The organism is Winogradskyella psychrotolerans (assembly GCF_018860565.1).
In the GTDB taxonomy this organism is placed as follows: Bacteria; Bacteroidota; Bacteroidia; order Flavobacteriales; family Flavobacteriaceae; genus Winogradskyella; species Winogradskyella damuponensis.
This window is the reverse complement of record NZ_JAHKPS010000029.1, coordinates 1-111,017: the sequence shown is the minus strand read 5'-3', so window position 1 is coordinate 111,017 and position 111,017 is coordinate 1. Positions and strand designations below refer to the sequence as shown.

99 protein-coding genes and 2 tRNA genes are annotated in these 111,017 nt (G+C 32.8%); 37 read left to right on the top strand and 64 right to left on the bottom strand.

Annotated features, from left to right (window positions below):
• Window positions 1-17: 17 nt before the first annotated feature.
• The 4 genes from KO504_RS15890 to KO504_RS15875 all read right to left on the bottom strand — a co-directional run bounded on the left by KO504_RS15890 (window position 18) and on the right by KO504_RS15875 (window position 3,670).
• The gene (locus KO504_RS15890; protein ID WP_215928479.1) at window positions 18-1,106 is read right to left on the bottom strand and encodes a hypothetical protein; all 1,089 of its coding nucleotides are present in this window, start codon (window positions 1,104-1,106) and stop codon (window positions 18-20) included.
• A gap of 124 nt (window positions 1,107-1,230) precedes the next feature.
• The gene (locus KO504_RS15885; RefSeq protein WP_215928478.1) at window positions 1,231-2,007 is read right to left on the bottom strand and encodes a hypothetical protein; all 777 of its coding nucleotides are present in this window, start codon (window positions 2,005-2,007) and stop codon (window positions 1,231-1,233) included.
• Window positions 1,994-2,557: an RNA polymerase sigma factor gene (locus KO504_RS15880; RefSeq protein WP_215928477.1), complete on the bottom strand. Its 564-nt coding sequence runs from the start codon at window positions 2,555-2,557 to the stop codon at window positions 1,994-1,996. Before KO504_RS15880 ends, KO504_RS15885 begins: the two co-directional genes overlap by 14 nt.
• Window positions 2,558-2,692: 135 nt before the next feature.
• The gene (locus KO504_RS15875; RefSeq protein ID WP_215928476.1) at window positions 2,693-3,670 is read right to left on the bottom strand and encodes a polyprenyl synthetase family protein; all 978 of its coding nucleotides are present in this window, start codon (window positions 3,668-3,670) and stop codon (window positions 2,693-2,695) included.
• 132 nt (window positions 3,671-3,802) lie between these two features.
• Here KO504_RS15875 and KO504_RS15870 point away from each other — a divergent pair, with 132 nt between their 5' ends.
• Window positions 3,803-4,942 carry a T9SS type A sorting domain-containing protein gene (locus KO504_RS15870; RefSeq protein ID WP_215928474.1) on the top strand — a complete coding sequence of 380 codons (1,140 nt, stop codon included), beginning with the start codon at window positions 3,803-3,805 and terminating at the stop codon, window positions 4,940-4,942.
• An 86-nt stretch (window positions 4,943-5,028) separates the two neighbouring features.
• On the opposite strand, the gene rlmN is transcribed toward KO504_RS15870, so the two are convergent.
• The 7 genes from rlmN to rsgA form a co-directional block, all read right to left on the bottom strand.
• On the bottom strand, window positions 5,029-6,069 hold the full coding sequence (gene rlmN / locus KO504_RS15865; protein ID WP_215928472.1) for a 23S rRNA (adenine(2503)-C(2))-methyltransferase RlmN: 1,041 nt from the start codon (window positions 6,067-6,069) through the stop codon (window positions 5,029-5,031).
• A gap of 92 nt (window positions 6,070-6,161) precedes the next feature.
• Entirely contained in the window at window positions 6,162-7,211 is a 1,050-nt protein-coding gene (gene queA, locus KO504_RS15860) for a tRNA preQ1(34) S-adenosylmethionine ribosyltransferase-isomerase QueA (protein ID WP_215928470.1), read from the bottom strand.
• A gap of 184 nt (window positions 7,212-7,395) precedes the next feature.
• Entirely contained in the window at window positions 7,396-8,622 is a 1,227-nt protein-coding gene (locus KO504_RS15855) for a 3-phosphoshikimate 1-carboxyvinyltransferase (RefSeq protein ID WP_215928468.1), read from the bottom strand.
• A gap of 33 nt (window positions 8,623-8,655) precedes the next feature.
• Window positions 8,656-8,982, bottom strand: a complete 327-nt coding sequence (locus KO504_RS15850; protein WP_215928467.1) for a nucleotide pyrophosphohydrolase — start codon at window positions 8,980-8,982, stop codon at window positions 8,656-8,658.
• Between the two features lie 171 nt (window positions 8,983-9,153).
• Window positions 9,154-9,291, bottom strand: a complete 138-nt coding sequence (locus tag KO504_RS15845; RefSeq protein WP_215928466.1) for a hypothetical protein — start codon at window positions 9,289-9,291, stop codon at window positions 9,154-9,156.
• A 4-nt stretch (window positions 9,292-9,295) separates the two neighbouring features.
• Window positions 9,296-9,748, bottom strand: a complete 453-nt coding sequence (gene dtd / locus KO504_RS15840; protein ID WP_215928465.1) for a D-aminoacyl-tRNA deacylase — start codon at window positions 9,746-9,748, stop codon at window positions 9,296-9,298.
• Between the two features lie 101 nt (window positions 9,749-9,849).
• Window positions 9,850-10,803 (bottom strand): ribosome small subunit-dependent GTPase A, encoded by a 954-nt coding sequence (rsgA, locus tag KO504_RS15835; RefSeq protein ID WP_215928464.1) that lies wholly within the window; start codon window positions 10,801-10,803, stop codon window positions 9,850-9,852.
• A gap of 84 nt (window positions 10,804-10,887) precedes the next feature.
• Here rsgA and KO504_RS15830 point away from each other — a divergent pair, with 84 nt between their 5' ends.
• Window positions 10,888-11,367: a hypothetical protein gene (locus tag KO504_RS15830; RefSeq protein WP_215928463.1), complete on the top strand. Its 480-nt coding sequence runs from the start codon at window positions 10,888-10,890 to the stop codon at window positions 11,365-11,367.
• 49 nt (window positions 11,368-11,416) lie between these two features.
• Here the strand turns inward: KO504_RS15830 and KO504_RS15825 are convergent, their stop codons facing one another.
• From KO504_RS15825 to KO504_RS15810, 4 genes are read right to left on the bottom strand one after another with little or no spacing between them, the layout of a single operon-like run.
• Complete coding sequence (locus KO504_RS15825; protein WP_215928462.1) at window positions 11,417-12,499, bottom strand: bifunctional 3-deoxy-7-phosphoheptulonate synthase/chorismate mutase type II; 1,083 nt, start codon at window positions 12,497-12,499, stop codon at window positions 11,417-11,419.
• 22 nt (window positions 12,500-12,521) lie between these two features.
• The gene (locus KO504_RS15820; RefSeq protein ID WP_215928461.1) at window positions 12,522-13,373 is read right to left on the bottom strand and encodes a prephenate dehydrogenase; all 852 of its coding nucleotides are present in this window, start codon (window positions 13,371-13,373) and stop codon (window positions 12,522-12,524) included.
• A 5-nt stretch (window positions 13,374-13,378) separates the two neighbouring features.
• On the bottom strand, window positions 13,379-14,521 hold the full coding sequence (locus tag KO504_RS15815; protein WP_215928964.1) for a pyridoxal phosphate-dependent aminotransferase: 1,143 nt from the start codon (window positions 14,519-14,521) through the stop codon (window positions 13,379-13,381).
• Complete coding sequence (locus KO504_RS15810) at window positions 14,521-15,345, bottom strand: prephenate dehydratase (protein ID WP_215928459.1); 825 nt, start codon at window positions 15,343-15,345, stop codon at window positions 14,521-14,523. Before KO504_RS15810 ends, KO504_RS15815 begins: the two co-directional genes overlap by 1 nt.
• A 358-nt stretch (window positions 15,346-15,703) precedes the next feature.
• Between KO504_RS15810 and gldA the strand changes: the two genes are divergently transcribed.
• Window positions 15,704-16,597, top strand: coding sequence for a gliding motility-associated ABC transporter ATP-binding subunit GldA (gene gldA / locus KO504_RS15805; RefSeq protein ID WP_215928457.1), 894 nt, complete (start codon window positions 15,704-15,706; stop codon window positions 16,595-16,597).
• 185 nt (window positions 16,598-16,782) lie between these two features.
• On the opposite strand, the gene KO504_RS15800 is transcribed toward gldA, so the two are convergent.
• Together KO504_RS15800 and KO504_RS15795 are read right to left on the bottom strand one after the other, a co-directional pair.
• The gene (locus KO504_RS15800; protein ID WP_215928456.1) at window positions 16,783-17,532 is read right to left on the bottom strand and encodes a head GIN domain-containing protein; all 750 of its coding nucleotides are present in this window, start codon (window positions 17,530-17,532) and stop codon (window positions 16,783-16,785) included.
• A 43-nt stretch (window positions 17,533-17,575) separates the two neighbouring features.
• Window positions 17,576-18,667, bottom strand: coding sequence for an acyloxyacyl hydrolase (locus KO504_RS15795; RefSeq protein ID WP_215928454.1), 1,092 nt, complete (start codon window positions 18,665-18,667; stop codon window positions 17,576-17,578).
• Between the two features lie 558 nt (window positions 18,668-19,225).
• Here KO504_RS15795 and metK point away from each other — a divergent pair.
• Window positions 19,226-20,479 carry a methionine adenosyltransferase gene (gene metK, locus KO504_RS15790; RefSeq protein WP_215928453.1) on the top strand — a complete coding sequence of 418 codons (1,254 nt, stop codon included), beginning with the start codon at window positions 19,226-19,228 and terminating at the stop codon, window positions 20,477-20,479.
• A gap of 86 nt (window positions 20,480-20,565) precedes the next feature.
• Here metK and KO504_RS15785 read toward each other — a convergent pair whose 3' ends face one another.
• Entirely contained in the window at window positions 20,566-21,498 is a 933-nt protein-coding gene (locus tag KO504_RS15785) for a dihydrofolate reductase (protein WP_215928451.1), read from the bottom strand.
• A 286-nt stretch (window positions 21,499-21,784) separates the two neighbouring features.
• On the opposite strand from KO504_RS15785, the gene KO504_RS15780 reads away from it, so the two are divergent.
• Window positions 21,785-22,084, top strand: coding sequence for an isoamylase early set domain-containing protein (locus tag KO504_RS15780; RefSeq protein ID WP_215928449.1), 300 nt, complete (start codon window positions 21,785-21,787; stop codon window positions 22,082-22,084).
• Window positions 22,085-22,143: 59 nt separating this feature from the next.
• Here the strand turns inward: KO504_RS15780 and KO504_RS15775 are convergent, their stop codons facing one another.
• The 6 genes from KO504_RS15775 to KO504_RS15750 all read right to left on the bottom strand — a co-directional run bounded on the left by KO504_RS15775 (window position 22,144) and on the right by KO504_RS15750 (window position 27,966).
• The gene (locus tag KO504_RS15775) at window positions 22,144-22,557 is read right to left on the bottom strand and encodes an energy transducer TonB (RefSeq protein WP_215928447.1); all 414 of its coding nucleotides are present in this window, start codon (window positions 22,555-22,557) and stop codon (window positions 22,144-22,146) included.
• Between the two features lie 9 nt (window positions 22,558-22,566).
• Window positions 22,567-23,391: a thymidylate synthase gene (locus tag KO504_RS15770; RefSeq protein WP_215928445.1), complete on the bottom strand. Its 825-nt coding sequence runs from the start codon at window positions 23,389-23,391 to the stop codon at window positions 22,567-22,569.
• A 194-nt stretch (window positions 23,392-23,585) separates the two neighbouring features.
• Entirely contained in the window at window positions 23,586-25,307 is a 1,722-nt protein-coding gene (locus KO504_RS15765; protein ID WP_215928443.1) for a NupC/NupG family nucleoside CNT transporter, read from the bottom strand.
• A 16-nt stretch (window positions 25,308-25,323) separates the two neighbouring features.
• On the bottom strand, window positions 25,324-25,941 hold the full coding sequence (locus tag KO504_RS15760; protein WP_215928441.1) for a bifunctional nuclease family protein: 618 nt from the start codon (window positions 25,939-25,941) through the stop codon (window positions 25,324-25,326).
• Between the two features lie 186 nt (window positions 25,942-26,127).
• Window positions 26,128-27,090, bottom strand: coding sequence for an electron transfer flavoprotein subunit alpha/FixB family protein (locus KO504_RS15755; RefSeq protein WP_215928439.1), 963 nt, complete (start codon window positions 27,088-27,090; stop codon window positions 26,128-26,130).
• A gap of 129 nt (window positions 27,091-27,219) precedes the next feature.
• Window positions 27,220-27,966, bottom strand: coding sequence for an electron transfer flavoprotein subunit beta/FixA family protein (locus KO504_RS15750; RefSeq protein WP_215928437.1), 747 nt, complete (start codon window positions 27,964-27,966; stop codon window positions 27,220-27,222).
• 316 nt (window positions 27,967-28,282) lie between these two features.
• On the opposite strand from KO504_RS15750, the gene KO504_RS15745 reads away from it, so the two are divergent.
• The gene (locus KO504_RS15745; RefSeq protein ID WP_215928435.1) at window positions 28,283-29,260 is read left to right on the top strand and encodes a pyruvate dehydrogenase complex E1 component subunit beta; all 978 of its coding nucleotides are present in this window, start codon (window positions 28,283-28,285) and stop codon (window positions 29,258-29,260) included.
• Between the two features lie 85 nt (window positions 29,261-29,345).
• A complete protein-coding gene (locus KO504_RS15740; RefSeq protein ID WP_215928433.1) occupies window positions 29,346-31,859 on the top strand; it encodes a DUF5686 and carboxypeptidase-like regulatory domain-containing protein in 2,514 nt (837 codons plus the stop codon).
• A 49-nt stretch (window positions 31,860-31,908) separates the two neighbouring features.
• Here KO504_RS15740 and cysM read toward each other — a convergent pair whose 3' ends face one another.
• Together cysM and epsC are read right to left on the bottom strand one after the other, a co-directional pair.
• The gene (gene cysM, locus KO504_RS15735; protein ID WP_215928432.1) at window positions 31,909-32,787 is read right to left on the bottom strand and encodes a cysteine synthase CysM; all 879 of its coding nucleotides are present in this window, start codon (window positions 32,785-32,787) and stop codon (window positions 31,909-31,911) included.
• Window positions 32,788-32,789: 2 nt separating this feature from the next.
• On the bottom strand, window positions 32,790-33,578 hold the full coding sequence (gene epsC, locus KO504_RS15730) for a serine O-acetyltransferase EpsC (protein ID WP_215928430.1): 789 nt from the start codon (window positions 33,576-33,578) through the stop codon (window positions 32,790-32,792).
• A gap of 380 nt (window positions 33,579-33,958) precedes the next feature.
• Here epsC and KO504_RS15725 point away from each other — a divergent pair, with 380 nt between their 5' ends.
• The 3 genes from KO504_RS15725 (at window position 33,959) to KO504_RS15715 (ending at window position 39,017) form a co-directional block, all read left to right on the top strand.
• Window positions 33,959-34,486 (top strand): inorganic diphosphatase, encoded by a 528-nt coding sequence (locus KO504_RS15725; protein WP_215928429.1) that lies wholly within the window; start codon window positions 33,959-33,961, stop codon window positions 34,484-34,486.
• A gap of 145 nt (window positions 34,487-34,631) precedes the next feature.
• Window positions 34,632-37,055 carry a sodium-translocating pyrophosphatase gene (locus KO504_RS15720; RefSeq protein ID WP_215928428.1) on the top strand — a complete coding sequence of 808 codons (2,424 nt, stop codon included), beginning with the start codon at window positions 34,632-34,634 and terminating at the stop codon, window positions 37,053-37,055.
• Between the two features lie 147 nt (window positions 37,056-37,202).
• A complete protein-coding gene (locus tag KO504_RS15715; RefSeq protein WP_215928426.1) occupies window positions 37,203-39,017 on the top strand; it encodes a hypothetical protein in 1,815 nt (604 codons plus the stop codon).
• Window positions 39,018-39,096: 79 nt separating this feature from the next.
• On the opposite strand, the gene KO504_RS15710 is transcribed toward KO504_RS15715, so the two are convergent.
• From KO504_RS15710 to KO504_RS15695, 4 genes are all read right to left on the bottom strand, one after another.
• Window positions 39,097-41,856 (bottom strand): TonB-dependent receptor, encoded by a 2,760-nt coding sequence (locus KO504_RS15710; RefSeq protein ID WP_215928425.1) that lies wholly within the window; start codon window positions 41,854-41,856, stop codon window positions 39,097-39,099.
• Window positions 41,857-41,894: 38 nt separating this feature from the next.
• The gene (locus tag KO504_RS15705) at window positions 41,895-42,767 is read right to left on the bottom strand and encodes a GLPGLI family protein (protein ID WP_215928423.1); all 873 of its coding nucleotides are present in this window, start codon (window positions 42,765-42,767) and stop codon (window positions 41,895-41,897) included.
• 112 nt (window positions 42,768-42,879) lie between these two features.
• Window positions 42,880-43,731 (bottom strand): GLPGLI family protein, encoded by an 852-nt coding sequence (locus KO504_RS15700; RefSeq protein ID WP_215928421.1) that lies wholly within the window; start codon window positions 43,729-43,731, stop codon window positions 42,880-42,882.
• The gene (locus KO504_RS15695) at window positions 43,731-44,123 is read right to left on the bottom strand and encodes a hypothetical protein (RefSeq protein WP_215928419.1); all 393 of its coding nucleotides are present in this window, start codon (window positions 44,121-44,123) and stop codon (window positions 43,731-43,733) included. The genes KO504_RS15700 and KO504_RS15695 overlap by 1 nt, the downstream gene beginning before the upstream one ends.
• Window positions 44,124-44,247: 124 nt before the next feature.
• Between KO504_RS15695 and KO504_RS15690 the strand changes: the two genes are divergently transcribed.
• From KO504_RS15690 to KO504_RS17445, 5 genes are all read left to right on the top strand, one after another.
• Window positions 44,248-45,786, top strand: a complete 1,539-nt coding sequence (locus KO504_RS15690; protein ID WP_215928418.1) for a sensor histidine kinase — start codon at window positions 44,248-44,250, stop codon at window positions 45,784-45,786.
• On the top strand, window positions 45,779-46,462 hold the full coding sequence (locus tag KO504_RS15685) for a response regulator transcription factor (protein ID WP_215928417.1): 684 nt from the start codon (window positions 45,779-45,781) through the stop codon (window positions 46,460-46,462). Before KO504_RS15690 ends, KO504_RS15685 begins: the two co-directional genes overlap by 8 nt.
• Window positions 46,463-46,571: 109 nt before the next feature.
• Window positions 46,572-47,366, top strand: coding sequence for a hypothetical protein (locus KO504_RS15680; RefSeq protein WP_215928416.1), 795 nt, complete (start codon window positions 46,572-46,574; stop codon window positions 47,364-47,366).
• Window positions 47,367-47,369: 3 nt separating this feature from the next.
• Complete coding sequence (locus tag KO504_RS15675) at window positions 47,370-47,984, top strand: deoxynucleoside kinase (RefSeq protein ID WP_215928415.1); 615 nt, start codon at window positions 47,370-47,372, stop codon at window positions 47,982-47,984.
• On the top strand, window positions 47,985-48,443 hold the full coding sequence (locus tag KO504_RS17445; protein WP_354667406.1) for a hypothetical protein: 459 nt from the start codon (window positions 47,985-47,987) through the stop codon (window positions 48,441-48,443).
• Here the strand turns inward: KO504_RS17445 and KO504_RS15670 are convergent.
• A complete protein-coding gene (locus KO504_RS15670; RefSeq protein WP_215928414.1) occupies window positions 48,433-49,437 on the bottom strand; it encodes an App1 family protein in 1,005 nt (334 codons plus the stop codon). The genes KO504_RS17445 and KO504_RS15670 overlap by 11 nt on opposite strands.
• Window positions 49,438-49,601: 164 nt before the next feature.
• On the opposite strand from KO504_RS15670, the gene KO504_RS15665 reads away from it, so the two are divergent.
• The 4 genes from KO504_RS15665 to lspA all read left to right on the top strand — a co-directional run bounded on the left by KO504_RS15665 (window position 49,602) and on the right by lspA (window position 55,374).
• Window positions 49,602-52,151, top strand: coding sequence for a S9 family peptidase (locus KO504_RS15665; protein ID WP_215928413.1), 2,550 nt, complete (start codon window positions 49,602-49,604; stop codon window positions 52,149-52,151).
• Between the two features lie 136 nt (window positions 52,152-52,287).
• Window positions 52,288-53,841: an NAD(P)/FAD-dependent oxidoreductase gene (locus KO504_RS15660; protein ID WP_215928411.1), complete on the top strand. Its 1,554-nt coding sequence runs from the start codon at window positions 52,288-52,290 to the stop codon at window positions 53,839-53,841.
• Window positions 53,842-53,968: 127 nt separating this feature from the next.
• The gene (gene fabD / locus KO504_RS15655) at window positions 53,969-54,862 is read left to right on the top strand and encodes an ACP S-malonyltransferase (protein ID WP_215928409.1); all 894 of its coding nucleotides are present in this window, start codon (window positions 53,969-53,971) and stop codon (window positions 54,860-54,862) included.
• Between the two features lie 11 nt (window positions 54,863-54,873).
• Window positions 54,874-55,374, top strand: coding sequence for a signal peptidase II (gene lspA / locus KO504_RS15650; RefSeq protein ID WP_252723721.1), 501 nt, complete (start codon window positions 54,874-54,876; stop codon window positions 55,372-55,374).
• Here the strand turns inward: lspA and KO504_RS15645 are convergent.
• From KO504_RS15645 to KO504_RS15630, 4 genes are all read right to left on the bottom strand, one after another.
• The gene (locus KO504_RS15645; RefSeq protein WP_215928408.1) at window positions 55,371-55,562 is read right to left on the bottom strand and encodes a hypothetical protein; all 192 of its coding nucleotides are present in this window, start codon (window positions 55,560-55,562) and stop codon (window positions 55,371-55,373) included. The two genes, lspA and KO504_RS15645, sit on opposite strands and share 4 nt — an antisense overlap.
• 189 nt (window positions 55,563-55,751) lie before the next feature.
• On the bottom strand, window positions 55,752-57,029 hold the full coding sequence (locus KO504_RS15640; RefSeq protein WP_215928406.1) for a metal-dependent hydrolase family protein: 1,278 nt from the start codon (window positions 57,027-57,029) through the stop codon (window positions 55,752-55,754).
• 2 nt (window positions 57,030-57,031) lie between these two features.
• A complete protein-coding gene (gene galE, locus KO504_RS15635) occupies window positions 57,032-58,051 on the bottom strand; it encodes a UDP-glucose 4-epimerase GalE (RefSeq protein ID WP_215928405.1) in 1,020 nt (339 codons plus the stop codon).
• Between the two features lies 1 nt (window position 58,052).
• Entirely contained in the window at window positions 58,053-59,201 is a 1,149-nt protein-coding gene (locus tag KO504_RS15630; RefSeq protein WP_252723720.1) for a DegT/DnrJ/EryC1/StrS family aminotransferase, read from the bottom strand.
• 123 nt (window positions 59,202-59,324) lie between these two features.
• On the opposite strand from KO504_RS15630, the gene KO504_RS15625 reads away from it, so the two are divergent.
• Window positions 59,325-60,563: a 3-deoxy-D-manno-octulosonic acid transferase gene (locus KO504_RS15625; protein ID WP_215928403.1), complete on the top strand. Its 1,239-nt coding sequence runs from the start codon at window positions 59,325-59,327 to the stop codon at window positions 60,561-60,563.
• On the opposite strand, the gene KO504_RS15620 is transcribed toward KO504_RS15625, so the two are convergent.
• From KO504_RS15620 to KO504_RS15575, 10 genes are all read right to left on the bottom strand, one after another.
• Window positions 60,564-61,166: an alpha-ketoglutarate-dependent dioxygenase AlkB family protein gene (locus KO504_RS15620; RefSeq protein WP_215928401.1), complete on the bottom strand. Its 603-nt coding sequence runs from the start codon at window positions 61,164-61,166 to the stop codon at window positions 60,564-60,566.
• A gap of 24 nt (window positions 61,167-61,190) precedes the next feature.
• Complete coding sequence (locus tag KO504_RS15615; RefSeq protein ID WP_215928392.1) at window positions 61,191-62,480, bottom strand: T9SS type A sorting domain-containing protein; 1,290 nt, start codon at window positions 62,478-62,480, stop codon at window positions 61,191-61,193.
• A gap of 70 nt (window positions 62,481-62,550) precedes the next feature.
• Window positions 62,551-63,867 (bottom strand): M20/M25/M40 family metallo-hydrolase, encoded by a 1,317-nt coding sequence (locus KO504_RS15610; protein ID WP_215928390.1) that lies wholly within the window; start codon window positions 63,865-63,867, stop codon window positions 62,551-62,553.
• Between the two features lie 221 nt (window positions 63,868-64,088).
• Window positions 64,089-64,934, bottom strand: coding sequence for a cyanophycinase (locus KO504_RS15605; RefSeq protein ID WP_215928388.1), 846 nt, complete (start codon window positions 64,932-64,934; stop codon window positions 64,089-64,091).
• Window position 64,935: 1 nt separating this feature from the next.
• Window positions 64,936-66,072, bottom strand: coding sequence for a PKD domain-containing protein (locus tag KO504_RS15600; RefSeq protein ID WP_252723719.1), 1,137 nt, complete (start codon window positions 66,070-66,072; stop codon window positions 64,936-64,938).
• A 9-nt stretch (window positions 66,073-66,081) separates the two neighbouring features.
• A complete protein-coding gene (locus KO504_RS15595; RefSeq protein ID WP_215928381.1) occupies window positions 66,082-67,428 on the bottom strand; it encodes a PKD domain-containing protein in 1,347 nt (448 codons plus the stop codon).
• A gap of 30 nt (window positions 67,429-67,458) precedes the next feature.
• Window positions 67,459-68,787 (bottom strand): RagB/SusD family nutrient uptake outer membrane protein, encoded by a 1,329-nt coding sequence (locus tag KO504_RS15590; protein ID WP_215928379.1) that lies wholly within the window; start codon window positions 68,785-68,787, stop codon window positions 67,459-67,461.
• Between the two features lie 3 nt (window positions 68,788-68,790).
• Entirely contained in the window at window positions 68,791-72,090 is a 3,300-nt protein-coding gene (locus KO504_RS15585; RefSeq protein WP_252723718.1) for a TonB-dependent receptor, read from the bottom strand.
• Between the two features lie 120 nt (window positions 72,091-72,210).
• Entirely contained in the window at window positions 72,211-73,269 is a 1,059-nt protein-coding gene (locus tag KO504_RS15580) for a FecR family protein (protein ID WP_215928377.1), read from the bottom strand.
• Window positions 73,270-73,387: 118 nt separating this feature from the next.
• Entirely contained in the window at window positions 73,388-73,975 is a 588-nt protein-coding gene (locus tag KO504_RS15575) for an RNA polymerase sigma factor (RefSeq protein ID WP_215928376.1), read from the bottom strand.
• Window positions 73,976-74,326: 351 nt separating this feature from the next.
• On the opposite strand from KO504_RS15575, the gene KO504_RS15570 reads away from it, so the two are divergent.
• The gene (locus KO504_RS15570; protein ID WP_215928374.1) at window positions 74,327-74,740 is read left to right on the top strand and encodes a hypothetical protein; all 414 of its coding nucleotides are present in this window, start codon (window positions 74,327-74,329) and stop codon (window positions 74,738-74,740) included.
• Window positions 74,741-74,806: 66 nt separating this feature from the next.
• Here KO504_RS15570 and KO504_RS15565 read toward each other — a convergent pair whose 3' ends face one another.
• From KO504_RS15565 to mutS, 4 genes are all read right to left on the bottom strand, one after another.
• Window positions 74,807-75,811 (bottom strand): LacI family DNA-binding transcriptional regulator, encoded by a 1,005-nt coding sequence (locus KO504_RS15565; protein ID WP_215928372.1) that lies wholly within the window; start codon window positions 75,809-75,811, stop codon window positions 74,807-74,809.
• A gap of 142 nt (window positions 75,812-75,953) precedes the next feature.
• Window positions 75,954-76,037, bottom strand: a tRNA-Leu gene (locus KO504_RS15560).
• Window positions 76,038-76,083: 46 nt separating this feature from the next.
• A tRNA-Gly gene (locus tag KO504_RS15555) sits at window positions 76,084-76,155 on the bottom strand.
• A 95-nt stretch (window positions 76,156-76,250) separates the two neighbouring features.
• Entirely contained in the window at window positions 76,251-78,863 is a 2,613-nt protein-coding gene (mutS, locus tag KO504_RS15550) for a DNA mismatch repair protein MutS (RefSeq protein ID WP_215928370.1), read from the bottom strand.
• A gap of 308 nt (window positions 78,864-79,171) precedes the next feature.
• Here mutS and KO504_RS15545 point away from each other — a divergent pair, with 308 nt between their 5' ends.
• Together KO504_RS15545 and KO504_RS15540 are read left to right on the top strand one after the other, a co-directional pair.
• The gene (locus tag KO504_RS15545) at window positions 79,172-79,705 is read left to right on the top strand and encodes an RNA methyltransferase (protein WP_215928368.1); all 534 of its coding nucleotides are present in this window, start codon (window positions 79,172-79,174) and stop codon (window positions 79,703-79,705) included.
• 88 nt (window positions 79,706-79,793) lie between these two features.
• A complete protein-coding gene (locus KO504_RS15540; RefSeq protein ID WP_215928367.1) occupies window positions 79,794-80,450 on the top strand; it encodes a class I SAM-dependent methyltransferase in 657 nt (218 codons plus the stop codon).
• Window positions 80,451-80,497: 47 nt separating this feature from the next.
• On the opposite strand, the gene folK is transcribed toward KO504_RS15540, so the two are convergent.
• The gene (gene folK, locus KO504_RS15535; protein WP_215928366.1) at window positions 80,498-81,643 is read right to left on the bottom strand and encodes a 2-amino-4-hydroxy-6-hydroxymethyldihydropteridine diphosphokinase; all 1,146 of its coding nucleotides are present in this window, start codon (window positions 81,641-81,643) and stop codon (window positions 80,498-80,500) included.
• A gap of 71 nt (window positions 81,644-81,714) precedes the next feature.
• Between folK and KO504_RS15530 the strand changes: the two genes are divergently transcribed.
• The 5 genes from KO504_RS15530 (at window position 81,715) to KO504_RS15510 (ending at window position 87,110) form a co-directional block, all read left to right on the top strand.
• Complete coding sequence (locus tag KO504_RS15530; protein ID WP_215928365.1) at window positions 81,715-82,419, top strand: queuosine precursor transporter; 705 nt, start codon at window positions 81,715-81,717, stop codon at window positions 82,417-82,419.
• A gap of 110 nt (window positions 82,420-82,529) precedes the next feature.
• Window positions 82,530-85,190, top strand: a complete 2,661-nt coding sequence (locus tag KO504_RS15525; protein WP_215928364.1) for an AsmA-like C-terminal region-containing protein — start codon at window positions 82,530-82,532, stop codon at window positions 85,188-85,190.
• Window positions 85,191-85,305: 115 nt separating this feature from the next.
• A complete protein-coding gene (locus KO504_RS15520; RefSeq protein WP_215928363.1) occupies window positions 85,306-86,169 on the top strand; it encodes a sigma-70 family RNA polymerase sigma factor in 864 nt (287 codons plus the stop codon).
• Window positions 86,170-86,270: 101 nt separating this feature from the next.
• Window positions 86,271-86,465, top strand: a complete 195-nt coding sequence (gene rpsU / locus KO504_RS15515) for a 30S ribosomal protein S21 (RefSeq protein ID WP_195871527.1) — start codon at window positions 86,271-86,273, stop codon at window positions 86,463-86,465.
• Between the two features lie 129 nt (window positions 86,466-86,594).
• Entirely contained in the window at window positions 86,595-87,110 is a 516-nt protein-coding gene (locus tag KO504_RS15510) for a gamma carbonic anhydrase family protein (protein ID WP_215928362.1), read from the top strand.
• A 36-nt stretch (window positions 87,111-87,146) separates the two neighbouring features.
• Here KO504_RS15510 and KO504_RS15505 read toward each other — a convergent pair whose 3' ends face one another.
• The 9 genes from KO504_RS15505 to KO504_RS15465 form a co-directional block, all read right to left on the bottom strand.
• Window positions 87,147-87,494, bottom strand: a complete 348-nt coding sequence (locus tag KO504_RS15505; protein ID WP_215928361.1) for a GTPase — start codon at window positions 87,492-87,494, stop codon at window positions 87,147-87,149.
• Window positions 87,495-87,527: 33 nt separating this feature from the next.
• Window positions 87,528-88,307, bottom strand: coding sequence for a glutamate racemase (gene murI / locus KO504_RS15500; RefSeq protein WP_215928359.1), 780 nt, complete (start codon window positions 88,305-88,307; stop codon window positions 87,528-87,530).
• 64 nt (window positions 88,308-88,371) lie between these two features.
• Window positions 88,372-88,872, bottom strand: a complete 501-nt coding sequence (locus tag KO504_RS15495; RefSeq protein WP_215928358.1) for an OmpH family outer membrane protein — start codon at window positions 88,870-88,872, stop codon at window positions 88,372-88,374.
• Between the two features lie 46 nt (window positions 88,873-88,918).
• Window positions 88,919-90,034, bottom strand: coding sequence for an OmpH family outer membrane protein (locus KO504_RS15490; protein ID WP_252723717.1), 1,116 nt, complete (start codon window positions 90,032-90,034; stop codon window positions 88,919-88,921).
• A 153-nt stretch (window positions 90,035-90,187) separates the two neighbouring features.
• Window positions 90,188-92,773 (bottom strand): outer membrane protein assembly factor BamA, encoded by a 2,586-nt coding sequence (gene bamA / locus KO504_RS15485; protein ID WP_252723716.1) that lies wholly within the window; start codon window positions 92,771-92,773, stop codon window positions 90,188-90,190.
• 10 nt (window positions 92,774-92,783) lie between these two features.
• On the bottom strand, window positions 92,784-93,524 hold the full coding sequence (locus KO504_RS15480) for an isoprenyl transferase (RefSeq protein WP_215928354.1): 741 nt from the start codon (window positions 93,522-93,524) through the stop codon (window positions 92,784-92,786).
• Window positions 93,525-94,214, bottom strand: a complete 690-nt coding sequence (locus KO504_RS15475) for a DUF6089 family protein (protein WP_215928353.1) — start codon at window positions 94,212-94,214, stop codon at window positions 93,525-93,527. It lies immediately after the preceding gene.
• Window positions 94,215-94,324: 110 nt separating this feature from the next.
• A complete protein-coding gene (locus KO504_RS15470) occupies window positions 94,325-95,203 on the bottom strand; it encodes an NAD kinase (protein WP_215928351.1) in 879 nt (292 codons plus the stop codon).
• Window positions 95,204-95,205: 2 nt separating this feature from the next.
• Window positions 95,206-95,862: a CBS domain-containing protein gene (locus tag KO504_RS15465; RefSeq protein ID WP_215928349.1), complete on the bottom strand. Its 657-nt coding sequence runs from the start codon at window positions 95,860-95,862 to the stop codon at window positions 95,206-95,208.
• Between the two features lie 249 nt (window positions 95,863-96,111).
• On the opposite strand from KO504_RS15465, the gene KO504_RS15460 reads away from it, so the two are divergent.
• From KO504_RS15460 to clpX, 6 genes are all read left to right on the top strand, one after another.
• A complete protein-coding gene (locus KO504_RS15460; protein WP_215928348.1) occupies window positions 96,112-96,825 on the top strand; it encodes a pyridoxine 5'-phosphate synthase in 714 nt (237 codons plus the stop codon).
• 47 nt (window positions 96,826-96,872) lie between these two features.
• A complete protein-coding gene (locus KO504_RS15455) occupies window positions 96,873-97,637 on the top strand; it encodes an alpha/beta fold hydrolase (protein ID WP_215928346.1) in 765 nt (254 codons plus the stop codon).
• Between the two features lie 25 nt (window positions 97,638-97,662).
• The gene (locus KO504_RS15450; RefSeq protein WP_215928344.1) at window positions 97,663-98,010 is read left to right on the top strand and encodes a phage holin family protein; all 348 of its coding nucleotides are present in this window, start codon (window positions 97,663-97,665) and stop codon (window positions 98,008-98,010) included.
• 79 nt (window positions 98,011-98,089) lie between these two features.
• Complete coding sequence (gene tig / locus KO504_RS15445; protein ID WP_215928342.1) at window positions 98,090-99,412, top strand: trigger factor; 1,323 nt, start codon at window positions 98,090-98,092, stop codon at window positions 99,410-99,412.
• 209 nt (window positions 99,413-99,621) lie between these two features.
• Window positions 99,622-100,296 (top strand): ClpP family protease, encoded by a 675-nt coding sequence (locus KO504_RS15440; RefSeq protein ID WP_215928340.1) that lies wholly within the window; start codon window positions 99,622-99,624, stop codon window positions 100,294-100,296.
• Window positions 100,297-100,372: 76 nt separating this feature from the next.
• Window positions 100,373-101,602 carry an ATP-dependent Clp protease ATP-binding subunit ClpX gene (clpX, locus tag KO504_RS15435; RefSeq protein ID WP_215928333.1) on the top strand — a complete coding sequence of 410 codons (1,230 nt, stop codon included), beginning with the start codon at window positions 100,373-100,375 and terminating at the stop codon, window positions 101,600-101,602.
• A gap of 282 nt (window positions 101,603-101,884) precedes the next feature.
• On the opposite strand, the gene KO504_RS15430 is transcribed toward clpX, so the two are convergent.
• Window positions 101,885-103,402, bottom strand: coding sequence for a GH3 auxin-responsive promoter family protein (locus KO504_RS15430; RefSeq protein ID WP_215928331.1), 1,518 nt, complete (start codon window positions 103,400-103,402; stop codon window positions 101,885-101,887).
• A 53-nt stretch (window positions 103,403-103,455) separates the two neighbouring features.
• Between KO504_RS15430 and KO504_RS15425 the strand changes: the two genes are divergently transcribed.
• Complete coding sequence (locus tag KO504_RS15425) at window positions 103,456-104,247, top strand: DUF2797 domain-containing protein (protein ID WP_215928329.1); 792 nt, start codon at window positions 103,456-103,458, stop codon at window positions 104,245-104,247.
• Window positions 104,248-104,333: 86 nt separating this feature from the next.
• Here KO504_RS15425 and KO504_RS15420 read toward each other — a convergent pair whose 3' ends face one another.
• Both KO504_RS15420 and KO504_RS15415 read right to left on the bottom strand, forming a co-directional pair.
• On the bottom strand, window positions 104,334-105,068 hold the full coding sequence (locus KO504_RS15420) for a LytR/AlgR family response regulator transcription factor (RefSeq protein ID WP_215928328.1): 735 nt from the start codon (window positions 105,066-105,068) through the stop codon (window positions 104,334-104,336).
• 80 nt (window positions 105,069-105,148) lie between these two features.
• Window positions 105,149-107,317 carry a tetratricopeptide repeat-containing sensor histidine kinase gene (locus KO504_RS15415; protein WP_215928326.1) on the bottom strand — a complete coding sequence of 723 codons (2,169 nt, stop codon included), beginning with the start codon at window positions 107,315-107,317 and terminating at the stop codon, window positions 105,149-105,151.
• 214 nt (window positions 107,318-107,531) lie between these two features.
• On the opposite strand from KO504_RS15415, the gene KO504_RS15410 reads away from it, so the two are divergent.
• Entirely contained in the window at window positions 107,532-108,563 is a 1,032-nt protein-coding gene (locus KO504_RS15410) for an SIMPL domain-containing protein (RefSeq protein WP_215928325.1), read from the top strand.
• Window positions 108,564-108,568: 5 nt separating this feature from the next.
• Entirely contained in the window at window positions 108,569-109,735 is a 1,167-nt protein-coding gene (locus tag KO504_RS15405) for a vWA domain-containing protein (protein WP_215928323.1), read from the top strand.
• A 62-nt stretch (window positions 109,736-109,797) separates the two neighbouring features.
• Here the strand turns inward: KO504_RS15405 and KO504_RS15400 are convergent, their stop codons facing one another.
• The gene (locus KO504_RS15400) at window positions 109,798-110,814 is read right to left on the bottom strand and encodes a PorP/SprF family type IX secretion system membrane protein (protein ID WP_215928322.1); all 1,017 of its coding nucleotides are present in this window, start codon (window positions 110,812-110,814) and stop codon (window positions 109,798-109,800) included.
• Window positions 110,815-110,820: 6 nt separating this feature from the next.
• Window positions 110,821-111,017, bottom strand: a 197-nt coding sequence (locus tag KO504_RS15395) for a T9SS type B sorting domain-containing protein (protein ID WP_215928320.1), incomplete at its 5' end; no start/stop codon positions are given.

The window sequence follows — 111,017 nt, the reverse complement described above, 5'->3', positions numbered from 1 at the left end:
TTGATTGATTGATTGATTTAATCCATATCGAATCGTAATCCGACAGATATGTTATTTTGGTCTACCACTTGATTTTTAAACAATGGATTCAAATCGTATTTAACATATAAAGCGACATCACCTAAAGCTACATATCCGCTTAGTCCGTAGATAAATTCGCTTACTTCAAATTGATCACGTTGTTTCTCTTTTTCGCGTTCACCATCTTCTTTATACTTTATCTTTTGCATATTCCCCAAGTTTAAACCGGCATACCCCCCTAACCCTATTTTTAGTTTTTTGTGTGTTGAATATCTAAAATAATCTTCTTTTTCAATCTTTTTAGAAGGGCCAAATTCTATATGCATCGGGAACACCAAGTTTGTTGTTCTAAATTTGATTTTATCGGCATCTATGGGATATTCTTGTAAAGAAATGTCGCCATCGGTATTAACTAAGTAGTTATTATCTTTAATCTTTAACTTATTCCATTGTAAAGAAAAACCATATTTCAATCTCCAGAAGTTGGTATTATCAAAAATTCGCGTTTTCCATGCGTAACCCAATTCTATAAACCCAGAACCACCTAATTTGTATGGCGAATCTTCCAAATCTTGACCGTCAATTAAAGCATTATTAAATCCAAAGGCAAAGACAATATCTGTAGATGTACGTCTATCGTATTTTCTAGGTTTATCTTTTGATGGATTTCCAAAATAAATAAAACTATCACTAGAGTTATCATCGGCACCGATTCTAAATGTAAAACCATCACCACTAGCATCTTCCATCTTATCATTTCGTTCTAATAAAGCAATTTTATTATCAATAATCGCTAATCTATTTTCAATATTTAAAGCTCTTTTTTTTGCAGCTTCTTTCTTTAAATCTTCCGCCTCTGCTGCTGTTATTTTTCCATCGTCTAAACGTTTATTAATTGATGTTATTTCTATTTTCAGAAATTCGCGTTCCTCACTTTCTATTTTTGATTTGAGGCTTGTAAGTGTTTTAATTTTTAATTCGTTTGCCGACTTTTGTATGCTGTCCTTTTTTATTTCCTGCCCTTGAACTGTAGCAAATGTTAGTGATAGCACTAAGTACACTACCAATCTTGTAATTGTTTTCATAACTGTTCGTTTTTTGATTTATTGATGATTTATTGATTTGATTCTTCTGATGAGAGTCCTTATTTCCTCATCTATTTCTTATTTTATATTTGTGAATATGTGAATCTTTTATTTTAAATAGCTACTAGTTATTACGATCTGCAACTGCAGTTTTTACAGATTCGTAACTATCTTTTAAAGCTTCAAAAACTTTAGTTCTAAAAGATTGCCCCATTTCGTCTTCAACACTTTCTAATAGCTGAGTAGCATCAACTGTTTTTGATGTTTCTCTTTGTAGTTTTTCTCTAAACAATTCTTTACTTGCGAGTTTTAATAACGAATCGATTTCTTGTTCTGTAACCGAATTGTTTTCAGACTTTAAGGTTTCCATGGCTTCTGCTATGGCATTTTTGATAATAGTCTCATCAATTTCTGTTTGCAATTCCTGATTCACCTTTTTATTTGTAGTAATTGCAGTTGGATTTTCTAACACTTCACGATTCTCCGCCAATTGAGTTTTAGTTTCTGAATTTAGTTTATCTGCTTTTTTATAATCTATTAATTTAGATGTTTTAGCTTCTTGACTCTTATCTTCTACTTCATGTGCTTCATTTGCTAATTCAATAGATTCTTTTTGCTCTGGTTGTATCGTTTCTTTTTGGATATGCTTTTTAATTGCTTCTTCTTCGACCATTCGAGGCTGAATCACTTCTGACTCATTGTTGTTAAAAAACGGTATTGATATAGCCATCAAAATCAATAATCCCGCTGCAATACTCAACCACCAATACATTGGTTTTTTAGACTTCTTTTCGTCTTCATCTAACCGATCTGATAATTTAGACCAACTCTCTGACGTTGGAGATAAGGTTCGTTTTTCGAGCTTATCTTTTATATTTTCTTCAAATTTAATTGGAGCCATAACTGTTGTTATTTAATTCTTTAATTTTTTTCTGAAGCATTTGTCTTGCTTTAAATAATTGCGACTTTGATGTGCCTTCAGAAATTTTTAATAGTTCGGCAATTTCCTGATGCTTATACCCTTCTATAGCATACATTACAAAAACCATTCGGTAACCTTCAGGCAAACTATCTATAAGTAATTGTATTTCTGCTACTTCAATATTTGAATTGATATTGTTTGAGGAATCGTGCTCTAAATAATCATCCTCTACAGCAAATTCAATATGCTTTTGTTGTCTTATATAAGAAATAGCCTCTCGCACCATTATTCGTCTTACCCAACCTTCAAAACTACCTTTATTTTTAAATGATTTTAAGTACTTAAATACTTTAAAGAAACCATTTAACATAACTTCTTCTGCCTGATGTACATCCTTTACATAGTACCTGCAAACACTAAGCATTTTTGGAGCATGTAACTCGTACAATACATGTTGCGCTTCTCGATTTTGCTTCGCAGCACGCTCTATGAGTTTTGTTTCGTTTTTATGAAGTTGAATAACTTTCATGTTTAATTTTAAGTTCTAAATACGCTTCAGGTTGCTTTCTATTTATAAAGACGCAATTTTGTAGCCAAGGGTTGCCTGGAGAGTGAAAATAATTCAAATAAAAACACAATAAGCTCACAAACAGCTAATTGTGACTTATTTTTTTCTATCAATAACATAATCCACCATAAGCTTTAGAGATGCTTTGTATGGTGATTCTGGATAAGTTGCTAAAATATTTAGAGCTTCTTCTTGAAATGCTTTCATTTTAGACACAGCGTAATCTAAACCACCATTATCCTTTACAAAAGCAATAACATCTTTAACACGTTGTTTATCTTTGTTATGATTTTTAACCGAATTAATAAGCCAAGATTTTTCTTTTTTGGTACAGTTATTTAAAACATATATTAAAGGTAAGGTCATTTTTTGCTCCTTAATATCTATACCTGTTGGTTTACCTATGGCTTCTTGTCCATAATCAAATAAATCATCTTTAATTTGAAATGCCATACCAATCAACTCACCAAACTTTCGCATGGTTTCAACTTCTGGAGAATTGGGTTTTACTGAAGCGGCTCCAAGACTACAACATGCAGCAATTAAAGTCGCTGTTTTTTGCCTTATGATTTCATAATAAATAGCTTCAGTAATATCGAGTTGTCTTGCCTTTTCGATTTGAAGTAGCTCACCTTCACTCATTTCTCGAACAGCAACTGAAATAATTTTAAGCAAATCAAAATCATTATTATCTATTGAGAGCAAGAGGCCTTTAGATAATAAAAAATCGCCAATAAGAACAGCTATTTTATTTTTCCATAGCGCATTAATTGAAAAGAAACCTCGTCTTCTATTACTGTCATCAACAACATCATCATGAACTAAAGTTGCAGTATGAATTAGTTCAATAACCGAAGCACCTCTATAAGTGCGTTCACTCACCTCTCCATTGTTCATCATTTTAGCAACCAAGAACACAAACATAGGTCGCATTTGTTTCCCTTTTCGGTTTACAATATAATGTGTAATACGATTAAGAAGCGCTACTTTACTTGCCATTGAGAGTTGGAACTTTTGTTCAAAAAGGTCCATCTCATAAGTAATAGGTTGTTTTATTTGTTCGGTTATTTTCATTAAAGACTTTAACTATGTAAAATTACAAATTCTATTAGCTTTTCATTCAAAAAAAATGAATTATAGTATTTTAACTTTTTCTGTTCACAAATATTTGTAACTTTATGCAATTAATCATAAAAACACAAACACATGAAAAAAATTACTTTATTATTGGCATTATTTTTTGCTTCAAACCTTATGTTTGCTCAAGAGGTATTGTCTGAAGATTTTGAAGCTGGACTTACAGTACCGACAGGTTGGACAATTGAAGATTTAACAACATCTGGTGAAGTATGGACAATTGAAACTGGCGGTGAAGCTGGAGGATTTACGGCTCCTAACACTTTACTTTATGAGAGTGGTTTAGAAGGTAACTATGCTACTATGGATAGTGATGGTTATGGTTCTGAAGGAGGTGCAGAGAACACCTCCCTAACAAGCCCTGTCTTTGACGCTTCTTCTTTAACTACAGCGACACTTACTTTTGACACTGTTTACAACGGAAATTTCGGAGGACTTGGTGAGATAGAAGTGTACAATGGTAGTGCATGGGTAAACGTTCAAACTTATGCTACTGCAATTGGAAGTACACCTAATACCACTATAACTGGTTCTCAATTATTTGATATATCAGAAATAGCAGGTGTAACTAATGCACAAATAAGATTTGTATGGACAGGTAATTGGTCTATATCTTGGTCTATTGACAATATATCTGTTTTTCAGTGTACAGAAACAGCAGCTCCTGCTGTAGCAACAACTCCTCTGCCTGCTGATGCTGCAACAGCTATTGGTATTACTGCTGATGGCGGCTTAAATTTTAGCTGGAACGATGCAGGTAACGCTGGTGATAACTACACATTAAATATTGGTACTACCAATCCACCGTCACAAGCAATTGAAGGTATTGAAAATGGAGTATTAATTACAGGTTTAGGTCTTAGTACAACTTATTTTTGGAGTATTGACATTACCAATTGCTTTGGAACCACAACAAGTTCTGTTTGGAGTTTCACAACTGATGATCAATTCTTAAGTATTGGAGAAGAAGTTTCATTAGAAACTCTTAATGTATATCCTAATCCTACTTCTGATGTTTTAAATATTAAATCATCACAAGATGTTGATAATGTAACTGTATTTAACTTACTTGGTCAAAATGTAGCAAATTTCACTAAAAATGAAATAAACAATTCATCTATTGACTTATCAGAATTATCTAAAGGTCTTTACTTAGTTAAGATTTCTTCTGGAACTAAAACGAAAACTCTTAGAGTTACTAAAGAGTAATTAATTATATCTCTTTAATATTACAAGAAAAAGCGGCAATTGCCGCTTTTTTTTATTTCTAAAACTAAAAAAATTCACATTATGTTTTAGCTTTTATTTGCCAATTGTCCGCAAGCGGCATCAATATCTTTACCTCTACTTCTTCTTACTGTCACAGTAATATTATTAGCTTCTAGCACGGATACGTACATATCTATAGCTTTTGAGTTGGCTTGTTGAAATTCGCCATCGTCAATTGGATTATATTCTATAAGGTTGACTTTACTCGGAGCAAATTTGCAGAACTCTACCAATGCTTCAGCATCTTTTCGTTTATCATTAATACCATCCCAAACGACATACTCATAAGTAATTCTATTTTTAGTTGCGGCATACCAATATTGCAACGCTTCTCTTAGATCGGCTAAAGGAAATGTAGCATTAAAAGGCATTATAGATGTACGTATGTCATCTATTGCAGAATGTAATGATACCGCTAACTTAAACTTTACATTTTCATCAGCCATTTTTTTAATCATTTTTGGTACTCCAGAAGTTGAAACCACAATACGCTTTGGAGACATTCCCAAACCTTCTGATGAAGTAATTTTGTCAATGGCTTTAAGAACATTATTGTAGTTCATTAAAGGTTCTCCCATTCCCATAAATACAATATTACTTAAAGGTCTATTATGATATAATCTACTTTCATTATCTATAGCAACAACTTGATCATAAATTTCATCTGGATTTAGATTTCGCATGCGTTTTAATCGCGCTGTTGCACAAAACCTACAATCGAGACTACAACCTACTTGAGAAGAGACACAAGCTGTGGTTCTAGTTGCTGTTGGGATAAGTACTGATTCTACAATTAAATCATCATGTAATCGTACTGCATTTTTTATAGTACCATCAGAGCTCCGTTGCATCTGATCTACTTTGATATGATTAATAACAAAATTATCCTCAAGCATTTGTCTAGTTTCTATAGATATATTGGTCATATCTTCAAAACTATAGGCTGATTTTTGCCACAACCATTCGTACACTTGATTTCCTCTAAAAGGTTTATCTCCTTGTTTTACGAAGAATGCTCTAAGTTGCTCTTTAGTTAAGGCGCGTATGTCTTTCTTTTTTACTTCCATTTGATGCAAAAGTACTTAAATGAATTTGGTTTTCTTACACAAATAAAAAAGCCTCAACTAAGAGGCTTTTAAATATAGGGTATATTCTTATTTTAGATGATAAGCATCGCATCACCATAAGAATAGAATTTATACTTTTCTTTTACTGCTTCTTCATAAGCCTTTTTAATAAAATCATGACCTGCAAATGCAGATGTCATCATTAATAAGGTTGATTTTGGTGTATGAAAATTAGTAATCATACAATTTGCAATACTAAAATCGTAAGGTGGGAAAATAAATTTATTGGTCCAGCCTTCAAATTCATTAAGTCTTCCGTTTGAAGACACAGAACTTTCAACGGTACGCATTGATGTTGTACCAACAGCACATACACGTTTTTTATTTTCTATTCCTCTATTTACTATATCTGCAGCTTGTTTTGTAATAATAATCTCTTCGCTATCCATTTTGTGCTTAGATAAATCCTCTACCTCAACAGGGTTAAAAGTTCCTAAACCAACATGTAATGTCACTTCTGCTGTCTCTACACCTTTAATTTCTAAACGTTTTAATAAATGTTTAGAGAAATGTAAACCTGCTGTTGGTGCTGCTACTGCTCCTTCGTTTTTTGCATATATGGTTTGATAACGCTCTTCATCCTCTGGCTCTACAGCTCTATTAATGTATTTTGGTAAAGGTGTTTCACCAAGCTGCGTTAATTTTGTTCTAAAGTCCATATAAGACCCGTCGTAAAGGAAACGTAAAGTCCTACCTCTTGAAGTTGTATTATCTATAACCTCAGCAACAAGAGTTTCGTCTTCGCCAAAATATAATTTATTACCAATTCTAATTTTACGAGCAGGATCTACTAATACATCCCAAAGACGTTGGTCTTGGTTTAATTCGCGTAATAAAAACACTTCGATACGTGCTCCTGTTTTTTCTTTATTACCGTATAAACGTGCTGGAAAAACTTTAGTATCATTCATTATCATCACATCACCTTCATCAAAATAATCGATAATGTCTTTGAAAAGTTTGTGTTCTATAGTTTGTTTTTCTCTATTCAATACCATTAACCTAGATTCATCTCTGTGTTCAGCAGGATGCTCGGCTAGTAATTCGTCTGGAAGGTCAAAACTAAAGTGTGATAATTTCATGTATTTTATTATTTTTTTAGAATTAGCAAATATACAATCTCAACATAGGCCTTGTCAAGTAAATAGGTGTTTATTTTACCTTGAGTGGCTTAAAAAAATGTTAGATCTGTTAATTGAACTCATAAAGCAGAAATTTACAGATGGTTAGTGGTTTTAATTCTGAGATTAGATTTTTAATGAATCGTTATGTTATACTAAATCCTATGGTTTTAAAATCTTCCCAAAATTGCGGATAAGATTTACTTACCACCTCTGCATTTTTTATTGCTAATGTTGTTTTTAATCCTAATGGTGCAAAGGCCATAGCCATTCTATGATCGTTATAAGTTGCGATTGAAACGTTGGTTGTTATTTTATTTGAAGCTTTTAAATGCAATGCGTTTTCTGTAATTTCTACCTGAGCTCCTAATTTTTCTAATTCTGTTTTAAGTGCGACTAAACGATCTGTCTCTTTAATTTTTAGCGTATGTAAACCTATCATATGACATTCTAACCCTAAACCAAATGCGGTAACAGCTATAGTTTGTGCTATATCTGGTGCATTACTTAAATCTAATTCGATAATAGTTTTTGTTTCAACACTTGACGATTTACGAAGGGTTATGGCATCGTTTAAAAAAGTGGTTGTAACTCCAAACTTTTTATAAATGGCTGCCAAAACAGAATCTCCTTGTAAGCTTTTTTCTTTATAAGATGCTATTGTTAGTTCTTTACCAACATCACTTAATGCAATAACACTATAAAAATAAGAAGCAGAAGACCAATCTGACTCTACTGTTAAAGTGCATGGTTTAATCTCTGATGTTTGAGGTTTTACAGAAATGATATTATCAATAAAACTCGTTTTAACATCTATTTCATTTAATAAACTCAATGTCATATTGATATATGGCACAGAAGTTATTTTACCTTTTAAAGTAAGCTCTAAACCATTTTCTAATTTAGACGCAATAAGCAATAGTGCAGAAATATATTGACTACTGACATTAGCATCTAAAGCGACTTCTTTTTTATTTAATGTGTTCCCAACTATTTTTAATGGAGGGAAACCATCATTTTCTAAATATGTAATATCTGCACCAAGGGTTTTTAGAGCATCGACCAATATTTTAATTGGGCGTTCTTTCATTCGTTTAGACCCTGTTATTGTTACTTCTCTGCCCTTTTGAATAGAGAAATAAGCTGTAAGAAATCGCATAGCTGTACCTGCGTGATGGATATCTATAAGCTGATCTGTTGAAGTTAAAGCCTTTTGCATTAACACCGAGTCATCTGAATTAGAGATGTTCTTAATACTAATCTGAGGATATAAAGCTTGTAATAACAATAATCGGTTAGATTCGCTTTTAGATCCTGTGATTTGAATCGTTTGTTGATTTTGAAGTTTTGATTTTTGGATATTAATGTCCATAAGGCATCTCTAAAATAGGTTGATACGACAAAACTACTTTAATTTCTCGTTATTATGATGCCTGTTATGATCGCGTTTTGTTTTCTTATGCATTTTTTTATCGAAAGCTTCTTGTAAATCAATACCTGTTTGATTGGCTAAGCAAAGTACAACAAACACAACATCAGATAGTTCTTCGCCTAAATCTTTATCTTTATCACTTTCTTTTTCACTTTGCTCACCATAACGTCTAGCAATAATTCGTGCAACCTCTCCAACCTCTTCTGTTAATTGAGCCATATTAGTAAGCTCGTTAAAATAACGTACGCCATGTGCATTAATCCAATCGTCAACTTCTTTTTGTGCGTTTTTAATGTTCATATTTAGTTTTTAGTTCGTATAATTTGTCCTGCTTGGTTCTCTACAATTTTAGTAAAAAAAGCCTTAAAACCTTTATAATCTTCTGGTAAAATAAGTATATTAACGCTATCTAATTGAACTTTTAATTGTAAATAATTTCCATTTTGTTGTGCAAGATAAGTAAACTTAACGTCAGAGTCTTTGAATTGTATATAAGTCTGGTAATACTGTAGAACTGATTGCCAGTATTAAAAGTAATCTACTCCATTTAGAATCTACAAGTTTAGAGGTTGTATAAGCGACCAATTCATGACCAAATAGTGACGCCATGATATCACTCTTTATTTTTAGAATCCATGATAATAGTTACTGGGCCATCATTAACTAAGTACACTTTCATATCTGCGCCAAAGTCTCCGGTTTGTATCCTTTTTCCCAAAGTCTTTTGAAGCGTTTCTATAAAACTTTCATACAACGGAATAGCAACATCTGGTTTTGCTGCTTTTATATAACTTGGTCTATTTCCTTTTTTTGTACTAGCATGAAGTGTAAATTGACTTACCAAAATTACATCTCCTTCTGCATCTTTTAATGATTTGTTCATCACTCCGTCTTCATCAGGAAAAATACGAAGATTAGTTATTTTATTACAGAGCCAATTAATATCTTCTTGGCTGTCTTCGTTTACAACACCTAACAGAATCAAAAGACCATTATCTATTTCTGCAACTTTATTGCTTTTAATGGTAACACTTGCTTCAGAAACCCTTTGTATTACTATTTTCATATCATTGCCCAAAAACATGGGAATTTTTTAAAATTAGACCTACTGTTATTTTGAAGAGATATTCCTTTTAATACATATACCTCACTATAAAAGAAAATTGCTTACTGCGCATCATCCCAATTATCAGTTCTGTAATGCTCATCCTCCCCTTCTAAAATCTGAACATAACTTTTATATCTTGAATAAGAAACTTCATTTGCCTCTAGTGCATCTTTAACAGCACATTTAGGTTCGTTTAAGTGAATACAATTATTAAACTTACAATTTTGCTTTAATGCAAAAAACTCAGGGAAATAATCGCCTACTTCTTCTTTTTCCATATCAACCACGCCAAAACCTTTTATACCTGGTGTATCAATTATTTTGGCATCAAAGCTTAAATCGAACATCTCTGCAAATGTTGTGGTGTGTTGCCCTTGGCTATGTTGTGTAGAAATGGCTTTTGTTTTTAAGTCTAAAGAGGGCTCAATAGCATTTACCAAGGTAGACTTACCAACTCCTGAATGACCAGCAAACATGCTTACATTGCCTTTCATTAAAGTTTTTACTTTGTCTATGTTTTTTCCTGTGGTTGCAGAAATACCTATACACTCATAACCAATTGCGCGGTATATACTTGCTAGATACTTTACTTCTAACAACGTTTCTTCGTTATAAGTATCTATTTTATTAAAAAGTAAAACTGTTTTAATAGCATAGGCTTCTGCAGTCACCAAAAAACGATCAATAAAAGTTGTAAACGTTGGAGGGTTATCTATGGTTACTAATAAAAATACCAGATCAATATTTGACGCAATTATATGCGTTTGCTTAGATAAGTTTACCGATTTTCTAACAATATAGTTTTTGCGTTCTTCAATTCGGTTTATAACTCCTGTTTCCGTATTATTTTTTGTTTCTAGCTCAAATTCTACTTTATCGCCAACAGCAATTGGGTTAGTACTTTTAATACCATCCAACCTAAAACGGCCTTTAATTCTACATTCATAGAATTTACCGTTAAGAGTTTTTACAGTGTACCAACTGCCTGTAGATTTATATACTGTTCCTGTCATTAAGAAAATTTAAACAATAACAAAGGAAAACATTTTATATCAAAAATCATTATTTTGCGACCTTAATCAAACAATTTACTTATTATGAAAAAAAATTTATTATTTATCGGATTACTAGTTGGTGGCTTAATTTCGTTTTCATTTGTTAATGAAAACAAACCTACTGCTCAGGTTGAATATAAGGTTGTAACTGTTATAGAATCTATAGTACCTAATGGACTTGGACGTTCTAGAATGATTTCTGCTAATGAAACAAAAGACTATAAAGACTTTACAACAACAAGATCTGACGATAAAGATAAGGATAAAAAAAACAAGTCAAAAAGAGATGAAATAAGAGTAAAAGACTATGAAGAGACTAAACTTTTAAACTTTTATAATTTAGGAGGTATCCGTTTTCAAAATATTGCTGCTAACGATGCGGTAATGACTTCTAAAGTTAATGCTATGATTGCAGAAGGCTGGGAGTTAGCTTTTATCAATACAGGTGTTGAAAGTGAAGGAGGAAAAGGTGATGGCAAAGGTATTTTTATTACCCGTTATACATTTAAGAGATCTCTTTAATCAGGGATACTCAAATAAAAAAGGCTCGCTAATGGCGAGCCTTTAAGTTTTAGTTATTTATAATCTTTTCTTGATGGTTAATTGATTCTTGGTGAATCGCTTTAAACATGCGTAAAATAAATTCTTCGCTTAGTCCTTTTTCATCACCTTCTAACACCATTTTACCTAAAATTTCGTTCCATCGCTTGTTTTGTAACACGGCAACATTCTTTTGTTTTTTAAGTAAACCAATACCATCTGCCACTTTCATACGTTTGCCTAACAAATCAATAATCTGATTATCTACAACATCTATCTGAGCTCTTAAGTTATTAAGTTCTGAATTGTATTCTGCTTCAGGATCTGATTCTTTTCTAATCTTTAAATCTTTCATTATCTGAACAAGACTACTTGGCGTTACCTGCTGTGCAGCATCACTCCATGCATTTTCAGGATCAAAATGTGTTTCTACCATTAAGCCGTCAAAATTAAGATCTAAGGCTGTTTGAGAAACCTCTAAAATCATATCTCTATTCCCTGTAATATGAGAAGGGTCATTAATTAAAGGCAAATCTGGAAATCTATTTTGAAACTCAATAGCCAATTGCCATTCTGGTATATTTCTATATTTAGATTTTTCATATGTAGAAAACCCTCTATGTATAGCACCTAAATTTTTAATTCCCGCAGAATATAAGCGTTCAATTCCACCTAACCATAATGATAAATCTGGATTTACTGGATTTTTAACCAATACAATTTTATCGGTTCCTTGTAAGGCATCGGCAATTTCTTGCATTATAAAAGGGCTTACAGTAGAACGAGCACCAATCCATAATAAATCGATATCATACTCTAAAGCTAATTTTACATGTGCTGCATTTGCAACTTCTGTACAGGTTTTCATTCCTGTTTCTGCCTTTACTTTTTGCAACCATTTTAAGCCTAATGCCCCTACTCCTTCAAAATTACCCGGACGCGTTCTTGGTTTCCAAATACCTGCTCTATAGTAATTAACGTCTGTATCTTTTAGCTCGTGTGCTATTTTTAATACTTGTTCTTCAGTTTCTGCACTACATGGTCCTGCTATCACTAAAGGATGATCTAGATTCATAGCATCCAACCAGGTTCTCATTTCTTTCTTATTTTCCATTTTTGCTTTTTATTCTTAATTACTATTGTATTCCGTTTAATATGTCTTTTATATGATTTGTTTTTTCCATTTCGTTATAAACGGCTTCAAAATCATCGTGTTCCATCAGTTGTTTAAAATGTTTTAGATTATTAATATACTCGTCTAAAGTTTCTATAACATTTGTTTTATTTTGTTTAAAAATTGGTGTCCACATCGCTGGTGAACTCTTTGCTAAACGCACTGTACTTGCAAAACCACTACCTGCCATATCAAAGATATCGCGTTCATTTCTTTCTTTATCAATCACTGTTTTCCCCAACATAAACGCACTGATATGCGATAAATGTGAGACATAAGCAATATGTTTATCGTGTGCTTTAGGATTCATATAACGAATTCTCATCCCTAAATCTGAAAACAACTTTAATGCTTTTTCTTGAAGTTTAAAGGCTGTTTCTTCTACTTCACAAATAATATTCGTCTTGTTTTTATACAAATTACGAATTGCTGCTTTTGGACCAGAATGTTCTGTACCTGCAATAGGATGTGCTGCTAAATAATTTCTGCGCTTAGGGTGATTTCTCACTATATCACAAATATCTTCTTTAGTAGAACCCACATCAAAAACAATGGCATCCTCAGAAATATGATCTAACACTTTAGGCAAAACCTCTAAAGTTGCATCTACAGGAATCGCTATAATTACGACATCTGCTTTATTTAAATCTTCAAAATTTGCTTTTTCATCAATAACTCCTAATTGCAAAGCCTCTTCAAGATGTGCTTCAGTTGAATCAATACCAAAAACCTTACATTTTGGATGTAAAGCTTTTACATCAAACGCAAAACTGCCGCCAATTAATCCAACTCCTATTATAAAAATATTGTTCATACTTACTAAACTCTTGCTATTGCTTCTTCTATAACTTCTTCAGAAGCACATAACGAAAAACGTACATATCCTTCTCCATTACTTCCAAAAACGGTTCCTGGTGTTATAAAAATTGAATGTTCTTTTAAAACCAAATCTGTAAATTCTTCAGATTTTATATGAGGTGGTAATTTTGCCCAAACAAATAAGCCTGTGGCATCTTTATCATAAATACAATTAAGGTTTTCTGCTAATTTCCAGATTAATTCTCTCCGTTTTTTATACACACTATTCAAGCTTTTAAACCACATGTCTGAACATTTTAAAGCCTCAATTGCTCCTTTTTGAATGCCATAAAACATTCCTGAATCCATATTGCTTTTTACGCGTAATACTGCGTTTACAAAATCGTAATTACCAACTAACATTCCAACGCGCCAACCAGCCATATTAAACGTTTTACTTAACGAATTCAACTCTAAACACACGTTTTTTGCATTTTTATATCTTAAAATACTTATTGGCTTTTCATTTAATATAAAACTGTATGGATTATCATTTACTATTAAAATATCATGCCGTTTTCCAAAGGCAATTACGCGATCATAAAACTTATTTGTAGCATTCACACCTGTTGGCATGTGCGGATAATTGATCCACATAATTTTTACACGCTTTAAATCTAAACGCTCTAATGCTCTAAAATCTGGCAACCAATTATCTTTTTCATTTAAGTCGTAATAAATAGGTTTTGCTTCTAATAATTTAGTTACAGACGCATAAGTTGGGTAACCAGGATTTGGAACTAAAACCTTATCTCCTTTGTTTAAAAAAGCCATAGAAATATGCATAATCCCTTCCTTACTCCCCATTAATGGCAATACTTCTGTTTGAGCACTTAAATTGACATTATAATGGTTTTTATAAAAATTAGAAATTCCTTCTCTCAATTCTGGCAAGCCTTGATAGCTTTGATATTGGTGTGCTTTCTCATCTATTAAACTATCTTGAAGCAACATCGTTGCTTTAAAAGGTGGCTCTAAATCCGGACTACCAATACCTAAGTTTATGATTGGCTTTCCTTGCGCTTTTAAAAGCGCAACCTCTCTCAACTTTTTAGAAAAGTAGTATTCTTGAACACTCTGTAAACGTTTAGCAACTTCTATCATCATCTTGTATTTTTATATTCTCCCAACACTTTAAAATTTTCTGCCATTAAATTTATAATGGATTTAGCTTTTTCAAAGTCCTTATATGTTTCAAATCTTACATCAACAAAAAAAGCATATTTCCAAGGGGTTTCAATTTTTGGTAACGATTGTATTTTAGTAAGGTTGAGTTTACAATCGCTCAGCACATTTAAAATTGCAGCCAAACTTCCTCGCTTGTGATCTAATTCAAATTTTAGTGATGCTTTATTAACTTCAGCTGGCACTATTTCATCATTATCGCGCTTTACAATAACAAAACGCGTTTCGTTGTGTTTTATCGTTTGAATACTTTCTGCCAAAACCTTTAAACCATATAACTTTCCTGCATTTTTGCTTGCAATAGCTGCAATTCCTTTTATATTTTGCTCTGATATCTGTTTTGCAACATCTGCTGTATCCTTAGCTTCTACCAGTTTTATCTGCGGGTATTTTTTAAAAAAAACTTTACATTGCAATAATGCCATTGGGTGCGAGTGTACCTCTGTAATATCTGCTATAGACTGATTGCTTAACGCTAATAAATTATGCTGAATATCTAAATAATGCTCACCGACTATTCTTAAATTATGAGTATCAATAAGTGCATAATTAGGAATTATTGAACCTGCTATAGAATTCTCTAATGCCATTACAATAAAATCTGTATCTGCATTTAACAGACGCTCTACAGTACTGTCAAAAGACATACACTCTACAACTTCTGTAGTGTCACTAAAATATTGCTGAGCCACTTCGTGATGAAATGATCCTTTTATTCCTTGTATGGCTATTGGTTTTTTCAAATTTTTTATCTTTTAAATTCTGAATCTTATCCAGAATTATTTCAACTTCAAAAACACTGAAACAAAAAAAGTCTCGATTAAATCGAGACTTTTAAAACTATATTTTAAATAAAACATACTCAGTCTCGTTCCTTTAACTAAAAAAGAAATAAAACCAGTTATAATATGCTCTAGATATGTTCATATTCATTTTCCACATCTGTGGAAATCTATAATTATAATGCTAATGTAATTATTATTTTTACAAATCAAAATTGTTGAAATGCTTTTTTGAGAAATATTCTAAAGTTTTAAAGAATTATCAATATTTGTGATACACTATTCTGAATTACTTATTTTTGACTAAATTTCTTTCTATATGTCTATTGAAGTTCAAAACATTACAAAACTATACAAAAACCAAAAAGCGCTTAACAATGTTTCTTTTAAAGTAAACGATGCTGAAATTGTTGGTTTTTTAGGTCCTAATGGTGCAGGAAAATCGACCATGATGAAAATCTTAACCACGTACATTGAAGCTTCTGAAGGTTCTGCTAGTGTAAATGGTTTTGATATAACTTCCGATAAAAAGAATGTGCAAAGTAGTGTTGGTTATTTACCCGAACACAATCCGTTGTACACAGAGTTATACGTTAAAGAATATTTAAATTTTAACGCAAATGTGTATGGCACTCCTAAGTCCAGAATTAATGAAGTTATTGAACTAACTGGGTTAACTCCTGAAGCACACAAAAAAATTGGCCAACTTTCTAAAGGTTATAGACAACGTGTTGGCTTAGCAAATGCATTATTACACAATCCGGACGTTTTAATTTTAGATGAGCCAACAACAGGTTTAGATCCTAATCAATTAGTAGATATCAGAAACTTAATTAGAACTATTGGTAAAGAAAAAACCATTTTTCTTTCTACACATATCATGCAAGAAGTTGAAGCTATGTGCGACCGTGTTATTATTATAAATAAAGGAGAAGTTGTTGCTGATAAATATTTGAAGGATTTAAGAGATGGCCAACAGCAGGTTGTGATTGTTGAATTTGATTATAGAGTTGAAGATGCGTTTCTCTTAAAACTTCCAAAAGTAGATGCTGTAAAAAACACGCACGATTTTATTTACGAAATCACCTTTTCTACCAAAGAAGACATGCGCTCTCATGTATTTGATTTTGCACATGATAATGATTTAAAAATTCTACAACTAAACCAGAAAAACGCGAGTTTAGAAAGCTTGTTTCAAGAACTAACAAAATAGGCCTGCAGTAATAAAGCTTGTTATAGCAGTTTTTAATCTTTACCTAAATGTACAAGCACCTCTTATATATTGATATTTTATTCTTAAAACCTAAAAGTTTAAAACCGTTTTTAATGACGCTTGGCATAAACACATAAGTATTCTAAATTATTTATAAGATTTGTAGTATTAAAACCATTCACGGTTTATTCAAACAACAACTGTCCTGTATAAAACCGCTCAACTTCTACAATGGGAGGTTCATTTACAGAAATTAAATTACCTGTACTTTTAAGATTTCCTGTAAGCTTTTGTTGTGGGTTTACAACCATATCATTACTACTACGATGAAAAACATGAACGTTTTGAGCCAATAAGTGTTCTCCTTCAAAACGACCAGAACCGGAATAAAAGCCCACAAACAAATCTTCTACAACACCATTTATATAATAAAAGGAAAGATTATTGGACTCAATATTTAGTCTTTCTGAATTAATTTGAAGTCTAAAATCACCAACTGCAAACTCACTTATTCCATTAAAATCTTCTGAATACAAGTTTAGGGTATTGTAATTTAAAACTCCATCTGAAGAAATAGAGTATTGGGTTGATGTTCTTATTTCTTTAAGGTTTGGTGCTTCAACATAAATTTTAGTGATACCATAATCTCTTACATAATTACAAGAATTATGATCTGTTAATACCAGTTGGTTTCCAATAACTTCAACCTTAACATCGTTAATTAAATGTTCCCCTGTTTCAATAATCACTTTATATTCTGGAGCTTCTTTAATTATTAATTCAATATCTCTATTAACAATAATACGCTCAAAGTCTAACACAACAACCTCTTGCTGTATAATATTACCTGAAGCTTGAAAACAATCATTAACATCTTCGCTATTACATGCACAAAATAAAAAAAGCGTAAGTATGTATAAAATTATCTTATTCATGTATCTATAAAATTTTAAAAAGTGCCTTTACTAAATATTAAACTTACAGCCTTACTCCTACACCAAACTCAACAGCTTCAGCTTTTGCACCATGCGATTTTAGCGTAACGGCTCCAAATAAGGTTTTGCCAAAATAGCGCTTTAAACCAATCCTAAAATAGGTTCTCCCTTCAAAATCAAACGGATAATACACATAATAGCCTACTTGAGTTTCAACAGATATTTTATTGACAAATAATTCGTGCCCTACAAATAATCCGACGCGTTTATAGTCATCAGCTCTGTTTACATTTAATTCTGGATATGCAACCGACTGGTAATAAATTAGTTCTTTCAAAAAATTAGAAAAGAACACATCTGTACCCAACTGAATAGCGCTATAATGGCTTAATCGTTTATCTGCATAAGCCGAAAGCACATAAAAGGAATATTGGCCACTACCTATGATGTCACTTTCGTTAATACCAGACCTAAAAGCTAAATTATATTTTATCTTTTCAGTGAATTTATCATCAACACTATCAGTAATAAAATCTTTATCTTCTGATGCTAAATTGTAAGTTAAACCAAGATTAAACGAAATGGTATTAACACTTGTGTTTGGTGCCTTTACATTAGCATTAGAATAATGCACTAAGGTAACGCCGGTTTGTAAACCAAATCCATTAAAAAGGCGGTCTTTTTTATAATTAAACATTAGATAGGTTGAACTCAAAATATCAGATCCAAACGCAATATTTTTTGGATTTTCATATTTATCGTAAGGATTAGTACTATACACTAAACCTTGAGCAATACGCAACATTAAATGGCGCTTAAAGAAATAAAAATTGTAATGTCCGTAGAGTCCAATATTATTCCCTAATACATCATTTTTTAAATCTTGATACATAAAAGATACACCGTATTCTGGATAATTATAGCGTTGCTCCCAAACTTTGCTTCCGTAAGTTTTTTTATTAAAACTAAAAACAAAACCTTCTGGGTGACCTTTAATTAAATGAAGAATATCATTGTTGTGAAGCGCTATGTTTCCACCAAAATAATTGAAATCGAAATACGTATTTTTTTTATCGTCTTGTGCGTAGAGCACAACTGAGGTGAGTAATAAAATTATACTTAATAAATTCCGCATTGACTATTATTGAGCAGCAAAAATAATCAATAAATACAATTAATAATTGTATTCTAAAATCTAAACTATGACACAAAAAGTGACGCTAGCAAAGAAACAACTGTTAGCAACACAATTTGCACTGCAAATTTAAAATCTGACTTATGCTTTTTAATTAATTTCATCTTTTCTGAGGCTTAATAATACAGTACAAATATCTCATTAAAAGTCTTTTTGTTTGTTAATTAAAGCCTAAGAAATAGTTATCTATTTCTGTGCTTAATTAATATTATACACAGAATTAATTCTCTAATTTACAAACAAGAAATCTAACTTAATTACGTTATTAAATCTTCATTCCATTTAATTTTTCTACTTTTGCCTTATTAAAATTTAAGAGGAAAAATTTGTCTGATTGCAACCTCTAGTACTGAAACCATTTTCAGTACCTGTTCTTTAAAGAGCAGATTCTGAAATTATTTCAGAATAAAAAATGCTAAAGCAGTAAGTTATGTACTTCTCTAGCGACTTGTAATCTAAGTTTTTCAGCAAATAACCATAACCTAAACATAGGAATTTATGCCATATTTATTTACCTCAGAAAGTGTTTCTGAAGGCCATCCAGACAAAGTAGCAGATCAAATTAGTGATGCTTTAATTGATAATTTTTTAGCCTTTGACCCAGAATCTAAAGTCGCTTGCGAAACCTTAGTAACCACAGGACAAGTAGTGCTTGCAGGTGAAGTAAAATCGAATACGTATTTAGATGTTCAGAAAATTGCAAGAGATACCATAAACAAAATAGGTTATACTAAAAGTGCCTATATGTTTGATGGCAATTCTTGTGGAGTATTTTCAGCAATACACGAACAATCAGAAGACATAAATCGCGGTGTTGATAGAGCAACCAAAGAAGAACAAGGCGCTGGCGACCAAGGAATGATGTTTGGCTACGCAACAAACGAAACCGATAACTATATGCCTTTGGCCTTAGATTTATCGCATAGAATTTTAAAAGCATTGGCAGAATTACGTCGCGAAAATAAAGATATCACCTATTTACGCCCAGATTCTAAAAGTCAAGTAACAATTGAATATAGCGATGACAATACACCTCAACGTATAGATTCTATTGTAGTCTCTACACAGCATGATGATTTTGATGCAGAAGATAAAATGTTAGCTAAAATTAGAAAAGATATTGTTGAAATATTGATTCCAAGAGTAGTTGCGAACTTACCAGAACACATCCAATTATTATTTAATGATGATATAACTTACCACATTAATCCAACTGGTAAATTTGTTATTGGCGGACCGCATGGAGATACAGGCTTAACAGGTCGTAAGATTATTGTTGATACTTATGGAGGAAAAGGTGCCCATGGTGGAGGTGCATTCTCTGGAAAAGACCCAAGTAAAGTAGACAGAAGTGCAGCGTATGCGACCAGGCATATTGCAAAAAATTTAGTTGCAGCTGGATTATGTGAAGAAATATTAGTGCAAGTATCTTATGCTATTGGTGTTGTAGAACCAATGGGAATTTTTATAGATACATACGGCACTTGCCCTTTTAACTTAACAGATGGTGAGATTGCTAAAAAAGTAGAACAGCTTTTTGATATGCGACCAGCAGCAATAGAAGAACGACTAAAACTACGTCAACCAATGTATAGCGAAACCGCTGCTTATGGACATATGGGAAGAACAAACGAAGTTGTAAGTAAAACCTTTGAACAACCAAATGGAGAACCTATAACTTTAGATGTAGAATTGTTTACTTGGGAAAAGTTAGATTACGTAGATAAAGTAAAAGCTGCTTTTGATATTTAAAACTAAATAGACTTTATAAAATTTCACAAAAACACCCTAACTAATTATTTTAGTTAGGGTGTTTTAGGTTGTATAAACATACATTTCTATACTTTTAAATAGGTAATAAAAGAAAACGCAAAGGCATGCTTCTCGTCAACCTCATGAGTCGTTCTGTTCACTTCTTGCCATTTAGATTTGTCTATCTCAGGAAAAAAAGTGTCAGCATCTTTAAATTCAGAGTGAACACGTGTAATTTCAATTTTATCAACTAAAGGCATAGCTTGTTTATAGATTTCCCCACCTCCAATAATAAAAGGTTGTTTGTCTAGTCTTGCAGCATCAAGAGCATCTTCTAATGAATTGACTATAATTACTCCACTTGGCGCTTTATAATCTTCCTGTCGTGTAATAACAATATGCGTTCTGTTAGGTAGTGGTTTTGGAAAACTTTCAAACGTTTTGCGTCCCATAATAATATGATGACCGTTGGTTAAGGATTTAAATCGCTTAAGATCGTCACTTAAATGCCAAATTAAATCATTGTCTTTTCCGATAGCATTATTTTCTCCTGCAGCAACAATAATAGTTAATTCGCTAGATTTTTTTTTCCCTGGAGCTTTAGGCAAATTTTTAGCTTCGTTGTAAGCTTGGGTCTGCGCTATTTTAGTCTCTTCCTTTAGAAAGTTCTGCTTCAATTGATCAATACGTACCTGTTGTGCGCTAACTAACTTTTCTAGTTGTTGCTTCTCCCAGTCCTTACCCATAAATTTATTGGTTATAAAAACACTCACAAAGTGGTAAATAAATAAAAAGAACCATGCAATTATAGCATACACAAACCAATCAATACCTGCAATCTTAAAATCTTTTTTAATACCTAAAACAGTATTGGCCACAATTAAAAAGACAGCACCAATTAAGAATACAACAAAATGAATATACAAACGCTTTTTTTGTTTTATGCGTTTTTGAGCGTTTTCTATAAGCTCTAACTGATCTTTATCTATAGTTGAAACCTGTTTTTTCTTACCAAACATAATCGTAATTTAATAAGATAAAGATACTTGTTTTTTTAGTAAATCAATATTGTGAATTAAAGACTTTGAAGAAAAGCTTCTAACGAAAACGATATCATTGATAATCAGCCACCAAGCAATTCCGCTTAACACTAACAATCCAATAAATTAAGTGTTCATATTTTACATTCTAAATAAAAATTAATGGCAATTTTATGAAATCGATAATTCTTTAGCTTTTAAGCACTTAATCAATATTATATGCGCTATTCTTTTATATTTTTGTATTGTAATTAAATCTATTATTATGGCAATTAAAAAGCAGTATTTAAAAAGTAAGCCCGTTTGTAAGGTAACATTTTCTGTCCCTGCAGAAGCGGCTAAAAATGTAGCAGTTGTAGGAAGCTTTAACCAGTGGGATACTACAAAAGCGACTAAATTAAAGAAATTAAAAAACGGAACCTTTAAAGGCACTGTTAATTTAGCACGTGATAATTCTTACGAATTCAGATACCTTATTGATGGAGCTTATATTAATGACGACGAGGCTGATTCTTATGCTTATAATGAATTTGCAGGGGAAGAAAATTGCGTAATCAATCTATAAGACTTTTCTATAAAAAACATAAAAAAAGCGTCTCAATTTAGTTTGAGACGCTTTTTCTTTTATCCTAACAATCTAACCGTCATCAAACAAGCAAAGCGTGTATCTACAGGCTTTCCTTTAACGGTTCCTGGCGCCTTAAATCTAGGCATACGTTTTATCAGCTGAATCACATCTATAGCAATAGCTTTATGATGTGCTTTTACATTAATTTGTTCTGTTTTACCTTTTTTATTAATGGTAAATTCTACAAAGAATTCGGTGGTTAAATCCGTTGGAAAGACTTTATCTGCTAATTCGTAGTTAAAGCTCAATTTGATATAATCCATGATTTTATCAGATGTACACTTTTTAGTCTCCTCGAAACTTAATTCTTGTTTGCAACTTCTAAAAACAGGATACGTACCATCCTCTGGTTCTTGCGCACTTAAAGATAAGCTGCAAAGAAAGGCCATAACAAATACAAATAATTTCATAGAGAAAATTTAAACGGCAACTTTACCTTTAATATGTGGATGCGGATTGTAATCGACCAATGTAAAATCTTCAAATTTAAAGTCGAAAATATCTTTTATTTCAGGGTTTAAAATCATTTTAGGCAATGGTCTAATATCTCTAGACAATTGTAATTCTAGCTGTTCCTTATGGTTATTGTAAATATGTGCATCACCAAAAGTGTGAATAAAATCTCCTGCTTCATAGCCACAAACCTGAGCCATCATCATTGTAAACAAAGCGTAAGATCCAATATTGAAAGGCACACCTAAAAAGATATCTGCACTACGTTGGTAAAGCTGACAAGACAATTTCCCATCTGCTACGTAAAACTGAAAAAAGGCATGACATGGTGGTAAAGCCGCCTTACCATTAGCCACATTCTCTGAAAATGATTTAGACGTATCTGGTAAAACTGAAGGGTTCCAAGCTGAAACCAACATTCTTCTGCTGTTTGGATTATTTTTTAAAGTTGTTATAACTTCTTTAATCTGGTCTATTTCTTCACTTGCCCAATTTCTCCATTGATGTCCGTAAACAGGTCCTAAATCTCCATTTTTATCAGCCCATTCATTCCAAATTCTTACTCCATTATCGTTGAGATATTTAATATTGGTATCCCCTTTTAAGAACCAAAGCAATTCGTATATAATAGACTTTAAATGCAGTTTTTTGGTTGTAACCATTGGAAAACCTTCGCTTAAATCGAAACGCATTTGATACCCAAAAACACTTGTTGTACCTGTTCCTGTTCTATCGCCTTTTTCGTTGCCTTCTGTTAAAACGTGCTTTACTAAATCGTGATATTGCTTCATACGTAAGTCCTGCTAACGCAGGAATCTCATTAAATTAAACTATGTTTTTGATGCTAATTTACACTTTCACCGTGCTCAGTGTGATGATTTACGAAAATAAAAAAAAGCTTCAAATCATGTAACTTGAAGCTTCTTATTATATAAAAAGTTATTAACTATAAATTATAAGATTCCTTTTTTTCAAAGGAATAAATTTACCCTATTATCATCCCAGCAATTGTCGCTGAAATCAAAGAAGCAATCGTTCCGCCTATTAAAGCTTTCATTCCAAATTTAGATAATTGCTTACGCTGTCCTGGTGCTAAAGACCCAATACCACCTATTTGAATTCCTATAGAAGCAAAATTAGCAAATCCACAAAGCATATAAGTTGCCATAATAATAGACTTCTCGTACGTTAGATGCGTTGCATTTGCCGCATTTTTTAAATCTGCTAATTGTATGTAACCAATAAACTCACTTGCGGCTAATTTAATCCCAAGCAACTGCCCCATAAGTGCCATATCTTCTGATGCCACACCAATTAACCACATTAACGGAGCAAATAAGTAACCCAAAAGAAACTCTAAGGATAAACTTTTATATGGCGTATTAGCTTCTATAATTTCATTTAAAGATCTAAAATGCCAATCTATATTTAGGAATTCAACTGTAAATCCATCAAAACCGGCAATACCACCAAGAATTCCATTTATCATGGCAATAAAGGCAACGAATACTAATAGCATCGCACCTACATTAACCGCCAATCTTAGTCCTTCAGTTGTTCCGTTGGCAATAGCCTCTAAAATATTAGAACCAATTTTTTCTTGAGAGACAGCAACATCTGTATTAACTTCTTCCGTTTGCGGAAATAATATTTTTGAAATCACAATAGCTCCTGGTGCAGCCATAACCGATGCAGCTAATAAATGCTTGGCATAAAACAATTGTAAAGCTTCATCTTCACCGCCTAAAAAGCCAATGTAAGCCGCTAATACAGCACCTGCAACTGTTGCCATTCCACCAATCATAACTAGGAGAATTTCAGACTTATTCATTTTTTCTAAATACGCCTTAATAAGTAATGGAGCTTCCGTCTGACCTAAGAAAATATTACCTGCAACACTTAAGCTTTCTGGACCAGAAATCCCTAAAACTTTAGACAACAACCATCCCATACCTTTTACGACTTTCTGAATCAACCCTAAATAGAACAATACCGATGTTAAAGCTGAGAAGAATATAATGGTTGGTAAAACTTGAAAAGCAAAAATAAAACCGAAGGAATTAATATCTAACATCCCTCCAAATAGAAATTCACTACCTGCTTGCGTAAACCCAAGGATAGCAATAAACCCTTGTCCTATAAATTCAAACGCGGTTTTTACAAAATCTATTTTTAAAACACCAATAGCAATAATTAATTGAAACAATAATCCAATACCTACAGTTTTCCAATTGATAGCTCTACGATTACTACTAAATAAAAACGCAATAAAAATTAGAGTCATCATCCCTAGAATTCCTCTCCACAAACTGTTAAAAGAAAAGCCTTGATTTGGTATAATCTCATTTGTAATTACACTAGGCGTTACAACAATCTCTACTTCTTTTTCTTTAGCAGACACAAAATTGAACTGCATCTCTTTCCCTGAGAAGACTAAAGTGGAATCTGTAAGTTCTCTAATTTTATACCTTTCTATGGTATTTAACGAATCGTTTTTATACAGTACCAGCAAACTATTTTGGTACATATAATCTCCTTGTAAGTCATCAACCATATTAGAAGAAAAATTGAATTCTCCTTTGTTGAACTCCAAAGTCGTATACATACTTTCAGAATCTGTAGACTCCCATGTTTTTTCAAGTTCTTGTGCTGTTATTGACGAAAGCCCTAGAAAAATAGCTAGAAAAGCCTTGAAAAACTGATTCATATGTAATAAGTGTTAGTTAGCGTTTAGAAATTTCGTCTCTTATTTTGGCAGCCATTTCATAATCTTCATTATTAACCGCCTCTTCTAAGAGATTATTAAGTTCTTCGAGAGATTTATTTTTATAACCTTCTTGTTCTGCAGATGCAGCTTCAATTTCTTCAACAATAAGGTCGTCAACAAGAATACTATCTTGCTCTTCATCGTCTTCCTTTTTAGGATTGACTTTAAGATAGATTCCTGCTTTATCTAAAATATTTTTGTAAGTAAAAATTGGTGCCTGAAAACGTAAGGCTAATGCAATAGCATCGCTCGTTCTGGCATCTATAATTTCTTCAATTTTATCGCGTTCGCAAATTAAACTTGAATAAAACACACCATCAACCAACTTATGAATAATGACTTGCTTAACAACAATATCAAATCGGTCGGCAAAGTTTTTAAATAAATCATGTGTAAGTGGACGCGGAGGTCTAATCTCTTTTTCTAAAGCAATAGCAATAGACTGCGCCTCAAAAGCACCAATTACAATTGGTAGTTTCCGATCACCATCTACTTCATTAAGTATTAAAGCGTAAGCACCATTCTGGGTTTGACTATAGGAGATGCCTTTGATATTTAAACGAACTAAACTCATAATTTATAAAACACAAAGAACTGTTTAAATTTGGACTTTACCAACTGCATTGTGCAGATTTGGTTAATTTCCTCTATACTTTCGATAAAACGCAAGCGAATAAGAAGAATCTAAATTTAAACAGTCCTCATTAATACCGCATCTAATTTTTTGTGAATTGGCATTTAATATTACAAGGTAATAAAATTATGCGTTTGCAGCTTTAAAAGCTTTTAATTTTTCAATTAATTTAGGTACCACTTCAAATGCATCACCTACAACTCCGTAATCTGCAGCCTTAAAGAAAGGTGCCTCAGGATCGGTGTTAATTACCACTTTTACTTTTGAAGAGTTAATACCTGCTAAATGTTGAATAGCACCAGAAATACCTATAGCAATGTACAAATTAGACGCTACAGGCTTTCCTGTTTGGCCAACGTGCTCGCTATGTGGTCTCCAACCTAAATCTGATACAGGTTTAGAACATGCTGTTGCAGCACCTAACACTTCTGCTAGTTCTTCAACCATACCCCAATTTTCAGGACCTTTTAATCCTCTACCTCCTGAAACTACAATTTCGGCATCAGCAATACTTACTTTATCAGTAGCTTTATCTACAGACTCAACTTTAACACCTGATTCTGGAATTGATGGTGAAAAATCTTCTACAGTAGCACTACCTTCCGTTTCTACCAAACCGAATGAATTATTAGATAAACCAACAATTTTCACATCTGTTGTTATTTCAGTGTTGGCAAATGCTTTATTTGTAAACGCGGAATGTTTCACTGTAAATGGAGAGACACTAGATGGTACTGCAATAACATTAGAAACATAACCTGCTTCTAAACCTACAGCTAACAATGGCGCTAAATATTTGCTGTTGGCACTGGCACTAATAACCACCACTTTTGCATCTTCGTTTTTTGCAGCACCTTCTATAGCAGCTGCATATTTTTTAGCATTAAATGAATTTAAAGATTCATCTTTTATTGAAAGTACTTTAGACGCACCATAATTTCCTAGCGTTTCTGCGTTGTCTGCATTAACAGCAACTGCTGTAACTGAAGTTCCCATTTGGTCTGCAACAGCTTTAGCATAAGACACGACTTCTAAAGCCGCTTTTTTAAATTTTCCGTTTTCGGACTCTGTATATACTAGAATTGACATAAAATTTTATTTATAAAATTTATCCTGAACTTGATTCAGGAACTTATTACTATTTCCTTTAACTTTAAGAGGTTCCGAAATAACACTTGAACTCTGCTCAGCGTAACCTTTCGGAATAATTAAAGTTTATTAAATTACCTTAGCTTCGTTATGAAGTAAGTTTACTAATTCGTCTATATTATCGGCTTCAACCAATTTAACCGCACCCTTTGGAGCTGGTTTTTCAAAACTTACTGCTTTAGTTTCTGCATTAGCATCTGCAGGCTCTACAACCGTTAAAGGTTTTTTACGTGCCATCATAATACCTCTCATATTAGGAATACGAAGATCACTTTCTTCAACTAATCCTTTTTGACCACCTATAACTAAAGGTAAAGTTGTGCTAACTGTTTCCTTACCGCCATCGATTTCTCTAACGGCCTTAACATTAGTGCCATCAACTTCTAAACTGATACAATTGGCTACAAAATTAGCACCAATTATTCCAGCTAACATTCCAGGAACCATAGCACCATTGTAATCAATAGATTCTCTTCCTGCTATTACTAAATCGTAACCACCATCATTAACAACTTTAGCTAATTGTTTTGCTACTGAATAACCATCTGTAGCCTCTGTATTTACTCTAATTGCCGAGTCTGCACCAATAGCTAAAGCTTTTCTTAAAGTTGGCTCTGTTTCTGCACCACCAACGTTAACGACATCTACACTTGCTCCTTGTTTTTCTTTAAACCACATGGCACGTGTTAGACCAAACTCGTCATTAGGATTAATAACATACTGAACACCACTAGTGTCAAACTTTGTATCTCCTTCTGTGAAATTAATCTTTGATGTTGTATCAGGTACATGACTAATACATACTAATATTTTCATATAAAAATGATTTATTTAAACGTCTTTTTTCTTGAGTACGAAGATAAAAATAATAATTTGAATTTTACTATGCACGCATAATATATTTTAGAAAAACACAATCTTAATCGAATAAACTATCAATTTTTTAAAAATTTGAAGATTTTTTACTGATTCTATTACAATTTCACAATTCTCTCATTGAAAAAATGAGTCGAAAAAAAATTCAACTAAAAAAAATAATAGAACTTCTCATTTTTTTATTCGTTCACTTTAAATTTAATGTCATTATATAGTCTAGAATTATTATTTTTGCAGCTCGAATAAAAACAAAAGCATGAAGACAATTCAATTTAGAGAAGCTATTTGCGAGGCCATGAGTGAAGAAATGCGCAGAGATGAAAGCGTTTATCTTATGGGTGAAGAAGTAGCGGAATACAATGGTGCTTATAAAGCATCTAAAGGGATGTTAGACGAGTTTGGTGCTAAACGCGTCATAGATACACCTATTGCAGAACTTGGTTTTGCTGGTATTGCCATTGGATCTACAATGACGGGCAATCGACCTATTGTAGAATATATGACGTTTAACTTCTCTTTGGTTGGAATTGATCAAATTATAAATAATGCGGCCAAAATTAGACAAATGTCTGGTGGACAGTTTAAATGTCCAATTGTATTTAGAGGACCAACAGCATCTGCTGGTCAACTAGCAGCAACGCACTCTCAAGCTTTTGAAAGCTGGTTTGCTAACACTCCAGGATTAAAAGTTATTGTTCCTTCAAATCCATATGACGCTAAAGGTTTATTAAAAGCTGCCATTAGAGATGACGATCCTGTAATTTTTATGGAAAGTGAGCAAATGTACGGTGATAAAGGCGAAGTACCAGAAGGAGAATATGTAATACCAATTGGTGTTGCAGATGTGAAACGTGAAGGAACAGATGTTACTATCGTATCTTTTGGTAAAATCATAAAAGAAGCTTACAAAGCTGCAGACGAATTAGAAAAAGAAGGTATTTCTTGTGAAATTATAGATTTAAGAACTGTTCGTCCAATGGATAGAGAGGCCATTTTAAAATCTGTGAAGAAAACCAATAGATTAGTTGTTTTAGAAGAAGCATGGCCATTTGGAAATGTAGCTACTGACATCACTTACTTAGTACAATCAGAAGCATTTGATTATTTAGATGCTCCAGTTGTTAAAATAAATACCGCAGATACTCCTGCACCATACTCTCCTGTTTTATTAGCAGAATGGTTGCCTAATAGCGACGATGTTATTAAAGCAGTAAAAAAAGTAATGTACAAATAAATTGCAGTTTTCTGCGTTTAAAAAACTTCATTAGTAACCCTCTACCTAAAGTTTAGCATGGTTATTGATGAAGTTTATTTTTAATATGAAATTAAAATTATTTACACTTTTTTTTGTTCTAGGCTTTTTTTCTGCAATCTCACAGACAAAAGCTAGTGGATACGTGTTTGATGAAAACAACGTAGCACTTCCTTATGTTAATATTTTCTTTAAAGGTTCTACACAAGGTACCATTACTAATGAAGATGGAAAGTTTTATCTAGAATCTGATGAAACATGGGAAACCATAATTGTGTCTTTTATTGGTTTTGAAGTTTTAGAAATTCCACTAACCAAACGTGTTAATTACGATTTAAAATTTATATTAAAAGAAGAAGCTTCCTCTTTAGACGAGGTGCTTATTGTTACCGGAAAACAATCTAAAAAAGCCTCCGAAAATCCAGCGATTAGAATTCTTAAGAAAATTTGGGAACGTAAACGACAAAATGGTTTAAGTCAATTTAAACAATACGAATACGACCAGTATGAAAAAGTTGAATTTGACCTTAACACTATAGATAGTGCTTTAATAAAAAGTAAACTCTTTAAAGGTATGGAGTTTGTTTTTGAAGAAGTAGATACTTCAAACGTTACTGGAAAAACGTATTTGCCTATTTTCTTAAACGAATCTGTTAAAAAAATATCTGGCGATAATATTCTTAAGAAAGAACGAGAAGATTTATTAGGAAATAAAAACTCAGGATTTAGCAACAACCAAATCATTATAGACTTTATAGACGATTTATATTCCGAGTATAATGTCTATGATAATTACCTAAAGTTTTTTGATAAGAGCTTTGTAAGCCCATTAAGTAGAACAGGTATCCAAACCTATAATTACGTATTGTCAGACAGTGCATTTATTGATAATAAATGGTGCTACAACATTATATATTATCCTAGACGAAAAAACGAATTGACTTTTAAAGGCGACTTTTGGGTTAACGACTCTACCTACGCCATTAAAGAAATAAACCTTCAAGCATCTAAAAGTGCTAATATCAATTGGGTAAAAGAAATTTATATAGAACAAGAGTTTGAAGTACTAAGCGACTCTTTATTTCTTATTAAACGCGATTATTTTCTTTCCGATTTTGCATTTAATAAAAAGGAACAATCTAGAGGTGTTTATGGTAAACGAACTACAATTTACGATAATTACAAATTTAATCAGCCTAAAGAAGACCCTAAATTCTATGATAAAGTTGTCTATGATTATGATAAAGACGTTTATAATAGAGAAGATGATTTTTGGGAAAACAATAGACTTGAAGCCTTAAACAAAGATGAAAAAGGGGTTTACAAAATGTTAGACACGCTTAAAACAGTGAAGAAGTTTAAGCGATTGTATAATTTAGGAAGCATTCTTGCTTCTGGTTATGTAGAATTTCCAAGCATTAATTTTGATTATGGTCCTATTTTCTCAACTTTTGGATATAATGAAGTTGAAGGTTTACGCTTAAGAACAGGAGGACGAACTTATTTTGGCCCCAACGATATGTGGAGGGTTGAAGGCTTTATGGCTTATGGCTTTAAAGACGATAAATTTAAATACGGCCTTTCTGGAAAATGGTTGCTAGATAAACGAAGCCGATTAACCCTGTTTGGCGGAAACAGGCGCGACATAGAACAAATTGGAGCAAGTTTAACAAGCTCTACAGATGTCCTTGGTCGAAGCTTAGCATCTTCCTCTGTTATTGGTACTGGTTCTAATGATAAATTAACCAATATCAATTTAACCAATCTCGGAATGTCTATTGAAGCTGCTAGAAATTTCGAAATACGCTTAGATGGTAGTTTCCGTACATTAAGCTCTGCCTCTCCTACTTTTAGTTTAGATTATAATGATGCAGAAGCATCATCCGGAATTTCTTCTGAGGTAAAACAATTTGAAAGCCGACTCTCATTAGCCTTTTACCCAAAACGCCAAATGACAGGTTTTGGAGTTGAACGAAAAGAAAAAAATGACAATTTCGCAAGATTATTTGCACAAGTAAGTCGTGGAGATCGCAGTTGGTTTAACAGTGATTTTGATTATACAAAAGTACAATTCTCATATATACAACCATGGCAAGTTGGTGGTTTTGGCCGTTTAACAACATCTATCGAAGCAGGTAAAACTTATGGAGAAGTTCCGCTTTCGCTACTAAATATTGTACCAGGGAACCAGACCTATTTTTCAATTTATAATACCTTTTCTCAACTTGACTTCTATGAGTTTGTTACAGACACATATACATCAATGCATGTAGAGCATAATTTTAATGGACGTCTATTTTCACGCATTCCATTTTTAAAGAAATATAATTTAAGAGCTATTTTAAGTTTAAGAGGTGTTTGGGGTGAATTATCTCAAGAAAACAGAGACCTTAGCATTACTGGCAATCCTGTTGAATTTACATTGGTTGCTCCAGATTCACGAATCTATTACGAGTATAGTTTTGGTGTTGCCAATATTTTTAAAGTTTTAAGATTAGACTTTAACTTTAGAGGAAACTACCTAGACCGACCAGACGCGAGACCTTTTGGCATTACAGGTAGTTTTGGATTCTATTTTTAGAAACAGTAGAATCTCTTAGCGTCAACAATAAATTGAGATAGATTAATATCTACTCGAATAAGTCCGAGGACAAATACCTATCGCCGCGATCACAAATAATACAAACCACAATGCCGCTTTCTAATTCATTTACTAATTTTAAAGCTGCTGCTGTCGCTCCTCCACTACTCATTCCTGCAAATATACCTTCTTCTTTCGCCAATCGTCGTGTCATTGCTAAGGCTTCATCTTTACTAACTTCAATCGTTTGATCGACTTTAGAAGCATCAAATATTTTAGGCAAATAGGCTTTTGGCCATTTTCTAATCCCAGGGATTTTAGAACCATCAGTTGGTTGTACACCTACAATTTTCAGATCTGCATTCTGTTCTTTCAAAAAGGTAGCAGTTCCCATTATAGTTCCTGTAGTTCCCATTGCAGAAACGAAATGCGTAATCCTACCTTCTGTATCTCTCCAAATTTCAGGGCCTGTGGTTTTGTAATGCGCTTTCCAATTATCGTCATTAGCAAATTGATTAAAGGAGAAGTAACTGTTATTTTCAACCTTGTCAATAGCATAATCTCTAGCACCTTCTATACCATCCGGATGTAATGTCACTATTGCTCCATAAGCGCGCATCATTTGCACCCGTTCTTTGGTCGCTGTATCTGGCATTACTAGTTCAATATTCAACTTATAAATACTTGCAATCATTGCTAAGGCAATCCCTGTGTTACCGCTTGTTGCCTCAATTAATTTCGATGATTGATCTATTTTTTTTGAATCGAGAGCGCTTTTAATCATATTATAAGCAGCTCTATCTTTAACACTACCCCCTGGATTATTGCCTTCAAGCTTAAAATACAAACTTACCTTAGGATTTGTATTTAGTACTATAGATTTCACCATAGGTGTATTTCCAATTTGATCTATTAAGGTCTTGTTCATAATTACTTTTTATTTTTCGAAAAAATTTCAACTTGATGATTGTGAGTTACAATAGATTTTTTTGGAACAGATTCCGTTAGCCATGTATTACCACCAATCACACTATTTTCACCTATAATAGTATCACCTCCTAAAATAGTCGCATTAGCATAAATGGTAACATATTCCTCAATCGTGGGATGGCGCTTTGTATTTTGATGTTGTTTCTTTACGGTTAATGCTCCTAAGGTGACACCTTGATATACCTTAACATTATTATGTATTTCTGTAGTTTCTCCGATAACCACACCTGTACCATGATCTATAAAAAATGACTCTCCAATTGTAGCACCAGGATGTATATCGATACCTGTAATACGATGAGCATACTCGGTCATTAATCTTGGTATAAGTGGTAAATTTAATTGATAAAAAACTCTTGCCATCCTATAAATAGAAATAGCAAAAAAGCCCGGATAGGCTACATATATTTCTTCTATGGATTGCGCTGCTGGATCATTGTTGAAAATCGCTTCAGCATCTTTTTTTAAACTAGCGTATAAATCTGGAATATTAGCTTTAAAATCATTCCAACGTTTGCAAGGCATATTTTTAGTATGCGGACAAGCCATATTACGTATCGATACAAATAACACTTCAAGTTTCTGTAAAGCGTCTTCGGCATCGGTATCACCGTCATAAAACGCCTTAAACAGCAATTTTGTGAAACGCTGCGATTCTTCCTTTAAAGTGATTGAAACCTTAATAATTTGTTTATGTTGATTTATAACTTTAATTAAGTTCGAATCCATACTTGAATAACTATTTTAAATATCGTGTAATTCTATTGCACATTACAGATGAAACGAAATTAGTGAAACAATTTGACGAAGGAAAGTCCTCTTTAGTTTATTAAAGCTATTCCCTTCACAAAACATCAGATTCTAGTATATACGTTTAGAAGTATCACTCCATTTAACGTACTCAATTTATTCGTTATTATTCTAAAATAAAATCACCAGAATAAACTCTAGACTCATTCTAAAAAATCAGTAGGCCACTATATACTTAAACTCAAACATAATTAATTGCTTAACTCGCACAATATATTATCTTTGCCATGCTTAAATATGTAACAGAGAATATAATAACGGTTCTAAGAAAAATAGAACTCCCAAATACAATTTAAAACATGTCAGAATCAGAAGAATTAACTTTCGATGTATTAATTGAAATACCAAAAGGAAGTCGTAATAAATATGAATACGATTTCACATTACACAAGATAAGGTTTGATCGCATGCTTTTTTCATCTATGATGTATCCAGGTGATTATGGCTTCATTCCTGAAACTTTAGCTTTAGATAGTGATCCTTTAGATGTTTTAGTTTTAGGACATCAACCTACATATCCAATGGTCGTAATGGAAGTGAGACCAATTGGTGTTTTCCATATGACGGATGAAAAAGGACCAGATGAAAAAATTATTTGTGTACCAGTTTCAGACCCTATATGGAGTAACAATAAAGATATCAATGATTTAAACCCTCACAGACTAAAAGAAATTGAACATTTCTTTAAAGTTTACAAAGATTTAGAAAAGAAAAAAGTTGATACAGGAGGATGGGGTGATGCTGCAGAAGCTATAAAAATCTACCACGAATGTATACAACGTTATGATGAAAGCGAACACAAAAAGAAACGCACGTTTACGATTTAACATTCTTTTTTAGGAATCCAAAGTTTTTCACCTAAAAACTATTAAAAAAGCAATATCAATTAATTGATATTGCTTTTTTCGTAAAAATATGATTCATTTTATTACATTTACCTAGCTAATAACTAATTAAATTAAATATTATAATATGGAGTCAATGATGATTTATATGCCAATAGCTTTGGCACTTTTAGGGTTAATTTACATGCTTATAAAGCAATCTTGGGTAATGAAACAAGACGCTGGAGATGGTAAAATGAAAGAAATTTCAGATCATATCTATGAAGGTGCGTTGGCGTTCTTAAATGCGGAATATAGATTGCTTGCCATTTTTGTAGTCATTGTAGCAGCCTTATTAACTTTAGTCGCTTTCATTGTTCCAACAACGCATTGGCTAATTGTAATTGCTTTTGTTTTTGGTGCTGTATTCTCTGCTTTTGCGGGAAATATAGGCATGAAGATTGCAACTAAAACAAATGTTAGAACAACACAAGCCGCACGTACAAGTTTACCAAACGCATTAAAAATCTCTTTTGGAGGTGGTACTGTAATGGGACTTGGTGTTGCTGGTTTAGCCGTTTTAGGCTTAACCGTTTTCTTTATCGTGTTTTTCCATGTATTTATGGGAGGTGAGTGGACCAATACAATGGATATGACCATAGTATTAGAAACACTTGCAGGTTTCTCATTAGGTGCTGAATCAATTGCTTTATTCGCAAGAGTAGGTGGTGGTATTTATACTAAAGCTGCAGATGTTGGTGCCGATTTAGTTGGCAAAGTTGAAGCTGGTATTCCAGAAGATGATCCTCGTAATCCTGCAACTATTGCAGACAACGTAGGTGATAATGTTGGTGATGTTGCTGGTATGGGAGCCGATTTATTTGGATCTTATGTCGCAACCGTATTGGCGGCAATGGTTCTTGGAAACTATGTCATAAAAGATATGGGTGGAGCAGTTGATGACCTGTTTGGAGGTATTGGCCCAATCTTATTACCAATGGCAATAGCTGGTGCAGGAATCATTATTTCAATCATCGGTACAATGTTGGTAAAAATAAAAAGTAACGACGCTAAAGAAGCTCAGGTTATGGGAGCTTTAAATATAGGTAACTGGACATCTATTATACTGGTTGCTGTATCGTGTTTTGGTTTAGTAACTTGGATGTTACCTGAAACCATGCAAATGAACTTCTTTGGAGAAGGCTTACAAGACATTTCTTCAATGCGAGTATTCTACGCCACCTTAGTTGGTTTATTTGTAGGAGCAGTGATTTCTTCAGTAACGGAATATTATACAGGTTTAGGTAAAAAACCAATTTTAAATATTGTACAACAGTCAAGCACAGGAGCAGGTACAAACATTATTGCGGGTTTAGCTACAGGTATGATTTCTACATTCCCATCCGTATTATTATTTGCTGGAGCTATTTGGGCATCATATGCTTTTGCTGGATTCTATGGTGTAGCTTTAGCTGCTTCTGCGATGATGGCAACAACAGCTATGCAATTGGCTATTGATGCCTTTGGACCAATATCTGATAACGCAGGTGGTATTGCTGAAATGAGTGAACAAGAACCTATCGTTAGAGAGCGTACAGATATTTTAGATTCGGTTGGTAACACAACAGCTGCAACAGGAAAAGGATTCGCTATTGCTTCTGCAGCTTTAACATCGTTAGCCTTATTTGCTGCCTATGTAACCTTTACAGGTATTGACGGCATTAACATCTTTAAAGCACCTGTATTAGCGATGTTATTTGTTGGTGGTATGGTGCCAGTAGTATTCTCTGCCTTAGCCATGAATGCTGTAGGTAAAGCAGCTATGGAAATGGTAGAAGAAGTGCGTCGTCAGTTTAGAGATATCCCTGGAATTATGGAAGGGACAGGACAACCAGAATACGATAAATGTGTAGCTATTTCTACACAAGCTTCTTTAAAAGAAATGATGTTACCAGGATTATTAACTATTGGTTTTCCTTTAGTAATTGCTTTTGTTCCTATGATTTTTGGAATGAATAATTTAGCGATTGCTGAAATGTTAGGTGGTTATATGGCTGGTGTTACTGTATCTGGTGTGTTATGGGCTATCTTCCAAAACAATGCCGGTGGTGCTTGGGATAACGCTAAGAAATCTTTTGAAGCTGGTGTTGAAATTAACGGAGAGATGACGTTTAAAGGTTCTGAAGCGCACAAAGCTGCAGTAACAGGAGATACTGTTGGTGATCCTTTTAAAGATACTTCTGGACCATCAATGAATATCTTAATTAAATTAACCTGTTTAATCGGTTTGGTCATTGCCCCTATCTTAGGTGGTCATGCTAATGACATAGGTTTGGCCAATATTGAAGAAGACTTTTCTATTGAAATGACTATTGATTCTGAAGATATTGAAGCCGTAGCTACAGTTGATTACTCAACGATTAAAGATGGAGAAAAAATATTAAAAACCATTGTTTTTAAAGGAACTAAAACTCAAGTAGAGAATTCACTAAAAACATTTGAAGCATCATTAACTAACAAAGCTGGTGAGGTTGAAAAAGTGATCGAAAAAATAGATATTACCAAAGGATAACCCTTAAAAGTGTTACCCAAAAACAACCCTCAACATTTTAATTAATGCTGAGGGTTTTTCTTTTAGAATAATCGAAACAGGTAGGAATTTCAGTTATTGAGTTGTTTTATAAGTGAAAAGTAAAATGCATAATCAAAAAAAAGCGATATGAAACGTACGAACAAATTCCCCAAATTCATTTTTCTATTTTTATTTTCATTACTTACAATGACGTCTTGTCAAAAAGATGATAGCAATCCGGTAGGTGAACAACAAGAAATTGTTCCTGACGAATTCTCTGAATATTTCGGAAATGAAATTTCGAGAGATTTTTTAGGAACAGTCATCGACAAAAACCATCTTCCTATTGAAGGCGTTTTAATAACAATTGGTAATGATACTGCAATGACTGACAGCAATGGTGTTTTTATCATTAAAAATGCGACAGTACACAAACGCTTTGGCTATATCAAGGCTTCAAAATCAGGTTATATTCATGGCTCTAGAAATGTAGTACCCACTAATGGCACTAATAAAGTAACTATTATGTTACTTGACGCCAATATTACAGGCACTGTAAACAGTGGTTCTGAAGGAACAGTATCACTTGACAACGGAAGCTCTGTAAGTTTTGATGGAAATTTCATAAAAGAAGATGGGTCTGAATACGCTGGCACTGTAAATGTTATTGTACATCATTTAGATCCAGCAGATGAAGATATGGCCTTACAACGACCAGGAATGCTATATGCTCAAAACTCTGATGGAGCTGAACGTATGTTACAAACCCTTGGAATGTTGGCTGTAGAATTACGTGGAAGCTCAGGAGAAGAATTAAACTTAGCTGAAGGATCTACCTCTGAAATTAAAATGTATGTTGCCCCAAGTTTAATGAGCATTGCACCAGCAACCATTCCACTTTGGTATTTTGACGAAACCAAAGGCTATTGGATTGAAGAAGGTGAAGCCACCTTACAAGGCAATATGTATATTGGAACCGTAACGCATTTTTCCTTTTGGAATTGTGATATTCCTGCCAACGCTGTCACACTTTGTGTAACTGCTACAGACGATCAAAATAATGTTTTAAACAATCTCTATGTAAGTATTACAAGTGCTACATTTGGCACTCGTAATGGTTATATTAACGACAATGGAGAAGTGTGTGGTTTTGTACCTAGTGGAGAAACTTTAGAGCTAGATATTTATAATTATGACTTTTGTGGAAATGAATCATTACACTCGCAAATAATTGGCCCTTTTACATCAGACTCTGATCTCTCAATAACTATACCTGACAATCCTGATATTATAGCCGAAACTGTAACAGGAGACTTTAATACTTGTGATGACAATGCTGTAACAGATGGCTACGTACAATTAAAATACGGAGGACAAACCTTTACCGATGTTGTTAACGATGGTACATTTGAAATTAATCTATTACGCTGCGAAAACGATAATACGTTCAAAATAAAAGCGAGTGACTATGTCAACCTTCAAACAACAGACAGTATTAGCTATACCTTTACCACGCCATTAACAAATATTGGAACCATAAGTGCTTGTAACACGATTACTGAGTTTATTCAATATAGTATTGACGGTGGAGATTTAATTTATGTTTTAGATAATATAAATAGCCAGTTTGATGCTAACTCACCTAATTATAATGGACCAACTCTAACTTTAAGTGGTTCTAGTAACGACAACTGTTTTTATATGTTCGGGAAATTAGACGATACCACTTATGAAGGTACTTACGACAATTACAATTGGGATGCCAATGATAACAGCGATACAGGCTTCAATCTTCAAGAGTGTTTTGGCATGTCTAACACCAATAACAACGTCATTTACAATCTAACATCTCTTGGAGCTGTTGGTGAATATATTGATATTAATTTTAGCGGAACTTATGAAGACTATGATGGAAACCCACATTCTGTTTCAGGAGTTGTGCATGTTTTAAGAGATTATTAATTAACTTAAAACCTCAAAAAACAAAAAGCCTTGCAATCAATAAATATGAATGCAAGGCTTTTTTATATTAAAATTGTTCTTATAAAGTATAAGTTAACCTAAAGGTAACAAACCTTGGTAAAACAAACGTTTCAGAACTATAAACTGAAATGTTACTAGAACCATTATTTACTTCAGAATCTATATTCAATAAATTGGTTGCTCTAATTTGATACTCCCATTTAGCATCCTGATCTTTTCGGTAAGCTAAACTAGCGTTCCAAGTTTGGTAGGATTGTGTATCACTAACATTACTACTTTGACTTGTATAAGAATAATCAGTTCTAAACGTTAAAGCTTTCCACAAGTATGCATCAAACTCTACTGAAGGAGCATTTGTAATAAACTGTGTATCATTATCACCTTGATTCGTATCAGAAACACGATATAAATATTTTAAACTTACGTTTGGTGCTTCTCTAAAATTAGTACGCAATTCTGGTGTATAACTCTGAGAAAATGTTTCATTTACAGATCTTACATCTTGTACAAATTGATTATTCTTACTGTAATTAAAATTAACTCGCATACTAGCTCTTAACTTACCAAATGTACGTTGTATACGTCCAATAGCTGTAACACTCTCATCTGCGAAGTTTGAATTAAAGTATGTATTTGTTCTAATGACATTATCAAAATTAGTAAATGAACGTATTTGATCTATGTTTTTGTTATAATTAAGAATTGCAAAAACATTGGTATAATTAAATAGGTTAAAACTAAAGTAACGTAAGCTCAAATTATGAGATAACGAATTTTGTAATTCTGGTTCACCATACTGAAGACTGTTATAGTTATTTAAAACTAAACCTTCAGCTAAACTTGTAACATCCGTAAACGCATTTTTCATGTTATAACGAAAGGTTAAGCTTTCGCTCTTTTTAAACTGAATTTGTGTTTCAAAATCTGGTAATATTCTAAAGAAATTGTCTTCGTAAGTTTCACCAAACTGTGTGTTTTTGTTACCATAAGCATGCACAGAAAACCCTGGAGTAATTGTAAACTTACCTGTTTTTAATCGGTAATGAAAACCTAAATAAATATCACTAAAATTATACTCAGTGTCATTTTCATTTAATAACACATCTCCTTCCTCGTTTGTTAAACTTGCTGTTGGATCAAAATAAGAACCATCATCTAAAAACTGAAAGATATTAGAGTTAAATTTCTGAGTACTTAAAATAGTCCCTAAGGTTAAATTGATATTACTTTTTGAATTCAAAATATTGTAATAATCTAATTTAGCATCTAGCTGATTTGATTTTATACGACGGTCTTGATTCAAATCATAACCTAACTGATCTCTATCTAGTCCTAAACTCAAAGCTGTATTATCAAAAGCATCTCTATCACTAGGATCTATAGCATTATTATTTGTAGGGTCGTTTACTAAAATGGCATTGTAAAACGGATCTTCATCTTTTATTAAATGTTGCGCTTCAAAAGCAAAAATATTATTCTCATTTAGGGTGTAATAATAATTTACATTTTGATTAATACTAAATGGTTTAGCCTCATCTAATTGATAGGTATTTCCTACAACCGAAGAAAATTCATTTTGAGTTTCAGAATCACTAGAAATTCGACCTAAAACATCATAGTTTAATTGGTTATTTGCATTTGGCTTATAAGCTGCACTTAATTTTGCTAAACCTTGGTTAGTAGCCTCACTACCTGTCTGTATTGTTTCTTCATCCGGAATTTCTAATTCGGGATTTGTATAACGTACAAAACTTTCTTCACGAGTACGTAATCTACTACTATTGTAAATTATAAAGCCACTAAGATCTAAAGCTTTATTTGGCGAATAACTAAAGTTAACTGCTGCTAATTTAGATTCTACAGTTTGTGAATCGTCTATATTGGTTAATCCACTTAAGCCATTATCTCCAAGATTTAGACTTGTTCCGCTACTAGAACTTGGTCTTCTAAAACCACCACCAAAGTTTCGAAGATCTCTACCTGTTAATGCCACTTCGCCTGTATTATTTAAATCTCCAATAACATTAACACTGTATTTAGGGCTGTAATAAAATAGCTTAGGCTGCACTAAATAAAGCTCATCATTAGGAGATGGTGCAACACCTCCACCTGCAGTAACATCTCCAAACCAAAAGTTTTCTTTTCCTTCTTTTAGTTTAATATTTATAGCAACGTTATCTTGGTTATTTTGTACACCACTTAATTGCCCTACCTCAGCATAATTACGTAATACTTGAATTTTATCTACAGCATTAGAAGGTATATTTTTTGTGGCCAATTTTGAATCTCCATCAAAGAAATCCTTTCCGTTTACCATTAGCTTAGTAACTTCTTTTCCTTCTACTTCAATTTTACCTTCTGCTGTTATTTCTACACCAGGTAATTTTTTTAAGACATCTTCAAGCTTTCGCTCTGTTCCACTTTTAAACGAATCGGCATTATAAATTAAGGTATCTCCTTTTATGGTTACTGGCATTTCATAAGTCAACTCAACAGCATCCAGCATATTATCTGTAAGCATTGTAAAGTCTTTTGTGATATCGACTTCTTTAGTTTCAATAGTTTCATCAACGGACTTTAATCCAATATAACTCACTTGAATACTATACCTTCCGTTCTTACTTAGCGAAATAACATATTTTCCACTAGCATTAGTAATAGCATAGGATTCTAATGTATTGGTATCTTTATTAATAGCTATAATATTGGCTAACTCTAAAGGAGCTCCAATACTATCTTTCACAATGCCTTGCATTTTGATTTGAGCAAAAGAGCTCATTACTACTAAAGTAAATAGTAGTGCTAAAATATTTTTCATATAATTTGGTTGTGATTGTGGTATTTAATATTTGGTGCTTAATTTCGTCCTCTTCCGCCACCTCTACCGTTGCGTCCTCCGTACATTTCACGCATTTCTTCCATCTTTTTTGTAGTGATTTCAGTGTATTCTTCTTGCGTAACTTTTTGACCTTTTTTAGGCTTTTCTATCGTTTCCTTATCTGTTGGGTTTAATACAATCTTAGTACAAAGAATCGTTGTACGGTCTGCATTAACTTCTAAAATTAAACCTGGTAAACCCCAATAATTATCAGGCCCTTGGTTAACAGGAATTTGAGGAGTGTACCATGCTACAACCTCTATTGTTTTAGGTTTTGCAGGCTCATTTGAGTCAGTAGAATCTTTACCTTTCTCTCCTTCTTTACGTTGATTTCCATTTCTTGGTCTTCTAAAGCTCTGAAAATCAATTCCAGTAGGCTCTACCATCGCAGTTGCTTTAAAACAGGTGTATTGACCAATTGTTTTGGTTTCAGTCCCCATTTTCCATTCGATAGTTTTTAATTCGTCTTTAACTAAAAACTGCTTCCCAAAAAATTCTTGATCTTGAAGCATTTCTTTAGTTTGAACATTTTTATATTTTGGTCCGCCTGTCAGACTTCCTCCAAAACCTCTACGACCTCCGCTACCAGGTGCTTCTAACTTTTCTTCTTCTTTATAGATAGACTCAGATTTAGTAAACGTTAATGTAAACTCTTTTTCTAAAAAGCTCTTCATACGTTCTTGAATTTGCTTTTTACGTTCTGCGCTCATGTCTTGTCCACCAAACTGATCTAAATCCATGGTTGTTTTAGACATGTAATAGGCTTTTCCTTGAAAATCTTGAGCAAATAAATTAGAACTGGAAATTATCACAGCTAATAACAATGCAATTTTAAGCGGTAGTTTCTTCATCTTTAATGGTATAGCAAAACTCAATAATAGTTTTTTTGTTAATCTTATTATCATAAGACTCTACTGATGAAGAAAAGTTAAGTCTAGATTTGTTAAACTTGTGTTAAGAAAACTAACCTCCTATACTTATCTGAATCACCTCACCGCTTTTACTACCATTTCTGGGTGCATAACGCTCCATCATTTCCTTTGTTTTTTTATCCATAATGGCGTCGTATTCCTTCTGAGAAACTTCTTTACCTTTTGTAGGTGCTTCAATCTTAATTTTTTCTTCAGGATTAACGACTATCTTACTACAGATTACCGTTAGTTTTCCGTCGTGAATTTCTAAAATTAAACCCGGAAGACCTTGGTATTTTGCAGGACCATTACTTACAGGAATTTGAGGAGAATACCAAGCTGTAACTGTACGTTCTTCCATTTCTAGTTCTTTTTCCTCTTCAGTATCATCATCTATATTTGAATTACTGTTAAAATTGAAATTATTTTTAGGCACCTTCTTGGTATATGTTGCTTTAAAACACATATACTCTCCTATGTGTTTGGTGTCGGATTCTAGTTTCCATTCTATGGGAGAGATCGTATCTTTAATAAGGAATTTTTTTCCCATTGTTTCCTTGTGATCTACATAGTTATGATCTTTTATATTTTTATAAAACACATCTGACCCACTATTGCCAAAAGACATCTGAATACCTCCTCCTACTTGTGGCTTATCTAATTCTGCTTCTTGTTTATATAAAGATGACGATTTATCGAAAGTCAAAATATACGTTTTCTGAAACTGCTTCTTCATCATGTCCATCATTTGCTTTTGCATTGCATCGTTCATTTTGGTACTATCCATTTTAATATCAAAATCACGATGGGTTTTGTAAGTCGCAATGCCTTGAAAATCTTGTGCACTAACAGATGAAACGATCCCTATTAATATCAAAATTAGAATCCTAGTAATTGTTGTCATTAGTTTCTGTTTTTTAAATTATAAAATTTCAATGCTGTAGCTTTCATTTTTTCAATATTCTTTAGAAATTTCGTTTTTTCATTTGCCCTTCCTGTAATAGTATAAGTCATGTTTCCTTCTAAATTATCCTTAGCCTCTGAAAAGCTACAGTTTAAGGTTAAACTCAACGTTTCATTGTTATCCATCATTTCTAATAACTCATCTAAATCTTCCGCTTTAAAAGTAGACTCTAACGCTTCAAGAGAATCAACGCTAACCTCAATACTATACGCATCAATTTTTACTGATTTTTCTTCAACTTTAGATTGACTAAATCCAACAACAGAAACTAATAACACTAAACAAGTGAGCACTTTTTTTAGACTATAACAGTCGCGAATCTTTAATTTCATTTTTTATGGTTTTATAATTAATACCCTACAAATATCACAACACCAATTCGTTTTTTAGGTTAACTAGTGTTAACGTGTGTTAACCGATAACCTATACTTAATAATAACTTTATACATTTGAAACATGAATGATAAACGGTATCGCCTAATTTTATACACCATCATTGCCGTAATTATGGCTACCATTGGCATACAGGTCTATTGGAATTATAAAAACTACCAAACCAATAAACAACAACTAATTAACGACGTACAGATTAGTTTGGATAAAGCGGTAGATGATTATTATACCGCTTTGGCAGAGCGTACTACTTTTGGTTTTATTCTTGAAGGCGACCAACAAAAAAATGCTTTTGAAGAAGATGGAGAACTAGAAAAAATTTTAAAAACCATTGATGAATCTAAAAAAGAGTTTACAAATCTTGATGCTTTAGATACAAATACTATTGAAGGCATAACTATCTTTAGAGGGTTTAAAGCAGATTCAATGTCAGAGGCTCATAATAAAAAACACAAGCCCTTATCAACAGATCAATTTAAATTACAAATAGATAGCCTTAAAATTAACACCAAAGATCTCGAATTTAAAAATGCCGAATTTCTGACCTCTAAAGTGATGATTTCAATAAAAAATGACACGCTTGATGTTAAGGCTGTTGAAAGTCTAATAGCAAAAGAATTAGAGCGCAAGAATATTAATGTCGATTTTTATTTAGACTATAAAGACTCCGAACGCTATTTGGACTATTTTAAGGTAAACGGATACATACCCGAATTAGACCCTAATCATATGTCTGATGATTACCTTCAAACAGATACAAAATCTAGATTTCTACCAAAAGGTACTTTTTTAACCATTTTATTTACCAACACCACCAAAGCAATTTTATATCGTATTCTTGGCGGTATCTTAATTTCGACGCTCTTAATTTTAGCTGTAATAAGTTGTTTATTCTATCTATTAAAAATCATTAAACACCAAAAGCAACTCGCCGAAGTTAAAAATGATCTTATCAGCAATATTACGCACGAGTTTAAAACACCAATTGCCACCATTGGTGTTGCTTTAGAAAGTATTAATAGTTTTAATGTTATTGACGATAAAGAAAAAACTAAAGCCTACATTAATATGTCTTCTAAGCAATTAGACAAATTGAATATTATGGTTGAAAAACTCTTAGAAACAGCTACTTTAGACAGTGACAATTTGGAGTTAAACAAAGAGGCTATTGATATTATAGAATTACTAAACACTTTAGTAAATCGTTATAAAATTCAATTTCCAGAAAAGGATTTTAATACCAGTTTAAAAGTTGAGAACCTGTGTATTAATGTCGATATATTTCATTTTGAAAATGCTCTAAATAATATTTTAGACAATGCCACAAAATATGGAGGTGCTATTATTTCTATTGATTTGGTTCCAAAAGAAACAGGTATAGAACTTTTAATTTCAGATAATGGCAATACTCTAAGTAAAGCAAACAAAGACCGAATTTTTGAAAAATTCTATCGTGTTCCAAAAGGGAATACACACGATGTAAAAGGATTTGGTATTGGTTTATATTACACTAAAACTATTATAGACAAACACAATGGGTCTATCTCCTTAGAACTCAATAAAAATTTAACCACATTTAAAATCACACTTCCAAATGGCTGATCACATAAAAGTTTTATTAGCTGAAGACGAAGCTGCGCTCGGACAAATCATTAAAGAAAGTCTAGAAACACGAGATTTTAAAGTCGTTTTATGCGATAATGGAGAAAAAGCATTTGAAAAATTCAAATCTGAAGCACTAGACATTTTAATTTTAGATGTAATGATGCCTAAAAAAGACGGCTTCACTTTAGCAAAAGAAATTAGAACCATTGATGATGATATTCCTATTATTTTTTTAACAGCAAAATCGCAAACTGCCGATGTTGTAGAAGGGTTTTCAATTGGAGGAAATGACTATCTAAAAAAGCCCTTTAGCATAGAAGAACTTATAGTACGAATTCATAATTTAATAAGCAGGTCTAAAACACAAAAAACAACAAAAGTCTTAAAAATAGGTACTTATACTTTTGATTTCCCCAAACAACAACTTCTTTACAAGTCTGAAAATCCTATTCAATTAACTCATAGAGAAGCACATCTTTTATTTCATTTAATAAAAAACAAAAATCAGGTTTTAGACCGCTCTTTAATATTAAATAAACTTTGGGGAACCGATGATTTTTTTACGACAAGAAGCATGGATGTTTTTATTACAAAATTGCGTAAAAAACTAAAGAAGGATCAAAGTATACAAATCATTAATGTTCGTGGGTTTGGGTATAAATTAACGGATTGATTTTAGCTTAGCAGCCAAGTTTAAACCTTTCAGGTTTTAAAAACCTAAAAGATCTTGACACAAAGTCTGACACAATTTTTGTATTTTTCAAGCTTATTCGCCCACAATCATGCAAAAATTAGTGTATTTGTTTTTTCTCTTTAGTTTATTTTGCTTTTCACAAGAGAAAACGCAACAACGAATTACTGCTACTCTAAAAGATTCTATAAAAATTGAAACCAAAGCTATTTTTGGCATTGACAACTTTGGAACACTTTACTATACTACAGAAAACAATTCATTTAATAAAAAAACAAAGGATACCACCATTACTTATGCCAATTTCCAACTTGGAGAAATCACATCGGCAAACACGTTTAACCCTTTAAAAATAAGCCTATTTTATAAAGATTTTAATACAGTTATAATTTTAGACAATCGTTTAGCCGAAATTTCAAAAGTAGATTTTAATACCATTCACCCATACAAAAGTGTCTCTTTTGTCTCTTCTGGTTTTGATAATTCGTTGTGGATATTCAATCAGGATTATCAATATTTAGAATTGTATGACTATAAAACTAATAAGATAAAACTCAAAACTGTTCCTGTTCAGTCTATCGTTTTAGACCTAAAAAGCGACTATAACTATTGCTATTTGCTTACGGAGAACTTTCTTTACATTTATAATTATTTTGGTAGTTTAATTCAAAAGATAGAGAATACAGGATATGAGCGTTTAGCTTTTAGTAAAGCATATTTGCTTTTAAAGAAGGCTGAAAAACTTTATTTCTTAGAAAAAAATGGCTCTAAAATTAAGCCTATACAACATCCAAAAATGTTAATAAAACAGTTTTTGGTAACCAACGAAACGGTGTATATTTACGACCAAGAAATACTACGAGAATACCAATTAAAAACGGAATAGATTATGCATGTTGCTGTTGCTGGAAATATAGGAGCTGGAAAAACTACACTCACAAAATTACTCGCTAAACATTTTAAATGGGAGGCACAATTAGAAGATGTCGTTGACAATCCTTATTTAGATGATTTTTACAATCAGATGGAACGTTGGAGCTTTAATCTACAAGTGTATTTCTTAAATAGCAGATTTCGTCAAGTCAACCAAATTCACGATAGCGGAAAAGATATCATTCAAGATAGAACCATTTATGAGGATGCACATATTTTTGCTCCCAACTTACATGCTATGGGCTTAATGACAAATCGCGATTTTGAAAACTATTCTTCGCTATTTGAGTTAATGGAATCTTTTGTAAAAGGGCCTGATTTATTGATTTACTTACGCAGTTCTATTCCTAATTTGGTCGCTCAAATTCACAAAAGAGGTCGCGATTACGAAAACACTATCAGCATAGATTATTTAAGTCGCTTAAACGAGCGCTACGAAGCTTGGATTTCTAAATACAATAAAGGTAATTTATTGATTATTGATGTAGACAATCTTGATTTTGTAGCGAACCCTGAAGATTTAGGTGATATTATTAATAGAATTGATGCTGAGATTAATGGCTTATTTTAGGTGACTCTTACACTCTATTTTCTCAAGGCCATTACATTTACTTTTGTCTCATGGACGATTGGGTTAATAGTTAATAATGCTATAAAAAACACCACATTCTATTCAAAATTATCAGCTTTTCAATTTATAAGAAGCGCAACTATTTATAATAGTCTTGGGTTATCTGCATTTGCTTGGGTTATAAAAAACAGCTTCTTTAAAATCTTCAATCAAAATATAAAACTAAAAAAAAGAGCTTCTCGTGAAGATCTAAAACAGATTAGAAATGAAATGGTTTATGCCGAAATTGGACATATTATTGGCTTCATTTTTATACTTATTATTATAGGTTTACAAATAGGGAATAAAGCTTACTCCTTTGCTCTAATATTGTTTGTTTTTAATGTAATATTTAATCTATATCCTTCATTATTACAACAGAAAAACAAAAAAAGAATAGACAACATCCTTAAACAATAAATCCGTGTTCCCTAGCATATTCAATTGCCTGTTGACTATTTTCTACAAGCAAAACTGGTGTTAAGCTATAAGTTTCTATCAAGCGTCTTACCCGTAACATTTTCTTTTTGTGCTTAACACTCCGTAGATAAATAGCAAGAATTCTATTTGGGAATTTTTCTGCTACTTCTATATAAATATCTGGATCATGCTCGCCACTATCACCTATTAAAATAAAAGGCAAATCTGGATACGTTTTAAGAAGGTTCAAAATCTCTTTTTGTTTCTGAGGCTTATCACCTAATTCCTTTTTCTTTAAAGCCTCGCTAACGCTACGCAATAAGATAGGTCCTTTTGGAAAATCGTTCTGCTTTAGAAAGAGTTCTAAATAACGGTATAAATTCCACGGACTATGACTAACGTAAAAAATAGGATTGGCATTATCACCAGATGAGCCTCGATGTAATTTATGAAAAAATTCTACCGAGCCCTCTAAAGGAATTCTACTTTTAGCACTTTTAAAAATAGAATTATAAATTAATCTCCACTTTAATAAAGACACAACTCCTGTATGCAAAATTGTATCATCAATATCGCTTGCCACACCAAATTTCGCTTTACTTGAAGGAATTAATAATTCTCCCGGAAATCGATTTTGATTCTGTATGCTACGTTTTATATTGACGTCATTATAAGATAATTCAAAAGACAACCAACCCTCATCATTGGTAAGTGATTTTAAGTTTTCTAAATTAGCTTCAACCCAAAAATAGCCTTTTCTATCTGTCGTAGCTTTTAAAATGTTATTATTAGGTAGTTTTAAATCTAAACCTACATGCTTAATTTCATCAGTTCCAAAACGTTTCCAAGAATTCACGATAAGCTGCCAAGTATTGTTAGCCTCTAAATCTATTGATTCATCTTCTAATGCTCTACCTCTAGCATAAAAATGAGAATCTGTTCCATAACTTTGAAATGCAATAATCTGTAAAGGGTCTTTTTTTAACCAGCTCAATTATCTATTTTTTTATGTTTTTCAAGATACTAAAATCACTTCATTACAAAAGCAATAGCACGTTTAATTCGTTAGGCTAATGTTAAATATTTATCACCTTTATAATATTCCTAGTATTTTAGTCAAATCAAGAAACTAACGCAACTTAAACCCAACCACAACGCATGCAAAAATTAATACTCCTACTCCTATTAAGCTTATCTTGTAGTTTAATAACCGCACAGAACAACGAAAAAGAAAATCTAACACCAACACCTAACTATAGAGCAGCAGCTAAATTTTCTCCAACAAATTTAGCAAAACTGGTACATTCAACGTCTGTAAATCCACATTGGTTAAAAAATGGAAATCGATTTTGGTACCAATACAAAACAACTGAAGGCTCTAAATACTATATTGTAGATGCAGACAAACGCAGTAAAAAAGAACTTTTTGACAATGAAAAGATGGCAAAATGGCTCACTGAAATCACAAAAGACCCTTATGATGCTAAACATTTACCAAAATTTAACTTTGAGTTTGTAAAAAATGAAACAGCAATACGTTTCTATGTAACATCTACTGAAAAAGTAGACGAAGCAAAAGATAACGACGACGACGATAACGATATTGAAAACAACATAGACACCGACTCTACCAAAACAAAGAAAAAAGGCAAAGCTAAAAAGCCTAAAAAAGTCAACAAGGTTTACCATTTTGAATACCAACTTGGTGGCAATGGCTTAACCGTCTTAGATAATAAGAAGAAGAAAAAAGAAGATTGGAAAAAATGGGCAAACATTGCTCCAGACAGTTCTGTAGTCTTATTTTCTAAACATTACAATTTGTATTGGATGGATAAGGAAAATTTTCTCAAAGCGGTTAAAAACGAGAAAGATTCTACAATAATTGAGAACCAATGGACTACTGATGGGGAAGAAAATTATGATTTTGGTGGAAGTAGCCGTGGAGAAAACAATGAAACCAAATTAAAGAATAAAGACAAACGTAAATATGTTCGTGGTATTTGGTCTCACGACTCTAAAAAGTTTGTATTCCAAAGAACAGATTCTAGACATATCAACGATTTGTGGGTTATTAATACAACATCAAATAAGCGTCCTACTTTAGAAACTTACAAATACCACATGCCTGGTGAAGATGAGTATTACAAAACAGAACTCCATGTCTTCGATATACCTTCAAAAAGTAATATTAAAGTCCAATTAGATACTGTTAAACAACAAAGTATTCAAGTGTATCGTGCGCCAAGATTAAAATCGAGTTACGATGATGATTTTTCACCTTCATTACTTTTATCTAAAAAAGGTAAAATCTATTATAGCACAATTAGTAGAGATCGTAAAAAACTAGATATCTGTGTGGCTGATATTAATACCGGAGAAACAAAAGTTTTAATTGAAGAACGCTTCAATACCTATATAGAGTCACGTCCGCTAGTCTTACTAAATAACGAAACTGAAATGCTACATTGGGCAGAACGTTCGGGTTGGGCACACTATTATTTGTATGATACAGAAGGAAACTTAAAAAACGAAGTGACCTCAGGCTCTTATCATGTAGAACGCGCTATTGGTGTTGATGAAAAAAATAGAACACTTTATTTTACAGCTCATGGTATTCCAAAAGACCAAGATCCGTATTATGAACACCTTTATAAAATTAACTTAAATGGCTCTGGACTGCAAGCCTTAAATCCTGGTGATTATAATACGAGTACGAGTATGGCAGACTCAAATGCTTATTTTGTAAATAATTTTTCTAGAGTAAATACCGTTCCTAAATCAGAATTAAGATCTCATACCGGAAAACTTATTATGAATTTAGAAGAAGCCGACCTATCACAATTAATGGCTACAGGTTATCAATTTCCAGAACCCTTTAAAATGAAGGCAGACGATGGTATTACAGATATTTATGGAGTAATGTACAAGCCTTTCGATTTTGATGAGACTAAAAAATACCCATTACTAGAATATGTATATCCTGGTCCACAAACCGAAGCTGTAAATAAATCATTTTCTGTACGTATGGATCGCTTAGATCGTATGGCACAAGTCGGATTTATTGTAGTCACTATGGGAAATCGTGGTGGACATCCAGACCGTTCTAAATGGTATCACAACTATGGCTATGGAAACCTTAGAGATTATGGTTTGGCTGATAAGAGACACGTTGCAGAACAACTTGCCGACAAACATAATTTTATTGACATTAATAAAGTTGGAATTTACGGTCATTCTGGTGGTGGTTTTATGTCTACCGCAGCCATGTTAGTGTATCCAGATTTCTTTAAAGCGGCAGTCTCTTCTGCCGGAAACCACGACAATAACATTTATAACAGTTGGTGGAGTGAAACGCATCATGGTGTACAAGAAGAAATGGATGATGATGGTAATGTAAAATACAAATACCTTATTGACAATAACCAGTCTTTAGCTAAAAATCTAAAAGGAAACTTAATGTTGATTACTGGAGACGTTGATAATAATGTACATCCTGGTGGCACTATTAGAATGGCAAACGCATTAATTAAAGCAAACAAGCGTTTCGATTTTATGCTTATGCCAGGTCAACGTCATAGTTTTGGTAATATGACTGAGTATTCTTTTTGGTTACGTGCCGATCACTTTAGTAAACATTTACTAGGAGTAGAAGCAACAGGAATTGATATCACCGAAATAAACAGAGATCAACCTAAAACAAAACCTTAGCACACTACTATATTTGAGATAAAAATAAAACCACGTTCCTTAGCGTGGTTTTTTTATGTTTATATAGAAACACTAACATTACAACTTAGTGCTATTTAAAAATTTTGATAACATTTCTTTTCTTTAATTTTGCAACATGATAAAAGCCTTACAATTACGCATTAATTTACAGCAAGAAAGACAACCCGATGGTTTGCTAAACAAAGCAGCCTACGATTTGGGAATGAAATCTTCCGAAATTTCAGGAATTAAAATTCTTAGAAAATCGATTGATGCACGGAAGCGAAATATCATGTTCAACTATAAAGTTGAAGTTTACATTAATGAACCTGTACCAGAAACTTCAGATTATCATTTTGATTATAAAGATGTCTCTAATGCAAAACCCATTCATATTATAGGTTTTGGCCCAGCAGGTATGTATGCCGCATTGCGTTGTATAGAATTAGGTTTTAAGCCTATTGTATTAGAACGCGGTAAAAATGTGCAAGACCGTCGACGTGATTTAAAAGCCATTAACCAAGATCATTTTGTAAACGAAGATTCCAATTACTGTTTTGGTGAAGGTGGTGCTGGTACGTATTCTGATGGTAAATTGTACACCAGAAGTTTAAAACGTGGAGATGTTAGAAGAATCTTTGAAAACCTAGTGTATCACGGAGCAACAGATCAAATTTTAGTTGATGCCCATCCACATATCGGGACCAATAAACTACCAAAAGTGGTTCAAAATATAAGAGAGAATATCATCAAGTTTGGTGGCGAAGTTCATTTTGAAACTCGCGTTACTGATTTCACGATTAAGAACAATAAAATTGTGGCTATTCAGCTTAACAATGACAATGAACTTGATGTTGAAAAAGTCATTCTAGCGACGGGGCATTCTGCAAGGGATATTTTTTATTTGTTAAATGATAAGAAGATAAAATTAGAAGCCAAATCATTTGCCATGGGAGTGCGTGTAGAGCATCCGCAAGATATCATTGATGGTATTCAATACCACTGTAAAGGTAAGCAACGCGACGCGTTACTTCCGGCTGCTTCATACAGTTTGGTACAACAAGTGAATGACAGAGGTGTGTATTCCTTCTGTATGTGTCCTGGTGGATTTATCGTTCCTGCAGCCACAGCCAATGGTGAAGTTGTCGTTAACGGGATGTCACCTTCCAAACGAAACAATAAGTTTGCCAATTCAGGCATCGTCACAGAAATTAATGCTGATAAAGATCTTTACAAATACGAACATTTTGGAGCTTTAAAAGCACTCGAATATCAAAAGGATTTAGAACGTTTAGCCTTCACTGCTGGAGGACGTGGACAATCGGCACCTGCTCAAAGGTTGACGGATTTTGTAGAAGGCAAATTGTCTTCAAGTTTAAATGAAACCTCTTACCAACCAGGTTTAAAATCGGCACCATTGCATTCATTACTACCCAAAATAATTGGAGGATCTTTACGCAAAGGTTTTAAAGCATTTGGCGAAAAAATGAAAGGCTACTATACCGAAGAGGCTAATATTATTGGTGTAGAATCTCGTACATCTTCACCTGTAAACATTCCAAGAACAGAAACTTTAGAACATCCTGAAATCGCTAATTTGTTTCCTTGTGGAGAAGGTGGTGGTTATGCTGGAGGTATTATTTCTGCAGCTATGGATGGTGAGCGTTGTGCTGAAGCTGCTTGTGTTTAGAATACGTATACGATATAATTGTTCTAATGAAGTTAAAACAGTCTTTATTCCTGTTTCTATCAGCAACGCAATCTTAATTCAATTTCAAGATATTATTCCTATTTTTGCATCTTAAATTGAAACACAAATGAACGCATATATATTTCCAGGTCAAGGTGCTCAATTCTCAGGAATGGGATTAGACCTTTACGAAAACTCACCTTTAGCACAAGAATTATTTGAAAAAGCCAATGATATACTTGGTTTTAATATTACAGACATTATGTTTGAAGGTTCTGTTGAAGATTTAAAAGAAACTAAAGTCACTCAACCTGCGATCTTTTTACACTCTGTAATTTTAGCAAAAACACTTGGAGACAGCTTTAAGCCGGATATGGTTGCGGGTCATTCTCTTGGTGAATTTTCTGCATTAGTTGCCGCTGGAGCATTAACTTTTGAAGACGGACTTAAATTAGTATCACAACGTGCACAAGCCATGCAAAAAGCCTGTGAATTGCAACCAAGCACTATGGCTGCCGTTTTAGGTTTAGAAGATACCGTTGTTGAAGACATCTGTAAAACTATAGCAGGAGTTGTAGTTCCTGCAAATTATAATTGTCCAGGTCAATTAGTAATTTCTGGCGAGGTAGAAGCCATCAATAAAGCTTGTGAGGCATTAAAAGAAGCTGGTGCAAGACGTGCTTTGGTATTACCTGTTGGTGGAGCATTTCACTCTCCATTAATGGAACCTGCTCGCGAAGAATTGGCTGCTGCCATAGAGAATACAACATTTAGTAAACCTAATTGCCCAATATATCAAAACGTAACAGCGTCTGCTATAACAGATGAAAATGAAATTAAATCCAATTTAATTTCACAATTAACAGCTCCTGTTCGTTGGACACAATCGATACAGCAAATGGTTGCTGATGGTGCATCACATTTTACAGAAGTAGGACCTGGAAAAGTATTACAAGGCTTAGTAAAGAAAATACATAGAGAAGCAGAAACGACTTCAGCTACTTTTGAAACTAACTCCTAAACCCAATCACTTTGAACAGATCACTATTTATTGTATTACTCATAGCTTTTAATATTGCCATTGATCAAATTTCTAAAGTAATTGTTAGAACAACAATGATTAAAGGAGGTAAAGGCCAAATCAATGTTATACAAGATTATTTTCAACTTATTTGGGTAGAAAACAAAGGAGCTTTTTTAGGTATGGGAAGTGATATGAATCCTACGCTTAGGTTAATCTTCTTGTTAGTTTTACCAACCCTTGTTTTAGCTTATGTGATATATTATATTTTAAAAACTAAAGAATTAGACAGATTAAGCCTTATTGCCTTTTGCTGTATTGCAGGAGGAGGTATAGCCAATGTCTTTGACCGAATTGTTTTCGGTGAAGTCACTGACTTTTTCTTTATTGATTTAGGCGGTGTTTTTAAAACAGGAATCTTTAATGTTGCTGATATGTCTGTTACCATAGGAATGGTAATGCTACTATTCAGTGGTGTTTTTAACAACAAGAAAAAAGAAAAGATTGCTTAACGCGCTAGTTTACAATCTTCGCAATCTTTAATTTCACCATAATAAGTTTCACGATATTTGTGAAGTGTTTTGTATGGAATACTTAAAAATTGTTTTTTGATGTAGGTGACTTTAGTTTGTAATACACCCATTTTTTTTGTGAAGCGACCTTCTGTTTTGGTCTCTCTTTTAATACTAATCAATTTCATGTTGTTCAATTATCATTCACTGCAAAGCAACGAAGATTGATGACCAACTCCAAGAAATGAATGTTAAAACAGGGTTAACCCCTTTTGATATTATCATATTGAAAATCAGACACTACAACAATTAACATATTCGCATCGTTGTAGCTTAAGGGTTACACATTCAATAATCAAAATTTCGCTTAAAATGGGCTATTTTTTGTAAATAATGCCGTTTTTCATTACAAAAGTGACGTTTTCCATAGTAGAAATTGTAATTATTGGATCGTCATTTACAGCAATAATATCTGCTAAATAATTAGGTTTAATTTGTCCAATTTTATCTTCCATTTGTAACAACATAGCATTGGTAACTGTTGCACTTTGAAGCGCTTCAATTGCAGGCATTCCTGCTTCAACCATATAACCAAACTCTTTAGCATTATCACCATGATAAAATACAGCAGCATCAGTACCAAAGGCAATTCCCACACCTGATTTATAAGCTCTACCAAACATATTTTGAATTTTTGGTCCAATATTTAAAGCTTTAGGAACAATAATTTCAGGATAATAACCCGAAATCTTTGCTTTATCAGACACAAACTTACCTGCTGTAATGGTTGGCACTAAATAAACATCGTGCTTCTTCATAAGCTCCATAGTTTCATCACTCATTAAAGTACCATGCTCAATCGTTTTTACTCCACCTAAAATGGCACGTTGCATCCCTTCATCTCCATGGGCATGTGCAGCTACATGAAAGCCATAATCTTTGGCTGTTTCGCAAATTGCTTTTATTTCTTCGACAGTAAATTGTGGATTTTGTCCACTTTTAGCCATACTCAAAACACCGCCTGTTGCTGTTATTTTAATTAAGTCTGCTCCGTTTTTATACCGTTGTCTTACTGCTTTCTTCGCATCCTCGACACCATTAACCACGCCTTCCTTTGGACCAGGATCACCCATAAGATTTTTACTAGATCCGTTTGTTGGGTCGGCATGACCTCCTGTCGTTGCTAATGATTTACCTGCTGTAAAAATTCTTGGACCAACAACTTTTCCTGCGTTTATGGCATTTCTTAATGCTATATTTACTCCAGAACCTCCTAAATCTCTAACCGTTGTAAAACCACTCATTAAGGTGACTTTCGCATAATTTGTAGAATTAAAAGCTACATCTGCATCATTCAAGGTATATTTATTAAGATAGGCTTTTGGACTCGTTTCGCCTTCAATATGAACATGCATATCTATTAAGCCTGGCATGACCGTTTTAGACTTTAAATCTACTGTGATATCTTCTGCACTTGTTGGATTTATATAGCCATTTTCAACCGAAATTATTTTATCGCCAGAAACAACAATAGTTTTCTTCTTTTGTACTTTACCTGATTTTGTATCTATCAATTTTCCACAGTGTAAATACGTGTTCTGTGCCGTAAGTGTTACTGTACAGAGCAATACTAAAATCCCAAGTAAAGTTTTCATAATTATTTAGTTCTTATTTTTTGTTCCCATTTCCAAGCAGAATCCATTGCGTCGTCTAAGGTCAATTCGGTTTTCCAACCTAAAACCTTATTGGCTTTGGACGTTTCAGCATAAGCCGAAATGACATCTCCTTCGCGTCTATCTACAATTTTATAATTTAAAGATTTCCCAGAAACGCGTTCAAAAGACTGAACAGCCTCTAAAACTGTACTTCCTTTTCCTGTTCCTAAGTTAAAAAACTCAAAATTAGAATCGTTTTTATGATTCAATAATCGCTGTAAAGCCAGTACATGCGCTTTTGCTAAATCTACCACGTGAATATAATCTCTAACACAAGTACCATCTGACGTTGGGTAATCTCCTCCAAAAACAGATAATTGTTCTCGTATACCAATTCCCGTTTGCGTAATAAAAGGTACTAGATTTTGCGGCACTCCAATAGGTAATTCCCCTATTTCTGTTGAAGGATGCGCTCCGATAGGATTAAAATAACGTAAAGCAATAGCGTTAACATCTCCATTTACTTTACAGACGTCTCTAATAATTTCTTCACCTATTTGTTTTGTATTTCCATAAGGAGATTCTGCAACTTTAACAGGTGCATTTTCAGTAATTGGCAATTCATCTGCTTGACCATAAACCGTACATGATGAACTAAAAATAAAATTCTTAGTATTTAAACCACTTAATTCCTGAAGCATATAAACCAAAGTTGTAATATTATTTTCATAATACATTAAAGGTTCAGCGACACTTTCTCCAACCGCTTTACTTGCGGCAAAGTGAATGACTCCAACAACATCATTATGACGTTTAAAAAAGTCCTGTACGTCTTGTTTTACTCTTAAATCTAATTTTTCAAAATGTGGCTTTTTATTCGTAATAGCAGTGATACCATCTAAAACTTCAATTGAAGAATTGGATAAATTATCTATAATTACGACTTCGTAGCCTTCGTTTTGTAATTCAACAACGGTATGCGACCCAATAAAACCTAAACCGCCTGTTACTAAAATCTTCATATTATTTATTTGTCTGTATAAAATTTAAAACTGTACTTGTGATACATTCAATTTGTTCATCATCAAGTTCTGTATGCATTGGAAGTGAAATCACAGATTGGATTAAGGCATTGGTAACTGGAAAATCTGATTCGTTATAACGCTCATCCATATACGCTTTTTGTCTGTGCAACGGAATTGGATAATACACTCCACATGGAATATTTTTTGATTGTAAGTGTGCTACAAGAGCATCTCTATCTACTCCTTTTAAATTAAGTGTATATTGATGAAAAACATGATCATCACTACTATCTCCATGCTCTAACCCTGTTGGAGTTACAATATTAGGATGATCTTTAAAAGCTTCATTATATTTTCTTGCTGTGTTTCGTCTAGCTGTATTGTAGCTATCTAAATGCGGTAATTTAGCATCTAAAACAGCGGCTTGAATAGAATCTAAACGTGAATTTACACCAACCACATCATGATGATATCGTTCGTACATTCCATGATTTACAATACCTCTAATTTTATGGGCCAAATCATCATCATTAGTAAAAATGGCGCCACCATCTCCATAACAACCTAAGTTTTTAGATGGAAAAAACGACGTAGAAGCTACATGCCCTATGGTTCCTGCTTTGGTTTTACTACCATCGCTATGTGTATAACTTGCTCCAATAGCTTGCGCATTATCTTCAATGACGTATAAGTTATGTGCTTTCGCTAATTCCATAATGGCATCCATTTCTGCCGGAAGTCCAAATAAATGAACTGGCACAATAGCCTTAGTTTTTGGTGTAATTGCTTTTTCAATCGCAGCGACATCAATATTAAACGTTACGGGATTCACATCTACTAAAACTGGAGTTAATTGTAATAATGCAATAACCTCAACAGTGGCTGCGAACGTAAAATCGGCTGTTATCACCTCATCTCCAGGCTGCAAGCCTAAGCCCATCATGGCGATTTGCAAAGCATCTGTACCATTGGCACAAGGAATAACATTTCTAACTCCTAAGTAATCTTCAAGATTTTTTTGAAATTGATGTACTTTAGGTCCATTGATAAATGCAGCACTTTCCATCACTTCTGCTATCGATGGATCTACAACATCTTTTATTTTTGCGTATTGACTCTGAAGGTCAACCATTTGTATTTTTCTCATTCTAAAGACTACATTTTAGTGTATAATAAAAAAAGCCAAAGGCTCTAAGCGAAAATACAAAATTGTAATGGCTGAGCCAATGCTTTTAATTGAAAGAAATGTATTTTAGCACAAATCTTTTTTTTGAAAGGACTCTATTCCATAGGAATTTACTTAGCAAATTTTGTTATTACAATTGCTTCATTATTCAATTCTAAATTGAAACAGGGAGTTATTGGCAGAAAAAACACCTTTTCAAGACTTAAAAAAACCATTACTCCAGAAGACAAAACCTTTTGGTTTCATTGTGCGTCCTTAGGCGAATATGAACAAGGCTTACCTGTTTTTGAAGCTTTAAAAGCTAAGCATCCTGACTACAAAGTCGTATTGTCTTTCTTTTCGCCTTCTGGTTATGACGTTAGAAAAAACGCAAAAATCGCCGATGTTGTAGTTTACCTTCCGCTTGACACCAAAGCAAATGCCAAACGTTTTTTAGATTTGGTAAATCCCGATTACACACTATTTGTAAAATATGAAATATGGCCTAATTTTTTACATGAAATTAAAAAACGTGACCTAAAAGCGATTTTAATTTCTGCTGTATTTAGAAAAGATCACATTTTTTTTAAATGGCATGGCAGTTATGCAAAGTCTGCGCTGTTTGCGTTCAATCATATTTTTACACAAGACGAAAACTCTAAAACATTACTTCATAGTATTGGGTATAATGCTGTTTCTGTTTCTGGCGACACACGATTTGATAGGGTTTCAAATCAATTAAAAGTTGACAATACAGTTTCTTTTATTGAAGAATTTAAAAACGACAAATTATGTGTGGTTTTTGGAAGCTCTTGGCCAGATGATGATAAATTATATATGGATTTCATAAATTCTAATACTAATGCAGATGTAAAGTTTGTAATTGCTCCACATAATATAAAGCCTAGTTATGTGGCTTCTTTAAAATCACAATTAAACGTAAAAACCATTTGTTATTCAGAATTAACTGAACATCAAAATTTAGCCCATTATAAAGTCTTTATTTTAGACACCATTGGGTATTTAAGCAAAGCTTATAGCTATGCAGATATGGCTTATGTTGGTGGAGGCGCAGGAACAACTGGTTTGCATAATATACTAGAACCTGCTGTTTTTGGCATTCCAATTCTTATTGGAAAGAACTACAACAAGTTTCCTGAAGCTAAAGAACTTATTAATTTAGGAGGAGTTACTAGTTTAGCGAGTTCTTCAGCCTTCAACGCTTCTTTAAGCGCTTTAATTACTGATGATGTATTGAGAAAAAAGCAAGGTAATATTACTAAATCTTTTATAGACTCTAATACTGGCGCTGTTTTAAAAATTATGGCTTATTTAGAATCTTAATTAATATTCTATAGTTCTAAACGTTAAATTAATCCTTGGTGTTTTTACTTTTTTAGTTGGAGGTAAGCGATGTAACCAATGGGTTTGAGTAGATCCTTTCATTACCAACAAACTGCCTTTTTCTAACTGAACAGAAACGTTTTGCTTAGTCGCTTTATGTTTAAATAAAAAATGACGTTCTGCACCAAAACTTAAAGATGCAATGGCTCCATTCTTTTTTAAATCCTTTTCTCCATCACTATGCCAAGCCATACCTTCTTCTCCACTGTGGTACAAATTAAGTAAGCATGAATTAAAAGTTTCTCCTGTTTTGGCTTCTACCATTTTCTTGAGTTCTAAGAGCTCTTTATTCCAAGGTAATGCCGATTTTGTAGTTTTAGAATAGGTATAACTAAATGGTTGATCTCCATACCACGCTACTTTTCGTTTCGTAATAATTAGTTTTCCAAAAATGATGGCTTTATCATTCTCCCAATCAATATATTGAAATAATTTTTCGTAATATTCTTGTGCTTTTTCAACAGTCATTATGGAGCCGTAATAATTGACTTCTCCATCAAATGGTAAAAGATTAGCATCTATTTCAGAATTAAATAAGTCCATTGTTTCAAAATCAATACAACCGTTCTATTTCTTCACAAGTCTTACAACTTGAGTAGCAGAATCACTTTTCAATTGCATAAAATAAATTCCAGAACTTAATGATGTCACATTAATAGTCATATCGGACTGTAATTTTACGGGAATTGCTTTTCCTAAAATATCAATAAGTTGAACTGATTTTAATACCACATCAGATTCTATTTGAATGGTATCTACAAACGGATTAGGATACACTTTAATTTTTGCCATTTCAAATTCTGAAACAGATAAAGAACATTGTGGGTTAGTACCTGCTACTGATGTAAAGACACCATTATCTATAGACCAATTTCTCCATTCTCCTCCACTGCCTGTTTCCCAATCTGAGAGATCAAAATAATTCACGCCTGTTTCTGTTCCTGGGACTTTGTAAACTTTGATGGCTTCTGCTCCTCTATTCCACGTTAAAGGAGAACCCGACACGCAAGTTTCTGGCTCAAAATCTGTGGTACAATTGGCTTGTAAAAAATAAACATACTCATCGTAAGCAGGATACTCTCCATACACATACGCTTTACCATCTGGTTCAACACACACTGCGGTATATTCATTACAGCCTATTCCAAAAGAACGTGTACCATTATCTGTTGCAATTCTGGCCAACATTACACTATGTCTTGCTCTTCGGTCTGGGCTGTCGTAATGCGAATCTGTAATCAGGTTATTCAAATTTGGTATATCTAAAAAATCATTTTCACCAATAGCGACTCTTGGATGGTATGGATTACTTAAAGCGACTTCACTAGACAAGGTTCCATATTGTGCAGAAAAATAATGACCTCCTAAAATAGCCAAACCAGCACTAGTACCACCAATGACTCCTTGTTTGGTATTCACAAAGGTATTTAGTGCATCTTCCATAGCATTATCCTTAAAATAACTGACATAATCGTATTGATCTCCACCAGCAAACCAAATGGCTTCTGCATCAGCTACTTTTTGTAACACATAAGAATCTGTAGCGCCAGCAACGTTATTGATAACAAATGTGGTTACAGAATTAATTGGCGAACTTAAATCTGAGGCTAAATCCGTATAAAAATAATCGTTATAACCATCGCTTCCTGATGCTCTAAGCACTACAACATCTCCTCCGTCTGCTTTATTTAAAAACCAAATCATAGCATCTTCTTGTTCCGTTGCTCCACCCATTAAACAAACTCCAGCTTCATGATTAGTAATAGCATCTGTATTACTTCCTGTATGATATTCTGTATAATCTTGAGCAAATCCAATTTGTAAACTCAACAAACATAATAGGGTAATTTTTTTCATGTGTTCTTATTTAATATTCTTCTTAAAATGAATGCTTTCAACCTAATCCTTAATGCCTCATGCCTAATACCTATTTCAATTTAGAATTCACTAACCTGTACATCAAAACTGCGGTTATTTTTGCTTGTGTTGCTACCGTATTTAAATCTCCGGTTTCATTAATTGTGTGGTCGTCTCCACCTCCTGTAAGCCCTAAACCATCAATTGCCATATCTACATATTCTGAAGTAAACGAAATATCTGCAGCACCAGCATTTCTTGGATTTACAGCTGTGACAGATCCAAAACCTAAATCTTTACTTACGGTATTATAATATTCTAACAACTTCACATTTCCATCTGTTTTGGTTAATGGTGGATATGCACCTGCTGAAAATGTTAATTCGGCCTTCGTTTTTGGGTAATTTTCAGAAACTATCTTTTTCATTGTGGCTTTAGCTTTAATCAGTTGATCTAATGACACGGCTCTTAAGTCTCCACGAACAATAGCCTCTTGAGATACTACATTAGATTTTCCAAAAGCATGTCCACCTGTTCCATCTTCATCGGGTTGTAATGCTGTACCTCCAATAATGAATCCTGGGTTGAAGGTTAAATCTTTTTCTTTGGCTAACTGAACGTAAAATTCATTTAAAATCCTAGACGTTTCATAAATGGCTCCTGCTCCAATTTCTTCTGTGAAAATTTGAGAAGAATGCGCAGGGTTTCCTGTTACTTTGAGTTGCCAATCTGCAGACCCCCTTCTTGAAACCACTATTGTCTTTGGGTTATTATCTCCATTTTCAAAGCCTAAAGCAATATCTGCGCGTTTTGCGGCATCGATTAAAGCTTTTTTAGACAATTCTAAAGGGTCCCCACTCTTTTCTTCGTCGCCTGTCATTACAATTTCTATAGACATATCATCTAAAAGTCCAGCATCGTGTAAAGCTTGCATGGCTAAAATGATGATAACGTCACCACCTTTCATATCGGCAACGCCTGGTCCTTTCATGATAGAATCGTTAAGCATAGTGTAGTCTTGAAAAGGACTATCTAATTCAAAAACAGTATCTAAATGACCTATCATTAAAAATTTTGGGCCTTTTTTTCCTTTTCTTGTTGCAATTAAATGTCCTGCTCTACCATAAGCATCACCATTAGTCAATTCGGTTTTAAACCCTAATTTATCTAATTCCTTTTGATAGAGTTTTCCCACTTCTTTTACACCTTCAAAATTCATGGTGCCGCTATTGATGTTGACTGATTCTTTAATCAAGTCAATAGCATTTTCTGTATGCTTATCTACCGCTTTTATTATGCTTTTTTCTTTTCTGTTATTTTGAGAAAAACCTAAAAGCGAAACGCATAAGACAGCAATAAAAAGTGAATTTTTAATATTTGAAATCATTTTTAATTTGTTTTAAATAGTCTTTAATTTTTCTTAATCAAGATCCTAAAAAGAAACACCCCTAAAGTCCCCTCAAGGGGACAATCTGAACGGTGAAGATTATAGAACACAAACATTATTTTATACTTCGCTTATTCTCAAAAAGACAATCCTTTCTAAGAAATCTTAAGGTTGTTAATATGTCTTGTACGTACTAATCGAACTATTAGGAAACCCTTACTTTAATCTATTTTGAAAGTTTCTCCTGGCAAATATAAGTTCATTATAAGGCCATGAGCTCCAAGTTTATCATTAAATGTGGTTTTTGATTTATCTGGATTTGTAAAAACGACGACCTGAGATTCACCAACCACTTCTATCGTTTTTCCAGATATTAAAATTGCTGTGGATTCATCAATACCAATTCCGGCTATTTCTGGATATTCAATCACCGCACTTAATAAACGATTATATCGACTTCGTTTTACAAAATGCTGATCGACAATAATGTTGGTTATTAATCCTAATCCTGATTTTATTTCGATATTCTCAGATTCAATATTTCTAAAGGTAGAAGAGTAATCTGGATGTTTAAGCTCGCTTCCTGTAATCATCATTTCACTCATGACGGCAGCTCCTGCACTTGTACCAGCAATTAGAGATCCGTTTTCATAAGCTTCGTGAATTAAAACTTCAATTTCTGTACCTTGAACGATATCCATAAATTTATTTTGATCGCCCCCAGAAATATAAATCAATTTTGCGTTTCGGATGGAATCTAATTTTGAAACGGTTAACACTTCGTCTTTAACAAAATTTAAACCATAAACATTATGAACTCCTAACTTATAAAATTGATTAGTTGCATAATATGCTGAAGAATCTGGTATAGAACTAGACATTGGTAACACAATACCGTAGCCTTCTTTATCTATTCCTGATTCTTTAACAATACGATCTACCATAGATGCTGGTCTTGAACCACCACCTATGATAAATAACTTTCCTTTTGCATCTAAATTTTGAGCACAACTTTGAATTGTAAACCCTAAAAATAGACTAAGCAATACTATTCTTTTTAACATCATATCACTCCAATTCTCCTATAACAATGCCTCTAGTATCAGCTGAATGTGTAAACCATGCTTCAGGACTAGAACCATCTAAATTAGCACGCATCATGACATCTGTAGCACGATCTCCCCAATAAATTTTATTGTCATTGGCATCGTAACCAATTCCGTAAACAACGCGACCAATATTAACTGCTAAAGTTGAAATTCCAGTACCATCTAAATTTGCTGATTTTAATCTAATGTCACCAGAAGCAACATATTCATCATAGAAAATTTTATCACCAACAACTAAAATACTTCCTCCTTCTATCGCTGGTATTAATTCAGCCTCTCCTGTACCATCTAAATTCTTAACCCAAACACCTCCATTGTAGTTAATCCAATACAGTTTTCTATTCACTAAATCTATAGAAAGCCCATCGGGATCATTAGTTTGTCCTGTAACAAAATCTTCAACCTGATTCACATCAGAATCATCAATATTACCTCTTTGAATTCCGGAGCTAGTATCCCAATATAATTGGTTGTCTTGGTAATCAATCGCCATTCCATTTGGTGAATCAACTCCGACTCTAAACTCTTCGAAATCGCTACCATCTAAATTAGATCTGTAAATTTTATCTGCTCCATAATCACTTATATAAAGCTTATGATTTACTTTATCCATTACCATCCCATAAGACGATTGCGCCGCAACTCCACTTAAAGGTGTAAAAATTGGTGCTTGCGAATTAATTAAACCTTCATAAACTTGAGCTCCATCTGTAAAATAAATAGGCACTCCTGTTGCACTTGGGTCTCTGATAACAATGGTTTTTGTGATTTCGTTTATTTCTAAGGATTCAGAAGTTGCAACAACTAAATTCACATTATAAGCTCCTGGCGCTGTATATAGATGTGTTGGATTTTCTTCTGAAGTGGATTGTCCATCACCAAAATTCCAATAATAGGTTACAGAACCTACGGTTTCTGGTACGATAGAATTATTGGTAAACGTTACGGTTGCAGGAGCAAACTCGTCGTTATCTATGGTATAACTATACTCAGGTACTGTACTTGCTGGTGGCACAGGATAATCATCATCGGAACACGACTGAAACATCCCAACTGTAAGCAGTAGAGCCACTATATAAATTAAGTTCTTCATCATTTTAAAGTTTTATTTTATTAATGCGATTCCTCTAGGACTTGAAATTCCTGTTCTTAAAACGACCTTATCTGTACCATCTAAATTAGCAGAGTATAATTCCCCAGAATCACGACCAGACCAATATAATTTACCTGCTTCATGATCGATTTGCATACCGTAGATTCTAGAACCTCCGTCATCAATTGTTTGAATATTGGTACCATCTAAATTGGCTACTTTTAATAATTCTTCATTTTGATCATCAAAATAAATCTTGTCGTTTACGGTGTCTACTAAAATAGCGTAGCCATAATTGCCTGTGATAATAACATTTGGATCTGTGCCATCTAAATTAACTTCGTAGATTTCTTCAATGTTAGCATCATACACGTACATTTTGTTATTCTCAACATCTAAAGAAATTGCTCTCCAAGACACTCCTGTCATTGAGAAGAATCCAATTTCTGCACTAGAACCATCTAAATTTGCTTTGGACACATTACCAGCATCATCTACCCAATAAATTTTATTTCCTGCAACATCTAATGCGATGGCGTAAGGATCGTCAATATTAGATGCAATAGCTTCGATACCAGAACCATCAAGATTCATTCTCCATATATTTCCAAAAGGAGTTGTATCAAAATCACTGAAGTATAATTTTTCATTAACGGCATCGTAAGCCATACCAACACCACCTTTTCCAACGGCATTGTACACATCTTCAACCGTCCCTTGACCATCTAAAATAAGTTTTCTTATATACTCATCTCCGATTGCCATATAATATAGTTCGGCTGGGTTTTCTGGAGCTTCGCCAATTACAACTTCTTTTGTCACCGTTTGCGAACCATACGCTGAACTTGCTGTTAAACTTACCGTAAATGTACCAGCTGACGGAAATGCAAACAATGGATTTTCTTCTGTAGATGTTGAATTATCTGCATCACCAAACGACCAAGAGTAACTATCTGCACTAATAGACGTGTTAGTGAATTGTACAGGAATCGTTGCTATAAGGTTTTCTTCATCTTCAACCATAAAAGATGCAGCAGGTGTTACTGTAATTTCCATATTAGAAATTGTAGAACCTCCAGCTCCTGTAGATACTAAACTTACTAAAAAGACATTACTAGTATCGTATGATTTTCTAGGCGAAACTTGATTAGACGTTGTACCATCTCCAAAACTCCACGCATAAGCAGTAGCATTTTGCGAATTGTTGGTAAACTGTATTTCTTCACCAACGGCAACTTCGGTTGCGCTAGCTGTAAACTCTGCTTGCGATTGTGGTGGTAATGGATCATCTTCTTCACAAGTAAAAAATGTAAACGATAAAACGGCTATAAAAATGTAGCTTAAGAAATTAGTTTTCATAAAATTTATTTTAATCATGATCGATAGTTTTTAGTATCCTGGATTTTGAACCATTCCAGAATGGTTATTAGTTTGTATTTCGTCTGTAGGAATTGGAAAAAGTGTTTGATTTGTACTAGTCACATTTGGTAAAACAGCTATGGCGCGATCTGTTCTTACCAAATCGAACCAACGTTGCCCTTCAAAAGCAAACTCTATACGTCTTTCTTTTTCAATGATTCGCTGTAATTGTGGAACTCCAGATTCTGATGTTGGTTGTAAATTGGCTCGTAATCGTATGTCGTTAATATCCGATTGTATTGCTGAAACTATTGGACTTGGTAAATTGGCTTCTGCTTCTGCTCTTACCAAATACATATCTGCTAGTCTTAAAACAATAAAGTTATCTGCTCCTAAGCTTAAATCATCGTATTTTATGGCATATGCTTGATCTCCTTCAAAAGCTAAACTGGCATCAAATCTTTCGTCATTTGCTTCATAAGCATCTAATAAATCTTGAGATGGCTCTACTTCTCGTCTTCCGTTAAGCGCTGTTGGAAAATTATATTCTGAAATACGGTTTCTTTCCAACTGTGAAAATGAAATTTCGAAAATAGACTCTGCCGATTCATCATCAGCGAAAATGTCGCTATAATTAGGTAAAAGCGTATAACCTCCGTCTGCAATAACTTCTGAAGCTAATGATTTAGCCTGAGGATAATCTTTTTTATATAAATATACTTTTGCCAATAAGGCTTTTGCTGCATATTTAGATGCTCTTACTTTATTAGTGGCAGGAGGTAGGTAATCTGAAGCAAAAATAAGATCGTTTATAATTTGATTATAGACCTCTTCTACACTATTTCTTGGTACATCTAAATTTCCTGTACCAACCGTTGGTGTGACTTTAATAGGAACTCCTCCAAAATAGTTTAATAAATTGAAATGATTTAGAGCTCTAATAAAATACAATTCGGCTAAAGCGACATTCTTTTCTTCTTCTGTCATGTTTGCAATAGATGGGACTTTATCAATCACGTTGTTTGCAACGTTAATGCCATCATAAGCGATACTCCAAATGCCATCTACAGATCCATTTTCTGGCAAAATGCTGTTGTTATCAACTTCTGCATATTCTGTTGCTGTAGCATCAATTGGGTGCGATAAATTATCTGAAGCTAAATCTGAAAATATACTAAACGTTCTTCCGTAATAACTTAGACTTTGAAACGACGCATAAGCTCCTAAAATACCTTTATCTATATCTTCTTTTGTTTTAAAGGCATCTTCTGCTGGTACCGAGTTTTGAGGTTTTACCTCTAGCACCTCACACGATAAAGCTGTAACTAAAATTAAGGTTATATAAATGATCTTCTTCATGATTTAAAATTTTAAATTAACACCTAATGTGAATACTTGCGCTTGTGGATAGGTAAAGAAATCTGTTCCTATAACAGAGTTATCATCACCTCTATAATTCACTTCTGGATCTAAGCCAGAATAATTGGTAAACGTGAATAAGTTTTGTGCACTTAAATACACTCGAAAGCTTGAAAACATGGTTTTTTCCATAATGCTTTTGTCTAATGTATATCCAATGGTTACGTTTTTTACTCTTAAATAAGAACCGTCTTCAATAAATCGAGACGATACACGTTTGTTCTGTGCAGATGCAATAGGGTCTGTTGTTGCTCTAGGAATATCAGTAATATCACCTGGTTGCTGCCAACGTCTTGTTATATCTGCAACTTGATTATCTCCACCTTGTAAAGACTCTAAGAATAATCTAGAACCATTAAACACATCGTTTCCATAAGATCCTTGTAAAAATATTGAAGCATCAAAACCTTTATAAGTGAATGTATTGGTTATACCATAAATAAAATCGGGATGCGGATTACCTACAATGGTTCTGTCATCTGAAGTAATCTCACCATCAAAATTAGTATCTGCATAAACAATATCTCCTGTTGAAGGATCTACACCTAAAGACTTATAACTATAGAAAATACCAATAGGCTGCCCTTCCATAATTCTATTTCCACCTCGACCAATATCATCAATTGGTTGATTGTTATAAAGTTCTAACACTTTATTTCTGTTACCTGAAATATTGAATTGCGTATTCCATGTAAAATCTTCTCCAATAAAATTTTGTGTTGCTATAGATAACTCAATACCTTTATTTTCTACTTTACCTACATTTTCGGTTATTGAAGAAAACCCTGAACTTGATGGTAAAGGTCTACTTAATAATAAATCGTTGGTCTGTTTGTTGTAGTAATCGGCTGTTAGTGTAATTCGATCTTCAAACAAACCTACATTAATACCAACATTAAATTGTGCTGTACTTTCCCATTTTAAATCTGGGTTCGGAATATTGCTTGGGTAAATTGCTGGCTGACCGTCATAAGAGGTGTTTCCGTATAGCTCTGAAAATAAAAACGGACTAATATCATCGTTTCCTGTAAGTCCATAACTCACTCTTAATTTTAAATCTGAAACAAGATCTTGATCTTGTAAAAAATCTTCTTGAATTACTCTCCACGCTAATGAAGCTGCTGGGAAAAATCCGGTTCTGTTATTCTCACCAAATTTTGTAGAAGTATCAAAACGACCTGTAATAGAAGCAATATATTTATCATCGTAATTATAATTTAATCGCCCTAAATACGATCTTATACCTTCGTCTGACGCATTAGCTGTAGCGGATACAATTGTTGCTGCCGAACTAATATATTCTAAATTATCATCGGCAAAATCTTGACCTCGAATAAAAGACGATCTGTATTGGTATTTTTCAAATGAATAACCAACCAAAGCTTCTAATTTATGCTTATTAAATTTCTTTTTATATTTTAAAAGGTTATTTGATACAATGTTAGATACATTAGAATACGTTTCAAATCCTAAGCCATTATACTTTGCTCCTTGAACTGTTTTTGTAGATTCATAAGCATGTTCTCTAAAATTTAAAAAATCTACTCCCCATTTTGTGGTAAAAGTTAAATCTTCAATAATATCCCAATCTAAATACACATTAGAGTTCGTTCTGTATGAAAAATTTTGATTGATGGCTTCGTTTGCAATTGACACGGCATTAGAATAAGGTCCACTTTGGTTATAAGAACCATCTTCATTATAAACCGAATAAATGGCAGGTGTAGAGATTCCGTTAGGTAATGGACCATGTAAGGTTTGATCGCTCTCAACGCGATTTGTTTTAGCATGTGTTAAACCTATACTTGTTCCTATTTTAACTTTATCTGACAATTGATGATCGACATTAACACGTGCATTAACACGTTGATAATCTGTTCCTATTAAAATGCCTTCCTGTTCTAAATATGTTCCGCTAATAAAATATTGTGTTTTTTCGGAACCTCCTCTTGCAGAAGCTTCATAACTATTAATAGAAGCTGTTCTAAAAATAACGTCTTGCCAATCGGTATCTATAGTGTTATTAGCTATATCTTCTGGAGTAAAAACAGTTGTTCCAGCCAAATCATTTCTGTATTCCATCCATTCTCTAGCGTTTAGCATATCTAATTTATTCCATGCTTGTTGCACGCCAGAATATACATTAACACTAACTACAGATTTTTGTTCCTTACCACGTTTTGTAGTAATTAATACAATACCATTAGACCCTCTAGCTCCGTATATAGCAGTTGCAGACGCATCTTTTAAAACACTTATAGATTCAATATCACTTGGGTTTAAATCTGAAAGCGCACTTGCCCCTTGACCAGAATAACCAATACGACCAAAATCTCCTGAAGTTACAGGAATACCATCAATAATATAAAGTGGTTGATTAGAGCCACTAATTGAACTTAATCCACGAATTCTTACTGACATTTCTCCGCCTGGTGTTCCTGAATTTTGTTGCACTTGTACACCTGCTGCCTGACCTTGAAGAAGACCATCTACAGAAGGAATTGGTAAATCCTTAACTGAACTGGATTTAATAGAAGACACGGCATCACTTAATAATGATTTTTGTTCTGAACCATAGCCAATAATAACAATCTCATCTAAAGCAGCACTATCTGCTATCATTTTTACCTCAACTGTGGTTGTATCGGTAATATCAATTTCTTGAGTAGCAAAACCTAAATACGAAATCACAATAGATGTTGTGTTTTCTGGAACTGTTAAGCTAAAATTGCCATCAAAATCTGTAGCAACACCAATATTTGCGCCTTTGATTTGAACTGTAGCTCCCATTAAAGGATTACCAGTATCGTCAAGAACTTTACCTGTAATGGTTTTTTCTTGTTGGTTTGTTTTTATGTGACGTCCTTGGTCTAAGCTACTAAGATTTTCCTTAACAACTATTTGTCTGTCGTTTACTTTATAAGTAAGATTGGTACCTTTAAGTGCTGAATCTAAAATGGTAGTAACAGATGCATTTTTCACATTTAAGGTCACATTATATTTTAGAACATTGTCTTTGTAAAAAAATATAAATTCACTTTTACTCTGTATATCCTTAAATAGTTCCTCTAACGTTACGTTCTTTACGTTTACATCTATTTTTGTCTGTGCAATTGTAGTATTTGCAAAAGCAGAACTCAGACCAATGGTTATTAATAGTAGAAAGACTCTCATAATATTTACCAAATTGTATCTTAAAGATTTTACGCTTCGCAAAGCATAAAGGTTCTCGTTTTTATTCATAATTTTGTTTTAGTGGTTAATATTGCTGTTTAATACAGTTGTATTGATTTTTTTAGCTAGAGGATGTTGGCGCATCTTCTAGTTTTTTTGGTTCGGTTTTTACTTCAAATCGTTTGGTTTTTAGTTAATAATTAGTTTTTTATTGGTTGTTAATTGATAATTGAATTGAGCAGATTCTGCTTCTTTAATGATTTGCATAACATGTTCTAAATCTTGATTCACATCTAAATATCCCGAAAATGTTTGGTTCGCTAAGTCTTTATCAGTGATAGAAATTTCAACATTGTAATAACGCGACAGCTTTTTCATTATCGTTTTTAAAGCATCATTTTTAAAGATAAAAACACCATCTCGCCAAGAAAAATAAGTTTCGACACCTACTGTTTCAGTATGAATCGTTTTTGCTTCTTTATGATAGGTAGCCAGTGTATTTGGTGTAATTTTTAATTCACTTTGAGAATACAACAAATTAGTATTCTTATAATGAAGATTTATACTTCCGCTTTTAAGTATGGTAAAAACAGCATCATCATCGTCATAATTACTCACGTTAAAAACGGTTCCTAAAACTTCAATATCTTGATTTTTTGATTTTACAATAAAAGGTTGATGCTTATTATGTGTTACATCAAAAATTGCTTCACCTTCAAGGTATACCTCTCTATTTCCCTTTAAAAATGTTGCAGGAAATATTAATTTAGAACCAGAGTTAATCCACACTTTAGTGCCGTCAGACAAAACAATTTCTGAGCGTTTTCCATAAGGCACAATTAGAGTATTGAAGACCATTTCTTTTGATTCTTCAAGTTTTTGATTGACAGATTTTGATTTTCCGATAGCTACATTTTCACCATTATTAGAATAGGTTATTTCTAAATTTTCATCTGTAATTTCAATGTTTTTATTGTCGTTTAATATCAGTTGTACTTCATTGGTCTGATGATCACTTGTTGAAGAATTAACGAAACTTTCAATTGGTGAATCCGTTTGATTTTGATGATTAAAAATTCCTATAGAAACTAGCAATAGTATTGACGCAGCTGCAAATCGAAAGGCATACTTTTTTATACGTCTTTTTTGAGCATATGTGTACACAGAACGTTCTATTCTGTGCTTTAACTTAGATTTCTCTTCCTTAGAAATCTGACTAAAATTGATATTAGATTTATTATCTTTCATTCTCTTGTATGACTTATTGAGGCTAAAGCTATCATTGAATATTTTATAAATATTTAGAGCTTCTTTACCTTAATAAGTAGAGAATAGACAATCCATAGACAAAAAAATATAAAAAATTTTAAAAAAATGTTTTAAGAAGACAAAACACCCCAACTAACATATTCTTTCTTAGCGTTTTAATTGCTCTATACACTAAGGTTCGTGAAGTTTGAACGGAAACATTCATAATTTGAGCAATCTCTTCGTAATCACGTTCTTCTGTAAATCTTAGAAACAAGCCTTTACGTTGTTTTTTACTAAGTGAATTTATAGCTTTAGATAATTTATAGGTTTGCTCGTTATTAAATTCTGTTTCTATAATTTCTTCTTCAATAGAGTTTGAATATTTATTGATATACACATCATCATTAAACACAAAAGCCTGATCTAAAAGCTCTCCTTTTAAAGCACTTATAATTTGATTTTTTAACGATCTAAATAAATAATACTTTACCTGATCTGTATTGGCTAAATTTTTTCTGTACTTATAAAGATTTAAAAACATATCGTGAATACTATCCATTACGACAGTCTTATCTGCACAAAATTGCACACCATAACTAAATAACTCATCAATAAACAAGTCGTACAAACCTCCTAGAGCATCAATATCACCATCTTTAAGCTGTGCCCACAATATAAGGTCGGTATCTTTATTTAATTTCAATATTAAGTAAGCTTTATTCGGTTAAAAAGTTGTGTTTTCATTAAAATTATAAAGTTTCAATTATAAATCAAAGATTTTACAATAACTGCCATTTCCTATTGACGACTTAAACTCTAAAACATTGAAGGTATTCTATTTTAAAGAAGTACAAATAAAAAATTATTAAAATATCAACTAACGGAAGAGTTCTGTCACACAAATTTGTAAAAATTTATCTAAAAAAAGTCCAAAACCAATAATCTAAACGTATATAGCACAGATGCGCGTCGAAAAAATCGGCAAATTATATTATTAATTCGCTTAAATTGCTATTTTCGTGCATTAACATAAATTAACACTAAAACTATTAAAATGAAAAAAGTTGTATTAAGTTTAGCACTTGTTGCTGTATTAGGATTGTCATTTACATCTTGTAGAGAAACTGCTGATAAAGCTGAAGACGCAGTAGAAAACGCTGCTGACGCTACAGGAGATGCATTAGAAGATGCTGGTGACGCAATTGAAGATGCTGTTGATGATGCTGGTGACGCTTTAGAAGATGCCGGTGATGCTATAGAAGATGGCGTGAACGATGCTACAGACGCTGCAGGTGATGCAGTAGACAACGCTACAGATGCCGCAGGTAATGCAGTAGATAGCGCAAAAGATGCTGCTAAAGATGCCGTTGATGGTGCTAAAGAAGCTGGTGCAAACGCAGTTGACAAAGCTAAAAAGACCGGTACTGATGCTGTAAACAAAGCTGCAGATAAAGTTAAAGGAAACTAATATCCTTTTAAACCCATAAGAAGAGCCTGATAAAAATCAGGCTTTTTTTATGCCTTATTTTGAAATTTACTTTGTAGACTCGCTTAATTTAAGTTCGCTTGGAACAACAATAGTCTGCGTTTTAAGAGTTTGATCTTTAACGCTATCTATTAACAACTTAGTAGACATTTCTCCAATTTTATGTGCTTTTTGATGAATAATTGAAATTTTAGGGCTTGATAATAACTGGGTGTGGTCATAACCAAATCCCACTACAGATAAATCTTTTGGAATTTCTTTCCCCAATCTTTTAGCCATATTAATTGCTACAATCCCAGTAATATGATCTATAGACAGAATAGCATCTATAGATGTATTGTCCTTTAAATATGCATATATTTTCTTTTCAACCTCAATATCAACGGCGTTATCTAACTTTAAAATATTAGGTGTTAACTTATAATCCTCTAAAGCTTTTGAGTACCCACTTATTCTGAGCTGACCAACACTAAGTTCTTCAATATTACTAACCAAAAGAATGTTTTTACGTTTTTCGTTAACTATTAAATGCTTAGTAGCTTCATATACCGATTGAAAATCATCTACAATTACCTTATTACACTCAATACTATTAACCACCCGATCAAACATTAAAACAGGAAGCTTACTTTTTATTGCAGATTTTATATGATCTGTTTGCTCCTTTACTTGACTCTCTCTTGCGACAGCTATAATAAACCCATCAACACTTCCATTAGCTAATAAATCTAAGCTTCGTTTTTCTTTATGTAAGGTTTCATTAGAAAGACAAACAATGATATCATAATCATTATTTGTAGCTGCCATTTCAATACCATGCAAAACTTCAGCAAAAAAAGGATTTGTAACCGTTGGAAGTATTACACCTATAGTCTTGGATGTATTGTTTTTAAGTTGTTGCGCTATCCTATTGGGCTTATAATTAAGTTTAGTCGCTAACTCCTTAACACGTATTCTTGTTTTTTCACTAATTTCATGACTATCATTTAACGCCTTTGAAACCGTAGATACGGAAATATTTAAAAGTGCTGCTAATTCTTTGAGTGTTGTCATAAATAGTTCTATTTTAAAAGAAAAAGGTATAACCAAAATACTCTTTTTCAAAATTTATTTTGCAATAGAGGCAAATCAAGATTGTTTTTGGCTATTTTTTTAAACAAAAAAAGTCGAAACTTTCGTTTCGACTTTTCATCTGTACTGAAGACGGGACTTGAACCCGTACGTCCTAATGGACATTGGATTTTAAGTCCAACGTGTCTACCAATTCCACCACTTCAGCATCTTGATTACAGACTGTAATCAAATTGGTATTTTTATATCATCAGAGCGAAAGATGGGATTTGAACCCACGACCTCCACCTTGGCAAGGTGATGCTCTACCCCTGAGCTACTTTCGCAATTTTTAAATGAACTTTTTCGCTTCAAAAGCGGATGCAAATTTAAAATTTAAATTCTAAATGCAAAGCCTTTTTTGAAAATTTTTTATTTTTTTTTACGCTTGCTTTTTCTTTAGCAACATTCGCTTAATTTCATTGAGTTTCATTAAAGCTTCAACAGGTGTTAATGTATCAATATCTGTATGCAAAATTTCATCCTTAATCTCCACTAAAAGAGGATCATCGAGATTAAAGAAACTTAATTGCAAATCGTCTTTAATACTTTTTACCTTATCCGTGAGCTCTTCACTTGAGTGTGACTTCTCTAATTTAGATAAAATTTTATTGGCACGTCTAATGACTTGTTGAGGCATTCCGGCCATTTTTGCCACATGAATTCCAAAACTATGTTCGCTTCCTCCTTCAACCAATTTTCTAACAAAAAGCACATTGTCTTCTAATTCTTTTACGGCAACGTTGAAATTTTTAATGCGACCAAACGTTTCTGTCATTTCATTTAACTCGTGATAATGCGTTGCAAAAAGTGTTTTAGGCTTAGATGGATGCTCATGTAAGTATTCGCTAATAGCCCAAGCGATAGAAATACCATCATAGGTACTTGTTCCTCTTCCTATTTCATCTAACAACACCAAACTACGATCCGAAATATTATTCAGAATAGAAGCCGTCTCATTCATTTCTACCATAAAGGTAGATTCTCCCATTGAAATATTATCACTAGCTCCTACGCGCGTAAAAATTTTATCTACCAAACCAATTCTAGCTTCGCCTGCTGGCACAAAACTTCCTATCTGCGCCAATAGCACAATTAAAGCCGTTTGTCTTAAAATAGCAGATTTACCCGACATATTAGGACCCGTAATCATAATGATTTGCTGAGACGCTCTATCTAAAAATAAATCATTAGCAATATATGGCTCACCTATTGGCAATTGTTTTTCAATAACTGGATGACGACCGTCTTTTATTTCTAAATCGTAGCTGTCATCAATTTGTGGGTACACATATTTATTAGACTTAGCTAAACTTGCAAAACCACATAAACAATCTAATTGCCCAATAAGTTGCGCATTTTGCTGCACCGAAATAATAAATTGATGCATCCACGTTACTAAATCGGCAAATAATTGTTGCTCGATAGCCAAGATGCGTTCTTCTGCTCCTAAAATCTTTGCCTCGTATTCTTTAAGTTCTTCTGTAATGTAACGTTCAGCATTCACTAAGGTTTGCTTACGAATCCATTCTTCTGGAACTTTATCTTTATGCGAATTTCTAACTTCAATATAATAGCCAAAAACATTGTTTGACGCTATTTTTAAAGAGGTAATACCTGTACGCTCACTTTCGCGCTTCAGCATATTATCTAAATAGGTTTTTCCTGATTGGGATAAACCTCTCAGCTCATCTAATTCTTCAGAAAAACCTGCAGCAATTGAACTTCCTTTTAAAATGTTTACTGGTGCCTCTTCGTTTAAAGTCTCCTTTATTTTTTCACGTAATAAATCGCAGCGATGTAAATTATCTCCTAATACCTTTAAAGCTTCGTTCTCACAAGTTTCAGCAACCGATTTAATAGGCACAATAGCATCTAAAGAATTTTTAAGCTGAATCACTTCCCGCGGACTCACTTTAGTCGTTGCTATTTTTGAAATAAGACGTTCAATATCTCCTATATGCTTTATTTGACCTTGAATATCTTGAAGTACGGTTTCATTTTCTAACAAATACTTCACCACTTCATGGCGTTGCTTTATTTTTTCAGCATGTTTTAAAGGCAATGCCAACCAACGTTTTAAGGTTCGTCCTCCCATTGCCGAAATCGTTTTATCAATAATATTGATTAACGTCACGGCATTGGCATTAGTAGAATTATAAAGCTCTAGATTTCTAATGGTAAATTTATCCATCCAGACATAGTCATCTGTTGCAATTCTAGAAATGGTTGCAATATGCTCTAACTTATTATGACGTGTTTCACTTAAATAATGAAGTACAACTCCTGAAGCAATAATCCCTTCATACAAATCTTCAATACCAAATCCTTTTAAGGTCTTCGTATTAAAATGTTTGGTTAATGTTTCATTGGCATAATCGGCTTGAAACACCCAATCTTCCAAATAAAAGGTATGAAAATCGTTTCCAAAGGTTTCAGAAAATACTTTTCGACTTTGCTTTGAAATTAAAACCTCACTTGGATTAAAATTCTGAAGTAGCTTATCAATGTATTCCGCATTACCTTGAGAGGTTAAAAACTCTCCCGTTGAAATATCTAAAAACGATATACCTATACATTGTTTTTCAAAATAAACTGCTGCTAAAAAGTTATTAGACTTCGAATGTAGAATATCATCATTAAAAGCCACACCAGGTGTTACCAATTCTGTTACACCACGTTTTACAATAGTTTTGGTTTGTTTTGGGTCTTCTAATTGATCACAAATTGCAACACGCTCTCCTGCCTTAACTAATTTTGGCAAATACGTATTTAAAGAATGATGTGGAAAACCAGCTAATTCTGTTTCGCTTTCGCTACCCGCACCACGTTTGGTTAAAATAATATCTAAAATCTTTGATGCTTTTACAGCATCACTACCAAAAGTTTCGTAAAAATCGCCTACTCTAAACAGTAAAAGTGCATCAGGATATTTAATCTTGATGGCATTATACTGTTTCATTAATGGTGTTACTTTTTTTGCCTTTTTAGCCAATGGTAATCGCGTTTTAAATTATACTTTTGTACTGAATTATTTCAGAATTGCAAGTTTGCTAAATTACTTATATTTTGAAGTTTATTGAAGCTCAAAAACTAGAAGTTATTTACAAGTGTTGATAACGGCGTACCAATTGACCTAGCTGGTTTTAAAAACTTTATTGGTCTCGTAGAATAAAAAAACACCCCTCAAGGAGACAATTGTTAAAAATATCTTTCAGATTTTTTTAACCGCAACAGTGAGACTGTCCCCTTGAGGGGACTTTAGGGGGTGTTTCAAAATTTAATTAAAAAAATTAAGTACAGTTGAAAAGAAAACTAAAAAACGAAGAATTAGACCGACTAGACGTTTCAGAATTTAAAAACGCTGAAAAGACACCTATCATTATTATTTTAGATAATATTAGAAGTCTTAACAATATTGGTTCGGTATTTAGAACTAGTGATGCTTTTTTAATTGAAAAGATTTATCTCTGTGGCATCACCGCACAGCCTCCGCATAACGACATTAGAAAAACTGCTTTAGGAAGTACTGAAACTGTAGATTGGGCATATGCAGAACACACTCTAGATGTTATTGAAAAATTAAAAGCAGAAACTATAAACATCTGTTCTATTGAACAAGCCGAAAACGCAACGATGCTCAATGATTTTAAACCTCAACCTAATGAAAAATACGCCTTTGTATTTGGTAATGAAGTAAAAGGTGTTGACCAAAACGTAGTTGACGCTAGTGATCTGGTGATTGAAATTCCGCAATATGGCACCAAGCACTCCTTAAATATTTCGGTGAGTTGTGGTGTTGTAATTTGGGATGTGTTTTCGAAATTAAAATCTTAGAATATAACATCACTGTCATTCCTGCGCAAGCAGGAATCCACTTTAAACTAATACTTACAGATTCCTGCCTACGCAGGAATGACAAACAATGAAAAAGAGCGGAAAAACACCTTGGCCCACAAAAGATGCGATGCAACAAGTGTATGATATGCATCTTTGGGGTGGAAAAGACTTTGATTTTTACTCAGGTGATGGCTCTCATAACATTAAAATTGTTGAACCTTACCTTCATAGTGTTTCTACGTTTTTAAAATCGCATAACCATTCTCTTACTGTTTGCGATTTAGGTTGTGGTGATTTTAATATTGGAAAGCAACTCATTAATTATACTAAAAAGTATATTGGAATTGATATCGTTGAAAATTTAATTGAAAGAAACAAAACCCTATTTAAAGCCGAAAATTTAGAATTTCATTGCCTTAATATTGTTAAAGATGAATTACCAAAAACCGACTGTGTTATTTTAAGACAGGTGTTACAACACTTATCTAATACTGAAATTCAAAAAATCATTAAAAAACTCTCACATTATAAATATCTGATTCTGACAGAACACTTACCCGTTGGAAATTTTACACCTAACATAGATATTATTTCAGGACAAGGTATCAGGATTAAAAAAAATAGTGGTGTTAATCTACTGGAAGCTCCCTTTAATTTGAAAATTGTTGAAGCACAAAAACTTTCACAAATTACTTTAGATAACAATAAAGGTATAATTAAGACTACGCTTTATAGACTATAAGACGTTCCACACCAAACAAAACTAAGAACAACATAACCAACTGCCTACTACTTACTGCTTACAGAAGACTCATTAATCTCTCCCAACAACCACAAATAATCTGCACGATGCTTAACAAAATCCTTATCTGAAACATCTATGATTTTCACATTCATATCAGGTTGACTTTTTAAAAACTCAAGATAACCTGTATTTATTTTTTCTAGATAATCGTCTTTGATATCCTTTTCGTAGTTACGGCCTCGTTTTTTAATATTAGCCTGTAAACGTTCGGTATTTTGATATAAGTAAACGTACAAATCTGGCTTTGCAATATCTTTGTAAACTTGATAAAACAGTTTACGATATAAACGGAATTCATCTTCTGGCAAGGTTACCTTAGAGAAAATAAGCGACTTATTTACATCATAATCACTAACCATAAAATCCTTAAACAAATCTAATTGCGATAAATCATCACTAATTTGTTGGTAACGGTCTGCCAAAAAAGACATTTCCAAGGTAAAGGCATAACGTTCTGGCTCTTTGTAGAATTTTGGTAAAAACGGATTATCAGCAAAACGCTCTAATATTAGTTTAGCATTAAAGTCTTTAGAAATTTTATTAGCCAAACTTGTTTTTCCGGCTCCAATATTACCTTCAATTGCTAAATAATTATAATTATTAAAGGTGTAAACTTTCCTTGGATTCTTTAGCCAAATATTAACGTGTTCTATCTCTGAATTATCTACACACTGACCTAATAATGCTTCGATTGAAGTATTTAAAACCGGATGCTTAAAATCTTTAGCGATATCAAGCAGTGGCTGTAAAACAAATGTACGATGTTGTAATTGTGGATGCGGAATGATTAAGTTTTTTTCTTCAAGAATTTCGTCTTCAAAAAACAGAATATCTAAATCTATTTCGCGAGATTCATAACCACTGGTAGTTTTAGCAGCTCTACCCAACTTAAGCTCAATCTCTTGTAATAATTTTAAGACGCTCTTAGGCCTTAATTCTGTTTCAACCGTAATACAGGCATTAAAAAAATCGTCACCATCAAAACCAAAAGCTGGCGTTTTATATACTTTAGATATCTTTTTAACCGCACCAATACGTTCAAAAATAGCATCAATAGCAGATTGCAAATACTGCAATTTATTGCCTTTGTTACTCCCTAATGCTATATGGATGGTTTTGGTTGGTTTCATCGAAGCAACAAAATAACTAAAACAAATTTTATTACTTTAGCTTTACCTAAACTATTTATTAACCATTTTTAATGTCATTAAAAGACAAGCTTTTAGCCCAACGTATTTACTTCTTACTTGGAGGACTTTTTATCACTTCGCTCGTCGTTTCAAACCTAATATTTCAAAAATTCTTTTATTGGCATCCTTTTGATGTTGAGATTTTTGGTTCTAAATTATTTGAGATTTCTGTTGGTATTTTACCCTATCCCATTACATTTTTAATTACAGATTTAATTAGTGAGATTTATGGTAAAAAACGTGCTAACGACATTGTGGTGGTTGGTATTTTTGCTTCACTATTTTCCTTATTAATTATCTATACAGCGTCAAGTGTACCTGCTACAAATTGGTCTTATGTTAATGACACCATGTTTAACAAAGTCTTTGGGAACACGTCGCTTGCTGTTTTTGCTAGTATGGTGACCTATTTATTTGCTCAGTTTGTAGATATTCAAATCTATCATTTTTGGAAACGATTAACCAAAGGTAAACACCTTTGGTTACGTAATAATTTCTCGACATGGTTTTCTCAATTTATAGACACCTTTACTATTGTGTTTTTACTCTGTTCATTTGGCATTATAGATTGGGCAAATTTTCCAGGATTACTCATTAGCGGATTTATTTTCAAAGTGTTAATCGCATTATTAGACACGCCTTTTTTATATTTAGGCGTCTATTTATTCAAAAAGCGTTTTAAGCTAAAGGTAAATGAGGAAATAAATTTATTATAACCGCTAAACAAAACATTAAAATCTTCTTAAACTTACCGAAATTAGCAACTTTTATACGGAATTTTGCGTATATAACTAAAGAAGCTATTTAAAACTTACAAATACTAATTATGAAGAAAGTCCTCAAAATTGTCGGAATCATTTTACTACTTTTTATTGCGATTCTTATTGCAATACCTTTTGTCTTAGAGTCTAAAATAGATACCATTGTTCAAAACTATGCTGATGAAAACTTAAATGCCGAACTAACTTTTGACGATATTAGCCTAAGCCTTATCAGTAGTTTTCCTAAAGCCGAAATTAGTGTAGACAATTTAAAAATCACCAACCGCGCTCCTTTTGAAGGAGAAACCTTAGCTACAGCAAAATCATTGTCTTTTGAAATGGGAGTTATGCAATTATTAAAAGGCACGGAAGAACCTCTAGAGGTTAATGAAATAATAGCCAACGAGCTACTCCTTATTTTAAAAACCAATAAAACTGGTGCTGTAAATTATGACATTGTAAAGGAAAGTGAAACAGAAGCGGCACCTTTAGACACCGAAGCTTCAAGCGGTTTTAGTTTTGATATTAACAACTACGAACTTAACAATAGCGCTTTTACCTATATTGATGACACATCTAATATGGCATTTTACCTTACAGAAATTAACCATAAGGGAACAGGTATATTTTCTGGAGGCAAGTCGGAACTAGACACAAACACAGAAGCTAATGTCACCTTTGCTATGGACAGCACTGAATACTTAAGCAATAATAGCATTAAGCTAGACGCGCTCATCGATTTAGATTTAGAACAACAGAAATACACCTTCAAAGAAAACAAAGCCTACATCAATGCCTTACCCTTAGAATTTGATGGTTTTGTGCAGTTGGTTGAAGCTGGACAACAAATTGACATTACGTTTAAAAACCCTGAAGCATCCTTCAAAGATTTTTTAGCTGTTATTCCTAAAGCTTATGCTAAGGATATTGAAAACGTAATCACTACTGGGAATTTTACCGTAAACGGAATTATTAAAGGATTAGTTTCAGAAGAAACAATACCAACCTTAGATATTAATTTAAATTCCAGTAATGCATCATTCAAATTTCCTGATCTTCCAAAAAGCGTCCGAAATATTGCGATTAACGCTTCGGTAAAAAACACAACAGGTAATGTAGACGACACATTTGTAAACATTAATAAACTGAATTTTCAAATTGATGAAGATGTATTTAAATCTGAAGCTTCTATTAAAAACCTCACAAAAAACATGTTCGTTGCTGCCAAATTAGATGGTGTTTTAAATTTAGCAAACATCACTAAAGCTTACCCTATTGAATTAGAGAATGAACTTAGCGGTATCTTAAAAGGAAATGTCAGCACTTCTTTTGATATGAACGCCATTGAAACAAATGCTTACCAACGCATTAAAAATGTTGGTAGCGTTTCGTTATCTAATTTTGTATTTTCTTCTGAGGACATTGTAAATCCGATACAAATCAATAAAGCAGATTTAACGTTTAAACCAGGAACTGTAAGCTTAAATAGTTTTGATGCTTTAACGGGACAGAGTGATTTTTCAGCTACAGGAACTATTACCAATTTACTAGGTTTTCTTTTAAGCGATAAAAAATTAGAAGGTAACTTTAATGTTAATTCTAATACGTTTGCCATTTCAGATTTTATGGTAGAAGATGAAACAGCTAGTGAAACCTCTAATAAAACAACCTCTGAAACAGAATCTCTTAAAATTCCTGCATTTTTAGATTGCACTATTACAGCCAATGCTAAAACAGTAATTTATGACAATCTAAATCTAAAAAACGTAAAAGGGCAACTATTAATTAAAGATCAAAATGCGAATTTAAAAAATATGACCACAGATATTTTTAACGGTCAACTAGGAATTTCTGGTAATGTATCTACTAAATCTGCAAAGCCAAGTTTTGATATGAAATTAGGCATGCAAAACTTTGACATATCACAATCATTTAAAGATTTAGAAATGCTAAAAGCCTTGGCACCAATTGCTAATGTATTGCAAGGAAAATTAAATTCTACCATTGATGTTAGCGGTTTTTTAGACGAAAGCTTCTCTCCAGATTTATCAACAATGTCTGGTAATGCTTTGGCTGAAATTTTAACAGATAAAGTAGATACAAGCAACAGTCCTTTACTAACAAGCTTAGATAGCAAATTAGATTTTATTGATTTTAACAAACTAGATTTAAAAGACATTAAAACGAATTTAAGTTTTGAAAACGGACAGGTTTCTGTAAAACCATTCACTATTAATTATAAAGACATTCCTATTGAAGTATCTGGTTCTCATAGCTTTTCAAATACAATGAATTACAGTGCTGTTTTACAAGTACCAGCTAAATATTTAGGAAGTGAAGTCAATCGTTTGATAGGAAAAATTAATGACAATGAAGTCAATAATCTAACGGTTCCAATAACAGCTAGTATTGGTGGCACATTTGCAAGCCCTAATATTAAAACCGATTTAACATCTGGCGTTACCAACTTAACCAATCAATTAATTGAAATTGAAAAACAAAAATTAATAGGAAAAGGAAAAGATAAAGTTACAGATTTATTAGGTGGCCTTTTAGGAGGAAACTCAACGCCTACAAAAACCGATTCTACATCAACAAAAGAAGATACAACAAAGTCATCTACTGAAGACAAAGTTAAAGAAGGAGTAGGTAATATTTTGGGTGGACTATTAGGCGGAAAGAAAAAAACAAGTAACAAAAAAGCGACAGATTCAACCAAAAATTAACCGTTCAACGGTTAAAATAGCTATTTCTCGTTAAAACCTGTTAATAATAACCTAATTGTTTGGAATTCTTAATTATTAGATTACATTGAAGGTTCACTAAATTTTAAAAGGATATATGAGGCAGTTAAAAATCACCAAGCAGGTTACCAACAGAGAAGACAAATCTTTAGATAAATATTTACAAGATATAAGTAAAATTCCGTTGATTACTGCTGATGAAGAAGTGGAATTAGCACAGCTTATTAAAAAAGGTGATCAAGCAGCTTTAGACAAACTAACGACAGCCAATCTTAGGTTTGTGGTTTCAGTTGCTAAACAATACCAAAATCAAGGTTTAAAATTACCAGATTTAATTAATGAAGGTAATGCTGGTTTAGTAAAAGCCGCAAAGCGTTTTGATGAAACAAGAGGTTTTAAATTTATTTCTTATGCTGTATGGTGGATTAGACAAGCGATATTACAAGCATTAGCAGAGCAATCGCGTATTGTAAGATTACCATTAAATAAAATTGGCACAATTAATAAGATTAATAAAGCTTTCTCTCATTTAGAACAGCTTCACCAAAGGCCACCAAATGCAGAAGAAGTTGCTCGCGAATTGGATATTAGTGTTCGTGAAGTAAAGCAATCTATGAAAAACTCTGGTCGTCACCTCTCAATGGATGCTCCATTAAAAGATGGAGAAACATTTAGTTTATATGATGTCGTAAGTTCTGGTGAATCACCAAGACCTGATAGAGATTTAATGAAAGAGTCTTTAAATACAGAAGTTGAACGTGCTCTAGAAACACTAACTCAAAAGGAAAGTGATGTGATTCGTTTAAATTTTGGAATCGGAGATCAGCCACCAATGACCCTTGAAGAAATTGGAAGTATTTACGATTTAACACGTGAACGTGTAAGACAAATCAGAGAAAAAGGTATTAGAAGATTAAGACATGCAAGTAAGAGTAAAATCTTAAAAACATACCTAGGTTAAAAATAAATATCTAAAACGTTGAATTAATTTTTTATTTTCAAATAGTTAGCATATATTTGCCGACCATTTGCAAGAATTAGTTAACAAAAATATATCGATAAATGATTAAAATCGAAATCAAAGAAGGAGAAAATATAGAACGTGCACTTAAGCGTTACAAGCGTAAACACAGAAATGTGCAAATTATGCAAAACCTTAGAGAATCTCGTTATTTCACTAAACCTTCTGTAAAAAGAAGAAGAGAGATTCAGAAAGCTGAATACATTCAAGGTTTGAGAGACGCTGAAGATATATAGATATATATTTCTATAAGATAATATTAAAGAGTAGCATAATGCTGCTCTTTTTTTATGCAATAAATCCTGCATATCTTAATTTTTCATTTTATCTTAAAGCCTTTATAACTTATAATATAAAACTAAATTATGCCAATTATAAAACCTGTTAAAGGAAAACATCCACAAATTCCAAAAGATTGCTACGTAGCAGAAAATGCAACTATTGTTGGAGAAGTTTCTATGGGAAAAGAATGTAGCGTATGGTTTAACGCCGTAATTCGAGGTGATGTACATTTTATAAAAATGGGCAACAAGGTAAATATACAAGATGGTGCAGTGATTCATGCAACATATAAAAAATCACCAACAACCATTGGTAATAATGTATCTATAGGTCATAATGCCATAGTGCATGGTTGTACTATAAAAGATAATGTACTTATTGGTATGGGAAGTATTATTATGGACGATTGTATTGTTGAAAGCAATAGTATTATCGCTGCAGGTGCTGTATTAACTAAAAATACCATTGTAAAATCTGGAAGCATCTATGCTGGAGTACCAGCAAAAAAAGTAAAGGACATTAGCAAAGAATTAATTTCAGGTGAAATTGACAGAATCGCTAATAACTATGTAGAATATTCAAGTTGGTTTAAGGAGTAATTTTGAGCGTCTAAAAAGCTGAACACCTAATATATATTAAACCTCTTGTTTTAAGCGTTCAATTAAGCCTTCAACATTTGAAATCTCTTTTAAGACACCTGGATTTAAAACCATTGTTAGCTCATGACCTTCTAACTTAAGAATGGTTGGATACATCATTTTTACACTAGGAAATTTTGCTTCAAACTCATCTTTATGATAAAATTCCATTTTAAAATGATTTTCTGACCTAAAGTTCTTCCAAATTGTATTTTCTGTAAATGCATCATGTGTCAAGGCACACAAACTACATTTATAGGTTGAAGGACTAAAAAGCTTATGTCCTGCATCAAACAATGCATTTAACGCCCCTGATTTAGCATTATAAACAAATAGTAATTTCATAATAGATTAGTATACTTTAAAAAGAGAACCTTACTAAAAATCTAAATAAGTCGCATTAAATTGTTGATCTAAAATTGAATTTAAAACTGCCACATTACCGTTAGAAAATAACTGTATCGTTGGATTTAACTCAGAATTGTTTAATAAGTTTTTATCCGATAAAATTGTTTGTGTCTGTTTTGCTACCGCCAAACCCGAATCAATAATTTTTATGTGCTCTGGAAGCATTTTAGAGAGCATAGGGATAAGGTACGGATAATGTGTGCAGCCTAGAACCAAGTAATCAATATTTTGCTCTAACATAGGCTTTAAATAGCTCTCTAGAAGCATTTGCATTTCTACAGAGTTTAGGTTTCCTGATTCTATTAATGGAACAATACCTTCACCGACTTGCTCAATAACTTTTATACCATTGGTATATAAATCTGTTGTTTGGTGAAAAAGTTGACTACTTAAAGTTCCTTTTGTTGCTAAAATACCTATGACCTTAGTTTTAGTATTTAGAGCTGCTGGCTTTATTGCCGGTTCTATACCAATAAAAGGAATGCTGTAGTTTTTTCTTAGATAAGAAATGGCATTTGTTGTAGCAGTATTACAAGCCACAATAATGATTTTACAACCTTTACTTATAAGATATTCGGTATTTTTAATACTTAGCTTGAGAATGTCTTGGCTTGTTTTATTCCCGTAAGGTGCATTTTTACTATCGGCTAAATAGATGTAATTTTCATTTGGTAAAAACGTATAAATCTCCTTGAAGATAGATGTACCTCCAATACCCGAATCAAATATACCAATGCTTTTTTTACTCATGTATACAAAAATAAAAAGTCGCTTATTAATAAGCGACTTTCTAAATGTTTATTTTTTATTAGGATTACATTCCTAATTGTTTTTTAACATCTGCCATAAGATCTTTCCCATCTGCTACAATTAGCATTGCAGAATCTACAACATATTGAAATCCTTGTGCTTTAGCCACAGCTTTAATCGCATTGTCTGCTTTTTCAACGATAGGCTTTAAAAGATTAAATTCTTTTTCTTGTAAACTTTTTTGAGCTTGTTGTTGGTATTCTCCTAAACTCTGCTTGATACCTTCAACCTCTTGCATACGTGCTTGGTTCTCTTCATTAGTCTTTGTAGGCTCTTCTGCTGTATATTGTTTTAATTTTTTGTCTAACTCTTTAAGTGAGTTTTGAATTTCAGTCTCATAAGTTTTACTCATCTTTTCAATATCCATTTGTGCTTGAGTATAAGCTGGCATCGCTTTAATTAATTCTTGCTTATTAATATGAGCAATTTGACTTTGAGCAGCTGTAAGACTTGTAGCTCCTATAAAAAGTACCGATGCAAATAATAAAGTTTTTAAATGTTTCATTTTTCTAAATTGTATTTGTGTGTTATAAATTATTAATTGTTTACTTCTAGTTGTCTCCGTTTTTCTTGGATTTAGCGATAGAATCTAGTCTTTTTACTTGTCTTTCTCGCTCTTCACGTGCTTTTTTACGTTCTTCTAAAATTTTATTTTTTCTATCTGCTAAAGCTTTCTGACGTGCTTCTCTTTCTTTTATTTTATTAAGGCGTTGTGCTTCTGCTATTTCCGCAGCTGTTTTAGGTTTTTTAGAGCTTATTGAGTCTTTTTTAACAGCACCTTTAGCTTTTGTACTATCTGTTTTTACAATTGGTCTCGCACTTGCTGTAGAATCTTTTGCTGTAGCTTTCGCTTTATCAGAAGTAGAAGCAGATTTATTATTTCTTGCCTCTATGGCCTTTTGACGACGCTCTTCTGCCTCTTTCTTTTTAGCGTCGCGTAATGCTTCTTGTGCTTTTTTTCTATCCTCGGCTGCTTTCTCACGTTCTGCACGTTTAGCTGCCAATTCTTCTTCACGTTTAGCTTTACGATCCTCTAATGCTTGTTGACGAGCATCCTTGTCTCCTCCTCCTACAACTGGCACAACCGCTTCATCTTCTAATGCTTTGCGCTCTTTTTTATTTTTAGCTTGTGATCTTTTAGATGTTCTTGTAATTGTTTGCAGTACACGCTCACTAATATCATAACGTTCTGCAGAATACAACATCACAACATCTGCTGATTTATCAAATACAAAATCATACTTTCCAGTTTCTGCGATATCTTGTACTGCTGCAAAAATTTGATCTTGTATAGGTTCTATTAACTGACGCTTTTGAATCATTAAATCTCCATCTGGTCCAAAACGCTTTTGTTGATAATCTAAAATTTCAGCTTCTTCAAAAGAAATATCCTCAAAACGCTCATCGTATAATTCTTTAGTTAAAAGGACACGTTCATTATCAAGCTCTGTTTTCTTTTGTTCTATGGCTCTTAGTTTTGTTTCTATTTCAGATTTCCAATCTTTCACCTTTTTATCTAACTGCGAAGAGGCTTGTTGGTATTCAGGTACGTTTTGTAAAATGTATTCTGTATCTATATAACCTATTCTTACTCCACGCTGGGCATTTGCAGTAAAGCTCAACAGGCTTATTGTTGCTAGTAAAAAAAGAACTTTAAATTTCATCATTTTTGTTTTTGTATTTTGAGACATTTTACTTGTAAAACCAAATGTGTTATCATTTTAGTATTACTAATCATCAAATTTAACGAAATATATTCTTAAAAATTTTAACACCATGATGAAATCCTTGTTTAGCTATTAGAAAATATCGTGCCAAACTTAAAATTGCTGCCCAATAATAAAGTGTGTTTCCCATTTTTTGACTGTTGCTCCATATGGAGATTCATCAAAGGCATGACCAAAGTCTATCCCAAGTAAACCAAAGGCTGGCATAAAAATTCGTAGTCCAAAACCTGCAGATCTTTGAAGGTTAAATGGATCAAAATCTTTAAAGTCATTTACAGATGAACCTGCTTCTAAAAATGATAATGCATAAATTTTAGCTTGTGCACCTAAAGTGATAGGATATCTTAATTCTAAAGAAAATTTATTATAGATTGAACCTCCATCTTCTGATGATAACGATTGGTTTGGATAACCACGTAATTGCACAACTTCCCTTCCATCTAATGAAAAATTACCTAAACCATCACCACCAACAAAGAAACGCTCGAAAGGAATTACACCACGTGCATTATTATAAGCTCCAAGGAACCCAAACTCTACGCTTGGTCGTAATATTAATTTTTTAGTTAAAGCCTGATACCAATCTGCTTTAAATTTAATTTTATAAAACTCTAACCATTTAAAACGCTCTTGGTCAATTTCACCTATTCTTTCTGCGGCGTTATTATATAAAGTAGTTTCTTGTAAGCTAGGGTTTGGATTTGATTGATAATCACTAATTATTTCGTTTTGTTCTGCTCTTTCATCCTGTAAAGCATCATAATCTACACCATTAACTAATGAGTAAGGGAATGAAAACTTAGCTGATACTGAAAAATTAGACCCTCCCGTTGGGAAAATTGGATCGTTATAAAGGTTGTTTCTACTTAATCCAATAGTATAAGATAAGTTATTAGAAGTACCATCTCCAAAAGTAAATAAACCGGTGTTGTAATTCTGAAGGTCATAATGCTGATAACTTATGGCTTGTGATAACAAAAAGTAATCATCTGGCTTTGATAATCTTGTTGAAAGACCAAAGGTTAAACCCGTTATATTAAAACGTTTACTTTTATCTGCATTTCCTGTTGACGAATCGTATAAAAATTGTCTTGAATGCGAAAGCGATGATGACATTTGAAATGGTTTTTTACCACCAAACCAAGGTTCACTAAATGAAAAGCTATACGTTTGAAAAAACTGACTTGCTTGAAGTCTTAATGCTAAACTCTGACCATCACCTCTTGGTACTGGTTTATAAGCGTCTTTCTTAAAGATATCCTTTATTGAAAAGTTATTAAACGATAAGCCTAAAGTACCGATGAATCCTCCTCCACCATAACCACCTTGTAACTGTATCTGACTAGATCCTTGCTCTACAACAGAATACTCTATATCTAATGTACCATCTACAGGGTTTGGATTTTTAACATTTGGTGAAATTTGTTGTGCGTCAAAATACCCTAATTGTCCGAGCTCTCTAATGGTTCTAATAATATCTGCTTTTCTGTAAAGCATACCAGGACGTGTTCTTAACTCTCTATAAACTACATGATCGTTTGTAACATCATTACCAACTACAGTAACATTATTAAAATACGCTGGTTTACCTTCAGAGATACGGATTTCCATATCTATTACATTTCCTTCTGCACTAACTTCAACAGGGTTTATTGTAGAGAACATATAACCATAATTCTGATACGCATTGGTTATGTCATTAGCATCTGGATTTGTTTCGTCTGCAATACGTTCTCTTAACTCTACTCCATTATATGTATCTCCTTCTTTTATTCCAAGAAGACTAGATAAGTATTGATCTGTATATACTGTGTTCCCTACAAAAGTAATTTTTCCAAAAGTGTATTTTTCACCTTCTTCTACTTTAATATTAAGAGCTATATTTTTCTTATCTAAATAGGTAATAGAATCAGATATAATTCTAGCATCTCTATAACCATTCTCTTTATAGTAATCTACTACACTTATAAGATCTTCTCTAAAATTATCTTCAATATATTTTGAACGTTTTAAAAGTCGAATAAAATTCTTTTTCTTCGTATTTTTCATTGCTCTACGAAGCTTTTTATCAGCCATTATTTCATTACCTTCAAAATTAATCGTTTTAATTTTTACTTTTTCGCCTCTGTCTATATCAATGCGCATATTAACACGCTCTTTCTCTACAGAGTCAATAACTTGTGACGTACTAATTTTTATTTTAGTATTTAAAAAGCCTTTTTTCTTATATTTATTGGTAAGGTAGTTTCTAGTTGTAGCAATAAGGTTTTCTGTTACTTTAAGACCTGGTTTAAGCTTATTCTCTTCAATAACCTCTTCCTTTTTTCCTTTTCTTACACCTTCAACGGTAATATCCTTAAGTTCTGGTAAATCACTAAGATGAATTTCTAAGTTTGCTGTATTGCCTTCTATATTTGTAACATAGATATCTATACTACTAAACAAATTAGATTTCCATAATGTTTTAACAGCATTAGCTATTTTCTCTCCACCAACTTGTACCTCTTCATCCTTTCTAAGTTTAGAATAAGCAATTATAGTTTGTGCACTAAAATTAGTGTTTCCTGTAACATTTATTTCTTTGATTAAATAGGTTTCTCCTTCTTCAACCTGAGCATTACTGGTAAATGAAACTGTAAATAGTAATACAGTACATATAAATTTAATAAATGACTTCAATACTGTCTTATTAGGTAAGTTGTTCGCTTGTTTTTCCAAATCTTCGTTCTCTATTTTGATAATTTATGAGTGCCTCATATAGATCTTCTTTTCTAAAATCTGGCCACAAAATATCTGTAAAATATAATTCTGCATAGGCTATTTGCCAAAGCAAAAAATTACTAATACGTTGTTCTCCACTTGTGCGAATAAGCAGGTCTACGTCTGGTAAATTTTGCGTGTAAAGATGCTTATTTATAATGGATTCATCAATACTTTCAGCAGAAATTATATTATTTTTAACTTTAACTGACAATTCTTTAATAACATTAACAATTTCTTCACGAGAACCATAGCTTAATGCTAAAGTTAATGTCATATTTTTATTATCCTTTGTCTTTTCTATAACATCTAATAGTTCTTGATGCGCTTTTTTAGGTAAATCGCTCAAACAACCAATTGCACAAAGTTTAATACTATTATCTTGAAGTGTTTTAATTTCCTTTTTTAAAGATTTTACCAAAAGCTTCATTAAGGTTTGTACTTCTAACTTTGGTCTGTTCCAATTTTCTGTAGAAAAAGCATAAAGTGTTAGGTTTTTAATTCCTATCTCTGCACTTGCTTCTACGGTTTGTCTTACTGACTTTGTCCCATTTTCATGACCAATAGCGCGTAACATTCCTTTTTGTTTTGCCCAACGACCGTTGCCATCCATAATAATAGCAACATGTTTAGGTAACTTTTCTTTATTTATTTGATCTTTTAAACTCATTTAAAAATTGCAATAGCATGGTCTTCTTCCAAAGGTGTAAGTTAATGTAATTCCTGTAAACATATACCAATCTGTGTTATTCGTATTTCCAAAACTAAATACTTCTCTATCTACAGAATCTGGAACACTTCCATCTAACTCATCCGAAAAAGTATAACGTGCACCAATTTCTGCCGCCAAAACAAGGTGATATGCTATGTTTGTTTTATATCCCAAAGCCATAGGAATTCCTACCGCCCAACTACTTGTGCCTTCTGATGTATACTCTCCTGTTGGAGTAAAATAATAATTATCATGATTGGCTAGAGAAATACCCGAATACAAATATGGAGTACCTTTTATACCACTCGAATGTAAGTCGAAATCTAAAAATGTAAATTCCATTCCTGCTGAAATTTCCAATATACTTGTATCAAACTGATAACCACGTTGTTTTCGTCTAGGATCGTCAGATTCTCCATCAACCCCTTTTAAGTCTGAAAATATTAAAGAAGCTCTAAACGAATGCCTTGGACTTCTATTCCATCTTGCAACAATACCAAAAGCAGGTTGATTTGGCGAAATATAATCTGTTGCACCAACATCACCAATAAAATTACTTCCACCAGCAAATATACCAACCTCATAGATTTGAGCATCAGCCTTATTAATAATAAAAGTACTTAAAATAATTAGAAAAATATACCTCATAAATTTTTCAAAGTTTGCAAATATAACAATTAAGATTTGTGTGTAACAATTTGATGCAAATTGTCTTACTCATTAACAATTTAAAGAGGTATTTATTGTATGATTTAGCTTTAGTTACGTCGATCTTCTCCCCAAAGCAACTTTTTTCGGAGTGTTGCCAAAAAGGCTTCGTCTAATAGTTCTACCATTTTCACAACAAAATCTGCTTTTTTTACAGTAACTGTTGTGGTATTAGATAATGTTACAATCCTTGAATCTAACGACATTAAAAACTGATCTTCTCTACCGCTAACTTTTAAGGTTACTGTTGTATTGTCTGGAATAACCAAAGGGCGTGCGCTTAAATTATGTGGTGCTATTGGAGTTAACACAAAATTATTTGCATCTGGAGCAATTACTGGCCCGCCACAACTTAAAGAATATCCTGTAGAACCTGTGGGCGTAGATAATATGAGTCCATCTGCCCAATATGAGGTTAAATATTCACCGTTAAGATGTGTTTCAACGGTAATCATAGATGTTGTATTTTTTCGACTTAATGCAATTTCGTTAAGTGCAAAACTTGTATTAACAACATCATTATGTCCTGGGTCAGTTGTGACACTTAATAATGAACGTTCAGAAATTTTGTAATCACCATTAAAGATTTCTGATAAGGCTGTTTGAATATCTTCAACTTGTATCGTTGCTAAAAAACCCAAACGTCCTGTATTAATTCCCACTATAGGAATACCTAAATCTCTCACATAAGTTACAGCTCTTAATATAGTACCATCACCTCCTACACTTATTAATAAATCATAACTCGTATCTAATTCGTCAAATGTTTTAACTTCTGAACTATTCTGAATGGCTGTATTTTGAGTTGTTAAAAATTCACTTTCAAAAAAAACAGTGGCATGTTTTAATAACAAAAAATTAAAAAGCTGCTGAACTGTTTCTTGAGTTGTTTCTTTTACATAATTCTGCCCGTAAATTGCTACCTTCATAATTACATATTTAGGTATTTATCGAGATATTGCGAGCGATCTTTTAAACTTTCGATATAAGAATCCTCTTCATGACCTGAAATAATATTATAACTATAACGTCTAAACGTATGAATAACATCATTAATACTAGCGTTACCAATTTTTACCGTTATCCTCACTAAATCGCTATCCATTTTAGAAATAAAAGCGCCTAGTAATTTAGCGTTGTTAGACTCTACAATCTGACTGATTTCACTAAACGAATAATCGTTAATTCCTTTTTCAACAATTAAAATACCGCCTGGCTCTGCAAAAAAAGGTGTTTCATTAAACAAATGAATGATATCATTTAACTCATAATAACCAAGATATTTATTGTTTTGATCTAAGATGGGCATAATATTAGAATCGTTTTGCGCAAACGCTTCGAGCACATCTAACCAAATAGTCGTTGGCCTAACAAAAAAACCTTCTATAGCATAATTACAGTCGCTAATAGAATTAGCACCTTCAAAACAATGCGCATCATTTTCTGAAACACATCCCATATACACACCATCTTTATGAATAGGAATATGCGAATATGTTAACTGATTAAAAAGCAATTTTAAATCGCTTACTTTATCAGTAATACTCAACGGTTTTATATCATTTATCACAAAATCTTGAAGCTCCATTATACAATATTAAATATGTTGCAAATTAATCAAAAATAACCACAAAAAGCTTGCGCTCATTTTTAGAGCTTAGCTTTACTTTTTCTTCAATTTACAAAATTACCATTTTACATTATAACTTTACATTTTTTATACGCGCAACTAAACCATAATCAGAAAAAAAATACTTTATCACAGAGCTGAAAGTTTTCGGTTAAACCCCAAAAGTAAGGTTGAGTTCTGTATTTTTGTAATAGAAAATCTAATAAAATGACCAAATTAAGTGTTAATATAAATAAAATAGCTACGCTAAGAAATAGTCGTGGAGGTGATGTACCAAATGTCGTTCAGTTTGCAAAAGACGTACAGCGTTTTGGAGCTGAAGGTGTTACCATTCACCCAAGACCAGATGAAAGACATATTCGCTACCAAGATGCCTACGACCTGAAACCAGAAGTTTACACAGAATATAATATTGAAGGGAATCCTATCCCCAAATTTATAGATATGGTATTAAAAATTAAGCCAACACAAGTTACCTTGGTACCAGATTCTGTAGATGCCATTACCTCTAATGCAGGTTGGGATACTATAAAACATAAAGATTTTTTAATTGAAGTAATTAAGGAATTTAAAAGTAACGGCATCAGAACATCCATATTTGTAGATCCCGATTTACACCAAATAGAAGGTGCAAAAGCAACCGGAACTGACCGTATAGAACTTTACACTGAAGCTTTTGCTCATCAATATAGCTTAGGAAACAAAGACGCCATAAACCCTTATATGGAATGTGCTGGTTTAGCAAATACCATGCAACTTGGTATTAACGCAGGACATGATTTATCTTTAGATAATATTAAATTCTTTAAAGAAAACATAACGGGTTTGCTGGAAGTTTCTATTGGACACGCTTTAATTGCCGAAAGTCTATACTTAGGTATTGAAAATGTTATTGGGATGTATTTAGAAAAACTGAAATAAAATAAGCTAAAAACACGACGCTTAAAGAAACTTCAAACTCAAAAAACATGAATTTACACTCAAACATAATAGGAGAAGGAAAACCATTTATAATTCTACACGGATTTTTAGGAATGGGTGACAATTGGAAAACCCTAGCCAAACAATTTTCTGAAGCCAATTTTGAAGTTCATCTTATAGACCAGCGTAATCATGGTCGTAGCTTTCATTCTGAAGAATTTGATTACGACGTAATGGCTGAAGATTTAAAAACCTATTGCAAAACCAACAACTTAAAAGAGGTTGTTTTATTAGGCCATTCTATGGGTGGAAAAACAGCAATGCTTTTTGCTACTAAATACCCTGAGTTAGTAAACAACCTTATTGTCGCTGATATCTCTCCACGTTATTACCCTGTACATCATGATGCTATTTTAGAAGGCTTAAGTCAATTAAACTTTTCAGAACTCAAAACCAGAGGCGAAGCAGACAAAGCATTAAGTAATTATGTTCACGAAGTTGGAACTCGTATGTTTCTACTCAAAAATTTATACTGGGTAGAAAAAGGACAATTAGGTTTACGTATTAATTTAGACGTTTTAAAAGCAAACGTTTCTGAGGTAGGAGAAGCGCTTCCTATACATGCAACCTTTCAAAAAGACACGTTGTTTTTAAGAGGTGATCGCTCAGAATATATTGGAGAAGCAGATGAAACTATAATTCATCGACATTTTCCAAATTCTAAAATTATAACAATCTCTAACGCCGGACACTGGTTACACGCAGAAAACCCTAAAGAGTTTTACAAAGCTGTGATGAATTTTGTATCTTAGGTAAACTTAATTAAATATTGAAATTATGAATTTACTGATTAGACTTTTACTAAACGCCTTAGCTGTTTTTGTTTTGGCTAACATACTCAATGGAGTCCATGTAGATGGTTATGTTGGGGCTATTATTGTCGCTGTAGTTTTATCAATTCTTAATTTGCTGGTAAAACCTTTTTTAGTTATCCTTACCTTACCAATTACCATTATGACTTTGGGTATTTTTTTATTAGTCATCAATGCCCTCATCATTCTATTAGCAGATAAACTTGTAGACGGATTTAGTGTCTCAAGTTTTTGGACAGCCATATTATTTAGTATTCTGCTATCTATCTTACAATCATTGCTACAATCCTTTTTAAAAGACGACAAAAAGTAGCTGATATACAAACGCTTAAAACTATTGTTGGGTTGTAAAAAATATTGTATTTTTGCAGCCCAATTTTAGTTTCAAGAAAATGAATATTACAAGAGAAAACATCGACGCATTAAATGCAGTTGTAAAAGTTGATATCGCCAAAGAAGATTACAGCGATAAAGTAGAAAAAATATTAGTAGATTACCGTAAGTCTGCAAACATTCCTGGTTTTAGAAAAGGTCACGTACCAATGGGAATGGTAAAGAAGCAATATGGTAAAGCGGTTTTAGTAGATGAAGTAAATAAATTATTACAAGATGCTCTAGGTAAGTATTTAGTTGAAGAAAAATTAGATGTATTAGGTAACCCGTTACCAAAAGCTCAAGACGATTTAGATTGGGATGCTGAGGCATTTACTTTTGAATTTGAATTAGGTTTAGCACCAGAATTCGATGTAAATCTAAAAAGTAAGAAAGCAATAACGCATTATAATATTGTGGCAGATGACAAGATGATCAACGATCAAGTTGAAAACATCCAAAAGCAATATGGTAAAATTGTTTCTCAAAGCGAAGTAACAAAAGATTCTGAAATTACAGGAACGTTTACAAACGAAGAAAAAGAAATCGATAATTCTACAATGCTTACTTTAGATAAATTGAAAGGAAAAACAAATCCTAAGAAATTTATGGGAGCAAAAGTTGGCGATGTTATTTCACTAAAAACAAAAGGATTATTTAACGATGATCATGATTTAATGACCTTCTTAAAGGTCTCTCACGATGATGCTCATGGTTTAGATATTGATGTGAATTTTACAATCACTGAAATTAACGAACGTGAATTAGCAGATTTAGATCAAGAGTTATTTGATAAATTATTCGGAAAAGGAGTTGTAACATCAGTAACAGAATTAAAAGATAAGATAAAGGAAGATTCAGAAAAGCAATTTGCACAACAAGGTGATCAGAAATTGCTAAATGATGTTACCGAAAACTTAATCGAAAACACAAAATTCGATTTACCAGCAAGCTTCTTACAAAAATGGATGCAAACTGCAGGTGAAGAAGAAATGACTGAAGAGCAAGCTAAAGAAGAATACGAAAAGTCTGAAAAAAGCATGCGCTACCAACTTATTGAAGGTAAATTAATCACAGAGCACAAGCTACAAGTTCAGTTTGAAGAATTAAAGTCTTATGCTATGGAAATGATTAAAGGTCAGATGGCTCAGTTTGGTCAAATGAATCCTTCAGATAAAGAACTAGAAGACATTGCAGCTCGTATCTTAGGAAACCAAGACGAAGTAAAGCGTATGTCTGAGCAATTAATGAGTCAGAAGTTATTAAACTTATACAAAACTGAAGCTAATATTAAAACCAAAGACATCACTTATGATGATTTTGTAAAAGAATTCTATAGCTAATTTTAAAAATATTAAGGCTTAGCCTTAAAACCTTAAAATGTGGTTAACGTTAAAACGGTAACCTAAAAATTATTAGTATCTTTAAGGCGTAAAATGTAAAAATTTTACGCTTTTTTTTGGAATATATTTTTCATAAAAAACTAATATCACACTGAGCACAGTAGCAGTGCTTTATTGAAAAAACATTAATTAAAAGAATTAAAATTCATATGGATTACGGAAAAGAATTTGAAAAATTTGCAATAAAAGACCAAGGTATTAATAGCAATTACTACTCTAAGATTATTGAGAGCATGTACCCTTCTAACATGACGCCTAATATTATTGAAGAACGTCAGATGAACATCGCCGTTTTTGATGTATTCTCGCGTTTAATGATGGATCGTATTATATTTTTAGGCACAGGTGTTAACGACCAAGTAGCCAATATAATCCAAGCACAGTTACTGTTTTTACAAAGTACTGATGCCTCAAAGGATATTCAAATTTATATCAATTCACCAGGAGGTTCTGTATATGCAGGCTTAGGTATTTATGACACAATGCAATTTGTAAAACCAGATGTAGCAACTATATGTACAGGAATTGCGGCTTCAATGGCAGCTGTATTATTATGTGCTGGAGAAAAAGGAAAACGTTCTGCGTTAAAGCATTCTCGTGTAATGATTCACCAAGTAAGTAGCGGAACTCAAGGTCAATTAAGCGATATGCAAATTGCTTTAAAAGAAACCATTAGAGTTAAAGAAGAATTATATGCCGTAATTGCTAAACATTCTGGAAAATCTATTGAACAAGTGGAAAAAGATTCTGATAGAGATTACTGGATGCGTTCTCAAGAAGCTTTAGACTACGGAATGATTGATGAAATTTTAGAACGAAAGTAATTATAACTACTTTCGACTAATTAATTAAACGTAAAATTTAAGATTCTTGCTTTAGCAAGAATTAAAAACATTGAAGATGGCAAAGGAAGAATTAGAATGTTCATTTTGTGGTAGGAAAAAGCCAGAAACCAGCTTACTTATTGCAGGTTTAGATGCACACATCTGTGATCGTTGTATTGAGCAAGCACATGGTATTGTAATAGAAGAATCTAAACAAACTGGTAATTCTGAATTAAGTGCAGAATTAATGCTAAGAAAGCCTAAAGAAATTAAGGGCTTTTTAGATGAATATATTATTGGACAAGAAAACACCAAACGTGTAATGTCTGTTGCAGTTTATAATCACTATAAACGTTTATTACAAGCACCAACAGAAGATGATATTGAAATACAAAAAAGTAATATCATAATGGTTGGGCAAACAGGTACTGGAAAAACATTAATGGCAAAGACTATTGCTAAAATGCTAAATGTACCTCTTGCAATTGTTGATGCAACAGTGTTAACAGAAGCTGGTTATGTAGGTGAAGATGTGGAGAGCATTTTAACACGTTTATTACAAGCTGCAGATTACAATCTTGAAAAAGCACAACGCGGCATCGTTTTTATTGACGAAATTGATAAGATTGCTCGTAAAAGCGATAATCCATCAATTACTAGAGATGTATCTGGAGAAGGCGTACAACAAGCTTTATTAAAACTTTTAGAAGGTACTGTAGTTAATGTACCACCAAAAGGAGGTCGTAAGCATCCAGATCAAAAATTTATTGAAGTAGATACCGAAAACATTTTATTTATTGCTGGTGGAGCATTCGATGGTATTGAACGTGTAATTACGAAACGTTTAAACATGCAAGCTATTGGTTATAGCTCTATAAATAAAGAAAGTGTTGATAAGGATAACATTTTACAATATATTATACCTAAGGATTTAAAAGATTTTGGATTAATTCCTGAAATAATTGGTCGTTTACCTGTATTAACTTACATGGATCCTTTAGATGCTAAAACTTTAAGAGCAATCTTAACAGAACCTAAAAATGCCATTATTAAACAATACAAAAAACTGTTTGAAATGGATGATGTTAATTTTACCATTACAGATGGCGCTTTAGATTATATTGTAGGAAAAGCTATTGAATACAAACTCGGCGCTCGTGGTTTAAGATCGCTTTGCGAAGAAATCTTAACTGAAGCAATGTTTGAATTGCCTGGTTCTGGTGAAACAAAATTAAACATAACTAAGGCTTATGCTGAGGATAGATTAAACAAATCAACATTAAAGAAGTTGAAGGCCGTATCTTAAGTTAGTATTACTTTTAAAATAAAAAACCACAATTTCTAATATTGAAATTGTGGTTTTTTTAGTTCGGGATTGATTAATATAATATTGCTAGCAATATATGTTAAGGGATTGTAAAAGTTAATAGCACATTAATTTTTAGCTAAGATATAAGCCACACTCAAAGTAAGGCGTGTTCGCTTTAATTATTAGGTAAAACACAAGTAATTTTCGTTATACCGTTTTTTTGTGTTTTTTTTCAGGATAAACCGTTGTTGTGCTTATTTTATGGGCACCAAAGCCAATTTATTGGGTATTGAGATGTAATAATTCTTCTAAATAAACTCTATTATTAGATAATCGAGGGACCTTATGTTGGCCTCCAAGTTTATCATTTTCTTTTAACCAATCATAAAACAAATTGGGTCTTGCACTATGAATTGTTGGTTTATTTAACGTCATGTTATTAAAACGCTTAGCCTCATAATCAGAGTTTAAAGCTTTTAAAGCATTGTCAAATAACTCTTCAAAATAAGACATGTTTTTAGGCGGAGTTTTAAACTCAATAATCCACTCATGTGCACCTTTTTCTTTGCCTTCCATAAAAATTGGTGCAGCAGTATAATCTACTATTTCTGCCGATGTACGTTTGCATACACTTTTAAAAGCTTCTTCTGCATTCTCTATAATTAATTCTTCACCAAAAGCATTGATATGATGTTTAGTTCTGCCTGTCACTTTAATTCTATGCGGACTCAGACTTACAAATCGAATCGTATCTCCAATTTTGTATCTCCACAATCCTGCATTAGTTGTAATAACCACAGCATAATTAGTATTTAATTGTACATCACTCAACGGAATCACGATTTGTGATTCGGTACCATAGGCGTCCATTGGAATAAACTCATAAAAAATACCATAATCTAGCATCAACAATAAATCACTAGAACTGTTTTGATCTTGAATAGCAAAAAAGCCTTCAGAGGCATTATATATTTCGTAATATCTAAATTTATTAGAAGGTAAAATAGCCTTGTACTGTTCTACATAAGGATTAAAATTTACTCCACCATGAAAGTAAACTTCTAGATTAGGCCAAATATCAAAAAGACTGTCCTTTCCTGTTTTATCTAGTACATTATTAAGTAAAACTAGCATCCAAGATGGTACACCTGCAAGACTTGTTACATTTTCCTCTATAGTTTCTTCAACTATAGCCTGCATCTTAGTCTCCCACTCGCTCATTAGCGACACTCTATTACTAGGTGTACTGCTAAATTCTGCCCAAAACGGCATATTATCTATAAGAATAGCACTTAAATCTCCAAATACAGTGCCGTTCTCTTTGTATAATTCTTTACTACCACCTAACCTTAAGCTTTTACCTGTAAACAACTGTGCATCTTCATTATTATTTAAATACATACATAATAAATCTTTGCTTGCTGCATAATGGCAATCTTCTAAAGATTCGAGACTTACAGGAATAAATTTACTTTTAGCGTTAGTCGTTCCACTAGACTTAGCAAACCATTTTATAGGTCTAGGCCAGAAAATATTTTGTTCGCCATTACGCGAACGTTCTATTAAAGGTTGGAACTCTTCGTAATTTACAATTGGTATACGCTCGTTAAATTCTCTATACGTTTTTATAGAATCAAAGTCATATTTTCTACCTATTTCTGTGTCTTTTGCTACTTTTAACAAGCTAAAAAGCAATTCATTCTGTACTTCGTTTGGGTATTTTAAAAACAGTTCAATTTGATGGAATCGTTTTTTCAAAAACCATGAAGCTATAGAATTTACAATAGGAATTGGCATAGATTGGCTATCTTTACGAGATAAATGAATGCTAAAAATACTAAAATTCTTTTATGGTTTACACAGGAGTCCTCACAAAAATGCAAACTGAATTTTTAGAGCCAATTCAATACTATTTGGTCTTTAAACATGATTTTATTCACGTGAATCAATTATTAAACAAAACCATTGACATAAAACTTGTTGGACATCAATGTTTAAGCTGTGGATTAGATAGGCCTATTTACCGCCAAGGCTTTTGTAAAACTTGCTTTTTTGACAAACCACTTGCAGGAGATTGGATAATGCGACCAGAATTAAGTACAGCACATTTAGACAAAGAAGATAGAGATTTAGACTACGAGAAAAAAGTGCAATTGCAACCACATATTGTGTATTTAGCCAATTCTAGTAACGTAAAAGTTGGAGTAACTAGAAAAAGTCAAGTACCAACACGTTGGATTGACCAAGGCGCTCATGAAGCTGTTGAAATTGTAGAAGTACCCAACCGCTATTTAGCAGGCATTACTGAAGTTGCTTTAAAAGATCATGTTGCTGATAAGACCAATTGGCGAACTATGCTAAAAAATGATATTAAAGATGAAGATTTGTTAGCATGGAGACAAAAATTAAAGCCATACATACCTGAAGAAGCACAACCCTATTTTATTGAAAACAATTCTGAAACACACATACATTTTCCTGTAGAACAATACCCTTTAAAACCTAAAAGCCTTAATCTAAGTAAAACTCCAAATTATTCTGGAAAATTAGTTGGTATTAAAGGACAATATTTCATTTTTGAAGATAATACGGTTTTTAATGTAAGAGCTAACGAAGGGTCGGTTGTAGAATTAACGGTTTAAAAACACTGTCAGTTTGAGCCCAATCGAAAACCTTAAAAACCTGATTATATTTTGATTCATGAGCTTCCTTTTTCCAAAGGGATTGGTTACTTAAAATAAGACAACAAATCAGACTTCTTTGAAGCTGATACCATAATCTCTTTACCATTACTTAAGACCACACTTCCTCCTTTGCCTTTTACATATTTCACTATTTCATTGACGTTGACTAAGTAACTTTTGTGAACTCTAGCAAAATTGGAATCTTTTAGACTTTCTTCAATATACTTTAAAGTTTTACTCACAAGTTTCTTCTTATTATTGTTTAGATATATTTCGGTGTAGTTATCATCAGCCTTACAATACATAATGTCTACAGTTTCTATAACTTCGAAGCCATCTTGTTGTGGAATGGTAATTTTACCACTCACAACATTCGTTTTTGGCACTAAAACTTGATCTTGCAATGCATCTTCCTTTGTTCTAATTTCTGTTACATAATCTACAGCCTTTATCAACTCATCAATAGAAATGGGTTTCATTAAATAATAAGACGCATGTGCATTTAACGCATCTATGGCATAATGGTTATAAGCGGTTACAAATATGGTTTCAAAATTAACATCTCCAACTTTATCTAATAAATCAAAGGCATTACCATAAGGCATTTCTACATCTAAGAACACTACGTCTAAATCATTATTTCTAATTAACACTAAGGCTTCTTCAACATTAGCAGCTTCACCTAGGATTGAAATATTAGGACAATACTTCGTCAAATAATTCCTTAGAATTAATCTACTATTTTCTTCGTCTTCTACTATTATGGCGTTTAATTTCATATTCATTTCCTGCTAAAGCAGTAATCTTTTTAATTATACTTCTATTAAATAATGCACTTTGACTGTATTCAATGTGACATTTAATCCTTTTTTAAGGTTACAACTACTTTTGTTCCTGCATCTTCCAATTCTTGAAAATCAGCAATCGTTACATCTACTTTATCTTTATACATTTCATTTAAAATGGCAACACGTTTTTTAATGTTAGTCATTCCTTTAGAATTTTGCTTTTTCTGATGGTCTGTTTTCAAAGTTTTAGAGCGCTCCCTTCCAATTCCATCATCTGAAATAGTGATGGTTATTTCGTCTTTAGATTTTGGCTGAATATGAATATGCAAATGCCCTTTATCTTTTTTATAGCGCAAGCCATGCCATACCGCATTTTCGATGTACGGTTGTAATAGCATTGGTGGAATCTGGAATTCTTCAACATCTATGGTTTCATCGACATCTATAGCATAATCAAATTTATCTTGAAACCTAAAATGCTCTAATTTGGTGTATAAATTCAACAATTCTATTTCTTTTTTCAATGGAATAAAATCCTCTTCACTATTCTCCAAAACCGCACGCATTAATTGTGAGAAATCTGACAAATATTTATTAGCAGTACGTTCATCATTTGTTGCTATAAAGGTATTCACAGAGTTTAACGCATTAAAAATAAAATGCGGATTCATTTGACTTCGCAACGATTTTAAGGCCAACAAATTATTTGCTAAGCGTTGTTGCTTTATATATTTAAACATTAAAAAACCTGTAATTAAAAGTAATACCAAACCACCTATTAACGAATAAATAATAAGTTGTTGACTTTTGTTTCGTTCTTGTGTTAACTCGTAAGTACTCTTAGATAAGGCGCGATCACTTTCTAAAGATGTTATTCTATTTTGTTGTTCAGCAATATTTCGGCTAAAACGCGCTGCTTGGGAAATTTTCTGAATTTTTTTAGCGTATAATTCATCTACAACATCTTTATACTCGTCATTATAAGCTATCGTTTTTTCAGTATTTCCTAATCTAGCATTAACTTCAGATAGCTTACGAGTTGCATCTAATTTTACATCTAAATCGCCTTTTTCGCCAGCCTCTTCCCTACTTTTTTCTAAATATGGTATAGCTTTAGTTAAATCATTACTTAACAAATACGCATTACCAATTTTATAATTTTGCTTTTGAGAAGTAATAGGGCTTTCATTACTTATAACAGAATCATTTTCAATGTCTTTTATCCCTTCTATAGCCAATTTCCTTAATACAATTTCACTTTCATAATCTGCATTATCACTATTAAATTCGGCCACTTTCACTTGTTCTTCAACAGCCCTTTTTTTATTCTCTTTTTCTGCTAATTTTAAAGAATTACTAAAGTAACTTTTTGCCTTATTCGTTTGTCCTTGAACACTATAAACCTGTGCTATTTTAGAATTTAAGTCGGTAACTTTTGGTGCTATTAGGTGTTTGTTAGCCACCTCTAATCCATCTTCGTAAGCCGTAATAGCTTTAGTATAATCCTTAATTTTCACATAAGCATCACCAACACCTTCAAACCAAACTACCCTATCATAATTAGGTAACGATTTTTGATCCATCGTTTTATATGTATAAAGACTTGTTGTAAAATCATCATTATCTAGATAAGACTTTGCTAATTTTAACTGAGCAGAAGATGTCTTTGCATTTTGAAGACTAATTTTATATGCAGAAATTGCCAAATCAAACTGTTTCCAATGTCTATATATATCTCCTAACAACTCATGCGCTTCTGCACTTTGTTCTGTATTAATATCTACATTTAAGGCATTACCAATAAACTTAATACTCTTTTCTGCATCTTTTTTGAGATAGGCATCTGCAGAATCAATCATTTGATTAAAGCGTTTAAAATCCCCTTTAAGCTTAGAACGTAAGCCAGACTGTTTAGAATCTATAACTTCAATCGTAATACGTTCGTTGGACTTTATGGTATAATATATGGTTTCAAAATCTTTATGGCTAATAATTAACTCATCACCAATCTTGGCCATTACATTAAATGTTCCATCAAAATTAGTTCTTGTGTATTTCCCGCCATTCACTAATATCTCAACGTCACGATAAGGTGTATGTGAACTTTTTTCATAGACTGAGCCTCTAATGGCAAACACAGCCTCATTAGTTCTTTTGCCTATTTCATTTTGCTGTCCAAAGGATAAAAATCCTACTAGGCAAAACAATAATAGAAAACAATATGTTCTAGATATTTTCACTTACACAATTTATTTGTTGGACTAAACTTACATACTTTATTTGGTTTCAAAAAATGGACCGTTTAGAAGTGGGGCCTTTTTCACTAATAAAAAGCCTAGGCTACTAAATAAATCGTCGGTTTTACTCAGCCAAAAGCCCTCTTTACGCATTCTTGTTTTTTAGCACTGTTTTTTAGACAGAGCTTTACCCATAAATCAAAAAACAATATTAAACATGAAAACAATCAATTTAGGATTAGTGCTTTTACTCATAAGTAGCATTACTATTTCTGCACAACACAGAGGGAATTATAATGAAATTACAAGCGACATTTCGAGACAAAATATTTTAAGCTCTGGAAATGCCAAAATCTACAATCCAACGGTTCAGCAACAAATAAATCAAACACTTTACCCAAGCAATGTATTAACAGTAGATGTAAAAGCATTACAAAATGCTAGTGCCACAACATATACTGCCATTTTTAACCTCTCTCAAATAGGACCTTCTGCAGAAAAGACAAACCAATTAATGAAAGAACGTATAGACAGTATTAAGTATCGTTTAAATGCTAAAGGCATTACTCAAAAAAATATAGCTATTGATGTCATTTCGTTCATTCCTATTTACGAAGTCGAAGTCACAAAAAAATTATTCAGTAAAACATATACCGAAGTTCCTAAAGGCTTTGAATTACAACAAAACATTCACATTCAATTTACAAAAACCAATCAATTTGAATCTATTTTAGAAGCCTGTGCGCAAAGCGAAGTTTATAATTTAGTTAAGGTTGATTATTACATTGACAACATTCAGGAGGTTTATAAAAACCTTCAAGATGAATTATTAAAACTTATTGATGAGAAAAAAAATTATTATCAAGCTTTAGGCTTTGACATGGCGACTTATGATATAGCAATTGCAGATGATAAATATTGTTATTTCCCAAAGGATTTCTACCAAAGCTACCAAGCTTATAATAGCGTTTCTGTTGAAGCTTTAGATAAAAATAAAGGTATTACAACAGCAAAAAAACAAACCTCATACTATTACCAGCCCTTGACTTACGAAAATTACGATGTGGTTATTAATCCTTCCATTTTAGAACCTGTTGTTCAAATAGGTATGAATATAAAACTTGTTTTTACCCCTAAACCTAAAGAGAAAAAAGAAACCCCTAAGATAGAAACAAAAATAGACCATAAGTATTATATAATTTCTCCAAACGGCACTATTGATGTTAAGGAACTAAACACTAAAAAATAAAACATATGAAAACTCCATTTAAAACTTTAATCCTTGCTGTGAGCTTAGTATCACTTTTGGCTTGCAATGCAAATTCAAAAAATAGAACTCAAGATTTAGCAATCTCTGAAATAGTAATTAAAACAACTTCAAAAAATAAAAACCCAGAAATTAAAGTCGCTCTATTATTAGACACCAGCAATAGTATGGATGGTTTAATAGACCAAGCCAAAGCACAACTTTGGAAGATTGTAAATGAATTATCCTATGCTAAGTGTGAAGATAAAAGTCCTAATCTTAAAATCGCACTTTACGAATACGGCAACGATAACCTTAACGCAGAAGAAGGTTATTTAAGACAAGTTATTGCTTTTAGTGATGATTTGGATGAAATTTCAAAATCATTATTTTCATTAACTACAAATGGTGGTAATGAGTACTGCGGAAAAGTAATTGAAACTGCGCTCAATCAATTAGAATGGGGAAGTAGTAATAATGATCTAAAACTTATTTTCATTGCAGGAAACGAGCCGTATTCACAAGGAAATGTAAGTTATAAAGAGGCATCAAAGTTCGCACACAATAATGATGTAACCGTCAATACTATTTTCTGTGGCGATTATAACCAAGGGATTTCAACCAAATGGAAAGATGGAGCCGATTTAACACATGGAAATTATATGGCAATTAATCATAATGAAGCAACTGTTCATATTGCTTCACCTTACGATGACAAAATTTTAGAACTCAATGAAAAATTAAATCAAACCTATATTGCTTATGGAAGTGCTGGTAGAGCCAAAATGGAAATGCAAGCAGAACAAGATTCAAATGCAAGAAGCTATAATAAAGCAAATGCAGTGAGCAGAACCGTTAGTAAAAGTTCTCGTCTGTATAAAAACAGCTCTTGGGATTTGGTAGATGCCGAAAAAGAAAAAGATTTTTCTTATGAAGCGCTAGATAACAAACAACTACCAAAAGAATTACAAGGGAAATCTAAATCTGAAATTAAGTCCTTTATTGAAAAGAAATCTAAAGAGCGTAACAAACTTCAAGATCAAATTGTTGCATTAAATATAAAACGTCGGAATTATGTTACACAACAAAGCAATGATGCTACAAACAATTTAGAAACGGCTATGATAAAAGCATTAAAAACTCAAGCCGAAAAGAAAAATTATAAATGGGAATAATTAAGTAAAAAGAAAAAGGCTCAATTTACATTGAGCCTTTTTTATATATAAAAAATATACTATTAATTTACCGCAGGACAGTTACATTCATATTTCTCTCTTCTACAATTAAAATTGAAACCAAGAGTTAATTGATGAAAACCACCTGTATTAAAGTTTACAGTATTTGCTTGATAAGAATACGTATAAGCAAACACAAAATTGTTATAATCAATTCCTAAAAATGGAGTAATGTACTGTAGCTTTTGGTTACTAACACCAGATCCATCTTGAAATTCTGCACCATCTAAACTTCTTCTATAAGATAATCCACCCCAAACTTTACCAAAATCCATTTCTTTATAAACTTTAGCATTGATATCAATAGATGATTCTTTTGTCGCATCTCTATACATATACATTAAAGAAGGCTCATAACTCCACTCACTACCAAACTTACTGAAAGTGTAACCTGAAGAAAGTAAATAAGTTCTTAGATTTTTAAATTCGAAACCACTTATACGATTCCAGTTAATACCTTCATTATCTAAAATATTTTTAGCTGTAAAATGGGCATAAAAATCTATAAAATGATAAGAAAAACCGAAGTCAATATTAAAGTTAGTATCACTTTGTACTATATACCCAACAGCATCATCTAAAGGCTCACCTGGAACTAACCAACTTGTTTCATCTAATTTATACTGAAGAAATCCAGCACTTAAACCAAATGACAACATATTTAAATCAATCTCATTTCTTGAAAACATTAAATGATAAGCAAATGTTGCATAACCACCAACTGTTGAGTGGTAACCATTTGCGTCATTAAAAAGAATTCCTCCAATCGCAACAGGAGAATCACCTAATCTTCCGTTCATACTTAATGTTTGAACACTTGGTGCATCATCAACACCAAACCATTGTTGCCTTGCTGTTAGCCTTATTTTGGCACAATTAGCAACACCAGCCATAGAGGGGTGAATTAAATAATAATTATCCGTTAAATAATCCGAATAAATAGGAATTCCCTCTTGGGCAAAACTAAAATTTGCCAAAAAAGCTATAAATGCTACTAAACAATACTTTTTTAATTTCATAATTTTTTATCGTTTCAAGGTAAAATGGGCTTTATATTCTTTACGTTCATTAGTTATTGGTTCGTTGTATTCTACTCTAAACCAATAGTCGCTTGTTGGTAATGCGTTACCATTATACGTTCCGTTCCAACCGTTTCCATCTGGACTCAATTGTTTTAATAATTTTCCGTAACGGTCAAATATGTAAATTTTTGCACTACTTC

Coding starts and splice junctions, on each gene's coding strand:
- KO504_RS15890 (WP_215928479.1), bottom strand. CDS start 1,106: ATGAAAACAATTACAAGATTGGTAGTGTACTTAGTGCTATCACTAACA.
- KO504_RS15885 (WP_215928478.1), bottom strand. CDS start 2,007: ATGGCTCCAATTAAATTTGAAGAAAATATAAAAGATAAGCTCGAAAAA.
- KO504_RS15880 (WP_215928477.1), bottom strand. CDS start 2,557: ATGAAAGTTATTCAACTTCATAAAAACGAAACAAAACTCATAGAGCGT.
- KO504_RS15875 (WP_215928476.1), bottom strand. CDS start 3,670: ATGAAAATAACCGAACAAATAAAACAACCTATTACTTATGAGATGGAC.
- KO504_RS15870 (WP_215928474.1), top strand. CDS start 3,803: ATGAAAAAAATTACTTTATTATTGGCATTATTTTTTGCTTCAAACCTT.
- rlmN (WP_215928472.1), bottom strand. CDS start 6,069: ATGGAAGTAAAAAAGAAAGACATACGCGCCTTAACTAAAGAGCAACTT.
- queA (WP_215928470.1), bottom strand. CDS start 7,211: ATGAAATTATCACACTTTAGTTTTGACCTTCCAGACGAATTACTAGCC.
- KO504_RS15855 (WP_215928468.1), bottom strand. CDS start 8,622: ATGGACATTAATATCCAAAAATCAAAACTTCAAAATCAACAAACGATT.
- KO504_RS15850 (WP_215928467.1), bottom strand. CDS start 8,982: ATGAACATTAAAAACGCACAAAAAGAAGTTGACGATTGGATTAATGCA.
- KO504_RS15845 (WP_215928466.1), bottom strand. CDS start 9,291: ATGGCGTCACTATTTGGTCATGAATTGGTCGCTTATACAACCTCTAAA.
- dtd (WP_215928465.1), bottom strand. CDS start 9,748: ATGAAAATAGTAATACAAAGGGTTTCTGAAGCAAGTGTTACCATTAAA.
- rsgA (WP_215928464.1), bottom strand. CDS start 10,803: ATGACAGGAACAGTATATAAATCTACAGGCAGTTGGTACACTGTAAAA.
- KO504_RS15830 (WP_215928463.1), top strand. CDS start 10,888: ATGAAAAAAAATTTATTATTTATCGGATTACTAGTTGGTGGCTTAATT.
- KO504_RS15825 (WP_215928462.1), bottom strand. CDS start 12,499: ATGGAAAATAAGAAAGAAATGAGAACCTGGTTGGATGCTATGAATCTA.
- KO504_RS15820 (WP_215928461.1), bottom strand. CDS start 13,373: ATGAACAATATTTTTATAATAGGAGTTGGATTAATTGGCGGCAGTTTT.
- KO504_RS15815 (WP_215928964.1), bottom strand. CDS start 14,521: ATGATAGAAGTTGCTAAACGTTTACAGAGTGTTCAAGAATACTACTTT.
- gldA (WP_215928457.1), top strand. CDS start 15,704: ATGTCTATTGAAGTTCAAAACATTACAAAACTATACAAAAACCAAAAA.
- KO504_RS15800 (WP_215928456.1), bottom strand. CDS start 17,532: ATGAATAAGATAATTTTATACATACTTACGCTTTTTTTATTTTGTGCA.
- KO504_RS15795 (WP_215928454.1), bottom strand. CDS start 18,667: ATGCGGAATTTATTAAGTATAATTTTATTACTCACCTCAGTTGTGCTC.
- metK (WP_215928453.1), top strand. CDS start 19,226: ATGCCATATTTATTTACCTCAGAAAGTGTTTCTGAAGGCCATCCAGAC.
- KO504_RS15785 (WP_215928451.1), bottom strand. CDS start 21,498: ATGTTTGGTAAGAAAAAACAGGTTTCAACTATAGATAAAGATCAGTTA.
- KO504_RS15780 (WP_215928449.1), top strand. CDS start 21,785: ATGGCAATTAAAAAGCAGTATTTAAAAAGTAAGCCCGTTTGTAAGGTA.
- KO504_RS15775 (WP_215928447.1), bottom strand. CDS start 22,557: ATGAAATTATTTGTATTTGTTATGGCCTTTCTTTGCAGCTTATCTTTA.
- KO504_RS15770 (WP_215928445.1), bottom strand. CDS start 23,391: ATGAAGCAATATCACGATTTAGTAAAGCACGTTTTAACAGAAGGCAAC.
- KO504_RS15765 (WP_215928443.1), bottom strand. CDS start 25,307: ATGAATCAGTTTTTCAAGGCTTTTCTAGCTATTTTTCTAGGGCTTTCG.
- KO504_RS15760 (WP_215928441.1), bottom strand. CDS start 25,941: ATGAGTTTAGTTCGTTTAAATATCAAAGGCATCTCCTATAGTCAAACC.
- KO504_RS15755 (WP_215928439.1), bottom strand. CDS start 27,090: ATGTCAATTCTAGTATATACAGAGTCCGAAAACGGAAAATTTAAAAAA.
- KO504_RS15750 (WP_215928437.1), bottom strand. CDS start 27,966: ATGAAAATATTAGTATGTATTAGTCATGTACCTGATACAACATCAAAG.
- KO504_RS15745 (WP_215928435.1), top strand. CDS start 28,283: ATGAAGACAATTCAATTTAGAGAAGCTATTTGCGAGGCCATGAGTGAA.
- KO504_RS15740 (WP_215928433.1), top strand. CDS start 29,346: ATGAAATTAAAATTATTTACACTTTTTTTTGTTCTAGGCTTTTTTTCT.
- cysM (WP_215928432.1), bottom strand. CDS start 32,787: ATGAACAAGACCTTAATAGATCAAATTGGAAATACACCTATGGTGAAA.
- epsC (WP_215928430.1), bottom strand. CDS start 33,578: ATGGATTCGAACTTAATTAAAGTTATAAATCAACATAAACAAATTATT.
- KO504_RS15725 (WP_215928429.1), top strand. CDS start 33,959: ATGTCAGAATCAGAAGAATTAACTTTCGATGTATTAATTGAAATACCA.
- KO504_RS15720 (WP_215928428.1), top strand. CDS start 34,632: ATGGAGTCAATGATGATTTATATGCCAATAGCTTTGGCACTTTTAGGG.
- KO504_RS15715 (WP_215928426.1), top strand. CDS start 37,203: ATGAAACGTACGAACAAATTCCCCAAATTCATTTTTCTATTTTTATTT.
- KO504_RS15710 (WP_215928425.1), bottom strand. CDS start 41,856: ATGAAAAATATTTTAGCACTACTATTTACTTTAGTAGTAATGAGCTCT.
- KO504_RS15705 (WP_215928423.1), bottom strand. CDS start 42,767: ATGAAGAAACTACCGCTTAAAATTGCATTGTTATTAGCTGTGATAATT.
- KO504_RS15700 (WP_215928421.1), bottom strand. CDS start 43,731: ATGACAACAATTACTAGGATTCTAATTTTGATATTAATAGGGATCGTT.
- KO504_RS15695 (WP_215928419.1), bottom strand. CDS start 44,123: ATGAAATTAAAGATTCGCGACTGTTATAGTCTAAAAAAAGTGCTCACT.
- KO504_RS15690 (WP_215928418.1), top strand. CDS start 44,248: ATGAATGATAAACGGTATCGCCTAATTTTATACACCATCATTGCCGTA.
- KO504_RS15685 (WP_215928417.1), top strand. CDS start 45,779: ATGGCTGATCACATAAAAGTTTTATTAGCTGAAGACGAAGCTGCGCTC.
- KO504_RS15680 (WP_215928416.1), top strand. CDS start 46,572: ATGCAAAAATTAGTGTATTTGTTTTTTCTCTTTAGTTTATTTTGCTTT.
- KO504_RS15675 (WP_215928415.1), top strand. CDS start 47,370: ATGCATGTTGCTGTTGCTGGAAATATAGGAGCTGGAAAAACTACACTC.
- KO504_RS15665 (WP_215928413.1), top strand. CDS start 49,602: ATGCAAAAATTAATACTCCTACTCCTATTAAGCTTATCTTGTAGTTTA.
- KO504_RS15660 (WP_215928411.1), top strand. CDS start 52,288: ATGATAAAAGCCTTACAATTACGCATTAATTTACAGCAAGAAAGACAA.
- fabD (WP_215928409.1), top strand. CDS start 53,969: ATGAACGCATATATATTTCCAGGTCAAGGTGCTCAATTCTCAGGAATG.
- KO504_RS15645 (WP_215928408.1), bottom strand. CDS start 55,562: ATGAAATTGATTAGTATTAAAAGAGAGACCAAAACAGAAGGTCGCTTC.
- KO504_RS15640 (WP_215928406.1), bottom strand. CDS start 57,029: ATGAAAACTTTACTTGGGATTTTAGTATTGCTCTGTACAGTAACACTT.
- galE (WP_215928405.1), bottom strand. CDS start 58,051: ATGAAGATTTTAGTAACAGGCGGTTTAGGTTTTATTGGGTCGCATACC.
- KO504_RS15630 (WP_252723720.1), bottom strand. CDS start 59,201: ATGAGAAAAATACAAATGGTTGACCTTCAGAGTCAATACGCAAAAATA.
- KO504_RS15620 (WP_215928401.1), bottom strand. CDS start 61,166: ATGGACTTATTTAATTCTGAAATAGATGCTAATCTTTTACCATTTGAT.
- KO504_RS15615 (WP_215928392.1), bottom strand. CDS start 62,480: ATGAAAAAAATTACCCTATTATGTTTGTTGAGTTTACAAATTGGATTT.
- KO504_RS15610 (WP_215928390.1), bottom strand. CDS start 63,867: ATGATTTCAAATATTAAAAATTCACTTTTTATTGCTGTCTTATGCGTT.
- KO504_RS15605 (WP_215928388.1), bottom strand. CDS start 64,934: ATGATGTTAAAAAGAATAGTATTGCTTAGTCTATTTTTAGGGTTTACA.
- KO504_RS15600 (WP_252723719.1), bottom strand. CDS start 66,072: ATGATGAAGAACTTAATTTATATAGTGGCTCTACTGCTTACAGTTGGG.
- KO504_RS15595 (WP_215928381.1), bottom strand. CDS start 67,428: ATGAAAACTAATTTCTTAAGCTACATTTTTATAGCCGTTTTATCGTTT.
- KO504_RS15590 (WP_215928379.1), bottom strand. CDS start 68,787: ATGAAGAAGATCATTTATATAACCTTAATTTTAGTTACAGCTTTATCG.
- KO504_RS15585 (WP_252723718.1), bottom strand. CDS start 72,090: ATGAATAAAAACGAGAACCTTTATGCTTTGCGAAGCGTAAAATCTTTA.
- KO504_RS15580 (WP_215928377.1), bottom strand. CDS start 73,269: ATGAAAGATAATAAATCTAATATCAATTTTAGTCAGATTTCTAAGGAA.
- KO504_RS15570 (WP_215928374.1), top strand. CDS start 74,327: ATGAAAAAAGTTGTATTAAGTTTAGCACTTGTTGCTGTATTAGGATTG.
- KO504_RS15565 (WP_215928372.1), bottom strand. CDS start 75,811: ATGACAACACTCAAAGAATTAGCAGCACTTTTAAATATTTCCGTATCT.
- KO504_RS15540 (WP_215928367.1), top strand. CDS start 79,794: ATGAAAAAGAGCGGAAAAACACCTTGGCCCACAAAAGATGCGATGCAA.
- folK (WP_215928366.1), bottom strand. CDS start 81,643: ATGAAACCAACCAAAACCATCCATATAGCATTAGGGAGTAACAAAGGC.
- KO504_RS15530 (WP_215928365.1), top strand. CDS start 81,715: ATGTCATTAAAAGACAAGCTTTTAGCCCAACGTATTTACTTCTTACTT.
- KO504_RS15525 (WP_215928364.1), top strand. CDS start 82,530: ATGAAGAAAGTCCTCAAAATTGTCGGAATCATTTTACTACTTTTTATT.
- KO504_RS15520 (WP_215928363.1), top strand. CDS start 85,306: ATGAGGCAGTTAAAAATCACCAAGCAGGTTACCAACAGAGAAGACAAA.
- rpsU (WP_195871527.1), top strand. CDS start 86,271: ATGATTAAAATCGAAATCAAAGAAGGAGAAAATATAGAACGTGCACTT.
- KO504_RS15510 (WP_215928362.1), top strand. CDS start 86,595: ATGCCAATTATAAAACCTGTTAAAGGAAAACATCCACAAATTCCAAAA.
- KO504_RS15505 (WP_215928361.1), bottom strand. CDS start 87,494: ATGAAATTACTATTTGTTTATAATGCTAAATCAGGGGCGTTAAATGCA.
- murI (WP_215928359.1), bottom strand. CDS start 88,307: ATGAGTAAAAAAAGCATTGGTATATTTGATTCGGGTATTGGAGGTACA.
- KO504_RS15495 (WP_215928358.1), bottom strand. CDS start 88,872: ATGAAACATTTAAAAACTTTATTATTTGCATCGGTACTTTTTATAGGA.
- KO504_RS15490 (WP_252723717.1), bottom strand. CDS start 90,034: ATGATGAAATTTAAAGTTCTTTTTTTACTAGCAACAATAAGCCTGTTG.
- KO504_RS15480 (WP_215928354.1), bottom strand. CDS start 93,524: ATGAGTTTAAAAGATCAAATAAATAAAGAAAAGTTACCTAAACATGTT.
- KO504_RS15475 (WP_215928353.1), bottom strand. CDS start 94,214: ATGAGGTATATTTTTCTAATTATTTTAAGTACTTTTATTATTAATAAG.
- KO504_RS15470 (WP_215928351.1), bottom strand. CDS start 95,203: ATGAAGGTAGCAATTTACGGGCAGAATTATGTAAAAGAAACAACTCAA.
- KO504_RS15465 (WP_215928349.1), bottom strand. CDS start 95,862: ATGGAGCTTCAAGATTTTGTGATAAATGATATAAAACCGTTGAGTATT.
- KO504_RS15460 (WP_215928348.1), top strand. CDS start 96,112: ATGACCAAATTAAGTGTTAATATAAATAAAATAGCTACGCTAAGAAAT.
- KO504_RS15455 (WP_215928346.1), top strand. CDS start 96,873: ATGAATTTACACTCAAACATAATAGGAGAAGGAAAACCATTTATAATT.
- KO504_RS15450 (WP_215928344.1), top strand. CDS start 97,663: ATGAATTTACTGATTAGACTTTTACTAAACGCCTTAGCTGTTTTTGTT.
- tig (WP_215928342.1), top strand. CDS start 98,090: ATGAATATTACAAGAGAAAACATCGACGCATTAAATGCAGTTGTAAAA.
- KO504_RS15440 (WP_215928340.1), top strand. CDS start 99,622: ATGGATTACGGAAAAGAATTTGAAAAATTTGCAATAAAAGACCAAGGT.
- clpX (WP_215928333.1), top strand. CDS start 100,373: ATGGCAAAGGAAGAATTAGAATGTTCATTTTGTGGTAGGAAAAAGCCA.
- KO504_RS15430 (WP_215928331.1), bottom strand. CDS start 103,402: ATGCCAATTCCTATTGTAAATTCTATAGCTTCATGGTTTTTGAAAAAA.
- KO504_RS15425 (WP_215928329.1), top strand. CDS start 103,456: ATGGTTTACACAGGAGTCCTCACAAAAATGCAAACTGAATTTTTAGAG.
- KO504_RS15420 (WP_215928328.1), bottom strand. CDS start 105,068: ATGAAATTAAACGCCATAATAGTAGAAGACGAAGAAAATAGTAGATTA.
- KO504_RS15410 (WP_215928325.1), top strand. CDS start 107,532: ATGAAAACAATCAATTTAGGATTAGTGCTTTTACTCATAAGTAGCATT.
- KO504_RS15405 (WP_215928323.1), top strand. CDS start 108,569: ATGAAAACTCCATTTAAAACTTTAATCCTTGCTGTGAGCTTAGTATCA.
- KO504_RS15400 (WP_215928322.1), bottom strand. CDS start 110,814: ATGAAATTAAAAAAGTATTGTTTAGTAGCATTTATAGCTTTTTTGGCA.